97 protein-coding genes and 2 pseudogenes (2 of these 99 running past the window's edge) are annotated in these 115,343 nt (G+C 44.5%); 91 read left to right on the top strand and 8 right to left on the bottom strand.

All coding sequences use genetic code 11. The features are described from left to right. Positions 1-607, bottom strand: partial view of an FMN-dependent NADH-azoreductase gene (locus tag QFZ78_RS11055; protein ID WP_307547409.1) — the 5' portion only. Its footprint begins 29 nt before the window's first position; 607 of the gene's 636 nt are visible here — the first part of the coding sequence; the start codon lies at positions 605-607; the stop codon falls past the left edge of the window. 232 nt (positions 608-839) lie between these two features. Between QFZ78_RS11055 and QFZ78_RS11050 the strand changes: the two genes are divergently transcribed. The 10 genes and pseudogenes from QFZ78_RS11050 (at position 840) to QFZ78_RS11005 (ending at position 7,811) form a co-directional block, all read left to right on the top strand. Further along, positions 840-1,553, top strand: a complete 714-nt coding sequence (locus tag QFZ78_RS11050; protein WP_307547407.1) for a DUF4183 domain-containing protein — start codon at positions 840-842, stop codon at positions 1,551-1,553. 83 nt (positions 1,554-1,636) lie between these two features. Then, on the top strand, positions 1,637-1,921 hold the full coding sequence (locus QFZ78_RS11045; protein ID WP_307547405.1) for a DUF4183 domain-containing protein: 285 nt from the start codon (positions 1,637-1,639) through the stop codon (positions 1,919-1,921). A gap of 133 nt (positions 1,922-2,054) precedes the next feature. Then, positions 2,055-2,489, top strand: coding sequence for a BclA C-terminal domain-containing protein (locus tag QFZ78_RS11040; RefSeq protein WP_307547404.1), 435 nt, complete (start codon positions 2,055-2,057; stop codon positions 2,487-2,489). A 204-nt stretch (positions 2,490-2,693) separates the two neighbouring features. After that, positions 2,694-3,710, top strand: coding sequence for a LacI family DNA-binding transcriptional regulator (locus QFZ78_RS11035; protein WP_307547402.1), 1,017 nt, complete (start codon positions 2,694-2,696; stop codon positions 3,708-3,710). Between the two features lie 20 nt (positions 3,711-3,730). Beyond that, positions 3,731-4,231 (top strand): annotated as a pseudogene (locus tag QFZ78_RS11030) (ABC transporter permease); the annotation flags it as partial. A 65-nt stretch (positions 4,232-4,296) separates the two neighbouring features. Further along, positions 4,297-4,602: a hypothetical protein gene (locus QFZ78_RS11025; RefSeq protein ID WP_307547401.1), complete on the top strand. Its 306-nt coding sequence runs from the start codon at positions 4,297-4,299 to the stop codon at positions 4,600-4,602. A gap of 5 nt (positions 4,603-4,607) precedes the next feature. Further along, positions 4,608-5,600 (top strand): annotated as a pseudogene (locus QFZ78_RS11020) (CehA/McbA family metallohydrolase). A 17-nt stretch (positions 5,601-5,617) separates the two neighbouring features. Next, the gene (locus QFZ78_RS11015; RefSeq protein ID WP_307547399.1) at positions 5,618-6,382 is read left to right on the top strand and encodes a glycerophosphodiester phosphodiesterase; all 765 of its coding nucleotides are present in this window, start codon (positions 5,618-5,620) and stop codon (positions 6,380-6,382) included. After that, positions 6,379-6,543, top strand: coding sequence for a hypothetical protein (locus QFZ78_RS11010; RefSeq protein ID WP_307547397.1), 165 nt, complete (start codon positions 6,379-6,381; stop codon positions 6,541-6,543). The genes QFZ78_RS11015 and QFZ78_RS11010 overlap by 4 nt, the downstream gene beginning before the upstream one ends. Positions 6,544-6,710: 167 nt before the next feature. Beyond that, entirely contained in the window at positions 6,711-7,811 is a 1,101-nt protein-coding gene (locus QFZ78_RS11005; RefSeq protein ID WP_307547396.1) for an NAD(P)H-dependent flavin oxidoreductase, read from the top strand. Between the two features lie 66 nt (positions 7,812-7,877). Here QFZ78_RS11005 and QFZ78_RS11000 read toward each other — a convergent pair whose 3' ends face one another. Further along, positions 7,878-10,238 (bottom strand): immune inhibitor A domain-containing protein, encoded by a 2,361-nt coding sequence (locus tag QFZ78_RS11000; protein ID WP_373461018.1) that lies wholly within the window; start codon positions 10,236-10,238, stop codon positions 7,878-7,880. Positions 10,239-10,975: 737 nt separating this feature from the next. On the opposite strand from QFZ78_RS11000, the gene QFZ78_RS10995 reads away from it, so the two are divergent. The 46 genes from QFZ78_RS10995 to QFZ78_RS10770 all read left to right on the top strand — a co-directional run bounded on the left by QFZ78_RS10995 (position 10,976) and on the right by QFZ78_RS10770 (position 68,206). Further along, entirely contained in the window at positions 10,976-12,328 is a 1,353-nt protein-coding gene (locus QFZ78_RS10995) for an ABC transporter substrate-binding protein (protein ID WP_307547393.1), read from the top strand. 106 nt (positions 12,329-12,434) lie between these two features. Next, positions 12,435-13,388 (top strand): carbohydrate ABC transporter permease, encoded by a 954-nt coding sequence (locus tag QFZ78_RS10990; RefSeq protein WP_307441257.1) that lies wholly within the window; start codon positions 12,435-12,437, stop codon positions 13,386-13,388. Continuing rightward, entirely contained in the window at positions 13,385-14,266 is an 882-nt protein-coding gene (locus QFZ78_RS10985) for a carbohydrate ABC transporter permease (RefSeq protein ID WP_307547391.1), read from the top strand. Before QFZ78_RS10990 ends, QFZ78_RS10985 begins: the two co-directional genes overlap by 4 nt. Positions 14,267-14,279: 13 nt before the next feature. Beyond that, positions 14,280-17,000, top strand: coding sequence for an alpha-mannosidase (locus tag QFZ78_RS10980; RefSeq protein WP_307547390.1), 2,721 nt, complete (start codon positions 14,280-14,282; stop codon positions 16,998-17,000). A gap of 19 nt (positions 17,001-17,019) precedes the next feature. Further along, positions 17,020-17,937, top strand: coding sequence for a class II fructose-bisphosphate aldolase (locus QFZ78_RS10975; RefSeq protein WP_307547389.1), 918 nt, complete (start codon positions 17,020-17,022; stop codon positions 17,935-17,937). Between the two features lie 39 nt (positions 17,938-17,976). Then, entirely contained in the window at positions 17,977-18,234 is a 258-nt protein-coding gene (locus QFZ78_RS10970; RefSeq protein WP_307547387.1) for a hypothetical protein, read from the top strand. Then, the gene (locus tag QFZ78_RS10965; RefSeq protein ID WP_307547386.1) at positions 18,219-18,374 is read left to right on the top strand and encodes a hypothetical protein; all 156 of its coding nucleotides are present in this window, start codon (positions 18,219-18,221) and stop codon (positions 18,372-18,374) included. Before QFZ78_RS10970 ends, QFZ78_RS10965 begins: the two co-directional genes overlap by 16 nt. A gap of 53 nt (positions 18,375-18,427) precedes the next feature. After that, positions 18,428-20,863 (top strand): alpha-mannosidase, encoded by a 2,436-nt coding sequence (locus tag QFZ78_RS10960; RefSeq protein ID WP_307547385.1) that lies wholly within the window; start codon positions 18,428-18,430, stop codon positions 20,861-20,863. Between the two features lie 13 nt (positions 20,864-20,876). After that, positions 20,877-23,468: a glycoside hydrolase family 2 protein gene (locus tag QFZ78_RS10955; RefSeq protein WP_307547383.1), complete on the top strand. Its 2,592-nt coding sequence runs from the start codon at positions 20,877-20,879 to the stop codon at positions 23,466-23,468. Positions 23,469-23,654: 186 nt separating this feature from the next. After that, positions 23,655-24,461, top strand: coding sequence for a DeoR/GlpR family DNA-binding transcription regulator (locus tag QFZ78_RS10950; RefSeq protein ID WP_307547381.1), 807 nt, complete (start codon positions 23,655-23,657; stop codon positions 24,459-24,461). A gap of 441 nt (positions 24,462-24,902) precedes the next feature. Then, positions 24,903-25,901, top strand: a complete 999-nt coding sequence (locus QFZ78_RS10945) for a LacI family DNA-binding transcriptional regulator (RefSeq protein WP_307547379.1) — start codon at positions 24,903-24,905, stop codon at positions 25,899-25,901. Positions 25,902-25,917: 16 nt separating this feature from the next. Beyond that, entirely contained in the window at positions 25,918-26,790 is an 873-nt protein-coding gene (locus QFZ78_RS10940; RefSeq protein WP_307547377.1) for a carbohydrate ABC transporter permease, read from the top strand. Positions 26,791-26,803: 13 nt separating this feature from the next. Continuing rightward, positions 26,804-27,646, top strand: a complete 843-nt coding sequence (locus QFZ78_RS10935; protein ID WP_307547375.1) for a carbohydrate ABC transporter permease — start codon at positions 26,804-26,806, stop codon at positions 27,644-27,646. A gap of 103 nt (positions 27,647-27,749) precedes the next feature. Then, entirely contained in the window at positions 27,750-29,054 is a 1,305-nt protein-coding gene (locus QFZ78_RS10930; RefSeq protein WP_307547373.1) for an ABC transporter substrate-binding protein, read from the top strand. Positions 29,055-29,122: 68 nt separating this feature from the next. Beyond that, the gene (locus tag QFZ78_RS10925) at positions 29,123-30,388 is read left to right on the top strand and encodes an amidohydrolase family protein (protein WP_307547371.1); all 1,266 of its coding nucleotides are present in this window, start codon (positions 29,123-29,125) and stop codon (positions 30,386-30,388) included. Between the two features lie 2 nt (positions 30,389-30,390). Further along, a complete protein-coding gene (locus tag QFZ78_RS10920) occupies positions 30,391-32,430 on the top strand; it encodes a hypothetical protein (RefSeq protein ID WP_307547368.1) in 2,040 nt (679 codons plus the stop codon). Between the two features lie 107 nt (positions 32,431-32,537). Beyond that, complete coding sequence (locus QFZ78_RS10915) at positions 32,538-33,200, top strand: aspartate/glutamate racemase family protein (protein WP_307547366.1); 663 nt, start codon at positions 32,538-32,540, stop codon at positions 33,198-33,200. Positions 33,201-33,245: 45 nt separating this feature from the next. Continuing rightward, positions 33,246-34,166 carry a class II fructose-bisphosphate aldolase gene (locus tag QFZ78_RS10910; protein WP_307547364.1) on the top strand — a complete coding sequence of 307 codons (921 nt, stop codon included), beginning with the start codon at positions 33,246-33,248 and terminating at the stop codon, positions 34,164-34,166. A gap of 17 nt (positions 34,167-34,183) precedes the next feature. Then, entirely contained in the window at positions 34,184-36,616 is a 2,433-nt protein-coding gene (locus QFZ78_RS10905; protein ID WP_307547362.1) for an alpha-mannosidase, read from the top strand. After that, positions 36,617-37,276 (top strand): class II aldolase/adducin family protein, encoded by a 660-nt coding sequence (locus QFZ78_RS10900; protein ID WP_307547359.1) that lies wholly within the window; start codon positions 36,617-36,619, stop codon positions 37,274-37,276. Beyond that, complete coding sequence (locus QFZ78_RS10895; RefSeq protein WP_307547357.1) at positions 37,273-38,565, top strand: four-carbon acid sugar kinase family protein; 1,293 nt, start codon at positions 37,273-37,275, stop codon at positions 38,563-38,565. Before QFZ78_RS10900 ends, QFZ78_RS10895 begins: the two co-directional genes overlap by 4 nt. 24 nt (positions 38,566-38,589) lie before the next feature. Next, positions 38,590-39,222: a D-sedoheptulose-7-phosphate isomerase gene (locus QFZ78_RS10890; protein WP_307547355.1), complete on the top strand. Its 633-nt coding sequence runs from the start codon at positions 38,590-38,592 to the stop codon at positions 39,220-39,222. After that, on the top strand, positions 39,219-40,199 hold the full coding sequence (locus QFZ78_RS10885) for an ROK family protein (protein ID WP_307547353.1): 981 nt from the start codon (positions 39,219-39,221) through the stop codon (positions 40,197-40,199). Before QFZ78_RS10890 ends, QFZ78_RS10885 begins: the two co-directional genes overlap by 4 nt. 10 nt (positions 40,200-40,209) lie before the next feature. Further along, positions 40,210-42,357, top strand: coding sequence for a Sip1-related alpha-galactosidase (locus QFZ78_RS10880; RefSeq protein WP_307547352.1), 2,148 nt, complete (start codon positions 40,210-40,212; stop codon positions 42,355-42,357). A gap of 25 nt (positions 42,358-42,382) precedes the next feature. After that, positions 42,383-43,693 (top strand): FAD-dependent oxidoreductase, encoded by a 1,311-nt coding sequence (locus QFZ78_RS10875; RefSeq protein ID WP_307547351.1) that lies wholly within the window; start codon positions 42,383-42,385, stop codon positions 43,691-43,693. Between the two features lie 16 nt (positions 43,694-43,709). Continuing rightward, entirely contained in the window at positions 43,710-43,931 is a 222-nt protein-coding gene (locus QFZ78_RS10870; RefSeq protein WP_307547349.1) for a hypothetical protein, read from the top strand. Next, positions 43,928-45,814 carry a beta-N-acetylhexosaminidase gene (locus QFZ78_RS10865; RefSeq protein WP_307547347.1) on the top strand — a complete coding sequence of 629 codons (1,887 nt, stop codon included), beginning with the start codon at positions 43,928-43,930 and terminating at the stop codon, positions 45,812-45,814. The genes QFZ78_RS10870 and QFZ78_RS10865 overlap by 4 nt, the downstream gene beginning before the upstream one ends. Before the next feature lie 10 nt (positions 45,815-45,824). Next, positions 45,825-47,327, top strand: a complete 1,503-nt coding sequence (locus tag QFZ78_RS10860) for an FGGY-family carbohydrate kinase (protein ID WP_307547345.1) — start codon at positions 45,825-45,827, stop codon at positions 47,325-47,327. A gap of 77 nt (positions 47,328-47,404) precedes the next feature. Further along, on the top strand, positions 47,405-49,153 hold the full coding sequence (locus QFZ78_RS10855; RefSeq protein ID WP_373461017.1) for an MBL fold metallo-hydrolase: 1,749 nt from the start codon (positions 47,405-47,407) through the stop codon (positions 49,151-49,153). A 376-nt stretch (positions 49,154-49,529) separates the two neighbouring features. Continuing rightward, positions 49,530-51,041, top strand: coding sequence for a spore germination protein (locus QFZ78_RS10850; protein WP_373461112.1), 1,512 nt, complete (start codon positions 49,530-49,532; stop codon positions 51,039-51,041). Between the two features lie 23 nt (positions 51,042-51,064). Continuing rightward, the gene (locus tag QFZ78_RS10845; protein ID WP_307547340.1) at positions 51,065-52,150 is read left to right on the top strand and encodes a Ger(x)C family spore germination protein; all 1,086 of its coding nucleotides are present in this window, start codon (positions 51,065-51,067) and stop codon (positions 52,148-52,150) included. Then, a complete protein-coding gene (locus tag QFZ78_RS10840; RefSeq protein ID WP_307547338.1) occupies positions 52,140-53,264 on the top strand; it encodes a GerAB/ArcD/ProY family transporter in 1,125 nt (374 codons plus the stop codon). Before QFZ78_RS10845 ends, QFZ78_RS10840 begins: the two co-directional genes overlap by 11 nt. A 233-nt stretch (positions 53,265-53,497) precedes the next feature. Continuing rightward, entirely contained in the window at positions 53,498-55,084 is a 1,587-nt protein-coding gene (locus QFZ78_RS10835) for a type 2 periplasmic-binding domain-containing protein (protein ID WP_307547336.1), read from the top strand. Between the two features lie 86 nt (positions 55,085-55,170). Continuing rightward, positions 55,171-56,130 carry an ABC transporter permease gene (locus QFZ78_RS10830; RefSeq protein WP_307547334.1) on the top strand — a complete coding sequence of 320 codons (960 nt, stop codon included), beginning with the start codon at positions 55,171-55,173 and terminating at the stop codon, positions 56,128-56,130. A 30-nt stretch (positions 56,131-56,160) separates the two neighbouring features. Next, positions 56,161-57,048 (top strand): carbohydrate ABC transporter permease, encoded by an 888-nt coding sequence (locus QFZ78_RS10825; protein ID WP_307547332.1) that lies wholly within the window; start codon positions 56,161-56,163, stop codon positions 57,046-57,048. 134 nt (positions 57,049-57,182) lie between these two features. Next, a complete protein-coding gene (locus QFZ78_RS10820; protein WP_307547330.1) occupies positions 57,183-58,910 on the top strand; it encodes a cache domain-containing sensor histidine kinase in 1,728 nt (575 codons plus the stop codon). 23 nt (positions 58,911-58,933) lie between these two features. Continuing rightward, positions 58,934-60,235: a response regulator gene (locus QFZ78_RS10815; RefSeq protein ID WP_307547328.1), complete on the top strand. Its 1,302-nt coding sequence runs from the start codon at positions 58,934-58,936 to the stop codon at positions 60,233-60,235. Between the two features lie 13 nt (positions 60,236-60,248). After that, complete coding sequence (locus QFZ78_RS10810) at positions 60,249-60,548, top strand: helix-turn-helix domain-containing protein (protein ID WP_307547326.1); 300 nt, start codon at positions 60,249-60,251, stop codon at positions 60,546-60,548. A gap of 452 nt (positions 60,549-61,000) precedes the next feature. Further along, complete coding sequence (locus tag QFZ78_RS10805) at positions 61,001-61,525, top strand: discoidin domain-containing protein (RefSeq protein WP_307547325.1); 525 nt, start codon at positions 61,001-61,003, stop codon at positions 61,523-61,525. Positions 61,526-61,914: 389 nt separating this feature from the next. Further along, positions 61,915-63,222 carry a GTP cyclohydrolase IIa gene (locus tag QFZ78_RS10800; protein WP_307547323.1) on the top strand — a complete coding sequence of 436 codons (1,308 nt, stop codon included), beginning with the start codon at positions 61,915-61,917 and terminating at the stop codon, positions 63,220-63,222. A 120-nt stretch (positions 63,223-63,342) separates the two neighbouring features. Continuing rightward, positions 63,343-64,359 (top strand): NAD-dependent epimerase/dehydratase family protein, encoded by a 1,017-nt coding sequence (locus QFZ78_RS10795; RefSeq protein WP_307547321.1) that lies wholly within the window; start codon positions 63,343-63,345, stop codon positions 64,357-64,359. Between the two features lie 2 nt (positions 64,360-64,361). Next, positions 64,362-65,432 carry a dihydrodipicolinate synthase family protein gene (locus tag QFZ78_RS10790; protein ID WP_307547320.1) on the top strand — a complete coding sequence of 357 codons (1,071 nt, stop codon included), beginning with the start codon at positions 64,362-64,364 and terminating at the stop codon, positions 65,430-65,432. Positions 65,433-65,457: 25 nt separating this feature from the next. Continuing rightward, on the top strand, positions 65,458-66,366 hold the full coding sequence (locus QFZ78_RS10785; protein WP_307547318.1) for a Gfo/Idh/MocA family protein: 909 nt from the start codon (positions 65,458-65,460) through the stop codon (positions 66,364-66,366). A 23-nt stretch (positions 66,367-66,389) separates the two neighbouring features. Next, complete coding sequence (locus QFZ78_RS10780; RefSeq protein ID WP_307547316.1) at positions 66,390-67,391, top strand: Gfo/Idh/MocA family protein; 1,002 nt, start codon at positions 66,390-66,392, stop codon at positions 67,389-67,391. Further along, the gene (locus QFZ78_RS10775) at positions 67,369-67,686 is read left to right on the top strand and encodes a hypothetical protein (RefSeq protein WP_307547314.1); all 318 of its coding nucleotides are present in this window, start codon (positions 67,369-67,371) and stop codon (positions 67,684-67,686) included. Before QFZ78_RS10780 ends, QFZ78_RS10775 begins: the two co-directional genes overlap by 23 nt. Positions 67,687-67,759: 73 nt before the next feature. Next, a complete protein-coding gene (locus QFZ78_RS10770; protein ID WP_307547312.1) occupies positions 67,760-68,206 on the top strand; it encodes a GNAT family N-acetyltransferase in 447 nt (148 codons plus the stop codon). A gap of 56 nt (positions 68,207-68,262) precedes the next feature. Here the strand turns inward: QFZ78_RS10770 and QFZ78_RS10765 are convergent, their stop codons facing one another. Beyond that, positions 68,263-69,042 (bottom strand): helix-turn-helix domain-containing protein, encoded by a 780-nt coding sequence (locus QFZ78_RS10765; RefSeq protein ID WP_307547310.1) that lies wholly within the window; start codon positions 69,040-69,042, stop codon positions 68,263-68,265. Positions 69,043-69,192: 150 nt separating this feature from the next. Between QFZ78_RS10765 and QFZ78_RS10760 the strand changes: the two genes are divergently transcribed. Both QFZ78_RS10760 and QFZ78_RS10755 read left to right on the top strand, forming a co-directional pair. Continuing rightward, positions 69,193-69,966: a phytanoyl-CoA dioxygenase family protein gene (locus QFZ78_RS10760; RefSeq protein ID WP_307547308.1), complete on the top strand. Its 774-nt coding sequence runs from the start codon at positions 69,193-69,195 to the stop codon at positions 69,964-69,966. Between the two features lie 80 nt (positions 69,967-70,046). Next, on the top strand, positions 70,047-70,796 hold the full coding sequence (locus QFZ78_RS10755; protein ID WP_307547306.1) for a LamG domain-containing protein: 750 nt from the start codon (positions 70,047-70,049) through the stop codon (positions 70,794-70,796). A 529-nt stretch (positions 70,797-71,325) separates the two neighbouring features. Here QFZ78_RS10755 and QFZ78_RS10750 read toward each other — a convergent pair. Continuing rightward, positions 71,326-71,712, bottom strand: coding sequence for a hypothetical protein (locus QFZ78_RS10750; RefSeq protein WP_307547304.1), 387 nt, complete (start codon positions 71,710-71,712; stop codon positions 71,326-71,328). A 125-nt stretch (positions 71,713-71,837) separates the two neighbouring features. On the opposite strand from QFZ78_RS10750, the gene QFZ78_RS10745 reads away from it, so the two are divergent. From QFZ78_RS10745 to QFZ78_RS10730, 4 genes are all read left to right on the top strand, one after another. Then, positions 71,838-72,620, top strand: a complete 783-nt coding sequence (locus QFZ78_RS10745) for an amino acid ABC transporter substrate-binding protein (protein WP_307547302.1) — start codon at positions 71,838-71,840, stop codon at positions 72,618-72,620. Between the two features lie 12 nt (positions 72,621-72,632). After that, positions 72,633-73,313 (top strand): amino acid ABC transporter permease, encoded by a 681-nt coding sequence (locus QFZ78_RS10740; RefSeq protein ID WP_307547300.1) that lies wholly within the window; start codon positions 72,633-72,635, stop codon positions 73,311-73,313. Between the two features lie 13 nt (positions 73,314-73,326). Then, positions 73,327-74,079, top strand: a complete 753-nt coding sequence (locus QFZ78_RS10735) for an amino acid ABC transporter ATP-binding protein (RefSeq protein WP_307547298.1) — start codon at positions 73,327-73,329, stop codon at positions 74,077-74,079. Between the two features lie 110 nt (positions 74,080-74,189). Then, positions 74,190-75,830 carry a putative bifunctional diguanylate cyclase/phosphodiesterase gene (locus QFZ78_RS10730; RefSeq protein ID WP_307547296.1) on the top strand — a complete coding sequence of 547 codons (1,641 nt, stop codon included), beginning with the start codon at positions 74,190-74,192 and terminating at the stop codon, positions 75,828-75,830. Positions 75,831-76,015: 185 nt separating this feature from the next. Here the strand turns inward: QFZ78_RS10730 and QFZ78_RS10725 are convergent, their stop codons facing one another. After that, on the bottom strand, positions 76,016-76,777 hold the full coding sequence (locus QFZ78_RS10725) for a DeoR/GlpR family DNA-binding transcription regulator (protein WP_307547294.1): 762 nt from the start codon (positions 76,775-76,777) through the stop codon (positions 76,016-76,018). 164 nt (positions 76,778-76,941) lie between these two features. On the opposite strand from QFZ78_RS10725, the gene QFZ78_RS10720 reads away from it, so the two are divergent. The 24 genes from QFZ78_RS10720 to QFZ78_RS10605 all read left to right on the top strand — a co-directional run bounded on the left by QFZ78_RS10720 (position 76,942) and on the right by QFZ78_RS10605 (position 105,762). Then, a complete protein-coding gene (locus QFZ78_RS10720; protein WP_307547291.1) occupies positions 76,942-78,204 on the top strand; it encodes an MDR family MFS transporter in 1,263 nt (420 codons plus the stop codon). 156 nt (positions 78,205-78,360) lie between these two features. Continuing rightward, positions 78,361-79,425, top strand: a complete 1,065-nt coding sequence (locus QFZ78_RS10715) for a Gfo/Idh/MocA family protein (RefSeq protein WP_373460039.1) — start codon at positions 78,361-78,363, stop codon at positions 79,423-79,425. Between the two features lie 29 nt (positions 79,426-79,454). Then, positions 79,455-80,315 (top strand): sugar phosphate isomerase/epimerase family protein, encoded by an 861-nt coding sequence (locus QFZ78_RS10710; RefSeq protein WP_307547289.1) that lies wholly within the window; start codon positions 79,455-79,457, stop codon positions 80,313-80,315. A 40-nt stretch (positions 80,316-80,355) separates the two neighbouring features. Beyond that, positions 80,356-81,225, top strand: coding sequence for a sugar phosphate isomerase/epimerase family protein (locus QFZ78_RS10705; protein ID WP_307547288.1), 870 nt, complete (start codon positions 80,356-80,358; stop codon positions 81,223-81,225). Between the two features lie 592 nt (positions 81,226-81,817). Beyond that, on the top strand, positions 81,818-83,485 hold the full coding sequence (locus QFZ78_RS10700) for a sensor histidine kinase (RefSeq protein ID WP_307547287.1): 1,668 nt from the start codon (positions 81,818-81,820) through the stop codon (positions 83,483-83,485). A gap of 8 nt (positions 83,486-83,493) precedes the next feature. Continuing rightward, positions 83,494-84,153 carry a response regulator gene (locus QFZ78_RS10695; protein WP_307547286.1) on the top strand — a complete coding sequence of 220 codons (660 nt, stop codon included), beginning with the start codon at positions 83,494-83,496 and terminating at the stop codon, positions 84,151-84,153. Positions 84,154-84,542: 389 nt separating this feature from the next. Continuing rightward, positions 84,543-85,286, top strand: a complete 744-nt coding sequence (locus tag QFZ78_RS10690) for a YveK family protein (protein ID WP_307547285.1) — start codon at positions 84,543-84,545, stop codon at positions 85,284-85,286. Next, on the top strand, positions 85,270-85,905 hold the full coding sequence (locus tag QFZ78_RS10685; RefSeq protein WP_307547283.1) for a CpsD/CapB family tyrosine-protein kinase: 636 nt from the start codon (positions 85,270-85,272) through the stop codon (positions 85,903-85,905). The genes QFZ78_RS10690 and QFZ78_RS10685 overlap by 17 nt, the downstream gene beginning before the upstream one ends. Positions 85,906-85,956: 51 nt before the next feature. Then, positions 85,957-86,895: a UTP--glucose-1-phosphate uridylyltransferase GalU gene (gene galU, locus QFZ78_RS10680; protein WP_307547282.1), complete on the top strand. Its 939-nt coding sequence runs from the start codon at positions 85,957-85,959 to the stop codon at positions 86,893-86,895. Then, entirely contained in the window at positions 86,864-87,580 is a 717-nt protein-coding gene (locus QFZ78_RS10675) for a sugar transferase (protein ID WP_307547281.1), read from the top strand. The genes galU and QFZ78_RS10675 overlap by 32 nt, the downstream gene beginning before the upstream one ends. Positions 87,581-87,609: 29 nt before the next feature. After that, entirely contained in the window at positions 87,610-88,542 is a 933-nt protein-coding gene (locus QFZ78_RS10670; RefSeq protein WP_307547280.1) for a glycosyltransferase, read from the top strand. A gap of 8 nt (positions 88,543-88,550) precedes the next feature. Then, complete coding sequence (locus QFZ78_RS10665; protein WP_307547279.1) at positions 88,551-89,888, top strand: O-antigen ligase family protein; 1,338 nt, start codon at positions 88,551-88,553, stop codon at positions 89,886-89,888. After that, positions 89,888-90,673, top strand: a complete 786-nt coding sequence (locus QFZ78_RS10660) for a WecB/TagA/CpsF family glycosyltransferase (RefSeq protein ID WP_307547277.1) — start codon at positions 89,888-89,890, stop codon at positions 90,671-90,673. Before QFZ78_RS10665 ends, QFZ78_RS10660 begins: the two co-directional genes overlap by 1 nt. After that, a complete protein-coding gene (locus QFZ78_RS10655) occupies positions 90,666-92,177 on the top strand; it encodes an O-antigen ligase family protein (protein WP_307547275.1) in 1,512 nt (503 codons plus the stop codon). The genes QFZ78_RS10660 and QFZ78_RS10655 overlap by 8 nt, the downstream gene beginning before the upstream one ends. Continuing rightward, positions 92,119-93,486 carry a lipopolysaccharide biosynthesis protein gene (locus QFZ78_RS10650; RefSeq protein WP_307547272.1) on the top strand — a complete coding sequence of 456 codons (1,368 nt, stop codon included), beginning with the start codon at positions 92,119-92,121 and terminating at the stop codon, positions 93,484-93,486. The genes QFZ78_RS10655 and QFZ78_RS10650 overlap by 59 nt, the downstream gene beginning before the upstream one ends. A 31-nt stretch (positions 93,487-93,517) precedes the next feature. After that, positions 93,518-94,354, top strand: a complete 837-nt coding sequence (locus QFZ78_RS10645) for a glycosyltransferase family 2 protein (protein ID WP_307547270.1) — start codon at positions 93,518-93,520, stop codon at positions 94,352-94,354. Continuing rightward, complete coding sequence (locus QFZ78_RS10640; protein WP_307547268.1) at positions 94,338-95,600, top strand: glycosyltransferase family 4 protein; 1,263 nt, start codon at positions 94,338-94,340, stop codon at positions 95,598-95,600. Before QFZ78_RS10645 ends, QFZ78_RS10640 begins: the two co-directional genes overlap by 17 nt. Then, positions 95,569-96,711 carry a glycosyltransferase family 4 protein gene (locus QFZ78_RS10635; RefSeq protein WP_307547266.1) on the top strand — a complete coding sequence of 381 codons (1,143 nt, stop codon included), beginning with the start codon at positions 95,569-95,571 and terminating at the stop codon, positions 96,709-96,711. Before QFZ78_RS10640 ends, QFZ78_RS10635 begins: the two co-directional genes overlap by 32 nt. 30 nt (positions 96,712-96,741) lie before the next feature. Next, positions 96,742-97,842 (top strand): glycosyltransferase, encoded by a 1,101-nt coding sequence (locus QFZ78_RS10630; protein ID WP_307547264.1) that lies wholly within the window; start codon positions 96,742-96,744, stop codon positions 97,840-97,842. Positions 97,843-97,846: 4 nt separating this feature from the next. Next, positions 97,847-99,178, top strand: coding sequence for a UDP-glucose dehydrogenase family protein (locus tag QFZ78_RS10625; RefSeq protein WP_307547262.1), 1,332 nt, complete (start codon positions 97,847-97,849; stop codon positions 99,176-99,178). A 32-nt stretch (positions 99,179-99,210) separates the two neighbouring features. Then, the gene (locus QFZ78_RS10620) at positions 99,211-100,581 is read left to right on the top strand and encodes a sugar phosphate nucleotidyltransferase (protein WP_307547260.1); all 1,371 of its coding nucleotides are present in this window, start codon (positions 99,211-99,213) and stop codon (positions 100,579-100,581) included. Between the two features lie 222 nt (positions 100,582-100,803). After that, positions 100,804-102,360 carry a glycosyl hydrolase gene (locus tag QFZ78_RS10615; protein WP_307547258.1) on the top strand — a complete coding sequence of 519 codons (1,557 nt, stop codon included), beginning with the start codon at positions 100,804-100,806 and terminating at the stop codon, positions 102,358-102,360. Positions 102,361-102,379: 19 nt separating this feature from the next. Further along, positions 102,380-105,004: a discoidin domain-containing protein gene (locus QFZ78_RS10610; protein ID WP_307547257.1), complete on the top strand. Its 2,625-nt coding sequence runs from the start codon at positions 102,380-102,382 to the stop codon at positions 105,002-105,004. 257 nt (positions 105,005-105,261) lie between these two features. Then, positions 105,262-105,762, top strand: a complete 501-nt coding sequence (locus QFZ78_RS10605; RefSeq protein ID WP_307547255.1) for a hypothetical protein — start codon at positions 105,262-105,264, stop codon at positions 105,760-105,762. A 92-nt stretch (positions 105,763-105,854) separates the two neighbouring features. Here the strand turns inward: QFZ78_RS10605 and QFZ78_RS10600 are convergent, their stop codons facing one another. Continuing rightward, positions 105,855-106,256 (bottom strand): NUDIX hydrolase, encoded by a 402-nt coding sequence (locus QFZ78_RS10600; RefSeq protein WP_307547253.1) that lies wholly within the window; start codon positions 106,254-106,256, stop codon positions 105,855-105,857. A gap of 257 nt (positions 106,257-106,513) precedes the next feature. Further along, positions 106,514-107,392 (bottom strand): pentapeptide repeat-containing protein, encoded by an 879-nt coding sequence (locus tag QFZ78_RS10595; RefSeq protein ID WP_307547251.1) that lies wholly within the window; start codon positions 107,390-107,392, stop codon positions 106,514-106,516. A 231-nt stretch (positions 107,393-107,623) separates the two neighbouring features. On the opposite strand from QFZ78_RS10595, the gene QFZ78_RS10590 reads away from it, so the two are divergent. Next, entirely contained in the window at positions 107,624-108,181 is a 558-nt protein-coding gene (locus QFZ78_RS10590; RefSeq protein WP_307547249.1) for a class I SAM-dependent methyltransferase, read from the top strand. A gap of 142 nt (positions 108,182-108,323) precedes the next feature. Beyond that, positions 108,324-109,733: a PAS domain-containing sensor histidine kinase gene (locus QFZ78_RS10585; protein WP_307547247.1), complete on the top strand. Its 1,410-nt coding sequence runs from the start codon at positions 108,324-108,326 to the stop codon at positions 109,731-109,733. An 82-nt stretch (positions 109,734-109,815) separates the two neighbouring features. On the opposite strand, the gene QFZ78_RS10580 is transcribed toward QFZ78_RS10585, so the two are convergent. Continuing rightward, complete coding sequence (locus tag QFZ78_RS10580) at positions 109,816-110,415, bottom strand: 50S ribosomal protein L25 (protein ID WP_307547245.1); 600 nt, start codon at positions 110,413-110,415, stop codon at positions 109,816-109,818. Between the two features lie 163 nt (positions 110,416-110,578). On the opposite strand from QFZ78_RS10580, the gene QFZ78_RS10575 reads away from it, so the two are divergent. From QFZ78_RS10575 to QFZ78_RS10565, 3 genes are all read left to right on the top strand, one after another. After that, entirely contained in the window at positions 110,579-110,872 is a 294-nt protein-coding gene (locus QFZ78_RS10575) for a hypothetical protein (protein ID WP_307547243.1), read from the top strand. Between the two features lie 185 nt (positions 110,873-111,057). Beyond that, positions 111,058-115,212 (top strand): response regulator, encoded by a 4,155-nt coding sequence (locus tag QFZ78_RS10570; protein ID WP_307547241.1) that lies wholly within the window; start codon positions 111,058-111,060, stop codon positions 115,210-115,212. A 3-nt stretch (positions 115,213-115,215) separates the two neighbouring features. Beyond that, positions 115,216-115,343, top strand: partial view of a CheR family methyltransferase gene (locus QFZ78_RS10565; protein WP_307547239.1) — the start only. The gene runs 703 nt beyond the window's last position; 128 of the gene's 831 nt are visible here — the first part of the coding sequence; it begins with the start codon at positions 115,216-115,218; its stop codon lies beyond the right edge, outside the window.

Raw genomic sequence — 115,343 nt, 5'->3', positions numbered from 1 at the left:
GTGCAATTGCTTTTTCTTTAATGGATTGAGCTTTATCCGGCGTTATAGCCATGCCTTCAACAAAAATGGCTTCGAAGGAAGGGATACCGTAGAATTGCGAGATTTTTTTCAGGTAGCTGAAGCCACTTTCAAATGCTGCAGCAGGGCCTTCGGAATAAATGCCGCCACTCGCTTGAATATGTAGCCCTTTTTTGTTTGTCAACAAACCAACTGGACCACTTTCCGTATATTTGAAAGTTTTACCTGCAACGGAAATTGCATCAATGTAAGCTTTCAATACTGGAGGGAATGAGAAGTTCCACATTGGAGAAACAAAAACATATTTATCAGCAGCAACAAATTGGTCAACGATTGCGCCTAAACGTGCTACTTTTGCTTTTTCTGCATCAGAAAGCTGGTCAAAAGCTGTTCCTGATTGAAGTTTTCCCCAACCGCTGAATACATCAGCATCAATTTGAGGAATATCTTCTTTGAATAGATCCACAGAAATAACCTCATCTGTTGGATTCGCTTCACGGTATGCCTCGATAAATTCTTTACCTACCGCTAGGCTGAATGATGTTTGGTGATCGTGCGGGTGTGCAGTGATATAAAGTACTGTTGCCATAATTAAAACTTCCCTTCTATACTTAAAATAATTACAGTTCTCATTATAACTTATTTTGAGTAAATATCAAATAATAAATTAGTTACTTATAATAAGAGGGGGAACGTGCTAGTCCAACACCTATTTAAATAGAAATAGATTATTGTCTATTCGTTATTAGTTCAATGTCCATACCTCCAATAGAGCAAAATCATACTATATACAATTGGTTAATTGGAGGTGTCACAAACTTGTGGTGTACAATACCCATAAAAAAAATCGAATGACTCCAGCTACAAGAAAACATATACGTAAAAAGAAATGTATCATCAAAAAAAAGAACACAGGTGTATCAGCAGGAATAAAATGGAGGGACTCTAATGCCAGTCGGAAAAAAGACTGTAAAAAGAAAACAAAGATAGTTAGCCCTCTTAAAAGGAAAAAACGGAAACGTGCAGCTTGTCCACAACCAGAAATTAATATAACTGTTCCGCAAGGACCTCAAGGCTCACAAGGACCTCAAGGAACTCAAGGACTTCAAGGACTTCAAGGACTTCAAGGACTTCAAGGACTTCAAGGACTTCAAGGACTTCAAGGACCCCAAGGGCTCCAAGGGCCTAGAGGCATACAGGGAGCTCCTGGGCCAACAGGACCTATCATCATCCCTAATCTCAGCACTTTGCTAACTGCTAACAGATATTTATTTATTGCGGACACAGATGTAACTCTCCCAACAGTTATTCCTGCAAATCAATTCACAAACGATGAAAATGAATCAATAGCTGAATTTATAGATTTGGATCAAAATAGTTATGCAAATCTCTACATGAACGGAATCATGCAAGTTGGTGCCTCTTACAGTGTGAGTACAAATGCTTTGGCCATTATAAATGGCAATGACACCATTTTTACAGGTACCCCAATATTACTTGAGATCGTTCGTTTATCGATTCAAATCATTTCTTGAAATGTTTCAATGTACGCAATTGATTTGCCCTTCCCTTTCACTATCACTAGCATAATCTAGTTGAGAGAAGTGAGGTGATATAAATGCCAATTACAAAACCCTTTATGGCTGCTAGAAGATTCAGTGCTACAATAGCTGACGGAACAGGGGTAGGAGCTGCATATAATATTCTTGCTACAGCCACCATCAATGACGCCGGTGCTGCTGCTACAGCTTTTCCAACTGCTCCTGCGTATTATAATCTTTATATTAATGCACAGATTCAAACAGCTGACACTTCAACAGCTACCACTACGGCTATTACCATTCCAGGCGGAGATGTACTCGATCCTGCGACTCCAATTGTGATCGAATTTATTGTAAACTAATTTTCTTTATTGACGAGATGCCGGCAATTCTTATTGTTTTTAGGATTGTCGGCATTTTCCAAATAATGCTCACTGGGTATATTAGTTTCGTACATATCTATTAAAATTACAAGTTAGTAAGGAAGTGAATATAATGGCGATTATAACCCCTATCCTTCCGCCGATCGTTTCGGGATATATTTATAATGTAAGTGCTCAAACTGTTCCTATAGAGGCTGATACTATTTTTGATACAAATGGTATTCTTAAACCTGGAATTACGCATGTCCCCGGAACAACCGAGATTGCAGTTACTAATCCGGGCAACTATGAAGTTACTTTTTCCGCATCGGGTGTAGAGCCCAACCAATTCGCACTATGTGTAAATGGCACGCCGGTTACGGGAACCGTCTACGGTTCAGGTGCAGGCACGCAGCATAACAATGGGCAGGCTATAATCGCTTTAGATGCCAGCGATGTTCTTACTCTACGAAATCATAATTCAGCTGCTGCGGTTACCCTTCAGACTTTGGCTGGCGGCACACAAACAAACGTAAATGCTTCGGTAATTATCAAAAAAATAAGTTAGTTTCAAATCAGGATCGCCCAGTGAGCAAGTTCAGCTCACTTACGGGCGGTTCTTTTTTATGAAAAGAAGCACAAGAGGGGTAATCAAGGCTTTTGATTATTTGAAGATTTACAAATTATTATCTTGTGGTTAACACACGAAAAACAGTTCGGCGTTATTTTAGATATGTGGGAACGGTCTCACACGAAGAAATGGGGTTGCAGCATGGAGCTTACGATTAAGGAGATTGCCCTGCGTGCCGGTGTATCCAAATCAACCGTGTCGCGGGTGATTTCTGGCAAGGGCTATACCAGCTTGGAGGTGCGCGATAAGGTGCTCCAGCTGATTGAAGAATTACAATATAAGCCCAATGCAGTGGCAAGGGCTATGGTTTCACAGAGAACGCACAACATTGGCGTACTCATTTATCGTCAGCATCATCCTATTGCATCTCATCCGTTTTACGGCAAAGTTCTTGATGCTATTTTGATGACAGCCGCAAGCTTGAATTATTCCGTTTTCGTTACAACAGATCATGATATGTCGCTGCGTTCTGCTGATTTTATGATGGAAAAAAGGGTGGACGGACTGATCCTGATCAGTCGCTTGCAACAGAACGTCATTGATTACATCGCTAACTTCGGAGTTCCCTATGTGATGGTCAATGGCTCCACGGATGTCGACGGGGTCATGCATATTGTCAATCAAGACGAGGAAGGCGGACGGATGGTCGCTGAGTATCTAACGGATTTAGGGCATCGTCAGATTTTCGTGATTGCCGGACCACAGACGCATCGCAGCCACAATTTGAGGCTGAAAGGTTTTAAGAATTTAATGGCAGAAATGGGGGTTCCAATCCCATCATCTTCGATCTTACAGGCATCAACTTCCACCTTCGGAGAAGGGTATGAGATAATGCGCACCCATTGGGATCAGTTTCGTGCAGGCGGGTATACATCGCTATTTGCTACCAACGATATGATAGCGCTGGGTGCCATGAAGTTCATGTTGGAGCAATCGGTACGCATTCCTGAACAAGTAGCGGTTGTAGGCATTGATGATATTGATTTTGCCGCTATGTTCTCACCCTCTTTAACAACCATCAGGGTCAATACAGAGGAGATGGGGACTCAAGCCTTTAGCTTGTTAGACAAGCTCATCCGCCTGGAAGATAGCATTGAGAATCCTAAGCAGCTTGTACCCAAATTGATTGTCCGGCAATCTACGAAATCATTTTCATAGGAGAGGAGTGGTTAGTCCGCATGCGCTGGTATCTAAAGGCGATAGGTCCACGTAAAATCGTGGAATTTATCATACTTGTTGTGTTCGTCATCTTTTTCTTGGGCCCGCTGCTCAACATGGCCATACTGGCTTTTACCGGCAAATGGACCTACCCAGATATCTTGCCGCATGAATGGTCACTGAAATGGTGGACATTTGTGTTACAGCAGGAGGATATCGCGAAATCGATCGGCTTGTCGTTTATGATCGCATCCATCGTGACCGCTCTATCCATTGTGCTTTGTATCCCAGCAGCCTTTGCGTTTGCTCGCATACGTTTTCCGCTTAGCCGTTTTTTCTTGTTCTCGTTTCTGCTGACACATGCTTTTCCGAAAATGGGACTTTACGTTTCGATCGCTGTGCTCTTTTACAAACTTGGATTAATGAACACTTTGATAAGTGTTGTTTTGATCCATATGATCAATGTACTCATGTTCATGACCTGGATTCCAACGGCTGCGTTCCGTAATGTGCATACAGCGGTAAGCTAAGGATCGATTTTGCTTATGAACCCAAAAACCTAGAAGATCAGGAACAATCGAAAACGATGATTTTCGAGAGTATAAACAAGTACACGGAACCCAATCAGCGTGAGCGAGTTCAGGCGAAATGGGAATCCTTCCTGCCGCTGAAAAACTTAATAACGGTGTCTGTCGACGCCCCTGAACGGCACCGCGGTGCGGGGCATCGGCATGATCCTGAGCAGTCGTTATTTATGGGTGAGCAGGAAGCTTCCCCAGGTTTTGTGAGTGGTAAAATACTAACAGGCATGTGGCATGTCACATTAAGTTTGCATGCGATTGTTACAGAAAGCTGCCGTTACACATTGCAAATTCATCAAGAGGAGGAGTAAGCGGCATGCCTTGGATTGCTTGTGAATTACACAGTCATACTTTCCATAGCGACGGAAAACAAACACTCATGGAGCTTGCTATTGGTGCAAAGGCGCTTGGTTTCGAGTGTATCGCGCTGACCGATCACAATACCATGACAGGTTTAAATGATAAAGATGCTGTGGAACAGGAAACCGGAATTTCGATCATTTCCGGGATGGAATGGACAACCTTTTATGGCCATATGGTTACGTTAGGACTGACCCATTTTGCTGATTGGCGCCCGGTGGGCCCAGACGATATCCATAAAGGGATTGCTGATGTTCATAGGAGCGGGGGGATTGTCGGTATGGCACATCCTTATCGCATAGGAAGTCCAATTTGTACGGGCTGCTTCTGGGAATTCAATATTGAGGATTGGAACGATATGGACTATATCGAGGTTTGGTAAGGCACGTTCCCTTCGATTAAAACAGACAATGACCGCGCCTACCGATTGTGGACCGACAAACTGAATGAAGGCTACCGGATTGCGGCCACGTCAGGGCGAGATTGGCATGCCCAAGTACAAACGGATGAACCGGTATCGGTGACATATCTCGACATCGATGACGGGGAAGAGACGGTGACGAACCGAGCTGTGCGTGCACTTGCGGCTGGTAGAGTATCAGTAACTATGGGACCTTTGTTAATACTAGAAATACGGACCGATACTGCGTGCTATGGTGTCGGGGACGTCGTTCCTCGGCAGGGTCGCAGCCACATTTTTAAGGTCCATGTAAACATAGATTTTCATGTTCGGAAAGAGATTTGGGATTTTCAGGAACTCTATTATACGCTAAGATTGATAGGGAATAACGGTGTTTTAAGAGAGCAATTCGTTACTGGGGATCAGCCGAATTACGAGATCGAAATTCCTGGCGATGAACTTCTATGGATTCGGGCTGAGCTTAAAGGGTTAGTTCGTGGAGTTCACACATTGATCGCCCTTACAAATGCTATATATGTGGATCGATGAAAGGGAGTGTTTGTAGCATGGCTAATCGATTTCCGCTCATAACTGCTCACTGCGGCAGCATGAACACGATTGATCATACGCTTGATTCTGTGGAAACGGGGCTTAGGTTCGGTGCAGATGTGGTGGAGGAGGACGTTAGAGTCACGAAGGACGGCATTCCGGTTCTAGCTCATAATGATGAATGGGTTACTGTTGATGGGTTGAAATTGTCCATTTCGCAAATGACCTTTGAAGAATTAAGAGAGCTTCAGTACGAGGTCACTCACGGGGAACATCGTGAAACGATTCAAATCTGCAGACTGGAAGATATGCTGCCGCTTATCCAAGCTTCGGGCAAAGTCGTGAACTTGGATTTGAAAGTGGACGAGAGTATCGAACCTATCGCTGCTTTGGTGAAGAAATACGGTATGTTAGAGCAAGCTTTTCTATCCGGCTGTGAGATGGATCGTGCGATGCTAGCAGAGAGATCGAACCCCGAAATGCGGAAACTGCTGAATACCAACCACGACCTGTTTAGAATACTTCCCTATAGAGATGCTATGGTAAAAACCTGCGAGGAAGCACTTGCAGCCTCCTGCTTTGGCATCAACATCCATTACAGCATCGTGCGCCAAGAGTTAATGGATTACACAACATCCCTAGGGCTCCCGGTTTATGTATGGACTGTGAATGAAGAAGAGTTAATGCGTCAATATGCAGATTTAGGCGTTGCATCTATAACCACACGAAATGTTGCAGCTCTGGTGCAATTGAAGCAAAAAATGCGTGGTGAGCGTTCATGATTGAAATCTACGCCCATGAATTCAATCTTGCTAGTGAGACACTTGCGGCCAAAATGCTGAGCGGTGAAGTTAAAGCGGGAAGCGCCTATTATCAAGCCGTCCTTCCTTTATTGGAGCTGCTCCAGCAGGTTTGCCCTGAGCAATCCGAATACTCCGCCTAGCGGGCGGAATATTTCCATCTCGATGGAAATTTACGGCCCCTGCTTTTCAAATCTCTATGGGTAAATGCTATTATATATACAGAGGGGCTGCTGTACAATTTCCATCCGAAAATGGAATGGCCGCAACGCTTTCAGCGCATTTAAATCAAGCCTCTATGGGAGATACGATGAGAATTCAACTTGAAACAAACCTTTGTCAACTTTTTAATATTCGTTATCCGATCTTCCTCGCGGGCATGGCGGGTGGCCCTGGAACAGTTGAGTTGGCGGCAGCTGTCTCTAATGCTGGCGGACTTGGGACGCTGGGAGCTGCCTATATGGAGCCTAGTGCAATCCGCAAGGCAATTCGGGAGATCCGTGAGCTAACGGATGCGCCATTTGGGGTGAATTTATTTTCAATTCAAATGACTGACAATAATGAAAGAACGAAGGAAGTGCAGCGAGAACTTAACCAGGTAAGAGACCATCTTGGCATAAGACAAGCAGGTGAGGAGCTCGTGGTAACTCCGGACCATTTTGAGGAACAGTTTGCAGTAGTGTTGGAAGAAAAAGTGCCAGTCATTAGTACGGCATTTGGTGTTCTTCCTGAACCCCTAATGCGACAAGCTAAATCGGCTGGCATGCGAATTATCACCATGGTGACCACGGTTAATGAAGCTATCTTGGCCGAGCAGTCCGGTTGTGATGCTATAGTTGCACAAGGAAGCGAAGCGGGGGGGCACCGGGGAACATTCGACATTTCGAATCATCCTATGGGTGCAAACATCGGCACGTTTGCGCTGGTACCGCAAATTGTGGATTGTGTTCAGATTCCAGTCGTTGCCGCTGGAGGAATTATGGATGGTCGTGGGCTTGTCGCCGCCATCGTTCTTGGTGCGCAAGGTGTACAGATGGGAACGCGTTTTTTGACTGCGATTGAATCCGGTGCTCACGTCTCCTACCAGGATGCATTATTGCATAGCACCGAAGAGAGTACTGTCATTACCAAGGTGTTCTCAGGTCGTCCAGCAAGAGGGGTAATCAACCAATTCATCAGACAATGGGATGCAAGTGGCGTAGAGCCACTTCCTTTTCCTACGCAAAATACCGCTACACGGGATATTAGGAATGCTGCCGCTAGTCAAAGCAATACTGACTATATGTCCTTGTGGGCAGGACAAGGTACAAGAATGCTTACGTCTGGACAAAAAGCGGAGCATATCGTTGCTGAAACGATCCAACAGGCGATGTCCCTATTGTCGATCGAAAGTGAAGAGAATACCCAATAGTAGGTTGAAATGGTAGACGAAAAACGGAGCCACGCATAAATTGCGGGCTCCGTTTTCTAATTATCCTTATTTATGAATCCAAACTAATCCAGCAGAATTATCTTTCGCTTCGCCAACGACTTTGAATTTCAATCCATAATTCGGTACAAGGCGTCCGGCGTCTGGAATTAATGAGTTCATATAGCTCTTGGAATCTGAGAATTCCTCAACACCTTGCAAGGATTTATAATTGTACTCGCCTCTGGTTGGGTTGTTGATGTACCATGAAGGCGTCTTGTCCAAGGAGAAGGCAGCATCCGCAACTTGATAACGTGTCGTTTGCGCGACGGAATCCTGTCCATCCTTTTGGAATACTAAAGCGTCAGAATGAGAATCGACTACGCCAAGGAATCCTTGACCTGGATGGATACCGACCCAGTTGTCTAGATAACTGTCATCTGCATACCAAACGAGAAGTCCGGTATTATATTTGACACCACGGCTGTAGGCAAGAGCTTTATCGGCTCCAGCGTAGTTTCTCCATTCCAGATAGTAATAGTGCTTCTTCAGTTCCATACCATTCGATACTACGAAGCCGTCCAAGCTAAATTGAGAAGCGCCTTCGGCATCGTCTGAGAATACAACTTGACCATTTACGGTTAATTTCGCATTATCCATGGCAAAACCATCTAATGCTAGTCCTCCATCCGTGACGTAGTCAAAGTGGAGGGTCACTTTTTTGCCGGCGAATTGGCTTAAATCATAGGACTTGTCTACCCAAGCTCCGTTTGTAGATTCTGCCCGTGCGTCGCCGTTCGTATCATTGTCACCAATGACATCGAGGGTAACTTGTTCATTATAGGTCGCTGCTGTAACAGTTAAGTAATCATAGTCAAACTCGACATCATACAGGGCTTTAAAATCAAATGCAGCCGTTTGCGCTTGGGTTAAATCAAACTCAGGAGTTGAAAGTGTTGTATGAAGGTTATCGCCTTTTGTACTGTAATAATAGCGTGCACCGAATGCGGGTTGAATACCAGGAACGGCTTTATCCGGCAAATTGACTTTAACAATACCTGGGTTTTTCGACTTCGTTACACTTTGGTCAATGATGGCAGCCGTACCTAACTTCGTAATGTCTGCGGCATCTATTTCACTTATATTTGCCCAGTTTCCGCCCATTGTTTTCTGGAAAAACTCTTTATTTTGAGGAGAAAAAGAGCTAGGTGTAGTGCCGGCGATTTTACCGTTCCAGCTACCGCCGCTCATGATGGACCAAGAAGCAACGGGCTCACCTTGTCCGGTATACTGGGTATCGTACTCATCTGGCAGTCCTAAGTCATGACCGAATTCGTGAGCAAAAACACCTACTGCACCATCTTCAGGCTGAATGGTATAGTCATAAGCTGCCATACGGCCACCCCAATAGTCGACCTCCGCAGTTGTGCCAGCAATAGGATACACACCATTTAGAGTCCAACGGTGAGACCAAATGGCATTATCGCCTAATTGTCCGCCGCCAGCTTCTTGACCCGTACCCGCATGAATAATCATAAGGTGGTCAACCAGACCATCGGGTTCGTTTTGATCGCCATCCCCATCTAAATCATATAAATCAAACTCGTCGTAATCAGCCAGATTAAGGCCCGTTGCTACTGCCGCATTCAGAGCGTCCTTCACAAGATCACGAGGACCCTTAGGGTTTAAGTTATCATGACCGCCAGCAGGGTTATCATCTCCGTACTGAACAGCTTGACCAGGAACGGTTAACCATTCGGATACGTATCCGTCTACGGTATAACTGCCACCGGACTGTTCTTCATAGTACTGTTTAAAGGTTTGGATCTTAGAACCATCAAATAAGGTGAAATCTGTATCTCCAAACATAAGCTTCTGATAATGATCACGGTTGAAATCGTTTGCGTACATGTAACCAGGCTCTTGTATGACGTTGTTGTGTTTGAAGTCGGAAAATTCAGTTAAAAGAACGAGTACTTTATCTTCACGAACTGGACCGTTGTATTGATCCTGTTTGGCTTCTAGAACGGGCATGCCATTTGGATTCCCTTTTTTGAAGTTCTCTTGGCCTTTGTTCAGTTGAGAAAATAACTTCGTTTTCTGCTTCTCTATAAAATCCTTTGACTTTTTGTCTATTTCATCATGCTGTGTGTCTTCTTTTGATTTAACACTTTTATTGTTTTTAGCTGATACGTATGATTTGACGGCTTGGGCTATCTGTTCAGGCGTAGCACTTTTGCTTAACAGCCCTCTGTCCATCAACCCTTTTGCCAAACGCTCATCGTTTACAATATTAAAATCTACCGGCGGTGCTTCAAGTACCTCTGAGTAGTCGGATCCTGCTGCGAATGCAGATAATGTTGTGAAAAGTCCTGCTGTTAAACTCGTTGCTAGTAAAAATCTAGTGATTTTCAAGGTGCTTTTTTTCAAAATGAAACCTCCCATAATAGAGTATGAAACCAACCTATTAATTTAACCATTGGTATATTAAAATTTATAATAGTTTGACTATTCTAGTAAGTGCTTTTAGTCCTGCGTAGTTTGACCCATATATTTCCTATTTCGACTATTTCCTTGATTTTTCGTGGCATTTTGATATGACAAAAGTGCGTATTCGACACCGTCATTTTGTTCTCTATTATTTTCAACTAGACTTAGGGGGGAATAAAAAGCGAATTTGTCCATCTTTACTAGGCATTATATGAAGTAAGTTGTATAACCTACAACAATTTAGCTGGTTTCTTCTCACCAAAGCTATTGATGTTGTATTCTGTGCAACCGTTTTAGCCGCATTCTCATTCTATAGAGCTGTTTGAGGAGAATTGTTGTATTTATAGCAACAATCGCTTGGGATATGCGAAAATTATTTTCCTAATATTGTATAAATTACAACAATCTGCAAATGATCAAGGCGAATAACAAAAGTACAAAAAATAGCAATTCATAGGAGTTAGTGGGCAAAAATGTGGCTTCTTGTGGATTAAAACAAATAAAACACGAAAATTCACTTGTAAGCGCTTAGAAAAGTGTTGACAATGAAGCTTTTGTTGGTATTATAAATGTATAGGCTTCAAAAAGCCACATTGCAAACGCTTTATATTGTGGGATTGTCGATATACAATGTGGCATTGGTTGTCTAACCATTTAATTAGGGGGAATGAAACCGTATGAAGAGAGCAAATAAATCCATGTTGGTTCTACTCAGCACAGCGCTCAGCACCGGATTAGTGTTGACTGCATGCAGCACGGATAAAACGGCAAGTCCAAGTGCAACTGCTGGTACTGGTGCAAGTCCAGCTGCAAGTGCCGCGGTAGAGAAACCAAAGGGTAAAGTTACACTGGATTTTTGGACTCATTGGGGTTCTACAACGCGTCGTCCTATTATTGAGAAAATTATTAGTGATTTTAATGGCTCTCAGGACCGCATTACCGTGAAACATACGTTCTTACCTTATGGAGATGGTTGGACGAAGGAACTGGCAGCCATTGCTGCAGGTAATCCGCCCGATGTCATCATTCATGATATTAGCCAGGTTGCCCAACGTGCCAGCAAGAAGCAAGTAACGAATCTTGCGCCTTACTTGGCGAAGGATAACATTAAAGATCGATTTTTCCCGCACTTATTAAATGCGATGCAATATAAAAACGAAGTATATGCGTTGCCTTTTGTAACCGATACTCGCGTATTATTCTACAACAAAGCCGTTTTTAAAGAAGCAGGACTCGATCCAGAGAAACCGCCAAAAACATGGGCTGAGTTGGAAGAGTATTCCAAAAAAATTGATAAAATCAACAACGGTAAAATTGAGCGCTTAGGCTACCATCCTCGTTTGGCAGGAGGGCAAGATGTTTTCCTGAACAATGCCGATGGCGGAAGACCTTGGCTTGATGACAAGGGTATTTATATCAACTCACCAGCCCGAATTGCTGCACTCGAATGGTATAACAGCTGGGATGCCCGTTTAGGCAAAAAGGAAGTTGACGCATTCAAGGCTAGCTTTGGCAGCAAAACAAATGACCCGCTTATCTCTGGTAAATTAGCTATGAAAATTGATGCGGGCACATTCTGGACTCAAATCCGTGACTTTGCTGCTAAGAAAGAAGACTATGGTATTGCTGCAGTGCCTGAATACAAAGCAGGCAGCGGAAACTGGAGCGTCGGTGGAGGCTTTACCATTGAAATTCCGTTTGGCGCTAAACATCCGGATGAAAGCTGGGAGTTCTTGAAGTATATGACGGATGTTGATGCACAGAAATATTGGGCACAATACAACTTCGATAACGTATCCAATATTAAAGCATCTAACGATCCAGATCTGATCAAGGATCCAGTCTACAAGTTTACAGTAGATAACTTAAAAAGTACTGTGCTTGCGCCAGTGCCTGTAACAGCACCTGATTTTGCAAACCTGCTTAATCCACAAATTGATGAGGCGATTCTAGGGAAGCAAAGCCCGAAAGAAGCCTTGGATAAAGCTCAGAAAGCGATTGAAGATTTAGTTAAGCAAAATACAAAGTAAGCTTTAGATCATAAGGGTGGAGTCGTAGTGTATTACTGCTCCACCCTTTTTTCATAAGCAGAAGCTTTAATGGTCAGTTGTAAAGAAATGTTAAGGAGGGACACATGTGAATCCCCAAGTGAATAAGGTTATCCATCCGAAAAAGAGAAGAAAGTGGTCTTTGGATAAGAAAGAGGCGCTAGAAGGCTATGGTTTCGTTGCTCCGTGGTTTATTGGTTTTCTGATATTTACAGCCGGTCCTCTTTTGTTCTCTTTATACGCTAGCTTTACGAACTATGACATCACGTCACGTATGGACTTTATTGGTTTTGACAACTATAAACGCATGTTTACGGAAGATCCTTTGTTCTGGAAATCACTCCGAAATACCCTTTACTATGTTGCACTTGCCGTTCCGTTAACCACGATGGGCTCTGTGATTCTTGCCGTTTTATTGAATGTGAAAATTCCCGGCATGCGATGGTTTCGGACGATTTATTACCTGCCAACCGTCTTGTCCGGTGTAGCTGTTTATATGCTTTGGATGATGCTTCTTAACCCAGATTCAGGTCTCATTAATACGGTGCTCGGCTGGATTGGAATTGAAGGACCTGCTTGGCTGACGGATCCGGCTTGGACGAAAAATGCGATTGTCATGATGAAAATGTGGGCAGTCGGCGGAGGGATGCTGCTGTTTCTAGCAGCGCTGCAAGGAGTATCCGATCATTTGTATGAAGCAGCGGAAATTGATGGCGCATCCAGTATTCGTAAGCTTTGGCATATCACTGTACCGATGATTACGCCTGTTATTTTCTTTGATGTCGTCACAAGCTTAATCGGTGGCTTCCAAATTTTCCAGGAGGGCTATGTCATGGCCGATGACCCTGGTGCTCCGGGATCTCCGGCGAACTCCCTCTTATTTTTCAATCTTCATATGTTCTTGAAAGCTTTCAAAATATTCGATATGGGATACGCCATGGCAATGGCTTGGTTCCTATTCATTATCGCGATTATCGTTACCATCATTAATATGGTGATGTCGAAGTATTGGGTTCACTACGAAGGAGGAGATTCGCGATGACTGTCACTGCAGCTGTAACTAAGAAATCATACCATCAAAGCCGCAAGACCAAGCAAAGGATCTCCAAATGGGTCGTAACCCTTATTCTCATTGTCGGCAGTTTGTCTTTTCTCATGCCGTTCTGGTGGATGATTCAAACATCCTTGAAATCGTTGACAGAAGTGGTGACATATCCGCCGACCTGGTTTCCTAAAAAATTCGTTTGGGCCAATTATAAAGAGGCTTGGGAAGCAGGGAATTTTGCGAGATATTCGGCTAATTCGCTGCTAATCGCTTCAACCGCAGTGTTTGCACATGTAATCTCTAACTCGTTCATCGCTTATGGATTTGCGAAGATTCGCTTTCCCGGAAAAGGGCTGCTGTTTTCCATTATTCTTGGAACGATGATTATTCCGGGGTTTGTCACATTGATTCCTCAGTATATTTTATTCTCTAAATTACATTGGGTTGGTACTTACTTGCCCTTGGTCATTCCAGGTTTTTTCGGAAGTGCCTTCCATATCTTTCTCATACGTCAATTCTATTTGGGTATCCCCAATGATTTAGTTGAAGCAGCGAAAATTGACGGCGCAAGCCACTTGTATATTTGGCGTTCGATCATGCTTCCGTTGGCTAAACCGGCACTCGCTACGGTGGCAATCGGTACATTTACAGGAGCTTGGAACGATTTCCTCGGACCGTTGTTATATGTGAATGATGAATCTAAGTATACTTTGCAGCTTGGTTTGCAAGCCTTCAAGGTTAGCTCAGGCGTTAGCCAGTGGCACTTACTTATGGCGGGTTCGGTAATGGTAATGATTCCGGTCATCGCAATTTTCTTCATTTTCCAAAGATATTTTATCGAGGGTATGAACATCAGTGCTGGTACGAAAGGGTAAGGAGGATAACAACTTGGATCGCAAATATCGTGTGTTTATTTACCATCATACCCATTGGGATCGGGAGTGGTGGGCGACGATGCAGGATTTCCGCATCCGCTTGGTAGAGCTTATCGATGAACTGCTTGATACGATGGATAACGATCCGGAGTTCCGCTGCTTTTTGCTCGATGGTCAAACAATTGTCTTGAAGGACTATCTGGAGATCCGGCCGGAAAATCAAGAACGTCTTCTGCGATATATCCATGAAAACCGTATTCAGTGCGGTCCATGGTACATCTTACCGGATGAGTTTCTCGTCAGCGGTGAGGCGCATGTGCGTAATTTGATGCTAGGTGCACGTATGGCTGAGAAGCTCGGCTATACGAACTTGGATGTCGGTTATATCCCGGATACATTTGGTCATATCTCGCAGATGCCGCAGATTCTCCAAGGCTTCGGGATTGACAATGCGATGGTTTGGCGAGGGCTAGGTGGAGCTTCAGCCGACTTTAAACAAGAGTTTCTGTGGGAAGCTCCAGATGGCACGCAAGTGTTCACGTACTGGTTCCCCGATGGCTATTATATGGTGGATTTCCTCCATTTTGACAATCCGCTCAAGACTTATGACGAAACTTACGGCAGAGTTCGTAAATCCTTGGAACGCTGGGCACCACGGGCAACAACGGATTGCTTATTAATGCCCTATGGCGGTGATCACAGGCTTATTGATGCGCGATTGCCGCGATTAATGAAGCAGGTAGGCGAAGATTTGAAAGAAATCGCGGAGCTGTACTGGGGGACAACGAAGGATTTCATCGAAGCCGTTCGCAGTCAGAATCCTTCATTAGAAGTTATACATGGCGAGCTTCGTCATTTTGGCGCAGATTTGCCTCATGTACTGCCAGGTGTATTGTCTGCACGCCTCTATTTGAAACGGCATAATTTCATCGGACAGCTGGCATTGGAACGCTATGCAGAACCTTTCTCAGCGCTTGCCTGGCTAAGCGGCCGTAAGTACGAATCAACCCTGCTGTGGACCGCATGGGAACTTCTTGTCCAGAATCACCCGCACGACAGTATTTGTGGGTGCAGTATTGACGAAGTGCATCGTGAGATGCTGCCAAGGTTCGCGCAATCCAAGCAAATAGCAGACATTTTGACGGAGAAAAGCATCCAACATATCAACAATCAAATTGATACAAGCGATTTGGAAGATGGAGCTTTGGCGATTGTTGTTCATAATTCTCTGAGCTGGATGCGTGACGACACGGCTACTGTCTGGGCGGATCGAAAGTTAATGGTTCATCCAAGAACATATAGGCTCGAGGATTCGGAAGGAAATGAGGTCCCTTTTCAGGTGAAGGAAGTCAGCGGCATGAAGCCAATGACGGATAAACATTTTTATACAGAATTAAGTTTTCTAGCTGTAGACCTTCCCGGTTTTGGCTATAAGACCTATTCTTTGCGGAAAAGGGAAGCCGTTTGCGACCCCAAACAGGTGTTTTTCAACGCACTGCTGCCATCTGCGAAGTTAAAGGGCAGTGAAGCCGTAACGGATTTGCACATCGGACCCAATATCTTGGAGAATGCTTTACTACGCATTGAAGTTAACCAGCAAAACGGTACGCTGCGCATTACCGACAAACAAAGCGGTCTTATCTATGAAGGTTTGGGCGCCTTTGAAAGCGGAGGGGATGCTGGAGATACCTATAATTATGCAGCCCCATTAGTTGATCAAGTGCTCCGCACGACGGAAACTCCAGTTGGCGTACACGTTTCCGCAGCCGAGGTTGGTTATGCGAAAGGAACACTTCAAGTGGATATCGATTGGTCCTTGCCGAAGAGGCTTAGCGGTGACCGATTAAGCAGAGAGGCTGCCTACACAGATTATCGGATTACGAATTATGTGACGCTTGCTGCAGGATCCGCAAGAGTGGATGTGCGCACGGCGTGGAACAATCAAGCGGAAGACCATCGACTACGGGTGCTGTTTCCACTTGGTGAGAAGTTCAAGGTCTCACATGCCGAAGGGCATTTCGATGTTGTGGAAAGAGAAGCATCTGTTAAAGATCACGGTAATGGATGGCCAGAAACGTATGTACAGCAGAAGCCTCAACAAGGTTTTGTCAGTGTGAATGGCAGAGATAAAGGAATGACAGTTGCCAATAAAGGGCTGACTGAGTATGACATGCTCGATGATGAGCAGGGTACACTAGCAATCACTTTGTTAAGGGCTGTAGGCTGGTTGTCTCGGGAAGATACGTTGATTCGGGTCGGCGGCGCTGGTCCTGAAACACCTGTACCCGATGCGCAGAGTCTTGGTTTCAATGAAACGGAGTATGCGATCTTCGTCCACCAAGATGATTGGCTAGAATCTAATATGTTTACAAGGGTTCATGAGTACTTAACAGCCAGCTATGGATCAATAACTGGGAAACATGCAGGTGTTTTGGCAAAGAAAGATGGTTGGCTGGAAATAGAGGGAAATCATACCCTCATGCTCAGCGCCTGCAAAAAAGCGGAGAAGTCCGATGCCCTTATATTGCGTTTCTGGAATACAGCTAAAAAAGCGACCTCAGCAAAAGTAAGAATGCAGATAAAGCCCGATCAGGTACGCTACGTGAAATTGAATGAGCAGCCAATGGATACGAAAGACCTCGTCATGGATGCCGATGGAGCATTCACGGTTCATGCAAAAGGTGCCGAAATCATTACGCTCGAAATCAGCATTCAGTCTGTAAAAACCAAATAGATAAAAAGGAGAGATTATCATGAATACTGAATTAAGACCCAAAAACGTCATTACGCTCAAACAAGCCTTAGAGGTAGCCGAAAAATACGGGTTCGCTATAGGCTCGTTTTCCCCTCGATATACACCAATGATTACGCCCGTTTTGAGGGCTGCCGAGAAGATGAAATCTCCGGCCATTGTTCAGATATCTCATAAAGAACTAATCCGATATGGAATTACACCTAAGGAATTCGCCGATGAATTTTATGAAAAAGTGGTGTCAGAAGGAATAACCGTGCCCCTAGTCCTGCATCTTGACCATACCAAGGAATTGGAAACCATCGCTCTTGCGATTGACGCCGGCTTCACCTCGGTCATGATTGATGCGTCCGAGAAAAATTTAGAGGACAATATTAGCACCTCCAAAGAGGTCGCAGATTATGCCCATGCGAAGGGTGTTTCCGTTGAAGCAGAGCTTGGCATGATCGGAACGACGGATTTCGTGGAAACAGATAAAGATGAGGAGCTGTACACCGATCCTCAGGAAGCGAAACGATTTGTTAATGAAACGAATATCGATGCATTGGCGGTTTCCTGCGGGACAGCCCATGGCGTTTATATGGTTAGACAGCCTAAAATCGATGTCGCTCGATTGCAAGAAATTCGTTCATTAACCCCTGTACATCTTGTTCTGCATGGCGGTTCAGGCGTACCTGCCGAAATGATGGAAGGTGCCATTCGCCTTCCAAGCGGCGGTGTGAGTAAAGTGAATATCGCAACAGACTTGGAGCTTTCTTTCTTAGGTGCATTAGAACGCGAAGAGAGACTGACGAATGAAGAATGCAAAGCATTGGAACCTTCTCTATTGGAAAAGGGGAGAGCCGCTGTTGAAAACACGGTCATCGATAAAATGATTCATTTCTTAGGAAGCAAAGCGCAGGCAGATCATTTTGCTTAAAGTGATAATGGGATAAATGACTGGGGAATGGGAGCTTATATGGAAAAAAAGGTGATTTGGAGCATCGGATCGACAGAAAGTGGTGCAGAAGATCTTTTTGATAATTATAAAGATCCTAATCGACTCGGGGATATTGTATGGGATGCAGATGCCAAATGCAGTTCAACACTTGGAACGAAATGGCCCATGTTTCATCCTAGTGAAGCAGACCCCGATGGGGGTTATAGGCTGCAGGTTACCATGCTAAAGTCGGATCAGATATTGAAGCTTGGAGACATTCATTGGATAAGCTGTTGACCTATGATATTGACTTGATGACCTTCGGTCATTTGCCTCCGACGTTGGTCTACGATGCCAAAACGAAAGTAGTTGAGGCACGGAAACAGTTAGGTGTTTATTTTAACCCATGGTTCAAGCCCATGCATGAGACTTTCTAGTATTAAATTCACTTTATTACATTGCTAATTATCAAATAAAGGTAGGGGAAATTATGAAACAGAAGAAACTTTACATGATCGGGAATGCTCATCTGGATCCAGTTTGGCTTTGGCAGTGGCAGGAAGGCTTTCAAGAAACGAAAGCAACCTTCCGGTCAGCACTCGATCGCATGAAGGAATATGATGATTTTATTTTCACCTCGAGCTCCGCTGCAAACTATGAATGGGTTGAAAATAACGACAAAAAAATGTTTGAAGAAATTAAGGAACGCGTACGTGAGGGCCGTTGGCAAATCGTTGGCGGATGGTGGATACAACCGGATTGCAACATTCCCGGCGGGGAATCGTTTGTCCGTCAAGGCTTATATGGCCAGCGTTATTTCAAGGAGAAATTAGGCGTCACAGCGAAGGTGGGTTATAACGTCGATAGCTTTGGACATCACGGCATGCTGCCGCAAATATTGCTCAAAAGCGGTATGCCTTATTATATTTTTATGCGTCCTATGCCTAATGAGAAAGGCTTGCCTGGTCGTCTATTTCACTGGGAATCGGATGATGGCAGCCGCGTGCTGACCTACCGGATACCATTTGAGTACTGCACATGGGGCAAGGACCTCGAGAAGCATGTTCGCCGTTGTATGGAAGAGCTGAAGGATCCCTTTGGCAACTTGATGGTTTTCTACGGGGTTGGTAACCACGGGGGAGGCCCAACGAAAGAAAATATCGACAGCATCAAACGGATGAATGGGCTGCCTGAATTTCCGACAATGGAGATGGCTGCACCGAATGAATTTTTCGCTGATATGGAAGCCATGCAGCTGCCAATTCCAGTTGTCCACGACGATCTTCAGCACCATGCCAGTGGTTGTTATGCGGTTCATTCGGGGATTAAGCATTGGAATCGTCAAGCTGAGAATAAACTCATCGCTGCTGAAAAATGGTCCTCATGGGCTGAATTAAGAACAGGGCAAGCCTATCCAACAGATTTTCATCGTGCATGGAAAAATGTGTTGTTTAACCAATTCCATGATATCCTTGCCGGAACTAGTCTTGAATCGGCATATGAGGATGCACGCAATATGCACGGTGAAGCGATGACGATTGCAGAGCGTGGCCTGAACTATGCGATACAATCCATTTCTTGGCATATCGGCATTGAACAGGAAGATGGCATGAAGCCAATCGTTGTATTTAATCCTCATTCTTGGGAAAGCACCGTTAATATCGAGTTAGAAATTGGCGGCATCAAGGATACGACGATACTGGTAGATGAGAACGGCAAGCAGGTTCACTTCCAATTGGTGCAATCTCAGGCAACGGCTGGCGGCAGATACCGTCTTAGCTTTATTGCCCAGCTGCCGTCCATGGGGTACCGGGTGTATAAGGTGCTAACAGCTTCACAGGAACCCAAATTGGTATCACAACCGATTAAAGCGAATGATTATGCGTTGGAAAATGATAGATTCCGCCTGGAATTTGATCCGAAGACAGGCTTCATTTCCAGCTTATTTGATAAAAAAGTAAATGTTGAAGTTTTCCGCGGACCCGCGGCGAGACCCGACGTTATTGAAGATAAGTCAGATACTTGGAGTCATAATGTTTTTCATTTCAACAATAAGGTTGGCGAATTTATAGCAACAAGCGTTCAACGCGTCGAGCATGGCCCGGTTAAATCAGTCATCAGAGTCACAAGCGAATATGGCAGCTCCAAGATCGTGCAGGATTTCACCTTGTATAAACAATTGGACTATATCGATGTCAAAGTGACAGTGGATTGGCGTGAACAGTTTAAAATGTTGAAATTGGTATTCCCAATTAATTTGGTATTTACGAAACAGACGTATGAGATCCCATACGGCTTCAAGGAACGGGAGCATAATGGGGAAGAAGAGCCAGGTCAAAGCTGGGTAGATTATGGCGGCATTTTGCGTGACATTGGAGAGCACGGAGGAACTTCCTATGGTGTTTCCCTGATGAATGATGCGAAATACAGCTACAGCATTATGAATAAAGAGCTGGCGATGACGGTGATACGCAGCCCGATTTATGCCCATCATGATCCTGTAGTTCCAGAGCCTAAGGGGCACTATTCCTTTATCGATCAAGGCATTCAGACGTTTAATTACAGACTGCAGCCGCATCAAGGCAGCTGGGAGCAGGCTGGAACGGTTAAGCATGCATCGGAGTTAAATCAGCGTCCGATTACGATTATCGAATCTTACCATGAGGGAGAGCTTCCACAGAAGGATTCCTATTTGACGGTAGATAAGGACAACATCATCGTCAGTGTAGTGAAAAAAGCCGAAGAAGGCAGCGATCTGATTATTCGCGCTTATGAGACAACGCGAGAAACGACCGAAGCGACCATTCGATTACCTCACTTGAATCGTGAAATTACAGCCAAATTCGGTCCTTGTGAAATTAAAACCTTCCGTGTTCCTTCTGATCCGAGCCTCTCGGTGACAGAGACGGATCTAATCGAGTGGTAAGGCGGTGTCAGAGATGGCAATAAAGCAAATTAGTTTGAACGGAAGCGATTGGCTCTTCAAAGACTTCTTGGGTGAGGACTGGATATGGCGACATGCAGAAAAACCAGACTCCAAAGATAGTCGTTGGTGGAGGAAAGGAACGGTTCCTGGAACCGTTCTCTATGACCTTTGGCAAAATGGTGAGGTTTCGGACCCCTACTTTGAGCGTAATAGTCTTTTGGCGGAATGGGTGCCTGAACGAACGTGGATTTATAAAAAATCGTTCGACATCGATGCTTCCATGTTGGGTCAACGTGTCCAGCTTCATTTTAAGGGTGTTGATTTTGAGGCGCAGTTTTTTCTGAATGGTGCCAAAATTGGTCATCACAAAGGCATGTTTACGGCAGCCGTATTTGATGTCACGGATATCCTTCATTATGGCGGGTCGAATCTATTGTCTGTTGTCATTGAAAAAGCACCGGACGAACAGCCGCAGGTTAGCAAAACAAGCTACGTTCGCGAACATAAAAGCCGGATGACGTATTGGTGGGATTTCTGCCCGCGGATGATACATCAAGGGATATGGGACGATGTGTATTTGGATGTCACGGGTCCGATTCGTATCGAGGATATTTATGTGAGGTCAACGCTTTCCAATGATTTTGGGCTAGCTAATCTTACGATAGATTCGACGATTTCCTCTGGGAAACAAGCGGAAGTACGTGTGGAGACCTGCATTTTTTCAGGTGATGAGCAAGTAAGTTCTGTCGTATCTGTTCACCTCGTTAATGAGGGGGAAACCAAGCTTAGCTCGATTGTTGAGCTTAACCATCCGCGTCTATGGGAGCCGAACGGTTCGGGCGAAGCCCATTTGTATCAAGTCCGGATTAACGTGTTTGAAAAGATAAATGAGCCAGAGCGGCGTGCCGACAGCCAGCTTAGTTCAGTTAAAGAAACAACCTTCGGCATTCGAACAGTTGCCTGGCATCGGAATGAAACACCTGATCAAACGGCAAGGCCTTATGTGCTAGTGGTCAATGAGCATAAAACGTACATCAAAGGTTGGAACTGGGTACCTATGGATGTCATGTATGGTAGAGAGCAGCCGGCTAAGCTAGAAAGACTGTTAACGCTAGCCAAACAAGCAGGAGTTAATATGCTGCGAGTATGGGGTGGTGGGCTGATTGAGAAGGATGCCTTCTATGAGCTGTGCAATCGTTATGGCATCATGGTTTGGCAGGAATTCATCCAATCCAGCTCTGGGATTGCGAACAAACCGAGTGAAGATGAGGCTTTTATCACGATGATGGTGCAGGAAGCTGAACAAATCATTCCGAGAAAGAGAAATCATCCTTCTCTTGTTCTGTGGTGTGGAGGTAACGAGCTGCAGGATAGCGATGATCGGCCTCTTGACGATACGGAGCCCGTATTGGAAGCCCTTAAACAAGTGGTTGAAACTTTGCATCCAGATGCGCTTTGGCTGCCGACATCGCCTACCGGTCGATGCTTCTCAAATACGCTGGACAACATTGAGCAGGATCCTACTGGGCAGCATGACGTGCATGGCCCTTGGGAGTTTCAGGGGTTGTCGCAGCAATATGAGCTCTATAACAAAGGAACCTCGCTGCTTCATAGTGAGTTCGGCGTAGAGGGAATGACGCATTTAAAGACGCTGAACTATACGATTTCGGAGTCCAACCAGTGGCCAGCAACCCGGGATAATCCTATTTATTTTCACCGAGGTTCTTGGTGGATTAATGAACCTATGATCCAGTCCTCCTTCGGTAATGAGCTTCATCATCCAGAGGCGCTGATACGCGCAAGTCAGTTTCTACAAGCAGAGGGACTAAGGTATGCGGTAGAATCTAATCTTCGACGGATGTGGCAAAATAGCGGAACACTCCCATGGCAGTTTAATGAGCCATTCCCGAATGCTTATTGTACTTCCGCGCTTGATTACTTTACGAACCCTAAGCCGATTTACTACGCGATGGCTAAAGCCTATCAAACTATACAAGTTTCAGCCAGCTTTGCTACGATTGCATGGGAAGGTCGGGAAACTTTTAAAGCGGATGTATGGGGTGTTCAGACAGATAGGATCGAACTGGGAGAGTTAACCTCGCAATGGCGTTTAGTTGGAGCAAGCGGACACCTATATGCCGAAGCCGAGTGGCAAGGGAAAGTAGTGCCCAATGCGGCAATTCGACTTGGGACGTTTGAACTGCCTCTCCAGCAGCTGCAAGAGGATGTGTTCTTCTTCCGCATCAATCTAGTAAACGCCGCGAAGGAAGTTATTAGCAGTAATTGCTATCCTTTTAGCGTTAAAGCTAATTTGGTACCGATGTTAGTACTACCCCAAACTAGCCTACAGGTGGAGAAGACTCTTACGGAAAAAGGGGGAGTCTGGCAGCTTCAAGTTACGAATGTTGGCACACATGCTGCTTTTATTGTTCATCTGGAGGATGCTCGTTCGGTAACGGCAGAAGACTATGTTTATTATTCGGATAATGATTTCTCCTTATTCCCAGGCGAAAGTAAGACAATTAACGTCAGGTGGAGCTCCATTCCTGAAGCTGACAGGAAACTGAACGTATCTGCTTGGAACAGCCCGGTTCAGCACATTTGATGATCGTTAGGACTTAATAGCCTCTTTTAAAGGGGGATTTTACGGGAAACTCTCTTGACAACCCTACTAAGAAAAGCGATATTAGAATTTGCATATCTTCATTGAGAAATCCCCAATCAGAAATCCCTTTCTGATTCGGAAACTAATAGTGTAAAGGTATTCGAGGATTAGAGGGGGATAAAAATTATGATTGCCATACATCGCAGAACCAAAATAAAAGAAATTCTCTTCCAAGAACGCAGTGTTAAAGTAGCTGATTTGGTGAAGGAATTCAATGTCTCCGAAGAAACCATTCGTCGCGATCTGAACCAATTGGAGCAGGAAGGCATCATTCAAAAAAATTATGGCGGCGCCATTTTAATGGAAGAATTACAAAATAATTCACAAATTATTCCTCCAGTTGAGCAGCGGAGATTCCAATTTTACGAGGAGAAAGATGCGATCGGGAAAATGGCCGCTTCGCTGGTGGAAGGCAATCAAATCGTCATATTAGACGCTGGTTCAACAACCTGGTGTGTGGCTCGTCACCTACGAAATGTGCCAAAGCTAATGGTGGTTACGAACGGGACAGATGTAGCGGAGGAAAGCAGTCAAAATGAAGATGCTTCAGTCTTTGTAATTGGCGGGAAGCTAATTAAGAAATCAATGAGTCTTGTAGGTCCCCAAGCGGAACTAGAGCTGCAAAAATATAATGCCGATTTCTCCTTTTTAGGCGCTTCTGGGATAACCATGCGTAAAGGATTTACAAGCTCTGATCTCTATGAAGCTGAAGTAAAGCGAGCCATGATATCAGCAGGACAAAAGATTGTCATTGTTGCGGATCACAGTAAATTTGAGCGGCAAGGTCTGGTCTCTTTTTCTAGCTTTCAAGATGTTGATATTCTGGTTACAAGTGACTTAGTAGAACCGAGTATTCTTGATGAAATCCGCCAGTGCGGTGTGCAGGTGATTGTTTGTCCTGTGAAGGAATTGATCCTTTATGAAGACGAATGAGAGTTAAAGCAACAGTGAAAAATAGTGGGTGGTCCGAAAGAAGCCTCTGTGGCATCTAGGACCCCTGCTTTTTTTGCTACTAAAATGCGGATATTTGATGTATAACATACAGCTTCTCAACTCAATTGTGTAGGTTTGATACAAATGAATCTGAACAACAACGGGGTTTGTTTATCTGTTAAATTAAGTATTGACAATCTCATGTGTAAGCGATAACATGTAAATATAGAAATCGCCATAATTGAAAGTGGGAACGATCCCAAACAAATGTGAAAAACGTAATAGGCAGGCTCCTTTTTTTGAAAACAAAATGGGAACGTTCTCAAAAAGTGTGGCCTACCATCAAAGTAAGCAAAAAAACAATCTTTTATCCTTAAAAATGGGAACGTTCCCGAAAATGTAAATTCAATCGCTATGTTCGAATATAGAGGGGGGCAGCCGATGAATCCTACGATTCATGACGTCGCAAGAGTAGCGAACACATCCAAAAGTACAGTATCACGTTATTTAAATGGTCAAAAAGTAAAGAAAGCAACAGAAGAGGCCTTAGAGAGGGCGATTATAACTCTTAATTATCATCGGAATGAAAATGCTCGAAGATTAGTCATGAGTCGGACGAATACGATCGGTATCGTGGTCGACAACATTTCGAACATATTCTACTCGGGCATTATTAGAGGGATTGAAGCCGTAGCCAATAAGAAAGGCTATAACTGTATATTCTATAGTGGAACGTCAAATGCCAAACAAGAGGCGTCCTTCCTCCATCTACTTTTTGAAGGACAGGTTGACGGTATTATCCTTCTTAGCTTCCAGAAGCGGGATCCACTTGAACTGGAACGAATGATGGATGTTCCGTATCCGCTTGCATTAATTGGCGATCATGGGGAAATGGACGGCTTATTCTCCGTTGATATCGACAACGCATCTGGGGTTGCTGATCTGGTTACCTACCTGCATGAATTAGGGCATCGTCGAGTAGCCTATATTTCGGGTCCTGCTCACATGGGACCAATTAAGTACCGGTTGAAAGGCTTGCAGCAGAAGATGCACGAATTGCACATAGAATTCCGTCCTGAGTGGGTCGTGTCGTCGGATTGGACGAATCAAGGCGGATACGAAGCCATGAAAGAGCTGCTTAAAGAAGAAGGCTTTACAGCAGTCATTGCCTCCAGTGATGAAACAGCAATCGGTGCACTTCGCGCGTTACAGGAACAAGGGATTCAAGTGCCTAACCAAATGTCGATTGTCGGATTTGACGATATTACCTTGTCGAGTTGGGTCTCCCCGCCATTGACAACAGTTCGTCAGCCTCTACAAGACGTTGGGATGAAGGCTGCGGAAGGCTTGTTTGCCCAAATAGAAGGAGAAGAAGTAGAGAGAACGTCTCATTTATTTAAACCTACACTGATGATTCGTCAATCTTGTACCAAACTTTAGAAAAGAGTTGAGACCGATGATTTCAAAAATCAACAAGTCGAATTACGGTTATCTATTTATAGCTCCATTTTTCATAGGATTTGGCATCTTTGGTTTGATTCCGATTTTATATACGTTTTATTTAAGCTTTACAAAATGGGATGGATTTACAGATCCTGTTTATGTCGGTTTGGCCAATTATTCACGTCTTTTACATGATACGTACTTCTATCAAACGATAGGGAACACCTTGATTATTTGGGTCATGTCTATTGTTCCACAGCTGATCATTGCCCTCATTCTTGCGATTATTTTGAATGAGAAATTCATTCGCGGCAAGCATTTTTTCAGGGCTGTGTACTACTTTCCACATATCATTACACCAATTACGCTTGGCGTCATGTTCAGCTTAATGTTTGACTGGCAAACGGGTTCGGTGAATAAAGTGTTGATGGATTTAGGAATCGTTAGCGAGCCGGTGAACTGGTTTAGCAGCCCTTGGTGGTCGCGCACGATTGTATCGGCCGTTATTTGCTGGCAATATTTCGGATTTAATCTGATCGTGTTTATCGCGGGACTGCAATCCATTTCTGATGAAGTGTATGAAGCGGCCAAGATGGATGGCGCGAATAAATGGAAAAGCACCCTATATATTACGCTGCCTATGCTGCGTTCTGTCTTTCTGTTCACCTTCATTACTTCAGTAATTGGTGGTCTGCAATTGTTTGATGCTCCACTGATGCTCGGAGATGGTCCTAATAATACGACCCGAACTATGGTTATGTACCTCTATCAAACCGCATTCAAAAATTTCGATTACAGCTACGGAGCAACAGTCGCGTATGGTATTTTCGTTGTTGTCATGATTTTGACGGCCATCACAGCGAAAGCTTCAAAGCTTAATGAGTAGGAGGTGACGACCCTTGATTAAGAAAGCGTTTCAATTCGATTGGTTTATTTTGAAAATCATCATCTATGTGATGTTAATTGCGATAGCTTTGACTTGCTTACTGCCTTTTTACAGCATGATCATTACTTCCACGCACACGAATTCAGACATTGCCCGGAAGCTGCTTATCGTTCCTGGAGACCAGTTCTTAGTGAACTATCATAGGCTCATTGAAACCGTTAACATCTGGCGTGGTTTAGGAAATACGCTATTCATCACGATAACGGCGACGCTCATTAATGTATATTTTGCTGCGTTAGCTGGGTATGGATTCTCGAAATACAACTTTCGTTATAAAGGCGTATTATTCATGATTACCCTAGGGACGATGATGATTCCTGGACAATTGGGGATTATCGGATTTTATAAATTAATGGATGTTTTCCATATGTTGAACACTTATTATCCGCTCTTGCTTACGTCAATCTACAACGCATTCGGTATTTTTCTAGTCAAACAGTTCGCGGACACATCGGTACCAACCGAAATTATCGAATCCGGAAGAATCGACGGGTATGGTGAAATGCAGCTTTTCCATCGCATCATTTTACCGTTAATGAGTCCTGCACTTGCCACGCTAGCGATCTTTGCTTTCATTGGGAAATGGAACGACTTTTTAGTTCCGATGATTATATTGTTTGATGCCGACATGCAAACCTTGCCAGTCATGATTGCGAGTGTCAAATCGCAGTTTTCATCCGATTTTGGCGCTCAATATGTAGGAATTGTAATATCGGTCGTTCCGATCTTGGTATTCTTCTCTTTTATGTCCAAGCGAATTATTAACGGGGTTGCGGCTGGGGCCGTGAAGGGCTGACGCGTAGACATTGAGAGGAGTGATGCGTGTCAATATTTTATCGTCATTTTAACCAGCAAAACATCACTTTTACTTGTAAATTAACTCTAAGGGGCGATATATCTTGAAAGCACAAAAATGGGCTTCTATTTTAATGACAACGGTACTTGCGACAGGTGTTCTAACGGCTTGTGGTTCTAAACCAAATAACAATAGTACAGCAACGAATAGTCCTGCGGCATCAGTCGCACCGGTAGATCCGGCTAAGCTGTCTGGAACTCTTTCCCTATGGACTTTCTTTGATGGAACAAAAGGCATTGCGACAGCATTTGAGAAGAAATATCCGAATGTCAAAGTTGACGTTAAGGTGTTCCCTGGCGATCAATACCAAATCAAACTTTTGTCAGCACTGCAATCTGGTAAAGATGTGCCTGACGTACTTGACCTTGAAAGAAGTTATGTTGGTAAATTCATTGAATCTCCATTCTTGATGGATCTAGCACCAATTGGCGCAGCTGATTTAGTGAAAAACTACATTCCTTATGTTTCTGAGCTTGGCAAATCGTCGGATGGCAAAATCAAAGCGATTTCCGACCAATCCTCTCCTGGCGGCTTCTGGTATTTGAAAGAAAATGCGAAAAAGTACCTGGGTACGGATGAATCGACTCAAATCAGCGAAATGGTCAACAGCTACGATAAAATCGTTGAGCTTGGTAAAAAAGTTGCAAAGCAAAGCGATGGCAAGGTTCATTTAATCGCGAATGCAGGGGACTTGTTTGACATTGCCAGCTACAATACACAGCCTTTCTATTTGAATGGCAAATTAAATATCGATCCAAGATGGGAAAAAGTATATAACAGCCAAAAAGAGATTCGTACAAATAACATAGATGGAAAATTGCCATTCATGTCAGCGGGCTGGGGTAATGCGCTCAATGACGGAAGTGTTGTGTTAGTAGCAATGCCAGCTTGGGCAACATTCATGATCGGTAACAAAGACAACAAAGCGGTTGGTAAGTTTGGCGTTGCCAAAACACCAGAAGGCTTCTACAACGGCGGAACATTCCGTGCGATTTATAATAAAACGGCCAATAAAGACATCGCTGCTGAATTTATCAAATTCTCGGCAAGCGCTGAATGGCAGAACGCAGATCTATTGGCAAGAGGGAACATGCCAGCGCTTCAAAGCGTTTACGATGCAAATCTAGATAAGTACACGGCTCCGTTAACTGGCGATCAAAAAGTGCTGCAGCCTTACTACGCTATGATGAAGTCGATGCCAGTCATTAAGTCCGACAAATACAGCGATTCGATTCTTAGCTTGTGGAGAAAAACAGCAGGTCAAGGAATTACAGACAATAAAAGCTATGCGAATGTTGTAGCAGCCTTCCAAAAAGAAGTGAAAGCAGCGTTCCCTGAGCTTCAATAATTGAAAAAAAGAAAAGCGGTTGTTTCGTAAAGAAACAGCCGCATATTTAGAAGGAGAGAGACCAGCTAATGAGCATCCTTCATGATTATGTTAACCGAATCCGCATCATTGACGGTCATGAACACCTCGCAACACCGCAAATTCGAAAAAAAGAAAATCATGATTTGTTTTCCCTGCTGCATTACTTGGACTCTGACTTTTATAGCGCTGGCATGAAAATGGGTGCGTTAGGAAGGCAAAGTTCACTAGATGTGGAACAAAAGGCTTCCTTGTTTATAGACTATTGGCATCAAACGAAAAATACAACGTATGCCCGGATGTTTCGTACAGCAATGGTAGATTTATATGAGCTCAACGAGTGGAACGTGAATGGCCTACTAGAGGCGAATGAAAAAGTGTCCCAAGCAACGCACAATCCTAATTGGTATGAGCATGTGATGGTCCAAAAGTCAGGAATTGATCTCGCCTTTACACTAATCCAAACAACGAAATTAGCGTACGAGCGTTTTCGTCCCATCATGTTTATGGATTTTACTTTCAAACTACGAACATTGAAGGATATAACTACTGTCGAGAGAATGTCTGGCGTTACGGTCTATCAGCTGCGCCAATATTTGGAGGCAGTAGATACCTTATTGCATAAATATGTTCAGGAAGGCATGGTAGCAACAAAGTTAGGGCATGCCTACTGGCGCTCTCTATCCTGCGGTAAACCGACCTTCCATGAAGCGGAGCTGGCTTTCAATCGTCTGCTCGGCTGTACACTGGAGGAATCGCTCTCACAAGCCGAAACACAAGCGCTGCAGGACTATTTAATCCATTTTATCATCCAGCGTTCGATTGCCTATGATCTACCGATTCAAATTCATACAGGTCATCATGAAGTAAGTGTTTCTTCCAACGGTAACACATTAACGAATTCGAACGTGGAATTGTTGATTCCACTGCTGCTGGAATACACGGAAGCAAGGTTTGTTCTGCTCCACAGCGGATACCCTTATTATTTGCCCTATCTAAGCCTTGTAAAAAATTTCCCGAACGTCTACGCAGATTTTACATGGGTGTACATCATTTCGCCAACGGCGGCTAAACAAATTATGCATCAGGTGATTGAAATGGTGCCAATGACGAAAATTCAAGGCTTTGGCGGCGATTATAACTTTATCGAAGGGACATATGCCCACCAGAAGCTGGCCCGCAAAGTGGTGGCAGATGTATTGACGGAAAAGGTGGCCGAAGGCGCACTTGACGAATCAGAAGCCATGACCTTTGCTGATCGGATTTTCCGAACGAATTTAATCGAATTATATAAGCTGAAGGGTTTGGGGGAATAGCGATGCAGTGGAAGTTATCGGATAACAGCTTAGAATATGCAGGGAAGGCATTTGAGATTACTACGGCTGAATCCAAGCAGCAAGCAAGTCTTCGATTTTCCAATTTGTTATCAGCAAGTAGCAGGAACGGGGAACAGGAAATCGTACCCGTCGATGAGATAACGTCAACATCTGAAGGGCTGCAGGCTTCTGGGCAATCGGAAAACTTTGAAGTACGGTCAAACTGGAAACAGATGAGCGATATTTGCGATTATTTCGAAGTATTTATGGATGTGGCGTACAAGGGCAAGCAAGCTTCTGCTTACAATTTGCAGTTTGGCTGCAGCCTTGAAGGAACGGGCAAACCGGATTGGATGATTCCCGGCGCTTTTTACAAAGAGAATCGATTCGAAAAAAATCTGCGCCCTTACCCTCGCTATGACTTTAAAGATGGCGACTCTCAGCAAATGGTATCCGATTATTGGTCATTTCGTGCTGATCGTGCAGCTCTTCCCGCTGTGTTCGCATGGAATGACGGGATGTGCGGAGCTCTTTGTACGGATGAAATGTCCCCGCTTGGACTTAGTGGTCTAGGCTTTCGAGGCAATGCAGCAGGGACGGAAATTTGGCTTAACTTTCCCTACAAGGAGGAGCCCGTTACATTCATTGGAAACGCCGTGCCAGCACCAGCGGATCTGCATATGCATACGTTCCAACCGGGTGAGAAAGTAGAGTTTCACTTCTATGTTTACGCAGGTACTTCTGACGCGCATAGCTACAATCCATTCGTTCGCCAAATGTACGCCATACATCGTCAAGTAAATGGGCTGAATCCATGGATGGGCTTGGAGCAAGCAGCAGAACTAACGGCTCATGGCCTGTACGAATGGCACTATGATAAAGAGAACGACATTCTTAGAGAAACAGCTGCTTTCGACCGTGAGTTTAACAACAATGTCAAAGGTATGGGCGATCGTCCGCACATGCATGTCAGTTGGGTAAGCGGTGTACCTTATGCCTATGCTTTGCTGACTTATGGCAGGAAAAAAGAGGCTTCATCCTATATGGAAGCAGGCATCCGAGTCTTAGATAAAATCGCTACAGGGCTTGCGCCGTGCGGAACGTTCTGGGCCTCATGGGAGCTCGGGAGAGGCTGGACGGCGGGCTGGAATCCGAAAAAGACGTGGCTGCAGGCCCGAACGGTATCTGAAGCCACGTTGTTCCTTGTTCGGGCGCTTGCTTTTGAGAGAGAAGCAGGTTTCATGCATCCTGAATGGGAGCATGCTGTTCTTTCCAATCTTCGTTTCGCGGCGGAACATCAGCGTTCCGATGGGAACTTCGGCTCCTACTATGATTGTGAGACTGGCGAAGTACAGGAGTGGGATGGCGCAGGCGGTATGCTGTGGATTGCAGCTCTTCTGGAGGGAGCCGCTTACTTTGAAGACGAAGGTTTCGCAGCTGCTGCAGTTCGGGGAGGAAGCTATTACGAACGATTCATTCGTGACGAATATATATATGGCGCTCCCGAGGACGTCCACTTAACACCGACTTCGGAAGATGCTTACAACGCTGTCGTGTCCTACGTTCTGTTGTATGAGTTCAATCGTCAGCCGCTCTGGTTGAAGCTTGCTTCTAGTGCAGCGGATTGGATGATGACTTTCCGTTGGACGTACAACTTGCAATTTCCTAAACATTCTCTTCTGGCACAGTATGATTACTGTTCACGCGGAGCGGATCAGGCCTCAACCTCCAATCAACATTTACACAATTATGGACTTTTTGCAGTACCGGAAATGCTTCGGTTATGGACTTATACAGGAGACCGATATTATCTAGATCGTACGCGAGATCATATTTCTTGCTTCCTGCAGTTTATCGCGCGCGAAGACGGCGACTTCAATGCTTATAAAGGTATGGTAACAGAACGTTTCTACAATACGAATTGCTTCCAGCCGAAGGGCATGATGCTGACGTTATCCCATTCATGGTGCATTGGACTCATTTTATACGCGGCTCAGGCCTCCTTACCTTATGAAAATGAATTAGATTTATACGAGCGATAATTGAAGTGCACTAAGGTAAAATAGGCTGCTAAGCAGCCTATGGAACTTTTGGGAACGTGCCCAAAATTCCAAAAAATGTGCTGCAAACAGGCAAAGGAGCGATTTCGATGACAAAAAAACTAGCCATTATCCATACAACACCTGTAACGGTGGAAAGTTTAAAAGCATTAGCCGTAGAGATTCTGCCTGGGGTTGAAGTGATGAACTGGGTGGATGATTCCATTTTGCCGCAGCTCGCAGCGAATGGCGGGCAAATCAATGAGATTGAAGAGCGGTTCCTTCAGTACGCTCAAATTGCCGAGAAAGCAGGTGCTTCTTGCATTTTGAGCGCTTGCTCGTCCATTGGTGAGCTGGTTGCCCGTGTACAGCCTGAGCTCTGTATTCCCATCATTCGTATCGACGACCCGATGGCTGCGTTGGCGGTGAATTCAGCACTCAAGATTGGTGTTGCGGCAACGCTCGAAACGACATTGCAGCCGACCAAACGAATGCTCGTCAGCAAAGCGGAGCAAGCTGGCAAAGCGGTACAAATTGATACAGTCGTCGCAAAATCTGCTTATCAGAAGCTCCTCGCTGGAGATAAAGAGGGACATGATGAAGAACTGGCATCTGTACTCCGTAATCTCGCAGCCCATACGGATGTCGTTGTGCTTGCGCAGGCTTCTATGGCCCGCGTGGTTTCGCAATTTGCTCCAGAGGAACAAGCGCGTTTTCTCAGCAGCCCGCGTTTAGGTATGCTGCGGGTTAAACAAGTCATGGATCAACAATAGCTTTAGCTCATTATTAGAAGCTTTATTAAAAGGAGTTATACAACAATGACAAACACAACACCAACTTCACCGGTAATCACATTAAAACAAGCTCTTGAAATTTCTGAAGCGAACCATTTTGCGATTGGCTCTTTCTCGCCGCGTTATACCCCAATGATTGCTGCCGTTCTGAAGGCGGGACAAATTGCAAACTCACCGTTAATTGTTCAAATTTCACATAAAGAATTGATTCGTTATGGGATTACAGCAGCTGAATTTGGAGAAGAATTTTACCGTCAAGTAAAAGAGCAGCAAATCACAGTTCCTGTCGTACTGCATTTGGATCACACAAAGGAATTAGAAACCATTAAAGAAGCAATTGCAGCAGGCTTTACGTCGGTCATGATTGATGCATCCGAGAAACCGTTTGCTGAAAATGCGCAGATTAGCAAGGAAGTTGTGGAATATGCCCATACGAAAGGCGTTTCCGTAGAAGCCGAGCTGGGTATGATTGGCACAACAGACTTCGTAGAAACGGATAAAGATGAAGAGTTATATACGAATCCACAGGAAGCGGCTGAGTTTGTAGCGATGACTGGTGTTGATGCGCTGGCCGTGTCTTGCGGTACCGCACATGGCGTATATGTTGTGAAGCAGCCGAAAATCGACTATGACCGCCTGATGGAAATTCGCAGATTGACTTCAGTTCATCTTGTCCTGCACGGCGGTTCGGGTGTACCTCCTGAAATGATGCGCAGAGCCTACCAATTGCCAGACGGCGGTGTTAGCAAAGTGAATATCGCAACAGATTTGGAGCTTTCGCTGCTCAAAGCACTTGGTCGTGAAGAACGGATGACCAATGAAGAATGTAAGAACTTAGCGCCAGAGATGCTGCAAGTTGGTCGAGATGCCGTTACTAAAACGGTAATGGAAAAAATGAAGCATTTTTTGAACAGCGCTGGTAAAGCGGACGTTTTTAACAAATAGATCGGGGGATTCTCTCAATGAAAGATAACAAACTCTATATGATTGGTAACGCGCATCTGGATCCGGTTTGGTTATGGCAATGGCAGGAAGGATTCCAAGAGGCGAAGGCTACATTCCGTTCTGCTCTAGACCGAATGACAGAGTCCGAAGATTTTATTTTCACTTCCAGTTCTGCTGCGATGTACGAATGGATTGAAAATAACGAGCCTAAGATGTTCGCGGAAATCAAAAAGCGCGTGCAGGAAGGACGTTGGAATATTGTCGGCGGTTGGTGGATTCAACCTGACTGCAACATTCCGAATGGAGAATCCTTCGTCCGTCAAGGGCTGTACGGTCAACATTACTTCAAAGAGAAGTTCGGGGTAACAGCTAAAGTTGGTTATAACGTAGACAGCTTTGGGCATAACGGTATGCTGCCGCAAATTCTGAAGAAGAGCGGGATGGATTATTACGTGATGATGCGTCCGATGCCGAATGAAAAAGGGCTGCCAAGCCGTCTGTTCATGTGGGAATCGGATGATGGCTCACAAGTAATGACATTCCGTATCATGTATGAATATTTGTCTTGGGGCAAGGATTTGGAAAACCATGTTCGCCGCTGCCTGGGCGAATTCAAAGAGCCGCTCAATGAATTGATGCTGTTCTATGGCGTTGGTAATCATGGGGGCGGTCCAACGAAAGAAAATATCGAGAGCATTCGCCGTATGAACGAGGATCCATCGCTGCCTAAGCTGGAGTTTGCAACGCCGGATGCATATTTCAAAGAGATGGAAAGCAAGAATTTAAAGCTGCCGGTCGTTCATGATGATTTGCAGCACCATGCTAGCGGCTGCTACGCAGCGCATTCAGGCATCAAGCATTGGAATCGCAAAGCAGAGAATCGATTGATGGCCGCAGAGAAGTACTCGGCGCTTGCTTCATGGATCACGGGTCAACCTTATCCTGCGGAGTTCAAGCAAGCTTGGAAAAATGTGCTCTTTAATCAGTTCCATGACATATTAGCAGGAACTAGCTTGGAGTCTGCTTATGAAGACGCGATGTATTTGTATGGGGAAGCCATGGCTATCGCGGATCGTTCCCTTAATTATGCGGTTCAATCTTTATCTTGGAGCATCAACATTGAGCAGGATGTAACCATGAAGCCGATTGTTGTTTTTAATCCTCATGTATGGGAAAGCCGTGTAAACGTTGAGCTGGAAGTAGGAGGCATCAAACCCACTACTGTTTTGCTTGATGACAAGGGGAATCCAGTACCATTCCAGACGGTGCAATCACAAGCTTCTGCCAATGGCCGTTTCCGTCTTAGCTTTATGGCTGAGCTGCCTTCTATGGGATATCGGGTGTACAAATTGGTGGCGGAGTCAGCCTCGCATAAACCGGTTGGTGAGCCCATTCAAGCAAGCGACTTAGTTATGGAGAATAAGCGTTTTCGCTTGGAGTTCGATAAAGAAACAGGCTACATCAAGAGCCTGCATGATAAAGTGGTCGATCATGAAGTGTTTAAAGGAGATGGAGCCAAGCCCATCGTCTTGGATGATAAATCGGATACTTGGAGCCATGATGTGCTGCATTTTAACCAAAAGGCGGGCACATTCAAGGCGAAAAAGGTGTTCCGTGTCGAGCATGGTCCCGTTAAATCGGTTATCCGTGTTGTCAGTGAGTATGGCAGCTCAAAGCTAGTTCAAGATTTCGCCATGTATCCGGACCGCGATCAAATCGATGTACAGGTGATGGTGGATTGGCGCGAATCCTTCAAAATGTTGAAGCTGGTTTTCCCGGTGAATGTCATCTTTAGCAAGCAAACCTACGAAATTCCTTACGGTACGATTGAACGTGAACATAACGGCGAAGAAGAACCAGGATTAACCTGGATTGATTACTCAGGTGTAACTCGTAAAAGCAACATCATGTACGGCCTCAGCCTAATGAATGATGCCAAATACAGCTACAGCATTCATAACCAAGATATGGCGTTGACTGTATTGAGAAGTCCTATTTATGCGCACCATGTGCCTTATGAGCCAGATCCGAACGGCGAGTATTCCTTTATCGATCAGGGCATTCAGCGTTTCTCTTACTCCTTACTGCCTCATGAAGGTACTTGGGAGCAGGCAGGTACGGTGAAGCGTGCAGCTGAGCTGAACTGCAAGCCGATTGCGGTTATTGAATCGTTCCATGAGGGTGAGCTCGCTCAAACTGATTCCTATGTGAAAGTAAACCGCGACAATATCGTTGTTAGTGCGATCAAGAAAGCCGAAGACAATGAGGACCTCATTATTCGCGTCTATGAGACGAATAAATCTGCTACGTCAGCCGAGATTGAGCTGCCTAGATGGAAGCGTGTCATTAAGGCGGATTTTAACCCATGCGAGATCAAGACCTTCCGCGTGCCAAAGAATCCGGAATTGCCGATCAAAGAAACCAATATGCTGGAATGGGATGTGGAGTAGATGGAGACATTGGTTTGGCAGCAGCTGCAGGAAGCTGGGCGTTACATGCTGAATAACGGCTTGGCTTGGGGAAACGCAGGCAATATCAGTGCGCGAACCAAAGCTGACCACTATTTAATTACAGCAAGCGGTACAGACCTTGGGGAACTGGGCGAAGACGACTTCGTTGAGTGCTCTTTATTGGGCAGCACCTCGTCCTCTGCGACTGGGAAGAAGCCTTCCAAAGAAGTGCCCATGCACCAAGCCATTTACGAAACTCGTCCTGATGTAGGGGCTGTGCTTCATGCTTCACCCTTTTACAGCACGATGCTTGCCTGCTCGGCAGAACATTTGCCATCCGAATGGTTTGTTGAAACGATGTATTATCTGGAACGCATAGAACGCGTTCCTTATTTTCATCCAGGTTCACGTGAGCTTGGTGATGCAGTGCGGGAGAAGGCCAGCAAAGCGAATGTGCTTTTCCTCGAAAATCACGGTGTGCTTGTTTATGACAAGAATGTGAAGGAAGCACGCATGGCCATGCACACACTTGAAATGGCTTGCAAGATGTATGTGATGGCGAAGAGTTCGGGGATTTCCCTGCGCAAGCTGCCAGAATACGTGGTTCAAAGCTTCTTGAACGAGTCGGGCTATAGGCCAAGAAGGAGGTTCTCCGATTGATTGGTATTATCGCAGACGATATTACAGGGGCTAATGACATCGGCATCATGTACGCTAAGGCAAACATCAGCACACATGTCTACCCGATGGAGGCGTGGACTGGGAGAGAACAGAGCAGTGGCGCCGATCCGGAAGTGCTTGTTCTCGATACGCACTCCCGATTAGATACGCCGGATGATGCTTACACGAAGGTGTACCAGATGACGAAGCGGCTGCAGGAAGCTGGGTGCGCACGATTTATCAATAAAACGTGCTCCGTTTTCCGAGGCAATATCGGGATAGAATTTGATGCCATGCTTGATGCACTTGAGGCATCTTTTGGCATAATCGTGCTTGGTTTTCCAAAAAATGGACGTACTACATTGAATGGTATTCATTATGTACATGGTAAAAAACTGGAAGAATCCGAGTTTAGAAATGATCCTGTGCATCCGATGCGCAGCTCCAATTTGGTTGATATTTTACAATCACAAACGGACCGCCGTGTAGGACTTATTCCCATTCACATTGTAGAACAAGGGGTTTCTGTGTTAGAGGAGCAAATTGCATTGATGAAGCAATCAGGCCACACCTATGTCATCCTCGATGTGTGTGATCAGCAGTCACTGAAGACCATTGCGCAAGCGGTTCATGCTGAGCCGATTATTTGCGGAAGCTCAGCATTGGCCGAGGAATTGGCGTTGTTAGAAAAGCCGAATGCCCTCCAAAAGGGTGTTGCGAATAAGCTGCCAGCGCTTGGACGCTCGGCTGTTTTGTGCGCCGCAGGCAGCTTAATGCCGCAAACGGCTGCCCAAATTGCCTATGCCAAAAAGCAGGGCCTGACAGCGTTGGAGCTCGATTCCTTGCTCTTGTTTGACCCAATGGAGAAGCAAGCGCTCTGCAAGCAATTGGTCGAACAGGCGTCGAGACTTCTAAAGGACGGTCAGGACGTACTCATTCACGCCTCGAATAGTCCGCTCAAGGTGGCGGCGACGAAAGTAAAAGGCGTTGAACTCGGCTACGGCAACACGGAGGTGTCCGTTATCGTTTCGAATGCGCTGTCCGACGTCATACAATCGGTCGTCCATGAGACAGGACAGCAACGTCTGCTCATCGCTGGAGGGGAAACGTCCGCTGCTGTCTGCGATAAGCTGGGCATTGGCGGACTGAGCATCTGGCAAGAAATTGAGCCGGGTCTGCCGTCCTGTTTAACACTGCAAGCGCCGCAGCTCTTTTTGGTGTTGAAATCAGGCAGCTTTGGCAGCGAACCCTTTTTCATAGAAGCTATTGAACACTTGAAACAAACATAACTTGTATTAGGAGGAGATTGACGTATGAGTCAAACGTTGGAACAGCTTTTCGTGAAATATCCAGACTTGGAACCGTGTCGTTCATCGATCCAAGAGGCATTTGAAGCTATGAAGGTGTCGTTTGAAAAGGGAGGCAAAATGCTGCTTGCCGGTAACGGAGGAAGTGCAGCTGATTGTGAACACGTTGTGGGCGAGTTGATGAAAGGATTTATGTCACCTCGCAAGCTACCCAAGGAGCAAAGAGACAAAATGATGCTTCATGGCGAAGATCAGGGGACATATCTGGCTGATCATTTGCAAGGTGCGCTGCCGGCTATTTCGCTTGTCAGCCATACAGCGTTTGCTACTGCTTTCAATAACGATGTGGCGGCAGATATGGTATTCGCGCAGCAGGTATACGGCTACGGCAAGCCGGAGGATACACTCGTTGTATTTAGTACATCAGGTAACTCGGCTAATATTGTACACGCAGTGCAAGTTGCCAAAGCACTAGGTGTCTATACCATTGGTTTGACTGGGGAAGGCGGAGGCCGCTTAAAAGAACTTTGCGATGTGACGATTCGTGTGCCTTATCGTTCAACACCGGATATTCAGGAACGCCATCTTCCAATCTACCATGTGCTATGCATGATGCTGGAGGAGGCATTCTTCGTATGAGTCCTCTGTTAGGTGGCATTGATATCGGAGGTACGAAGTGTGCTGCGGTACTTGGTATCACGGCTGGAGAGACCGTTAACATCTTAGATAAAATAAGCTTTCCGACGCCAGCAACGCCGAAAGAAGCTCTTATGCAGCTTGGTGACGCGCTAGAGCAGCTGCTGAAGCGCCATCCTGAAGGTAAGCTGCAAGCTATCGGCATTAGCTGTGGCGGGCCTTTAAGCAGTAGGGATGGCCTCGTGCTGTCGCCGCCCAATTTACCTGGCTGGGACCGTATTGATGTGCTTGCCCCTTTTAGAGAACGTTTCCATGTAGCTGTCGGATTGCAAAATGACGCTAACGCCTGTGCGTTGGCCGAGTGGAAATGGGGAGCAGGACGAGGTTCCCAGAATATGATCTTCTTGACCTTTGGTACCGGAATGGGTGCGGGTCTAATTCTAAATGGCCGCTTATATGCAGGTGCGAACGATATGGCCGGCGAGGTTGGGCATATCCGTTTAGCTGAGGATGGACCTCTAGGCTATGGTAAACAAGGTTCGTTCGAAGGGTTTTGCAGCGGCGGCGGTATTGCCCGACTGGCTCAAAAGATGGCGGAAGACTGGTTCACAGCAGGAAAATCGACGATTCTTCCACAAGCTAAGGATCAGCTTCAAGAGCTCACAACGAAAGATGTATTTGAAGCCGCGCACGCTGGCGATGAGCTGGCGATGCTGGTCATCCGTAAGGTAAGTTGGCAGCTAGGCAGAGGACTTGCGATCCTAATTGACATCCTCAATCCGGATACCATCGTCATCGGCAGTATTTATGAACGGCAGGAATCCATGCTTGCCCCTCTTGTTATGGAGGAGCTGGAACGCGAGGCGCTGCCGATTTCACTAGGTGTTTGCAGAATTGTTCCTTCAGGTTTAAAGGATAATGTCGGAGATGCCGCCAGCTTATCCGTAGCGCTTCATGAATTTGAACAACAACGCTTATAAGGAGGCCCCTATGTTTCAACTTAATGAAATCGAACTGCAAAATCTAAGTTCAAGCGGCTTGCAGGATGTTCTGGGCCGTATTGGTGTTACCGTGACGCCAGATTCGGGTCCGGCATTGCCACTTCTGCGCGGAGCAAGCGAAAAGACTGCGGGAACTGATGATCTCGGTGATTACACAGAAACGAAAGTAACCTATACGAATGAAGCAGACACGGCTGTTGTTCATTTACAGTTCCGCTGTTATGAATCCTTTGTACTGACATCGGTGCAGGGAGAAATGAAAAATGCCAACGATTTTGGCAAACAACTCTGCTTTGCCGCTCAGAATGGCATCATCATTCATGCACAAGGCATGACGAATATTGATGGTTTAATGGCCAATTATCAGCATAAAGATTGGTGGACACGACCACATTTTGACCCAAACTGGTCGACATTACCTGAACGGACACAATCTTTGCTGTGGCGTAAGGAATCATCATTCTACCATTTGCTTCCTGTATGTGGTCCTGTGTTCCGAACGGATGTGTGCGGTATAGAGGAAGGCTTGCAAATTCGCGTTTCTTCGCATCAAGGAGGAAGAACGCGCTGTGAGTCGTTATCGTTTGTATTAGGCACGGGGACTGATCCTTACCAGCTTGTAGAGCGACATGTGGAAGCTGCGCTGCATACCCTTGATTACCCCACGCTGCCTCGCGCACGTAAACCCTATCCTGAAATTCTGGACTCTCTTGGCTGGTGCAGCTGGGATGCGTTCTATCATCAGGTCAATGAAGAAGGTCTGTTGGTAAAAGCCGAAGAGATGCAGGCTGCTAGCTTGCCGGTGCAATGGGTGATGATTGATGATGGATGGTCACAGACGTTAGATAAAAAGTTGTCCTCGTTTGAGGCGGATGTAGAGAAATTTCCCCAAGGTCTTACGGGTACGGTCCGTGAGCTCAAAGAAAAGTATGGCATTCGTTGGGTCGGAGTCTGGCATACCATTGCCGGTTATTGGGGCGGCATTCATCCGGATAGCCCACTCGCGAAGCAATTCAGCGATTATCTATACAGCAATGCCAAAGGGAGCTTAATTCCATATCCGGATGCGGGCCGTGGCTTTGGTTTCTGGCATGCTTGGCATTCCTTCTTGGAGCGTCAAGGTATCGATTTTGTGAAAGTAGACAGCCAAAGCGCCGTCTTAAACTTCACCAAGCATGAGTGGTCGATTGGTGAGGCTGCAGCTGCTGCTCATGAGGCGCTGGAAGCATCAGCGGCATTGCATTTTAACAATACGATCATTAACTGCATGGGGATGGCAGCGGAAAATATGTGGCACCGTCCTAAGTCATCTGTGTCTCGCAACAGCGATGATTTCGTTCCCCAAGATCAATTTGGGTTCGCCGAGCATGCCTTGCAAAATGCTTATAATTCCTACTATCACGGTGCTTTTTATTATGGCGACTGGGATATGTACTGGACTAAGAATCATGATGATATCCAAAATGCCGTACTCCGCTCGGTCAGCGGTGGTCCGATTTATTTCAGTGATGCCCCCGGCAACACCGATGCTTCAAAAATATGGCCATTAATTTATAACAACGGAAAAATCATTCGCTGTGAGCAAACGCCGAACCCTACGGCTGATTGCTTGTTCCTTGATCCTACGAAGGAAACCGTACCGCTCAAGCTATGGAATATCGCCAAGTCATCCGGTGTCGTTGCCGCGTTCCATATTGGTAAATATACGGACTCAGTCAATGGCACAGTAGGTCCGTCCGACGTTCCAGGATTGGAAGGCGATGAGTTTGTACTCTATGAACATTTCTCTGGTGAGATGAAGATCATGCGTCAGGGCGAACAGCATGCTTATGAGCTGCAGCCAGGTCAATGTGCACTTTACCTGATCATTCCTTCAGAGGGTGCTGTGACACCAATTGGTTTGACAAACAAGTATGTAGCAACAGATGCGGTTAGCGAAGTGAAATCGGAAGGATCTACACAATCGCTTCAGCTCAAAGAAGGCGGTACGTTCCGGTTCGTGTCGGAGAACAGTCGTGTTTCCGCGCAGTTGAATGGCAAGGTGCTTCCAGTCTTACTTATCAGCGAGCATTTGTATGAAGTAGACGTTCCGATGTTGGATGAAAAGCTGAATATTGTTCTTTCCGTATCGGAATAACACGTGCATGTGGAGGAGAGATGACATGGACAAGGCGACCCAATGGGAAGCGGAAATTCCCGTATTAGCTAACAAAGATGTTGTTATCATCGGGGGTTCTTTTGCTGGTATTGCATGCGCGGTCGAATTGGCCAAGGCCGGACAACAGGTCATGATCATTGAGCCACGGACTTATTTGGGGCGGGAATTAACCGCCTCTCTTCGTCCGTGGCTTAACCTTTCTTCGCATGTTGATCGGAATTGGCCTGAGCTGATTCAGTTTGTCATGGAGCAGTCTGGTACACAAGCAGGTGCTGCTGACATGGTTCATATTCCGCTGCATCCAGATCGCCTTAAGCGGGCACTGGAAGATAAACTACTATCGCATGGTATTGAGCTCATTTATGCTTCACTTCCAGTTGCCATTGTAGGTTACGATCAGGAAATAGGTCTGGAAGGCATTGTGATTGCTAATAAAACAGGCAGTCAATTCATCCGCTGCAGCAAGCAGATTGATACAACGGAAACCGCGATAGTCTCACGTCTTTGCGGTGAAACGGTGGTTGATTTTGCATCCGATGAAGAGGCAGCGTTTGCAAGAATATTGGAATTTACTGGAGTTGAGTGGCCAGATGTAGCTGCTGAAGAGCTTACGTATGCGGTTCCTGAGCATTTGGGACTATTGGGCGGTCAAGTCCGACTGATGGAGGGTTATCGTGGGAAGCAGCATCGCTATGTCGAGTACTGGTTGCAATTAGCGAGTGCCAACGAGATTGAAACAGTGGGTGAACGCGAACTGGAGGCGCGCATGCGCGGCATGGCGTTAACGGCCTATTTGGTAAAGCATGTTCCAGCATTCAGGAAAGCGGTACTATGCGGATCGTCCTTCGAGCTTCACGGTCCAATACCGCTTAGCGGTGCGGAGACGCAGCAAGGCAATCCTGACCCACAGGCGATTGATATGCAGCAGACAACGAATGAGATGCCTGGCATTTATAGCTTGTGTAAACAGCTTCCGGTATGTCTAGATCCGATTCTAGCGGTTGAAGCGGGTATGCAGCTGGCAATTGAATTAATTGGAAGGCCTTCTACTAAACAAGTAATTACACCAAATACATGGAAAAAGATAGACGCTCCAATTCCTACGCTCAAGAAGGTAGATGTGCTCATCATTGGAGGCGGCTCGAGCGGTGCCTGTGCATCCATTACAGCAGCAGGGGAAGACGTGAACACGCTTCTCGTGGATATGAATCCAGGGCTTGGCGGAACCGGGACACTGGGCGGGGTAGACAGCTATTGGTTCGGTAGAAGGGAAGGCTTCGCCGCTCGCCAGAGCGCTTGCCAGGTGCGGCAGTAGACTAGGTTATGAAGTGTTGGTTCAGTATGTGAGCGATGGCCGATCTCTTCTTGCCAAGCAAGCGTTGCAGCAGCTGCGGACTCTTAATGGGCAATTGCTCGACAAGGATGCAGAAAGTTTGCGTATTTGGCTTGATACGGAGCAGCCCTATCGCCGAACGCACCCACTACAGCTGCAGCTTGATATTGAAACGAACAGTGAATCCATACTACGCACTTGTGAGGAGATGAAGATATGAGGCTTCATTTGGAAGGCGATTTGCAAGAACTCGAAGCGGGACTATGTGTTGTAAGTAAGGAGCTAGGATGCACACTCAGTCCTGATGGTTTAGTGATTCAGGTCGTCCGATCAAACGATAATCAATTGGAAGCAGGCTTTAAAGACGGGAAAGGCTGGATTCGTTATAAAGAGCCCATTCATTTTTTTCGTGCATTTGGCCTTTGGATACAGCATTACAAGAGCAGGGCCCATTTCCATCTAACGGAACATGTACAGTTTGACACCAATGGCGTCATGGTAGACGTATCACGCAATTCGGTCTTGACGGTAGGATCGGTTGAAGCGATGCTGCGAAAAATGGCATTGATGGGGCTAAACCGGCTTATGCTGTATACAGAAGATACATTTTCCGTTGAGCCGTATCCTTATTTCGGCTACATGCGGGGACGCTTTTCGGCTCAGCAATTGAAGGCTTGTGACGACTATGCTTTTTCCTTGGGCATTGAAATCGTGCCATGCATTCAAACCCTTGCCCATTTGACGGAAGCCTTGAAATGGAACTACGCCGGAGATATCCGCGATACCAGTGATATTTTGTTAGTTGGCAGTGAGAAAACATACATGTTTATTCGACATTTGATTGAGGCGGCGGCGGCTCCGTTTCGCAGTAAGAATATTCATATTGGGATGGATGAAGCCCATCAGCTGGGTCTTGGACGCTATCTGGAGCAGAACGGCTACCGCAAACGCTTTGATATCATGAATGAACACTTGAAGCAAGTTGTCGATATCTGTGGTGAGTTCGGACTTTCACCGATGATTTGGAGTGACATGTATTTCCGCCTAGGCTCAAAAACAGGCAATTATTACGATTTAAACGGGCAGATTCCAGCGGATGTAATAGCCGATATGCCTACGAATGTGCAGTACGTCTATTGGGATTATTACCATGATGACGAAGCTTTTTATCGTACGTTTATAGAGAAACATAGAGCTTTTGGCGCTGGCCCTGTATTTGCTGGTGGGATTTGGACATGGGGCAGTGTTGCGCCCAATTACGGCAAGACCATGGCTACCACTTTAGCCGCATTGAATGCCTGTAAATCAGAAGGAGTTCGAGACGTCTTTGCTACCATGTGGGGGGACAATGGCGCGGAGACGAGTGTGTTTACCGGTTTGGCTGGCATGCAGCTTTTTGCGGAGCATGGGTATTCGGAGAAGGTGGAGGAGGCGAAGCTGGCTGAACGCTTTGCTTTCTGTACCGGAGGCAATTGGGACGACTTTTTAGCCCTCAACGCCTTTGATGAAACGCCAGGTATATCCAAAAATAACATGCAGGAATCTAATCCTTCGAAATTTTTGTTGTGGCAGGACGTGTTGATCGGCTTGTATGATTCTAACGTGCAAGGACTGCCGTTAAGCGGGCATTATGCTGATTTGCAGTTGAAGATGTCGGCTGCTATAGGAAGGAACGGGGATTGGGGCCGACTTTTCGTGTTTTATGAACAGCTGGCTGGCGTGCTGCGTGTGAAATGCGATATGGGGATACGGTTAAAAAGCGCTTATGACGCAAATGATTTGGATCAATTGAGGCATATCGTATCGGAAATCAGCTCTCTACGGGGTGCTGTAGATCATCTGCGGAAATGCCATCGCACCATATGGCTAGCCGAGAACACACCATTCGGTTGGGAAGTTATTGATATCAGATACGGAGGCGTACTATCCCGACTGGAGACGGCACAACAGCGAATTCAAGACTATCTTTCTGGAAGCGTTAACCAGTTGGAGGAATTGGAAGAGCAGCGGCTCTTTTTCGATGCTCCGTGGGTCATGAGGGAAGGTACGCTGGGACGCGGCTCCTACCATCGCATTGTGACTGCGGGAACTTTCTCAGGATGAGGTGGCTACTTTGTTTTTAGCTTTGGATATAGGTACAACGAACATGAAAGCAGGAGTAGCTGATGAAAATGGAAACCTGCTGGCTACGGCAATTAGGGCTAATCGGAAGCACCAGCATGCACAGGGGTATGTTTACTATGATCCACAGTATCTGTGGAACACCGTTGTCGAACTTATCAAGGAAGTGGTAACTGAAGCGGGCATTCTTTCTATTCATTCCATGGGCATAACCAGTATGGCTGAAAGCGGGCTGCTGGTTGATCGCCAAACCGGTGCAGCCAAGACGATGATTATTCCATGGTTTGAGACGTGTGCATTACCCTATGAGGCACGGATAAAAAGTGAAATTGATGCTTACGAGCAGTTTTGCCAAAGCGGACTTCACACGTCTTTTAAACAAGGGCTGTCGAAGCTGCTCTGGATACAGGAAACACAGCCCGAGGCGCTTGAAGGCGGTGTTTGGCTATCCGTTTCCTCCTTTGTTGCTTATTTACTTACAGGAAGGTTTGCGGAGGAGGAAACACTTGCTGCCCGAACATTCGTGTATCGGATGGATAAGCGGACGTGGAATCTGCCGTTAATCCAGCATTTTGGACTTGATGAAAGTCATTTTCCAACTGTAGTTGCAACGGGGACTTCCATAGGAACCGTACTGCCTGAAGTTAGTCGGAGACTTGGTTTAAGACCTGAAACATCCGTTTGTCTTGCCGGGCATGATCATGTATGTGCTTCTCTGACGATTGGTCAACCAGAGGTTGGACATGTCTATAATTCCATGGGCACTGCGGAGACGCTAGTGGGGCACTTCGGCATAAGGGAGCTCGGGGAAGCCGATTATCGTTCTGGACTTGCCTTTGGACGCCATCCTTTGCCGGATCACATGTTTTGGATGGGCGGTCACTCGGCTTCCGGTGGCTCCATCGAATGGCTGCGGGATCTTTTGGATAAAGGAGATTTATCATATTCCGAAATTCTGGGCATGTTGGACCAGGTTGCCCCTGCTCCAACGGGTATTCTGTACTACCCCTATCTGTCTGGCTGCGGCGCGCCTTCTCCGAATGCCTTGGCTAAGGCTTGCTGGATTGGACTTACTACGCGTCATAGTCGAGGCGATATGTTCAAGGCCATATTGGAAGGAAACGCTTACCAGATGGAATGGCTGCGGCAGGAAGCCGAAAAAGTAGGGGGAGAGCCCATCAACAAACTGATTGTTGTAGGTGGGGGCGCCAAGAATAAACACTGGCTGCAAATAAAAGCAGACGTTTCCGGCATCGAGCTGCAGCATCCGAATTTGCCGGAAGCAACACTGCTTGGCGCTGCTTTAATGGCGGGTGTCGGTTCTGGTGTGTACGCTTCTTTCGAGGAAGCTATACATGCTTTACCAGCACAAGAGTCACAAGATTACGTGCCTGATCCTTTGAGAAACGCCCAATATCGGTCCTTGTTCGAGAATGGCTTCTCGCGCTTTCGTCCGATGCTCCTAGAATACGACATGTGGCTAAGTTTGCAATAATAACTGTAAGAGATGGGGTAAACATATCCATGATCGAACTTTCAAAGAATTTATTTCTATATCAGGACACATGTCATGTGTACGTAATAAAAAATGGAACAAAGGCTGTCCTAATCGATTTCGGCAGTGGTGATGTACTTGATCGACTCACAGAGATTGGAATAGAACAAGTCTGCGCGGTTTTGATGACGCACCATCACCGAGATCAAGGGCAAGGACTTGCACGCGCGGCAGAAGCAGGTATCCCAATTTGGGTGCCGCACACCGAACAAGACCTGTTTACGAACATGGATGCACACTGGCAGGCGAGGGAAGTAGTTAATAACTACAATGTCCGTCAAGATCGCTATTCCTTACTCGAACAAATAGCTATCGCCGGAACGCTAAAAGATTACGAATCGCGCGAGTTTGCCGGATATGAATTCAAAGTAGTTCCGACGCCGGGACATACAATTGGTTCCGTTAGCTTTCTTGCCTGGTTTGACGGGCGGCAGGTCGCCTTCACCGGCGATTTGATCGCCGGTCCCGGTAAGATGTGGTCGCTCGCGGCGACGCAGTGGTCTTACAACGGTGGGGAGGGGCTCCCAGCTACCGTTGCTTCCTTGCTCGATCTGCAGGATCGTGCACCGGATTGGCTGCTGCCGTCGCATGGTGAACGAATGGAGCAGCCATCCGAGGCGATCGGCAAGCTCATCACCCGGCTGCAGGAGTTGATGCAATACCGTCAGCAAAACCCGCGGCTGCTTCTATTGCGCGAACAACCTTTCGAGGAAGTAACACCCCATCTGCTGCGCAGCCGAATGAGTATGTCGGATTATTATGTGCTGCTATCGAAAAGCGGCAAGGCGCTCTTCTTCGATTTTGGCTACGATTTCCTGACGGGTATTCCGGTCGGATCGGACCGCGCTTCTCGCAGACCATGGCTGTATACACTGGGGACATTAAAGAAGCAGTACGGAATTACGCAGGTGGATGCCGTCGTGCCGACCCACTACCATGACGATCATGTGGCCGGCATTAACCTGCTGCGGGACAACGAAGGGACGAAAGTTTGGGCTTCTGAAACGTTCGCAGACGTTCTTCGCCATCCTTCTCACTATGATTTGCCCTGTCTTTGGTTCGATCCAATCCCCGTTGACCGTGAGCTGCCAATCGGTGCCTCGATCCAATGGGAGGAGTACGAATTCACACTCCATCCGCTGCCCGGACATACGTTATATGCGGTGGTTATCTCGCTTATGGTCGATGGTAAGCACGTGCTTGTCTCTGGGGATCAATATCAGGGAGGAGAAGGACTGCTCTGGAATTACGTGTATCAAAATCGCTTTCGCATACAAGATTATGTGGAAAGCGCAGCTTTGTACGAAGCTTTGAATCCCGACGTTATCCTTACCGGCCACTGGGACCCGTTATGGGTGCAGCCAGGTTACTTCGCCGAACTGGCAATACGTGGAAACGCTTTGGAAAGACTTCACAGAGAGCTGCTACCGTTAGATGAAGTTGACTTTGGTGCAGAGGGGATTGGATTGCGAATTTCGCCTTACCAGACGCAAACTCATGTTGATGAGAAATTTACGATGCAGGTTGATGTGAAGAATCCATTCGCACGAGAAGCACTGGTTGAGGTGCGGTTGGTTGTGCCACCAGGCTGGCGGGCTGACCCGGAGCAAGCATCACGTCAGATAGAAGCAAAAGGAAGCGAGCTTATTGAATTCTGTGTTACACCGTCCGGGCCTCCTGTCCGTCGCGCAAGGGTAGCCGCAGAATTGACTGTGGAGGGAAGACGCTTCGGCCAGCAAGCGGAAGCGCTCGTCACTGTGAAATAAACCCGTGATTCGCAAGAACCAAACCCCTTAAACGGCAGGAATGGGGCTGCTCAGAAAGCAAGTTTATTGGACGGGTTGGAGGAACAATCACACCCATTTTTATGGGGATGATGGTTGTAGCCATGTCATTATCAGGCTATTTGAAGGAAGCACTTTCTCTTGTTACGGTATTTGCTAAGTAAGAAATAATCCTCATACTCGCGCACCCAGCGGGTATGGGGATTATTATATTTAAGGGTTAAGAATAAAGCATAAAAATCAACATCTTTGCAAAACATAAAGTGAAATGAAGGTAAATTATGTTAGTTGTTTCTTATTGAGGTGATTCTATTTCATGAACAAAACACTGAAGTTACTGTGGAAAGATCTCAAAAAGATGAACAAAGAGAAACCCGCACTAGAGCAAAAAGTAAAAACTGAATTTAATAATTTTGAACAATTAATGCAAGTAGCAGCTCTATCCAGTGATTTTATAAAGAGTTTTATTGAACTCCCGCTTCAAAAATTAAGTATTTCCTATTACAAGACGTTGATCGATGATCATTTACTGCAGCATAATTTGATTCACACCTTGCAACTTAGTGCTTGTGAGGTTGAAATCACAGTGATTGAAGAGATTTCAGCATGGATTCCAATCGACCAAATTATTATCACCGAGGATATCAAAGTCATTCAAAGCAGTCTGTTAAAAGGGTATGCGATTGTTCAAATACACGAGAATGATCTCAAGTGTGCTTTAATCAGGCTCTCATCCAGTGAGGGTTCAAGAGATCATAATACAACCGAAAATGAATTTAGTGTTGTAGGTCCTAAAGTAGGATTTGTAGAAAAGTTAGATATTAATATTCATCTATTACGAACACAAATCAAAATCCCAAATTTAATTGTTAAGGAATTAACCTTAGGCACCGTTTCAAATACCAAAGTTGCGATTGTGTATCTGGATGGCGTAACGAATGAAGAGAATCTGAAGATGGTCGAGCAGCGTTTACAAGATTTTGATTTCGATGTTATTTTTGATTCTTCTCAATTGGAACAAATTATTTCGGATAATTCGTGGACACCATTTCCACTTTTTGTATCAACGGAACGGCTGGATCGTGTTGTGTATGGCCTCATAAACGGCCAAGTTGCTATTGTTAGTGATGGCTCGCCTTATTTTATTACGGGACCTTCGACATTGTTTGATTTCTTCATATCTCCCGAAGATTATTATCTGCCATGGGTGTTGGGATCCTTTTTTCGGCTATTCCGTATCTCTGGCGTCATTTTCTCCATATTTGCTTCATCGATTTATGTAGCTTTAACAACCTTTCACTATGAAATGATTCCTATAGGTATGTTAGGACCTTTGATTTTTTCTAGGCAAAATGTTCCCTTTCCTCCGGTACTTGAAGTACTCTTTCTGGAGGCTACGATTGAATTTCTTCGAGAAGCAGGAGCAAGGCTGCCAACAAAGATTGGTCAAACGCTAGGTATAGTTGGAGGGATCGTTATCGGGCAAGCTGCAGTTGAAGCGGCATTAACAAGTAATATTTTGCTTATTATTGTAGCTTTATCAGCTTTAGCCTCGTTCACGACCCCCATTTATAAGATGTCAAATACGATACGCTTTTTACGTTTCCCTATTATCTTATTAGCTGCCTGTTGGGGCAATTTGGGGATTGTCATTGGTATTTGCCTATTACTCATTCACATTACACGGTTAAAATCGTTAGGTACCCCTTACACAGTACCTGTTTATCCATTAAGAATGAAAGATCTCAAAGACAGCTTTATTCGACCTTCCTATGAGGTAACTAATTTAAGACCTGGTTATTTGAAACCCAAATCGTCTTTACGCTATAAACCTAAATCGAATATGAAAAAAGATTTTGATGAAGAATGAGTCGACAATTTGTGGGGTAAATTATGCATTTCCAAAAAGTCTGTTTAAGCCTTTTATGTATGACTTTGATATCCGCTTGTTCGAATCAAAGGCTTGTGGATGAAATTAAAATTGTCCAAACGATGGGTTACGATTTAACGGAACATGGTGTTAAGAGTGTTGTTCTATATCCCATTTTTGAAAATAAAAATGAAGCTCAGTTAGAGTTTTTGGACACGAGCTCGAATTCTTACTATGACATCATTCCAAGACTGAATACCAAGACAAATGATCCTATTGAATATGGCCAACTGAGGATGGTCTTATTTGGAAAAACGTATTCACAAAAAGGAATTGATGCCGTCATACACAGCTTATGTCGAGATGCCAAAATAGGTACACGCATACAACTTGGGGTTTCAGAAAGGGACGCTTCAGAAATATTAACGACCTCAACGAAATACAAGGATCCGTTCTATATCTCTGGTATGATTAATCAGAACATCATCAATGGAAATATACCCATGACGAACTTGCAAGAGTTCTTATTTGATCATTATGGTGAAGGACGTGATCCCTTCCTACCATATATCATCCTTGAACGAGGAAATGTAAAAATTGACGGTATAGTCTTGTTTTCATCCGATAAGTTCAAAACCATGATTAGCATGAAAGAAGCCTTTATTTTGAAAATGTTAGTTGATAATTCAAAGAATGGTAGCTACATGTATCCGTTGAATGGCTCCAAATCCAATAGAGATGATTTTATTTTACTGCATAGTATCGGTTCTAACGTGAAGTTTACCGTCGATCAGGTTATGCCGAAGCCCATGATTTCAATCAAGGTTAATTTAAAGCTCCAAGTCAAAGATGTCCCTAATCAAATTGATTTGGCGAAAGAGGAGCAATTAAGAGGACTTGAACAAACAGTCGGGAGCTATTTTGAAAAAGAAATTCAAAGCTTCATTTCTTTATGTAAAAAAAACAAGGTAGATCCTGTTGGATTCGGTGATTTGGTTAGAAGTCAATCATTGAATTGGGAGGAGAAGGAATTTTATGCAACGTATGAGCAATTAAAGACGAACGTAAAAGTGAAAGTTCACATTATCCAGACGGGAGTTGGCGAGTAGATTGGAAAAGGAATCCCATACAATATCTCCCTATCTCGTTTTTTTTCTTCTCCAAAGCAGTATGATTGGTGTTGGCATCATGAATTTTCAAAGAGACCTCACTGATCAAGGAGGTTATAGTTCGTGGATTTCAGTTCTTTTGGCCGGGATCATCATTCATATCCTTGTATGGATCATTTATCGTATGCTATCCACAGACCCAGTAAATTCGGATCTCATTTCACTGAATAAAGCCTGCTTTGGTCGTATTGCCGGAAATCTAATCAATGGGGCGTTTGTGTTATATTTTTTTATGGTAGCATTTAGTGTTTTTAGAGTTTTTGTTGAAATTGTTCAAGTGTGGCTTTTTCCCTCCATGAGCATGTATCCGGTTAGTATCGTTTTTCTTGTCGTTATTTATTATACGATATCGGGCGGTTTTCGTACGGTTACCGGCCTGAGCTTTTGGGGTATCATACTTCCTTACATCATTGTTGTTCCCCTTTTATTTTTTGTTTTAAAGTACTTACATCCTCTGAACTTGCTCCCCATCGATGTGGGTTCAATCGAAAACATATGGCTTACTATAAAAACCATGGTGTTTCAATATTCCGGTTTTGAAGTCATATTACTCATTTATCCGTTGGTTCACACACCAAAAAAGTCATACAAATGGGCACAGTTGGCTGTTTTATGCTCGACCTCTATCTACTTAGTTCTCACACTCCTTGCTTTTATGTTTTTCAGTCAAGGACAGATGAAGCATATCATTTGGCCAACGTTAACCATGCTTAAGACTATCGAAATACCACTTATACAACGACTAGAGTACATCGTGATCTCAATCTGGTTTCTTAAAATAATAGCCACTGTCTCCATTTTTCTTTGGAGCGCCTGCAGGGGGTTGAAAATCGCTGTAAATATCAAGCACCGAACAAGTTCACTAATTTTTCTAGCTGGATTCTTGACCATGCAGATACTGTTCTTTAAAGATCGATCTAGCATTAGCATCTTGTCTATGGTTGTCTCCAACATAGGCTTTTATTTTATTTATGTGTACATTCCAATTTTATTTGTAATCGTTCTATTGAGGAGTAAATTTATGTCGAGAAAATTGAATGATGGCAAAAAATGACAAAGCGTATTACAATTTTATCAGGAACGTTTATCAGAATGCGGTCTATAGGGCTGCATTTTTTTTGTATAAATTAAAGAGTCATTTCTGTATTATGACCACTATTTCTTGAAATAGTCTGCTAGTTTCGCTAGTTGGGCGGACCTATAATGAAGTCAAGTAAACGTCATCATTTAGCTTTTACAGGGGGTAAATGTTTACAGACAGTAAATAAACAGGAGGGTGTTAATCAAATGAAAAAACTGGTAGTGCTAGGACTTGCTACAATGTTTGCGCTTACAGCATGCTCTGACAACAAAGCAACAACAGAAACTCCTAAGGAAACAGGTAACGCTAAACCGGCCAAGCTGTCGCTTAACTGGTCCGTCATGAGTGGACTTATGGGAAATGTAACATTGCCTTCTGCAGACAAAGATTTCGTCAAAAAAGCGATTGAAGAGAAATTTAACGTTGATTTGAAAATCGATTATATGGTGACAGGCAAAGAATATCATGACAAGTTGAATGCTACACTTGCGGGCGGAAGCGCTCCTGATCTGTTCATCGCTGGTGGCGCCGAGTCCCAGAAGTACATTAATGATGGAATTACCGCAAACCTGGGCACATTCATTACGAAAGAAACGATGCCTAATTATTTCAAGTGGGTAACGAAAGAAGAAGTAGATGCTTATCAACTCAAACAGGGTGAGTTCACTCGCGGTATGGTGCCTTTCTCACGTAACACCTACGCATCCTGGTATATTCGCCAAGACTGGCTCGATAAGCTGGGGTTGAAGTCTCCCAAAAATTACGAGGAACTGACCAATGTATTAACCCAGTTCACGAAAGCTGATCCGGATGGCAATGGCAAGCAGGATACTTACGGCTTTACTGCAGCAGGCAGCGGGCAAAATCTTCCTTTCGACTTCCCGCAATGGTTGAACAACGGTTTTGTAGCTGACTTCATGATCGTTGACAATAGCTATGTAGACAATCGTACGGATCTTAAGGTACAAGGTGTTATCGATCAAGTGGTGGAATGGAACAAAGCTGGAATCGTAGATCCGGACTGGTTCCTGAACAAACCGCCAGCTCATTTTGATAAAGCTTCTCAAGGCAGAGTCGGCATGTTCTTCACACCTGGCGACAAAACAGTGGCGCTGGATAGTGTTGCTACAAGCGTACAAAACCGTACGAAAGCTCTTGATCCCAAAGCCAATTGGCAGCCTATTTACCCGCTTAACAAACCGATCATGTGGAAATACAACGTTCCTACAGACACGTTATTGATAAGTAAATCTACAGCCGATAAGAGTCCGGACAAAGTGAAGCGTTCCTTGGAAATCGTCAACTGGCTTGCAAGTGAAGAAGGCTTCTTGCTGAGCCACTACGGTCAAGAAGGTAAGCACTACACGAAATCTGGCAACAAGATAACTTTAAACGTTGCTGCATTCGAAGCGGATATCGCCAAAGCAGGCAACTGGCTGAATGTGTACGCTGCATTTACACCGGAAGAACCTAATGTACTTGGACTTGAACTGATTGATTCCCGCGTATCCGAGCATGACCGTGCGATTCTGAAAACGATAGAAGGCTTCCCGAAACATAACGCATTGCCTCCAGTAAGTTTAGTTCCTCCTGCAGGTATCAACATCGGGGATTTCCGCAAAGAAATGAGCAAATTCCATGCCAAAGCAGTTCTTGAAGACAAGAGCGGTAAAAATTGGCCGCAATACCGTGAAGAACTGATGACCAAATTCAAAGGAAGAGAAATCTTCACCGAGTATACCAAACAATTGAACTCCGTTCTGAAAGATAAGAAACTTAACGAATTTAAATAAACATGTCAAGGCATCGAGGGGAACCCTGGGTTGTTCATGGGTTTCCTTCTGCCTTCCAACAGAGATACGGCTAGGAGGATATGGCGATGGCGGAAACCACAACTGCAATGAAAGAGAAACCTACTGCAACACGCCCGGTGAGGCAAGGTACACTACGAAGCATTTACCACAGCAGATGGTTCTACCTCATGATGATACCTGGACTGGTCTATTATATTCTGTTTCATTTTGCTCCAATGGCAGGAACCTTGATAGCTTTTCAGAACTACAACTTGATGAAGGGCATTTGGGGAAGTCCTTGGGTCGGTTTTGATAATTTCCGAGTCATTTTCGATAATCCTGAATTTTTGCAAATCATGAGAAACACGCTGTTAATCAGTATTTACAAAATTGTAGGTAACATGGTGCCTGATGTTATCCTTGCACTCATGTTGAATGAAGTAAGGGTGCTTTGGTTCAAACGAGCTGTTCAAACCATAACTTATGGACCTTATTTTCTATCTTGGGTCATCGTGTATGGATTAGCTTTTTCTTTCCTAGCTCCGGGCTCCGGATTAATTAGTACTTTTGTACGCGATATGGGTTGGGGACAAATTGATTTATTGACGAATCAGGATTTCTTTAGACCGATGCTGGTACTTACAGAAATTTGGAAAAATACCGGATTCGGAGCCATCATTTATTTGGCGGCTTTGGCGTCCATCAACCAGGAACTTTATGAAGCTGCCGTCGTGGATGGTGCAGGACGTTGGCGTCAGCTCTGGCATATTTCGTTGCCTGGTATCCGTGATGTATTTGTGCTTCTGCTGATTATTAGAATCGGCGGCATACTGGATGCAGGCTTCGATCAAGTTTTCATCTTCTTGAATGCCCGGGTGTATGATGTCGGGGATATTGTGGATACATGGGTTTACCGATATGGCTTCGAGCGTCTGGAGTTTGGCGTTGCAGCAGCTATGGGTGTTTTCAAATCCTTGGTAGGGCTCGTTTTAGTTGTAGGCGCAAACAGACTGGCCAAGAAAGTCGGTGGCTCCGGCATATGGTAGATTGCATTTTGGAAAAGGAGGGGTGTTACGATGTCATTCGTACTCCAAAAGTCAAAAGGGGATAAGGTTGCTGATGCGGCAATAAATACCGTTCTAACCCTATTTGCCCTCGTCACGTTGTTTCCGCTGTACTATGTCGTTATCGTTTCGCTGACTCCTTATATAGAAGTCATGAAGAATGGCGGTTTCGTTATTTGGCCCGAGCATTTTACCTTTCAAGCTTATAAAGAAATATTCGGGAGCGCGCGTATTCCCCAGGCGTTGAAAATTACCGTATTCATTACGGTAGTAGGCACGACTTTGAATCTGGTGGTCACAACGCTGCTGGCGTACCCGCTATCCAAGAAGTCTGTTCCAGGCCGTAATTTTATCCTGATGGCGCTCGTATTCACGATGATTTTTAGCGGCGGTATTATTCCACTTTACATTATGGTTCGCAGTCTCGGATTGTATGATTCGGTCTGGGCGCTTGTTATTCCCGGTATGGTATCCACCTTTAACTTATTGATTGTCAAAACGTACTTTGAAAACCTCCCGGCGGAAGTAGAGGAGGCAGCCAAGGTGGACGGTTGCGGAGACATACAGACACTATTTCGCATTGTCCTTCCATTATCGGCGCCCATTATGGCTACGATTGGTTTGTTCTACGGAGTTACGCATTGGAACGAATATTTCAAAGGTATCTTTTATATTTCCGACAAAACGCTTATGCCCATGCAGGTCGTGCTAAGAAGCATGATTCAAGCACCGAATGTGAGCTCTGAGCTGTCGATTAATTCATTGGTTCTCGACGCATTGCCTCCGGAAACGATCAAGATGGCCGTCGTTGTTGTCGCGACATTACCACTCCTGATTATCTATCCGTTCCTGCAAAAATATTTTGTCAAAGGTGCATTGCTAGGTTCCGTCAAGGGGTAATGGTGAGCGCAAATGAGTCAATATGAAAATTATGCTACAAAGAAGTATTGACCATGCTATACTATTTGAAAGTCACAAGCCCTCGAGCATCGGGGGCTTTGCTGTATCCGCATAGGATAGGGGAGTGAACTTGTATGATACGTCGGATAACAGGAAAAAGCTTCACTTCCAGCGTCAGCACCAAGCTGTTTATCCTTACTTTTTTGTCCGTAATCGTACTTTTTCTGGTGATCGGCATTTTTGGATACCAGCGGCTGTTCGAGCCGATCAGGCAAAACAACGAAGAAGTGCTGCAAGGCTCCGTCGTGCAGGTGGAAAACTATATCAAAACATTAATGAATTCCATACAAAGTCAACTGATCTTTCTCTCCAATCCGGTTCTATACAATAAAATGGACGAAACCGACTATATGGAACTGATCGATAATATCATGACTTACCATCAAGAACAAATTCATAGTATTTATCTAATCGAATATGACAAAGTGAAGATTAGCTCTCCCTACGGATATCGATTTTATATCACGCCCGAGCGAGTCGAGGAAATTAAAACTCAGACAAGCAAAACGGGCTTCTGGTGGAGTCCCCCCCATTCAATCAACGAGCGTTCCGTTATTACGGTTTCTAAACAAATCGACGGTAACCGCGTCGTCGCGCTGGATTTGAATTTGAATGCGTTAACCGGTCCGCAGATCATTCAAGGCGAGCAGCGGCGAATTTATCTGTTTACGGGCCAAGGAGATTATTTGTCAACGAACACATATCTCGCATATCCGAATACGTATCGGGATCATTTGGAAATGAAGGATGCTTTGCAAGCATTAACCCAGACGAGCGGGACGGCTTACAACACCGTTCACACCTCTTTTGGAAACTATACGGTGCTTAGCAGTAATCAAAATCGCTGGGACTGGTTTGTTTTCTCCGTCATCGAGGAATCGCAGGCGTTTCCTTTGCTGGATTCGCTCAAGAAACAGCTGGTGCTGGTGCTGCTAATCGCCATTATTCTGGCAGTGATCGTTTCCGTGTGGATTACGAACTACATCCGGAAGCCCGTGACAGCCATAACACGGCAATTCAAGGCAGCAGCGCGCGGCGAATTGGAAGCTCGGATCAAACTGAAACGCAACGATGAGTTTACTCATATTGCTGACGGTTTCAACAGCATGATGGGCAATATTAAGTCCTTGTTCGATGATTTGCGGGTAGCGGAGGAGAAGAAGCGGCATCATGAGCTGAAGGTGCTGCAATCGCAGATTCACCCCCATTTTCTTAATAATACACTTAATGCTATCTACTGCTTGGGGGAAACCGGACAAACGGATGAAATGTGTGAGATGATTCGCTCGCTGATGGGGCTGCTGCAATATTCAACGGACAAGGTCGGAGACATTGTGACGGTTGAGGAAGAACTTCGACAATTGGAAAACTATGTTCAGATTATGAACCTCAGGTACGGGGATGTATTCGAGATGGACATTGCCGTCCCGGAGATCTACTTTAACACGGCAATCCCGAAGCTAACGTTGATTACATTGGTGGAGAATAGTATTTTCTATGGGCTCACTAAAAAAGAGGTTAATCATATCATTGTCTCGGGGAAAAATACGGAGACCGATAGCGTACTGCTTGAGGTTTCGGATACAGGACCAGGGATTACTCCTGAGAAGCTTGCCTTGCTGACGGAAGAGACGGGGACGCCTAATCCTTATAAAGGTTTGAACAATCTGGGGCTGCGCAATGTGCAAGAACGGCTTAGCATGACATTCGGTTATAAGTATGGTCTGCATTTTCATAATGAGCCGGATGAGGGGCTAATAGTGACGATTCGTCTCCCGATAGGAGAACTTCGAGAGAAATAAATGTTGCGGAAGGGGAAAGTGCCATGCTGAAGCTGCTGATGGTGGATGACGAACAATGGGTACGTGAACGCTTTTCCGAACGGATTCCTTGGTCGGATGCAGGGTTTACGTTTATGGGAGCCGCATCGGGAGCCGAAGAAGCGATCCGAATGATAGAACGAGATATGCCGCATCTGCTGCTTACGGATATAACGATGCCAAACATGAGCGGATTGGAACTAGCCGCATATGTACGCAAGAGGTGGCCGCGAATCCGGATTGTGATTCTGACGGCTTATGGCGAGTTCGAATACGCGCGCCAAGCGATCGAGTTGGGTGTGGATAACTATTTGATCAAGCTGGCGCAGACGCCCGAGCAAATTCTCGACGCTTGCCGCAAGGTGGCTGAAGAGATTGAGCAGGAGATGGATGTGGATCAAAAGCTGGAAATGCGCCGTAAGTTGGAATGGGAAAAGGAATGGACCAAGAAGCGCCAGTGGACGGAGCGGTTGGTGGACGATGATGGAAGTATCCATGCCCGAACGATTCCTGAAGATTGGTTCGAAGGGGTGGTCCAAGCCAGTTATTTGGCGGGATTAACCATAGGCTGGAGTATCCCTGCAGGATCCGAGCAAGCTGAGCTAACGGAGGAGGAGCTTGTTCAGCTCCAAAGACAAGTAGGCGAAGTATTGGAGGAGAGACTGGACCAGCGCATGCTCGGTGAAGGTAACCGCATGGTGATGCTGCCGATACGGCAAAGCCGGTTGTGCCTACTGGTCGGATCCAGACAGCTTCTTGAAAGCTTCAAGATGAACCAGCTAGCTTTGGCGCTACTTGAGGCTTTAAGAGATTTCGCCCTGGTTAAGAGCTTTATTCATGTCGGCCCGGTACGGGAATTGGGCAAGCAACCTTTGACGATAAAGCAGATTGCCGACGGGTTACGTGAAGGGCTTGATGGGCTAGCTGCTTACTTCTATAAGCCGGATTCGGCTGTTGTAGGCAAACATGCGTCGACATTCCGGCGATTCGATGAGGAGCAAATCAGGGAGTGGATTGCTGCTGTGGTAAAAGCGATGCTTCGGGAGGATGCCGAAGCGTTCCAGGAAAGCGTGTCTGTCATTACCAAGCTTTATAATCCCCCGATTCATCCAGCGGATCTGCTGCGCATGACGCGACAAATATTTCACCCCGGATTCGTAAAGCTTCCAGCTTCGGTTGTGGAGCGATTAAGTGGAATCGATCGACTGGAAACGTGGACGGATTACTGTGTATGGTGGGAAAAAATGATTCGCGCCGTAAACGAAATGGATGAACAATCGCATTCATCCGTCAGCTTCGATGCGTAAGGAAGTTCAACTGATGATTCGCTATATCCGCAAGCATTACAAGGAGGATGTGCAGGTCACTGAGCTTGCTAAGCTTGTTCAAATGCACCCGTCTTACGCAGGTCAGATGTTCAAGCAGGAGGTCGGCGAGAACTTCTCGGATTATTTGAACCGAGTGCGTATGGAAAAGGCGAGCGAATTGTTGGAACGGACGACGATGAAAATCTACGAGGTATCCGGGGCTGTTGGCATCTCCGACTACCGTTATTTCTGCAAATTGTTCAAAAGTTACACAGGATTTACGCCTACGCAATATAAAAACAAACAAGTGTAAAGGTTACGAGCCGTCATGTTGAGTTTATCATGACGGTTTACGGCAATTAATGATGAAAGTCCTGCTTTCAAATTCCTTTGGAGCGGGAATTCTTCTTCATAAGAATTAATTTGTTTTTGGGTTTGGGGTAAGCAAAGCTTACCCCTTTTTTTTATTTGTGCGCTCCAGATTATGCTCGTTTTCCGAGCTTAATCTTCATGGATGCGCGGGATGGTCTGCTGAGAAGTCGATTTTGGGCTTCTCAGATTCATGTCGGAGAGCTTCGACTCACGGAGCGCTCGTTGTAAGCGCGGTTTTCGCGCTTATTTGTCATGGATTCGTATGTTTCCTCGCCATATATAAGGACTTTTTAAAGACATGTCTTTAATTAAGCTGCTCTTTAAAATTAGCTTATAGACAGGTAAGTTGAGAGGAGTATGGCATGAATACAATAGATGAATTGGGTATCTTCCATGAACTTGAAACAAAGGTTCATCGCATGGTTGAAATCGGCGACCGTAGAAATCATTTCGAAGCCCATCTCTAAGCCATTTGTACCAGGGAAATCACAAATACCACCTGATCGAAAGCCGAAATATGAGGTAGATCAGATAGCCTTCTTTTCGCCGCCATCATCTAGATATTGGGAACACTGGACAGATGTTGCGATCAATAAACCGGCGAAAGGCAGCTCAGAGCTTCCTGGATGCAGCGCTAGTCAAGCAACTAGCAATATCATTACTGATCGGTGGAGCGAGCGTTGGAGTGCTGGAAATAATAACCTGCCGGGGTGGTGGAAGGTAGATCTTGAAGGGTTCTACGAGTTGGATGGCTGTAAGATCTATTGGGAAAGTGATAATACGGAGTATGAATATCAAGTTGAAGTTTCATCTGATGATATCCATTGGAAAGCAGTGGCTTCTCAAAGACAAACGGGACAAGAAATGGGCATGGATGAATTCATGAAACAGGTATCAGGTATTTACGCATTGTTGTGACCGATGTATCCAAAGGGCTGCCCAGCTTCTATGTAGTGAAAGTATTCGGGAAAGACATGTAATCTGTCTACCTCATACGGCAACGTTACCTTGCTTGAAGGCAGAGGCCTATCTGCGTTATATTTAAGTTGAGTTTGCGCAGTATTCGGAATAATTACTGTGATGTGGATCCGCTCTTGCTTTGGCAATCCGATTCAGATCATCCTTCGGCCTTGCGCACAGAGCTTTCGCGCAAGGTTGTTTTGGGTTAAAATCGGGTGTTTGACTTCAAGCTATGTTGAAATAAATGAAAATAAAGCGAGGGATCTCCCATCGATACTTTTGGAAAAATAATAGGTCACAGCAGTACGAGTGCTGGGGTTAAGATTGGCATTGTCGGACCCAAGGATATGGTGTCAAGGATCGTTAAAGTCATCAAAAACTTTCCCACCTTCGAACCCGTTGTCAGGTATTCAAAGAATGAATTGGAAACGCCAAACTTATCAGATGAAATAAAGAATGAAGTGGAAGTCTTGTTATTATGCGGTCCTGTCCCTTACCGAAAAGTTCTAGAGAAAGTGAAATCGGTTGTACCTGTTCATTACGTCCGATATAACGAAACTGGATTATATAAGGCTTTTTACAACATCCAAAAAAAGCTTGCAAAAGTAAATGCTAATTTGAGCATGGTTGATCATGCAATAAGTGTAGATACGGTAACTCCAGTCATGGTAAAACGATTTTTGGAAGAAATCGATGAACAAGATTTGAAAATCATTTGCTATGATGAGGCAAGCAACCCGACAAGAGAACAATTGTTGGAGTTCCATAAAGATTGTTTTAACAAGGGTTTGGTGTCAGGAGCGCTCACTGGAATCCATTCCATATCAGCTGAATTAAATGATTTAGGAATACCTAATGAATGGATGATCCCAACCACACAGGACATCGTTGTTGCTTTGGAAAGAGCGCTTCTATCGACGGATGCGAGGAAAAGTAAGGAATCCCAGATCGTTGTGGGATTGATCAATGTGGATGGCTTTGGCAAAGTCGTCGATCGCCATAACTCGGAGCATGAAATTCAAAAGCTGAAGCTCAATATTCACCGAATTTTGCTGGATTATGTGGATTCTTTACGAGGACATCTTACGCACCTAGGAGGAGATGAATACTTATTTTTTACAACCAGGGGGATATTTGAACAAGAAACAGCTGGATACAAAAGAGTTCCTCTGGCATCAGAAATCTATAAATCCTATCAGTTAACGTTAAGTATCGGTGTTGGATTTGGCAGAACGGCCAATGAAGCGGGTTCGAATGCGAGATCAGCCTTGCGGAAATCAAAGGAGGCTAACGGCAATTCATGCTTTATAGTTAGAGAGGACAGAGGCATACTCGGACCTTTGGAGATGGTGGATGCCCAAGTGAAAGATATGGAATTGGTGAATCCTGACTTTATTAAAAAAGCAGAGAACGCCAATATGACCTCTTCCTACTTAAGCAGGTTACTTGTAACGTATGCCCGTACTGGAAAAAAAGAGTATAACGTTCAAGAATTAGCTTTGCTGCTCAATATTACGGTTAGAAGCACCCATCGATTGCTGTTGGAATGGTCGGATACAGGTTTAGTCCGGACAAGCGGAATGGAGAAAATGCCGAAAGGTCGTCCACGGCAAATTTTTGAGTTTGCGTTCCTGGATGAAAGCATGAAGAACTAAGGTGAGATGGAAGGGATTCGTCCTATCCCTCTGTTTATATATAGACATTTAAAAGACTTGTCTTTTAATGTATTGGCTCTTTAAAATAGATGTAGACTTGAAAATCGAGAGGAGAACGACATGAAAACAATCCGTGAATTAGAAACAAAGCTAGCTCAGCCTTCGTCCGCTTTAATCAATGATATTGCTGCACTAGATGGAGATATTCTGTTACTTGGTATTGGCGGTAAGATGGGACCTAGTCTGGCTAGGTTAGCCATGAACGCAATTAAAGAAGCCGGTGTAAATAAAAAGGTGATTGGCGCTTCGCGGTTCTCTTCCGAAGGATTAAAGCAGGAGCTGGAAGCAGACGGTGCTGAAACAATTTCCGTTGATTTATTGAACGATCAACAGCTTCAGCAGCTGCCTGATGTGAAGAATGTTATTTATATGGCGGGAAATAAATTTGGCACAATGGGGAATGAGCATTTTACATGGGCAATGAATGCTTACCTCCCAGGACGTGTTGCAGAAAAATATAAAAACTCTCGTATTGTCGCTTTTTCTACAGGGAATGTGTACCCATTCACACCGGTTGCTCACGGAGGAGCTACAGAAGATACGGCGACAGGTCCGATCGGAGAATATGGCCAATCTTGTTTGGGACGTGAGCGGATTTTTGAGCATTTTTCCCGTAAGTATAATACGCCATTGACCATTTTCAGACTTAATTATGCGGTGGATTTGCGCTATGGCGTGCTTTTGGAAATAGCTAAATCGGTTAAAGCTGGCAAACCTATCAACATCACCATGGGAAATGCGAACTGTATTTGGCAGGGTGATGCGAATGAAATGGCTATTCGTTCCTTGAATATATCCAGTTCCCCACCTACATTCTTGAATGTATCCGGTCCTGAAACTTTATCGATGCGTTGGGCGGCAAATATGTTTGGCCAAAGATTTGGTGTGGAACCTATCTTTGTTGGAGAAGAATCACCAACTGCTTTATTGAGCAATTCCGCAAAAGCTCACCAGCTTTTCGGTTATCCTCAGGTTTCCATGCAGCAAATGATTGAATGGACCGCGGAGTGGTGTTTGGCCGATGGTCATACTTGGAATAAACCAACCCATTTTCAAGAGAGGGAGGGGAAATATTAAAAATGAGTCTTATAAAACCACTTTGTGCGGAAAAAAACAAGGCGCTGCATGAGGGATTGGTCATTCCCGCACATCCGCTAGCTTTAAACGCTGCAAGAGAGTTGAATGAACGCAGGCAAAGAGCACTGACACGTTATTACATGTCTTCGGGTGCGGGCGGCATCGCAGTAGCTGTGCATACGACACAGTTTGAGATCAGGGACAAGGAGCATAATCTCTTCGAAAAGGTGCTGAGACTAGCATCCGAAGAAGTAAAGAATGCAAAGCTAACCAAGCCCTTCCTTCAAATAGCCGGTATATGCGGTCCAACAGATCAAGCCGTTTACGAAGCGGAAACAGCAGCGGGTCTCGGATATGATCTCGGTTTAGTCAGTATGGGAGGACTTCAGAGTTGGACAGAGAAGGACTTACTGAAGCGAATTGCTAAAATCGCGGAAATCATTCCGGTATTCGGCTTTTATCTGCAGCCTTCTGTCGGTGGAAGAGTATTAAGCTACGATTTCTGGAAAGAGTTTGCGAACATCTCTGGCGTGGCTGGTATCAAAATGGCACCGTTTAACCGTTATCAAACGATCGATGTCGTGCGTGCCGTATGTAATTCCGAGCGGAGAGATGAAATCGCTTTGTATACAGGCAATGATGATAATATTGTGAATGATCTACTGACCACTTACCATTTTGTCGTTAATGGAAACAAGGTTGAGAAAAAAATAGTAGGCGGTTTGTTGGGTCATTGGTCTGTTTGGACGCAAAAGGCTGTTGAACTTTTGGATGCCATTAAACTTGTACGAAACGATGAAAGTCTAAATTCCCACTGGTTGACGCGAAATATTGAAGTAACGGACTCCAATGCGGCATTTTTTGATACAGCGAATGGATTTGCAGGTTGTATAGCCGGGATTCATGAAGTGCTTAGGAGACAAGGTCTTCTGGAAGGGCGTTGGTGTTTGAATCCCGAAGAAGAGCTGTCTAACGGACAAATGGAGGAAATTAACCGTATTTATCGGGATTATCCGAATTTGAACGACGATGAATTTGTGAAGAGGCATTTATCCGAATGGTTAGCAGAATGATTGTGGATGGGAGGATTTATTGAAGATGTCTGAGAAACCGATTCGAATTGGTATTATAGGTCTCGATTCATCGCATGCTCCTGTTTTTACGCAATTGCTAAATGATAAGAACCATGCTTATCATGTGCCTGGCGCGGAAGTAACGGTTGCTTTTCCAGGAGGTTCACCCGACTTCGAGATGAGTTATTCGCGAGTGGAAGGGTTTACGGAGCAGGTTCGCGACAAGTATGGTGTGAAAATCGTCGAGTCACCGGAGGAAGTGGCTGATGCTTGCGATGCTATTCTGATGGTGTCGGTCGATGGAAGGGTTCATCTCGAGCTGTTTCGCCGCGTCGCTGCTTATCGCAAACCGGTTTTCATTGATAAGTCAATGGCTCTTTCTTCTGCCGATGCGAAGGCAATCGTGGAACTAGCACAGCTGCATGGCATACCGATGATGAGCTGTTCTTCGCTTCGTTATGCCGAAGCAATGACGGAGGCGCTGCTGGAATCTGAAAACGGCAGCATTATCGGTATGGATTGTTATGGTCCGCTTGCGATGCAACCCACGCAGCCGGGGCTGTACTGGTATGGCGTACATACGGCTGAGATGCTTTTTAAAACGCTGGGCAAAGGTTGTGTGAAGGTTTCGGCAGTTACAACTGAGGAGCACGATCTCATTACCGGCGTCTGGGAAAATGGTATCATCGGTACAATTCGCGGTAATCGCAAAGGCAACTCAGAATTCGGCGCATTGCTGCATAGGGAAACCAAAACGCAGTTTATCGATGTGTATCGACATCCGAAACCGTATTATGCCAGCTTAATGGAGAAAATTATGAGCATGTTTGTAACAGGAACACCTGATATCGATATGGAAGAGACGCTGCAGATCATGCGATTCTTGGAAGCCGCCAATGAAAGTCGTGAATCCGGTTTAGAGGTATATCTGTAGAATCGGGAAAGGATGAAACGGCTATGCAAAAAGCAGAATTAAGAGTAGCGGTGCTTGGTGCGGGTATTATAGCCAAAGAACATTTTAATGCTATCCGAGCAACGACAGGATTTGCAGCTTGCGCGGTTGTAGATATCAATCTCGATAAAGCGAATGAAATCGCCCAGCTTTATGACATAATGGCTTATAACGATTACCGGGAAATGATCAAACAGGAAAGACCGGAAGTGGTGGTCATCGCATTGCCTCACTATTTGCATAAAGAGACAGCTGTGTTTGCGGCGGAATATGGATGTCATTTGATGTTGGAGAAACCTATGGCTTTGTCCGTAGCAGAATGCGATGAGATCATCCAAGCTAGTCGTAAAGCGGATATTCGCATCTTGGTCGGACATACGCAGCACTACATTGCTGAAAATATACAAGCCAAAAGGATCATCCAAAGTGAAGAATTAGGAAAACTCGTCATGATTCATGATGTCAGACATACGAATTACTTCCAAGACTCGCGTCCACAATGGTTTCTCGAAAAAGAGAAATCAGGCGGTGGCATTCTGGCCAATTTGGGTACGCACTCTATTGATAAAATTCAGTGGCTGACAGATCGTACGGTCCGTAAATTAAGGTCATCTGTGAGTTATCATGGAAGCAGGGGCAATGTAGAAGGCAGCGGTATGATTTATCTGGAACTTACTTCAGGGATTCCTGCGACGATTGTTCAATCGGGTTATCTAGGGGCATCACGCAATGAAACGGAGATTATGTTTACAGGTGGTATGCTGAAACTAGTAACCGGTGAAAGCTTATGGATAAGTCGAGGCGGTGAGTATGAGAAGCTGGAACCATCAAACACGGCTGCTCCCTTCGAACTGCAATATTCCGATTTGCTCACGGCCATACGGGACCACTCGGAAACAAGCTGCTCTCCAGAGTATGCGCGAGGCGTCATAGCTGCACTTGAGGCTGTATACCGTTCTGCAGAAACGGGTTTGGAACAGTTAGTTGATCGGGAAATTGGATCATGAAAAATGGATAAAAGACAGTAATGGCAATCCGCTCAAGGTACAGTTAAAAGACAGCCAAGGAAATCTGATGGACAGCGGCAGCGTGAAATACTATGCGGGAGGCTGGCTGACATTTGGCAACACAACTGGCGGAGAAATCAGCAAGGAGTTATTGCCTGGTTCGTATACCTTCGGTATGACTTATGGGGGAACGTACAAAGAAATTGTAAATAACATAGCAACAAATCCAACTGTAGTATTAATTGGATGGAGGAGCTCGCTTTCGTGGCGGCTTCTCTTTTTTATTTTTGAATAACCTGCAAAATAATATTGAATATACATGCATATTTATGTATAATTATGCAATATTGAAATGGAGGGAATTATGAATGCCACTTATCGTGAGAGACGCAGAACCTGATGATGAATACAGTTTGACCGAATTAATGTATGAATACATTGTAGGCTTTTATCAGAAACCTAGGCCAGCCGATGGAAAAATACATAAGTTGATTCAAACCCTTTTAGAGAAACAAGTAGGTATACAGTTTGTCGCAGAACAAGATGGAAAGCTTGTCGGCTTTGCTACCTTATACTTCGCATTTAGTACGATGAAAGCGGAAAAAATTACCATCATGAACGACCTTTATGTCATTGAGCCATTTAGAGGTACAGAAGTGGAATCAGAATTGTTTTTAGAATGTCAAGGTTACTCAAAGGATCAAGGATATGCGTATATGTCTTGGGTAACGGCTCCTGATAATAAACGAGCTCAACACTTTTTTGAGAAAATGGGTGGGGTTCAAGGGGATTGGGTTAACTATTCAATCGTCTAAGTCATAGTGATTAATCCGGCCGCTGGTCCGTTCGAATTAAGGATCAACGGCTTTTTTCATACACGGAATGTCCTTCGATAAGCGGAAGGGCTTATTTGCATGTGCTGTGAGAAGACACGGCTGAAGTAGAAGGCATTCTGAAAGCCGCACTGCTCAGCAATGGCATCAAGTGTGTCTGGCGTTTCGGCCAGCAGCAAGCGTGCTCGGGATAGTCGAACCTTTGTTGCATACCGAATAGGTGACATCCCATACGCAGCTTGAAAACGCCGAGTAAGCTGAGATGCGCCAATACCAAGTGTGACAGCTAAGGCCTGCAAGGACAATTCATGTTCAAAAGCCCGCATTTCAATATAAGCAGCCGCTTGATTCATCAAGGGATCAGACGTTCCGGATTGCTTACGCTGCGCTGTGAGCTGCTCCCGATTTGCCATGAAAAGCAGGTCTTCAATGAGATGATGAACGACCTCCCACTGATGATTGCCATGATCCTCCGCTTCCTGCCATTCTTGCATATATTGAAAAGTGGAGCTGAGCCTACCGACATCCTTGATGCGGATTTTACCTGGCAGCGTCCAACTGCTGTCTAACGTGAATTCGGCGAAATGAAAAGAGATCGGTTCAAGAGCAAGACGTCTGAGCGTTTGGCCGGGCTGGCAAAAAACAAGTTCCCCGAATTCGGCAATCTGCTCACCTTGTTCATCGCCCTCTAAAGTGAAGGAGAATCGACCCGATTGGGCAGCGAGCATCCCCCAGCCTTCATAAGTGTCCTCGGATAGAGAAAATTGCTCTCTTTGTTTACCAAAATAATACCGTCTAATTTGGAGCTTTCCAATCATGACTCACTCTCCCGTTTCATGCAAAAAAGTATATGAATTAGTATAACCTAGTGCATGGATTAAGGGAATACAAGGCTGTAATATAAGGTTATAAGAAAGTCAATCACACAGTGTGAGACGCAAAAAAACAAATGAGAGGTGGAGAATTCCATGAGAAAGAAATCTTTGAGTATTTTAACAGAAGAGAAGATTCAAACGTATAACGAGCAGGGGTACTTAGTACTGCGGGGTGTATTTTCAGAACATGAAGCGAAAGTCATCCAAACGGAATGCGATCAATTGCTTACATTAAGCGATTATACCGATAAGTTTAACATTCGTGCCGGTCATAAAATCTACGCGGATGGCCGAGTTGCGATCGAACGTCTGGACCCAGTTCATGATATCTCCGCGGTATTTGCTGATTTAGTGGAGGATGAGCGCATTTTATCACCGCTTCGCGATATTTATTTGGATGAACCGCTTCTTTTCAAGGATAAACTCATTTTTAAGCTCCCAGGCGCGAATGGCTACTCTATGCATCAGGATGCTTCTTGGTGGCAGGGCTTCCCTATTGAAGGTCTGATCTCGGTGATGGTAGCAATTGATGGAGCGACAACGGCAAACGGCGGGTTGGAATTGTTCCCAGGCTATCATGAAAGATTGCGTTCCACGCCAGGTGAGCTGCGTAACATGAATGCGGAAGAAATTGCAGAGATTGATCCTAAAAAAGGTGTTATCGTAGAAACAAATCCAGGTGATGTGATCATCTTCCATTCGTTTACACCTCATCAAAGTGGGGTTAACTTGTCCGACGTAAGCCGCAAACAGTTGTATTTGACGTACACGCCTAGCAAGAATGGGAATCTATATAAAGCGCATTACCAACACTACCAACGCTATAATTTAAAAGGTAAGGACACTTCCAGTTATCATTTTCTGTAGAACAAAAGAGATCTGCCATCGACGGTAGATCTCTTTCATCCCTATAGCATAAATAAATGTTGTAATCGGAGGCGGAGCGAATGATAAGTAAATCTGCATTGATTCTTCAGCAGGATTCTCTCGTATCCTTCTGGGACTTTCAAGAAGCTGAAGGCCAGTCACGAGTGGCAAAAGGGCCTTTTCCTTATGTTTTGGATGAAATGTCCGGACCGATAAGAAGGGTTGAAGATGGCGTCTTAGGGACTTGCGCGGCAAAATTTGAATACGGCCAATGGTTCAACTTGCCTCGTAAAGATTGCCCAGCATTAGATTTCCACGGACTGGATGCAAAGCTGACCATCATCGCATGGCTAAAACGAGAAAACAGAGTAAACGGGCAGTGCGAAGCGATAGCCGGCATGTGGAATGAAACAGAGAAGAAGCGCCAATATGCCATGTTTCTTAATCTGAGGATTTGGGAAAGTGGAGATCAGGTGGGAGGCCATGTCTCTGTTGAAGGCGGTCCGACACAGGGACACTCGTGGTGTATGACAACGGCGATTGGAGCAACACCTCTGGCTAAGGATAAGTGGTACGCGCTTTCGTTCACGTATGACGGCACCTATGCCAAGGTGTATGTGGACGGCGTGCTGGACGAGAGGGAAACCTACAACCCTTACCTATATGACAAAGGTCTGTTCAATGGAGGAATTACGGGTGCTGACTTCACCGTAGGCGCTGTGAATCGTTCCGGGAAGATGGGCAATTTCTATGCCGGATTACTGGGTGGACTTGCTGTATTTAATAAAGCGTTAACCGACAAAGAGATTCGGTTGTTATCGATTGAATAATGAGGCGACTGAGCTTACAGCGAGCGCTCCGTGAGCCGAAGCTCGCCGAAAGAGTCTGAGAAGGCGGAAATCGACTTCTCAGTAACCCATCCCGCGCGTCCTCGCTAAATAAGCTCGGAAAATGCGCTTATGCAGGCGCCCCCGAACAAATAGGCGCGGAAACCGCGATTACAGGAGAGCTCCGCGAGCCGAAGCTCGGATAAAAGTTCTCAGCCCCAACCCGCCAAACCTTCCCAACTAGCAAGCACATGCTGTGCTACTCTATAGCAGCGCACACGAGCATGACCATCCCCGGCTGGTTCAAGAAGTGATTTCTGATACATCTCTTTTAGAGTCTGTTGTGCTTTTCTTTGTCCGAACTGAAATTGTTGTTGAACATCAACGGGTTTGATTGCTCTCCCCAACTTGTGGGCAAAACGTATGACTTCTTTTTCTATATAATTTATCTCTATTACGTGGTTAAATACATCTCCAAAGTGTCGGCCAACGCATTGCTGGATTAATTGCTCGCACATACGAGGCCGATTTTTTACGTCATCATAAGAGAAACGGAAAATTTTCCAACCATCAAAACAAGGTGGTTTTGTCGAATTAATTGGTCTGAGAATTGGGAGCGACTGATATCAGCGAAGTGGGGACCAAAGCCATCAATTTCAATCGCTAGTCTGAGTGAGTGGCGAAGAAAAGCGAAATCCAAAAAGCGCGTACCATCGCGAAAATCTTCGATCTCATATTCCGGATGCAAGTTTTGAAAATGTCCAAATGCGTTCCACCAAATCTGCTCAAGAAACAACTTCTCCGCATGTCCATGACCCTCCTTTAGTCGCTTTAATCGTTCCCCGCCCCTCATCGAAATGTGCTTAGTTATAAAGACTTCATGTGCATTTTCAAATTCATATTGCACAAAATTTAACAATTGTATGACCACACCATTTTTCTGACATACATTTTCTCTCAGCATATTTTTTTTCTTAAAATTCCTTCACTTGGGGAATAATACCTTTAACTCAAAAAGGGTTATTTCACAGGGGGGTTATTAAGATGAAAAAATTACTCGCAACAACAGCTGTTACGGTATTACTCCTGACTTCGATAGGATGTGCTTCGAATACACCAAACACAACACCGCCTGCATCTTCGCCGAGTAAGGCCGAAATTACGATCGGCACAGAAGGTACATATGCACCTTTCACGTTTCATGATAAGGCTGGTAAGCTTACGGGGTTTGATGTCGAGACGGCAGAAGAAGTATGTAAACGGATTGGCATGACGCCGCGATTTGTTGAAACCAAGTGGGATGGCATGATTGCGGGACTCGATGCGAAGCGGTATGACATGGTGGCCAACGAAGTGGCTGTTCGCGCGGATCGTTTGGAGAAGTACGATATGTCGACGCCTTATATTGTTTCCCGTGCTGTTCTTGTGGTGAAAGCGGATAATACGAATATCAAAACGTTAGATGACCTTAAAGGTAAGAAGGTTGGTCAATCCCTCGATAGTAATTATCGGAAAATAGCAGAAGAGCACGGCGCCGCAATTACCGGTGTGGAGGGTTTTAATCAAGCGATTGATCTACTGACTTCGGGCAGGATCGATGCGACGCTCAACGATAGTTTATCCTTTTTGGATTTGAAAAAGCAGCGTCCTGAACTCCCGATCAAAACGGTTTATGAGGAGCCGTCCGCAACGAGCAACGCTTTTTTATTCCGCAAAGGAAGCACGGATTTAGTTAGTAAAGTAAATAAAGCTCTGGCAGACATGAAATCGGACGGAACGTTGGTTCAAATTTCACAAAAATGGTTCAATGCCGACGTAACGAAGTAAGGACCTAGCCTAATGACAAATGAACGTCTTGAGCGAATAATAGGGATCCTGTCCGATTCCTTCTTTCCTATTATAAAGGCGGGGCTTATGTACACAGTTCCGCTTACTTTAATCACATTTGCACTAGGACTTAGCTTGGCATTCATCACGGCGCTTGCTCGCTTATCGGATTTTGCCATACTACGGGCGATAGCGAGATGCTATGTTTGGGTTTTCCGCGGCACGCCATTGCTTGTCCAGTTGTTTATTCTTTTTTATGGTTTTCCAAGTTTGGGAATAACACTGGATCCTTTTCCGACAGCTATTATCGGGTTTACGTTAAATAAAGGAGCTTATAGCTCTGAAATTATTCGCGCCGCGATATTGTCGATTCCAAAAGGCCAAAGTGAAGCAGCTTATTCGATTAATATGACGAAATGGCAGGCGATGAGGCGCATCATTTTACCCCAGGCTGTGCGCGTCGCTATTCCTCCACTAGGAAATTCCTTCATAAGTTTAATCAAAGACACATCTTTGGCCGCCACGATTACGGTTACGGAAATGTTTCAGAAAGGGCAGCAGATTGCGGCTGTTACCTATGAGCCATTATGGCTTTATATCGAGGTGGCCTTCGTTTATTTAGTTTTCAGTACCGTTCTTTCCTATTTCCAAGCCAAACTTGAGATCCACTATGAACGAAACATTGCCAAGTAAGGGAGGGGCCAGCATGATTCGAATGGAAGGTATACATAAACATTTTCATGACCTCCACGTCTTGAACCATATTGATTTGGATGTTGAAAAAGGGAGCACGACCGTTGTTATCGGACCTTCCGGTTCCGGCAAAACGACCCTATTGAGATGTCTTAAATTATTGGACTTTCCCGATCAGGGGTCCCTCTCGATTGCCAAAGCGACGATGACATTCTCAAGTGAAGTCAAACTGAATAAGACTGACATTCGTTCCATCCGTAAACACACCGGTATGGTGTTCCAGAACTACAACTTATTTCCCCATTTAACTGTCTTGCAAAATATTATGGAAGGTCCTGTTATTGTCCTTAAACAATCTCCGAAAACCGCTAAAGATAAGGCTTTATCCATCTTAGATAAGGTTGGACTTCGGGATCGTGCCGATCATTATCCTCATCAGCTGTCTGGTGGACAACAACAACGGGTAGGGATTGCTCGGGCCATGGCGATGAATCCTGAGGTGCTATTATTCGATGAACCCACGTCTGCGCTTGATCCGGAATTGGTAGGTGAAGTGCTAAAGGTGATGAAGGATCTAGCTTTCGAAGGAATGACGATGGTCATTGTGACACATGAGATGGGCTTCGCCAAAGAAGTGGCGGACCAGGTTGTCTTTATGGATCAAGGGGCGATTGTGGAGAGAGGAACGCCAACCGATATTTTTGATACTTCAACGAATGAGCGGACCATGCAATTCTTGAGAAAAGTGAATCGGAAAACAGATTAAGATGGACTGATGTCCTCAATGGAAGGAAAATGAAGTTTTCTGTCGAATCCTATATCCAGTCAACCTAGAGACAGTTATAAGGTTGTTGTGAGTATAGAGGGGTCGTTTATATGATAAATCCTGCGAATAGATTACTTGATGTTAAGACACTCCTAAGCATGATGGATAATATGGAAGACTCGATTTACATCATGAGCGTTGATGGATCTGATATCAAATACTATTATGTAAATCATGCTGCTACGAAATTCAGTGGAATAACGATGGATGCTGTCGGACTAACATTTTTTGATACAAACTCAAGCCAGATGGCGAACTATTTACATAAGAAATATACGAGAGTGGTTACCGAACGGCGAACCATTAAGTATGAGGATGGCGTTGTTCTACCCAATGGTATGTTAAGCGGAGAAAGTATACTTACGCCTATTTTCAATGAAAGCGGTGACATGGAGTTCATCGTTACTGTTACTCGTGATATTACCGAACGTAAAAAACAAGAAAATATGCTTTATCATTACGCCTATCATGACGATCTTAGCAAGCTTTATAATCGAAGATTCCTGCTTGAGCATGTGCACAATCCAGCGAACATTTATTTGCTTGATTTGGACTATTTCAAAAACATAAATGATATTTTCGGACATGATGTAGGTGATACTGTACTTGTAGAGGTCGCTAACCGTCTTGTTGAGAAATTCGGTACGGATTATATCCTTGTAAGATTAGGTGGAGATGAATTTGTCGTCGTAGCAATGGGGGAACTTGGACCAGCTGAGGAGACTGCCGACCAAATTAATCAACTTTTTGTGGCTCCCTTTACGGTAAATGATCATCCGATGAAGTTAAGCGTAAGTATTGGTGTGGCTCAAAGTGTAAATAGTGAAACCATCCAAACCCTCTTAAAGCAAGCGGATATTGCCTTGTATAAGGCCAAAGGAGCGGGAAGAAAAAGATTTCATATTTTCGAAGCTTCATCTAAATACGATCATGTTGAGAATTTCATTCATGAGCTTGCTCTCTCAAGTGCGGTTGAAAAAGAAGAATTACATTTGCATTATCAGCTTATTTACAATCCGGTTCGGGAGGAAGTCATTGGAGCCGAGGCTCTACTAAGATGGAACTCAGCCAACATGGGAATGATCCAACCCAGTGACTTTATTCCGGTCGCCGAGGAAACGGGATTGATTATTCCGATTGGATACTGGGTCATCAGGCAAGCTTGTAAGGATTGGCATCTTTTAAAAGCCGATTATGGTCCTCAATTTAAAATTTCGGTCAACATTTCAAGGATTCAACTAAACGAACACCTTTTCGTTGATCAAATGCTTCAAATATTGGAAGATGAGCATGTAGACCCACGTGTAGTGGAATTAGAAATAACGGAAAGCACGACGATTCACTCAATGGAAGATGTCCAGCAAACGTTGCGTAGATTGCGCGCTGAAGGATTTACCATCGCCTTAGATGATTTCGGAACCGGTTATTCCTCGTTAAGCATGTTAACCTTACTGCCGATAGATAAGTTAAAGATTGACAGGTCTTTCATTTGGGAAATGAATGTCTCTCTAATTTCAGCCATTTTAGCCATGGCCAATGCACTGAACCTGCAAGTAATCGCAGAAGGCATCGAGACGTATGAACAATATAGGATGTTAAAGGAAATGAAATGTTGGGGAGTACAGGGTTATTATATCAACAAGCCAGCCCAATTTGACTTATTACCCAAACAGGTTGTTGCTAGAAAGTAGATGAGAGGTCAACGTCCAGTGTACGCGCTGGTGATGTTGATCTTTTTTTGCTTACATGAGGAATATGATACAATTTTTTGTTGAATTGCCTTCGTGGATGTTCCTTTTGATATTGACGCAGCTATGTAAAAGTAAAGGCGCACGAGTCATCCCCTTTTTGGGCTTATTTGATCCTGCCTAGTTTTTCAAATAGCTCGTATCACTTCAAGCCCGATGTCTGTATACCTCTGTACCAAATGATCATCCGTTAGAGAATCAGTAATCAATAGATGGATCTCTTTGGCAGAGGCAAACGAAATGAGTGCCGTTTGTTCGAATTTTGTATGATCCGTCAAGAGAATCACTTTTTTGGCCGATTTGATCATTCTTTTTTTGAGCTCAGCCTCGTCTCTATGGAAAACGGAGATTCCCCGTTCCAAATCAATGCCTGTACATCCCAAGAAGGCGATGTCTACATTTAATTCATCGACCATTTGAATCGCACTGGGCCCGATAATCGTAAAAGTGCCTTTGCGGCGATATCCGCCTAATATGCACAATTCAATTCCGTTGCTTTCGGCTAAAGTAGACGCAATTTTGGTGTCATTTGTAATGACCGTCAGCACACGATTTTGAATGAGCTTTGCTAGCTCAAGAGTCGTTGAGCCTCCGTCCAACAAAATAATTTGCCCGTCCTCGATCCATTTGTAAGCTTCTGCGGCAATTTGCTCTTTCTCACCCTGCTGTCTGATTCTTCTTTTATGAATGGGCAGCATGGAATGGGAGCTTTCGACGAGAACAGCTCCTCCGTGTACTCTTTTTAGAATACCGGCAGCCTCTAATTTCTCTAAATCCTCGCGAATGGTTTTCTCCGTAACCTGATAAGCTTTACTAAGCTCCGAAACCTTAATGGACCCCATCTGATTTAATGATTCAATGATCTTGGAATGTCTAACCTCTGATAACATTACGCACCAGCCTTCATTCGTTGTCGCTGCACGGGTTGTCATGTGCACATATGTTTGAAATTGTTTGATTACTAAATGATAAGAGTATAACAAAAAAAACAGCAATAATATACCCAAGCCTACATAAAGAAAGTCCATATACAATCCTTGCTGGATCATGTATCTTGTTAAAATTGACATATCGCATCGTACAAGGAAATGAGGAAATGCTCATGTTATCAGCTATGAATAAGCTAACCGCTATTAAACTTCCTTTTTGGGTTATGTTTATGAATACATTCAGTATGGCTGTCGGGTTTTATATGATGATTCCGCTGCTTGCTTCGTATTTACTGCACGATCTACTGTTAACTGTCACGATGGTTGGCGTCATATCGGCTATCCGTAGCTTCAGTCAACAAGGGTTGTCTGTTTTCTGCGGTACATTGGCCGACAGACTTGGGTATAAGCGAACGATATTGATTGGCTTGTTTATCCGTACCTTCGGTTTCGGACTTTTCGGATTCGTGGATCATATCCCGGGTTTAATCCTAGCATGCTTCTTCTCGGGATTAGGCGCAGCTTTATTTCAACCAGCCAGTTATGCCTATTACGCAGCGCTTTCAACACCGCAAAACCGGATTACGGTTTACTCGATACGTGAAATGTTAAGTAATCTGGGATTTGTGGCGGGTCCGATACTGGGCGCTTTTTTAATGGGCTTTCATTTTCAATATGTTAGTATTACGGCCACGCTAATTTTTGTGTTTTCATTCTTGTTAAGTCTTTTCTTCTTGCCGCAGATTAAAACTGAACAAACAAAAGCCGATTACGAAGGTATGCTGCCACAGCTTAAAAAAGTGCTGCAGAACCGCAGCTTTCTACGATTCATGGTGTTTACTTTGATATCCTGGTCGCTCGTAGCACAGCTGTACATTGCCGTTCCATTTCGGGTGAATCAGATTGCTGCAGGAGCCAATATTGGATTCATTTATAGCTGTGGAGCCATCGTAATGGTACTTCTGCAGGTTCCGTTTTCTAAATTCAGTCAAACTAAAATGCAGCCCTTTGGCGTGCTATCACTAGGTACGTTACTCATTTCGGCGGGGCTGTTCACCATCGGGATGTCGGGCTCGATGTTGGGGATTTATGCAGGGGTCATTTCATTCATGCTCGGGCAAGTGTTTTGGCAGCCAATGATGAATACAATGGTGTCTGATTTCGCTGGGACAGGCAGTATAGCCAGTTATTTTGGTTTTAATAGTTTTGCATTATCCATCGGCGCTATGATTGGTAATGTAGGCGGGGGTTATTTGTACGACTTGGGGAGCATGCTCGGTTGGGGTTCTCTACCTTGGTTTAGCTTCTTTATAATTGGGCTAGTAAATATTTGGTTTATGCTTAAAGAACAAAGGTCATCTAGCGTCCAACAGGTTTCACAGATTTAAGTCGGAAAAACGCTGGAGGATGGAATGGGCTAACATTCAAAATGAAAGCCTTTTTTTGACCATATAATCCATGGATATGCTCATCCTATGCATTCTACCTCAGCTAAAATCGTGCTATCCTGATTGCATATGACACGAAGGAGGCAAGTATTTACAATGAGCATAAACAAATTGAGAATTGGTGTAATCGGAGCAGGGTCGATATCCGATATGCACTTTGAGTCCTATGCAAAGCAAGCAGACGCAGAATTGGTTGCCGTATGTGATCTGAATCGTCAAAGAGCGGAGGATAAAGCCGCCAAGTATAATGTTGAACATATTTACACCGATTATCGGGAGCTTCTGGACAATCCAGAAGTGGATGCTGTAAGTATTTGTACATGGAATAATACACATGCAGAGATTAGCATTGCAGCTTTGCGTGCTGGCAAGCATGTTCTAGTAGAGAAACCACTTTGCAAAACAGTGGAAGAGGCTGAGCGCATTCAAGACGCCGTTCGTGAAACAGGGAAAATTCTGCAGGTCGGTTTTGTACGAAGATATGATACCAATGCTCAGCTCGTTAAGCGCTTTATCGATAATGGCGATTTGGGAGAATTGTACTATGCCAAAGCTTCGTGTCTTCGTCGATTAGGTAATCCAGGAGGTTGGTTTGCTGATTCAGAACGTTCTGGCGGCGGACCTTTAATCGATATTGGTGTACATGTGATTGACTTATGCTGGTACTTAATGGGAAGACCAAAGCCTGTATCGGTTAGTGGTCATACGTATAATAAGCTCGGGAATCGGGCGAATGTACGCAATCTTTCCTTTTACAAAGCAGCTGATTACAATGTTGATTTGAATACGGTTGAAGATATGGCCAATGCCTTAATTCGGTTTGAAAATGGGGCTTCCTTAATGGTTGATGTTAGCTTTACTCTTCATGCCAAAAAGGACGAAATCGCAGTCAAGCTGTACGGAGATAAAGGCGGAGTGGAATTGGAGCCTGAGCTTGTCCTCGTTACGGAAATGCTGGATACCATTTTGAATGTAACGCCACAGACAGATAACAAATCTATCCATATAACAGAAGCCTTTAATCAGGAGATCGGTCATTTTCTAACTTGTTGTCGAACGGGGAATTCACCGATTAGTCCTGTAGAGGATGGGCTTACTATGATGAAAATTCTTTGTGGTATTTATGAATCAGCTGCCAAAGGTCAGGAAATCAGATTATAGCCGCTAGGAACAGAAATGGAGGAACGGATATGAAGGTTGGCGTTAGTACGTATAGTTTATTTCAAGCTCTGAAGTCTGGAGAAATGGACATTATGGGTGTTATTGACTGGATTGCCGATCAAGGTGGCGAACATGTTGAGATTGTACCCCTTGGCTATGATTTAACTGGTAATTTGGAGCTTGCAGATGAGATTCGCCTTAAGGCGCAGTCTCGCGGCATCGAAATATCTAATTATGCGATTGGAGCAAACTTTCTAACTGATTCTCAAGAGGCCTATGAACAGGAAATTAAACGGGTCAAAGGGGAAGTCGATCTCGCTGCAAGGCTTGGTGTACAAAGAATGCGCCATGATGTCGCACAAAGTGAGGATCGTTCTATTGCGAACTTTAACAAAGAACTTGAACGCATGGCGGAGGCTTGTCGGCAAATTGCTGACTATGCTTCGCAATATGGCATCATAACGAGCGTTGAGAATCACGGCTACTTCGTGCAGCATAGCGACCGCGTTCAAACGTTAATTCAAGCCGTAGACCGTCCCAATTTCCGCACAACGCTAGATGTAGGCAATTTCATGTGTGTAGATGAAGATCCCGTTGCTGCGGTGAAAAATAATCTGCTCTTCGCTTCGATGGTCCATGTGAAAGATTTTTACCTTCGTCCCTCGTATCAAAATCCAGGCAAGGGTTGGTTTCAGACCCTGCAAGGTAATCATTTGCGCGGCGCTATTGTGGGCCATGGTGATATTGATATGAAAGAAGTATTGCGCGTTATTAAAAGCTCCGGCTATGACGGATTCATTTCCTTGGAATTCGAAGGCATGGAGGAATGCAAGATGGGTACGATGATTGGGTTGCAAAATATTAGAAGGCTATGGGATGATGTGGAATAGGCAATAACATTCAGCGATACGAAAGGTGTGTTGATGAAATATGGGAAATCCGATTGGCATTATGGTTGACAGTCTGCGTCTAGGTTTGCGCGATGGTTTGAAGAAAGCCAAAGAGCTCGGTGCAGACGGTGTGCAAATATATGCAGTTTCAGGTGAGATGGACCCAGCGAACTTATCACCTCTAGCGCGTAAGGAATTGAAAGCTTACATCGAGTCACTGGGACTTAGCATCTCTGCTTTGTGTGGGGATTTGGGTGGTCATGGCTTCCAAGATCAGTCCGTGAATGCAGACAAAGTTGAAAAATCAAAGCGTATTTTAGACCTTGCGGTTGAACTGGGTACCAAGGTCGTAACCACTCACATCGGTGTCGTGCCCGAGCAGGCCAATGGCCCTATCTATGAAACGATGCAGCATGCATGTGAGGAATTAGGCGTGTATGCAAGCAGCTTAGGCGCTTACTTTGCTGTGGAAACCGGTCCAGAAACGGCTGTTCACTTGAAAAGCTTTCTAGATACGTTGTCCACCAAAGGTGTTTCCGTTAACTTTGATCCAGCGAATATGGTGATGGTGACTGGTGATGATCCTGTTCAAGGGGTTATCACGCTGAAAGATTATATTGTCCACACGCATGTGAAGGACGGTATCCGTCTGCGTCAGGCAGACCCACGTGAAGTCTACGGTTCACTGGGTTATCAACCGATGAGTCACGAGCAAATCGCAGAGGCGGCGACATCAGGACCTTACTATCGAGAGCTTGCTCTAGGTGAAGGTCATGTCGATTTCGGTCGCTACTTTCAAGCGCTTCGTGACATTGGATACACGGGCTATTTGACCATTGAGCGTGAAGTCGGGGAAAAGCCTGAGGTAGACATCGCGAACGCGATTGCGTTTATTAAGAAATATCAGTAGATTATTGGATATCATCTGAAAATTATCGGAAAACCATCAGAAATGACAAGAACTTCGCAATTTTTGCGGGTTCTTTTTTTATTTGATGGAAAGGCGGTCGGAGAAGTGCCGCTTGGGCTTGAAGCAGAGAGAGAGCGATGAGTAGTGGTGTTTAAGCTCAGAAACCGAGCTAATGTCTGCGCTTACTGAGTTAGCTTTGGAAACCGATCCAACGAAAACCGTACTAAAGCAGGAATTATGTCAATCTCTGTTTCAAAGCTTCCCAAAGTGAGCTCAAACGAGTTTATGTGCACTAAAGTAGAAATTTTCGCAGGAAATTTATGGTACAAAAGGATGATTTTTTTTATAGCATTGAAATCCCTTTCAGTTTTTTATTCGCCAAAAGGTTAGGTCTATGTGATCAAACCGTCTAGACCTTTACTCCTGAAATTTGCTATTTTCCATTTAATGAGACACAAAACTACAAATAATACGAAGTATATAGTCATATAAAGCCCTTTTGACTGTAAAAATTTAACTGTTATGATAATGGTAAACTTGGGTATTGTTTAAGGAACCAAATACAAATATCGGTTAAAGGATGATTACACAGATGAGGAAGATGTTCTCTGGTGAAAGTAAAGTCTTTTACTTGTACCGGTATATTTCGCTTGCAGGAACTTCGTTAGTGTATGCCATTGAGGATCGTGGGCCCCCTTTAAGTTTAAAAATTGGCATCATCTTGGTGCTATTCATCTTTGCCAAGTGGATTACGGACATGTATACCCAAAGTGGCCAAGCCTCTCGCACAATTAAAATTACCGTAGGCTTGGAAATGACCGGGATGATGATCCTGCATCTTCTAAGCGGCGGTATGGACAGTCCATTCCTTTGGTGCGTATTCAATCCCGCATGGATGGCTGCCAGCTACCTCTCCTCGGTTTACTGCTGGTTTATGATGCTGAGTTACTTCTTATTCGTCACCGCATTTTCCTACTTTTTTGCCAATGACCAGACGCAATCGCTAGCCACTATGTTACTAAATGAAAACCGCTTTTACCTGATGCTATTATTCATGACCCTCTCGATTCAACTATTAGCCGGCGTCAAAAGTAGGCTTGAGATTGCGAACGCTCGAACCACGGAGACGATGGAGCATATGAAGTCGCTGTATCAAATCGTGGAAGCAGCTACGCATAGCGAATCGGAGAATTTGAAAATCATTTTTGCGGAATTTGCTCTAAAGCTGACCAAGCTAAAGATGTCCTTCTTCTGGGATGTCAATGGGAGTGGGAATGGGGGGCACGATCATCTTATTACCCAGGGTATCACGCCCGTTGGCGTAGAAGCTTCCCTGTCTACAGCTATTGAAATTCATGCAGCCGAACTAAGACAGTTAGACAGCTGTATGGTGATGAGTCTTCCTGAGCATGGTGATTTTCTTGTGATTCCCATCAAGTCGTCGACCCGATTCTGGGGAGTGATGGGAGTTAAGGTTGAGCACTCCAGCTATGAGGAAGGCAGACATTGGTTCGTAAAGCAGCTGTACTTTCTTTCTGAGCTTTGTGCCGTCATTTTGGAGAGGCACCAGCTCGAGCGTATTGAGAACCAGCTAATGATTATCGAGGAGCAGAATCGGATTGCCGATGAGATGCACGACAGTGTCTCTCAGTACATTTTCGGAATTGTGTATGCTGTACATTCGCTAAGTCGTAAATGGAAAGACATTTCAACCGATCAGATTAAGGAGCAGTTGCAAATTATCCAAGAGTCATCTGTAGCAGCATCTCAAGAGTTACGTTCAACCATTTATAGTCTTAGCTCTCGCAAAAATGGCGGTGCTTTTTGGATCACTACCGTCAAATCTCATCTGGATAGCTTATCCAAGCTGCACGCTGTGAAGGTAACCTTAAACGTTACAGGAGATGATCATGGTCTACAGGTCAATTATCAAAAGGCTTTGTTCAGAATCATATCGGAAGCAACGGGAAACGCCATTCGTCATGGACGAAGCAGTCACATTAAAGTAGACCTCAGTATGAAGTCAGATGAGGTGAAGCTCTCGGTCTTGGATAATGGAAGTGGATTTAGTGTAACAGAACGTCTGTCTGATCCTAAGGTATCCGGGCTTGGCGTGAACAACATGGAGCTGCTTGTTCAGTCTTTTGGAGGAACGATTAACATTCAGAGCACGAAAGGTAAAGGCACACATATTCAAGTGACCCTCCCATCCGGGCATCAGGATAAAAAGGAGCTAAATGAAATTCAGATGATGGGCTAAACAAGGTCATGAAGGCTATTCCCATTCTAACGAAAGCAGGTGGTACTTTGAAAGTTGTTATCGTAGATGATCATCCGTTGGTGCGAAAAGGATTGTCAGCTGTGCTAAAGCTTGAAGCTAACATCGAAATTTCTGGTGAATCGGAAACGGTGGAGCACGCGTTGGAGTTAATCAAGGAAACGAAACCGGATCTGGCTATCGTGGATCTAAAGCTGGGGAATCGTTCTGGACTCGAAGTGGTTGAGATGATTAAAGATTCGCCATGCCGAAGTATCATTCTGACTTCATCGACCATGGAGCAGGATGTAAGAAGGGCAGAGGCTGTGGGTGCGGACGGTTATGTACTCAAAGAAGCGCTGCCAGAAGAATTGCTGCTTGCCATTAAATTAATTTTCAAAGGGAAAAAGTATTACGATCCAGGTTTAATGGAAATGTTGTTCAAGAAAGAGGAAGAAGATAGCTTCAGTAAGCTTACGCCGAAGGAGCGGGAAGTGTTAATTGGCCTTGGAGAGGGTTTGTCCAATCAAGGAATGGCCAAGAAACTGATGGTAACCGAGTTCACAGTCAAGAAGCATGTAAGCCAAATTCTAAACAAACTATGCGTCAACGATCGTACGCAAGCGGCTTTGTTAGCGCAATCCAAAGGACTAGTCAGCAGTTTTCAGTAAGCCATTTAAGCATTCATGGTCCGAAAGTATACCATCGCTTTATTACATATAACCATTGGTTGATACACAAAATAGACCCTAAAAATTACAATATCGAGTAATATCATAATTCTGGGAATTCATATAGTATTTGTGTATAACCAACTAACTGACAAAAAGCGGCATTCTTCATTCCTTTTGATCGTAGAGTGCTTCACCTAGACTACTGACTAGCTAACTCTGTCGAAAAGAGATTGTTGAATGCTCTGGCTAAAGGAGTGATTGAATGTCGGTTTGATAGTGGGGATACAGACAAATAAAACGCTTTCATTGCAAATATCATAGCTCAATTTTTTGGGAAAAGCAAGACTGTATTCATCAGATTTTAAATATTTTTTTGGGAGGGTACCATGGAGAAATCGATCTTAGATTACTTTGTACTCATTCGCAAAAAGCTGTGGATGATTGCACTGTTCGTTCTTCTCTCGTGTCTGACAACGTTCTATGTCAGCAAGACATTCGTCGAGCCTGTTTACAAGGCGAACACACAAGTGCTGGTTAGCAGCACGTTCAAGAGTGAAGAGGCGATAGATCTTAACGATGTGTCAATGAACTTGAATTTAATTGAGAGTTACAAGGAAATCATCAAGTCGGATCATATCATTCAAATGATGCTGCAGAGTCACCCCGAATTCGGTATGACGCAGAAGCAACTGCTGAAGAATCTGAAAGTGAGCTCCACGGATAAAACACAAATTATCAAAATTGAGCTTGAGGATCATAGCTATGAAAAAGCAGTTGTGATTACCAAGACCCTTGCAGATACGTTCATTAGTGAAGTACCAGGCTTGATGAATATGAATAATGTCAAGATTCTTTCTAGTTCTGATTCTGCTGTGAAGCCGTTGCCTGTGAACTCCAGTGTCGTAATCAATCTAGCTTTGAGCTTCATTTTATCGGCAATGGCAGCTATTGGTGTATTCTTCTTTTTTGAAAATATCAATGACACCATTCGTTCTGAAAAAGAAGCCGAGCATATCGTTGGGCTGCCAGTACTCTCTTCCATCGGAACGATTAAAAGGGGTAAAGCAGCTAAACCTTCGCGTGCACGAAGCAGAGAGGTAGGGGAAAAGGCATATGTCACAGCTAAGTAATGTTCTTGTGGCTGAATTGGATCCGATTTCGTCGGTCTCCGAAGCTTATCGTTCCTTGCGTACAGCGGTACGTTATAAAAAGGTTGTACCAGCAGGTCAAGGAATGGTGCTCATGGTTGCATCTCCTAAATCGCAAGAAGGCAAGACGACAACCCTTGCTAATCTGGCTATTACCTATGCTCAGGAAGGCAAGTCTGTTGTTGTTGTAGATTGTAATTTGCGGCAACCTGGCCTGCATGAGATGTTTGGTGTTAAGAATACGAAAGGCCTGATCCACTTTTTAAATAAGGGGCTAACCGGTGAAGACGTCATTACACCGACAGGGATCATGGGGCTTGATATGATTGCTAGTGGTGGTCAACCACTCAACCCATCCGAGCTGCTAGGCTCCGCCCAAATGGATGCCTTGATGAAAGGGCTCAGACAGCGATATGAAGTCATTCTCATCGATTCGCCATCAACGCTTGATTATACAGATGCTTGTTTACTTGCTGAGTATAGTGACGGCGTGATGCTAGTTGCCAAAAATGGTAAGACAAAGCGAGAATGGGCGAAGCAAGCGAGAGCACAATTAGAGCAGTCTGGAGCCAGAATGCTTGGCATTGTTTTCAACCAATAATTGGAACCATTAGCGGCTAGACTTTCCATAATCGATAGGAGGATGAGAGAGATGAAAAAGGTGAAAAAAGCAATTATTCCGGCGGCAGGATTAGGAACGAGGTTCCTGCCTGCTACGAAAGCGATGCCCAAAGAGATGCTCCCGATCATCAACAAGCCGACTATTCAATACATCGTGGAAGAAGCCATCGAATCCGGAATCGAAGATATTATTATTGTTACCGGTAAAGGGAAGAGGGCAATCGAAGATCACTTCGATAATGCTTTCGAGTTAGAAAACAAACTGCTGGAAACAGGGAAGCTTGAGCTTCTCAAGGAAGTACAACGTTCATCCAAGGTAGAAATTCATTACATTCGTCAAAAAGAACCCAAAGGTCTTGGACATGCGGTCTGGTGTGCAAGAAGGTTCATCGGGAATGAACCATTCGCAGTGCTGCTAGGCGATGATATTGTCACAGGGAAGGTACCTTGCCTAAAACAGCTCATTCAGCAGTATGAATTATCAGAAAATTCAGTCATCGGCGTACAAACTGTACCTCCGGAGCTTACCAATCGTTACGGTATCATTGATCCGGGTGAGCAAAATAACCGCCTGTATCAAGTGAAAGACTTGGTTGAAAAACCAAATTTAGGCACAGCCCCTTCCAATCTTGCCATTATGGGTAGATATGTGTTCTCCCCTAAAATCTTTGAATTTTTGGAGCTTCAGGAGAAAGGCGCTGGCGGAGAAATTCAGCTGACAGACGCGATTCAGAAGCTTAATCAAATAGAACGAGTACTAGCGTATCATTTTGACGGTATCCGTTATGATGTGGGTGAACGTCTCGGTTACATTCTCACGACAATGGCGTTCGCCTTGGAGAGTAAAGATCTTCGACTTGATGTGCTTGAAGCGATGGCTGCTATCCTTATCAAGGAGCAATATGCACCAATTTTAGAGCATCTGGGAGGTGGAGACCATGAGCTTGCGCGAACTGCAGGAGGATTATGAGTACTTGGGACCTCAGAAAGTTCCCCAGAAGAGCTACTACACGGCTACTACTCCTAGACCGCAAGAAGGGAAAAGCAATGCTTCCTATTTATTTGTAAAGCGGATGCTCGATATTATGCTATCCCTCATGGGACTTCTCTTCCTGACACCGTTATTTATCATCATAGCTATCTGGATTAAGGTGGAAGATCCGAAAGGTTCCGTTTTCTTCAAACAAAATCGAGTAGGTAAAGACGAAATCCTTTTTCCGATGTATAAGTTTCGCTCGATGGTTTCCAATGCGGAAGAGCTGAAGCAGCAGTTGATGAGTCAGAATGAAGTTGAAGGCGCGATGTTTAAAATGAAAAACGATCCTCGCGTTACACGCGTCGGACGATTACTGCGCAAAACAAGTATAGATGAGTTACCACAATTGTGGAACGTACTCATCGGTGAAATGAGCTTGGTCGGTCCAAGACCAGCTTTGCCGAGTGAAGTTAGTGAGTATACACCGTACGAGAAGAAGCGTTTGGCCGTTACGCCTGGCTGTACGGGCTTATGGCAAGTAAGCGGACGAAGCAATTTAAGCTTCGGGCAAATGGTAGAACTCGATTTGACTTACATCAGAGAACGAAGCGTTTTTTATGATTTGAAAATCATCTTAAAGACGGTTTCCGTCCTTCTTGGCTCCAAAGATGCCTTTTAGAGAACAGAAGGGAAAGGAGTAACACCATCGTGCTAATTCAGCCAAAACCAAGGGTATCCATTGTCATCTGTACCTATAATCGTGCGGATTTGCTTCAAATTACCTTGAACTCGTTACCTGCTTTAAAGGCTATAGACAAAGCTGAGATTCTCATTGTGGATAACAATTCCACAGATCATACGCGTGAGATCTCACAATCGTTTATCCAGCATCAAGCAGGAGGCACGGACGTTCATTATCTATTTGAACAAACCCAAGGGCTTTCGGCTGCGCGAAATAGAGGTATTCAAGAAGCTAAGGGTGATATTGTCGCCTTTCTCGATGATGATGCAGTTCCTTGCATGGAATGGATTCGCACCATCATAGACACCTTGGATTCTCGGCAGGATGTCTATGCGATGGGAGGTGTGATTCGACCTCGTTTCGAAAGTGAACGGCCGAAATGGTTGATCGAAGCGCTGGAACTGCCCTATACGATTGTTGATATGGGAGCAACTGTGCATGAATATCCGATGAACAGACATCCATTTGGTGCGAATATGGCGATTCGCAAATCCTTTCATGACAAATATTTGTTCCCAACCGACCTAGGGAGGAAGGGGACGCTGCTGTTGTCTGGGGAGGAATCTTGGATATTTGAACAGATGAAGAAAGAAGGGAAGGCTATTCTTTATCAGCCTTCCATGGTGGTTGATCACTTCATCCCGGATAGCCGCTTGACGAAGGATTGGATCAAGCAGCGCTATTATTATCAAGGTGTTACGAATGGCTCTATGCATAAGAGTCAGCTCAGCAAGCTTGTTCTTCTCGGTAAGGTTGCCAGCAAGGTGCTCTACATTGCCGTAGATGCCTTGTTCGCGCGTACCGAAGGAAGGAAATTGCTGATTGCATGCCGATTGCAAAGTATACGGGGCACGCTAGACACGCTCAGTAGACGTGGGAAAATGCGCTTAACAGGGTGAGGATACTGATGACGCCGAATCTTCCAATGCTCAAAAAACCAATATATTATGGTGCGGTCTATGTACTTCTTGCGGTAATAGTGGGCGTAGCGGCTGCTTATCAGCCTATGTTCAGTATCTTGGGGCTGGGCGTGCTTTTCTCATTCGTGTATGCCATCTACCAGCCCGAGAAAATGAGTTATCTAGTCCTTTTATCGACCGCCATTTCGATTAACTACATCGTCGAAGCGAATGTACCTGGATTAGAGATTATTGCTCTTTATAAACTTGGGATTTTAATTCTGTTAGTTCCCTGTATGCTGCAAAATGGACTTCGATTGAAGTTCATCTATCCCATAGCAGCTATCGCCAGCATGTTATTCCTTACCATCTTCTTCTCAGATTGGCATCCAAGGCTGACATTATCACTCACCTTGAAATCATTTATCGGACTAACGCTTCCCTTCTTTTTTCTCATGATTAAATGGAAAAAAGGGACAGCGCAAAGGCATATCCGGATTATTTGTCTATTGCCATTGGTAAGTGTTGGAACTGGGGCGCTGCTTCAATTGGCTCATCTGTATTCGTTTCTCAATGTGGAGTTCACAGGAGCGATTCGGGTACAAGGGGCGAATATCGCACCCCATTTGGCGATGCTAGCTTTTCTAGGCATTACGGTTGCCTTAATAGAGACCAAACGCAATCCACTGCAAGCCAGGTTTTATTATTGTACTTTGGCTGCTAACTTTGCGATTCTGATCGCTACGGGAACTAGAGGACCTATCCTCGCCATGCTGGCCATGGCTGCTTACTATTTCTACGATATGGTTAAGCAGTATATCAAAGGGAAGCTGATCTTACTTATCCCGCTGCTTTGTTCCTTGGCCTTGATCGGTGGAGCCGTCTATGTGCAGTGGGATAATATGACAAAGCGTTCGTTCGAACGCCAGACAGGTACAGGTATTGACTTGTCAGGAAGAACCGAAGCATGGAGCTACTTCTTGAAAGGGGTGAAAGAGTCCCCCCTGACAGGAAGAGGGCTAGGTGCGGTTACCGTTGCGAATGATGGAAGTTTATACGAAGGTTTTGTGGTTCCCCATAACGAGTACATCCGCTTTTATTACGATGCTGGTTATATTGGATGCATCCTGCTGTTTCTATCTTTACTAGTCTTATTTGGAATGATCTATCGGGTAATCCCGCAGAGAATTAAGATTTACTACGTGGCGTTCATCCTGGCGTTCTTTCTGTACTCCTTGTCGGATAACACCTTATCGACTGTTCAATTCATCATTCCTTTCTGCTGGTATTTGAATAGCTTGTATATTCTGTCAACGACAAATTCGAAAAAAGAAGAAGTGATCTGATGAGTAGAGTGACTATGTTCGATGTTAATTTTGATAATTATGATTTTCTGGACTTGCTTGCCTATATGGATGAGGTCATACGTCAGAAAAGTCATTCTTACATCTTGACCTGTAATGTCGATCATTTAATCAAGCTCAGAAAGGATGCTGAGTTTCAGAAGGTGTATTCAGGTGCAGGTGCCATCGTTGCGGATGGTATGCCGATCATATGGGCATCGAAGATGCTCCGTAAACCGCTTAAACAGAAAGTATCCGGATCCGACTTGTTCACAAAGTTAGGTGAAGCTTTCGCGAGCAGACAATACAAGCTTTTTTTCTTAGGATCAGCAGTCGGTATTCCGGAGCAAGCGGTAAAGAATCTGAAGCTCGTATTTCCAAATCTGAATATTGTGGGCTGTTATTCACCCTCCTATGGTTTCGAGAACAAAAAAGAGGAGAATGAGCAAATTATTCAGATGCTGATTGATACGCAGCCTGACATTGTGTTTGTTGGCGTTGGCGCTCCGAAGCAGGAGAAGTGGATTTACCAGAACTATCTTCAATATAAAGTGCCAATCTCGATTGGCGTTGGCGCAACGTTCGATTTCATTTCGGGCACAGTGAAGAGAGCTCCGAGCATTATGCAGAAAACAGGATTCGAATGGTTCTGGCGTCTTGCTCAAGAACCGCGAAGATTGTGGAAGCGTTACTTGGTTCACGATGCTATGTTTGCGGTCCTGCTATGGCGGGAAGTTGTTAAGCAATTCAAGATGAAACGGGAGGGGACGGGAATCAACAGTGGATGAAATAAGCAAAATGATTAAGCCCCCTTTTATCATGATGCAGGCTAGTCGGATGACAATTCTATTGGTTGGTATGGCGTTGGCCGTCTCCTTGCTCATTGGTTACTCAAGTGCAACTCTGAGTCCTGATCTTAGTATGCAAATCGCATTCTTATCGATTCTGCTTTTCCCTGCTTTTGTGATGGCCTTATTGGACTCGCGTCGATTGATTCCTTATATCCTGCTGGTTTGGGTCATTTGTCCAGAGATCCGAAGAATTCAGGATTGGATGGAAGGGACGTATCATTCCGTCTCCTTGTTGAGTATTGCGCCACTGCTAACGAGTGCGGTGGTGATTATCCCAATCCTCTCTAAGTTACATCAAATGGATTCTCAAATTAATAAATTGCTGCTTTATATGGCCATTGTATTGTTATATGGAAGTTTGATTGGTTTAACGAAAAATGGCAGCGGAGCGTTATACGATTTAGCTAATTATTTTATTCCACTACTATTAATCCCGTATGCAGCCTTGTCTAAATTTGATAGTAAAGCGCTAGATCGTTTGCTTATAGCATTTTCTAATACGGCAATCTTGATTGCTGTTTATGGCATTATCCAGTATGTGTTGGTTCCGCCATGGGATGCTTTCTGGATGAATCATGTGGAGATGACTTCGATAGGAAAACCGCTTCCCTTGGAGATCAGAGTATTCTCTACGCTGAATTCCCCGGGACCGGCAGGTACGTATTTGGCATCAGCACTTGCCCCGATGATTTTGGATAAAAGATGGCGGGGGCCGCTGGGCTGGATCGGTGTTATTCTCGTAACGGTGGGATTGCTTATCACATTAGTGCGCTCTGCCTGGGTTATGCTGTTCATTGATATTGTGATTTACACAGCCGTATCGGCAGGTAGACAAAAGTGGAAATTAATTGCTCAATTAACAGCTGTAATTGGAGCCATGTATGTCATTATTCCTAAGCTTCCCGGTGCACAAGGGCTAGTGGAGCGATTGAACACAATGACAGCTATACAGGACGATCATTCGTATAATGAAAGACTTGATTTTTTCCATACGGTTTTTCCCATATTGTTTGCTAAACCGCAAGGGTTGGGACTGGGCAGTATTGGTGTCGGTACCAAACTGAGTAACGGGGGAGCTCTTGGCGAATATGGCATCTTCGATAATGGATTTGTTGCTATGTTTCTAACCTTTGGTATCCTTGGCGGCTTGCTGTTCTTCTGGGTGCTATGGCTGGTCACTCGTTTTCTCTTATCTCAAAAGAAACATACGGGCGGTTTAAACCTTTACAGTAAAATTGCGCTCTCCGCTTTGCTAGGAAGTATCATTTGTCTAGTGTTCGAAAATGGGTATACAGGTTTGAAAGGCTTTCTACTATGGATGGTCGTAGGAGTTGGCATTATGGCGCATCACACGATCGTTCAAGAGAGGAGGCAAATTCCGGATGCAGCAACCAGTCAACTTGAAAATAGTCCGCATAAAGCCTCTATTCGGCTTCATTAAAGCATTCTTTTCAAGCAAAAGTCATATCTCGGCTTCCATCAGAACGATGTTTTTCAGTGTACTAATCTTAGTGATTAATATGCTTACAGGTATTTTGACAGCACGTTATTTAGGACCATCCGGCCGAGGAGAGCAAGCGGCTATGGTCTTATGGTCACAATTCCTAGCCTTTAGTTTCACTTTCGGTCTGCCTTCCGCCATTATTTACAACGTGAAAAAGAACATGAAGGATTCCGCCAAGCTTTATTCGACCGCTGTTCTCATGGGTTTGACAGCAGGCATGCTTGCGATGTGCTTGGGGATACTGGTTTTACCCTATTGGCTTCGTACGTATTCAGACAACGTGGTCCTGTTCTCCCAATGGTCCATGGTGCTCATACCTCTCATCGTATTTTCTCAGATTAATAATGCGATGATGCAGGTGAGAGGCGAATATAAGCTGTTCAACCGTCTGCGCTTTCTTGTTCCGCTTTGTACGCTCATCGGCTTAGGGCTGCTAATCCTAACAAGAACAATGAATCCATACACGTCAGCCGTGGCTTATCTCGCTCCGGCGGTTCCCTTTTACATATGGACGACAGTACGCTTACTAAAGCAGTACAAATTCGTGATAAAGGATGCTTTTCAATCCTTCAAGACATTAATCCGGTACGGCATTGGATCTTACGGTAACGATTTAATGGGGAATGTCTCCTATTATATCGATCAAATTGTTATTATCGGCCTCCTTAATCCAGCGGAGCTTGGACTATATGCGGTGGCGGTAAGCCTTTCCCGTGTAGTCAATATTTTCTCTACATCCATCATCGTGGTGTTGTTCCCGAAAGCATCGGGTTTACCTAAGGATAAAGTCGTTGAAATGACATTCCGTGTATACAGGATCAGCACATGTGTCGCTTTACTTTGCTCATTGATGATAATGCTGGTAGCTCCTTTCATAATGCCTCTACTGTATGGTCCTGATTTTAAGGAAGCGATCAGTGTTTTTCGGATGCTGCTCCTCGAAGTTTCCATATCTGGTGGAACCATGGTTTTGGCTCAAGCGTTCATGGCTTTAGGCAAGCCCAAGATTGTTACGATTCTGCAAGGGATAGGGCTGCTAATCGTCATCCCGTTACTAACGGTACTGATTCCGAAGTTCGGATTGCTCGGTGCGGGAATGGCCATATTATCATCGGGTTTACTTCGATTCGTCTTTATCCTACTCAATGTCAAATTCACCTTGAAGACGAAACTACCTAAATTATTGATTAATAAAGATGATGTGCGTTGGTTACTTTCAGCAATATCAGCATATAAAGCTAAATAATTGGTTTGAAACTGGGGGAGGGGCGAACGAAATGAGTCACTATAGTGACGCTATGGGAGAGAATCGGATTTCTGTTGTCATCATTGCACAAGACGATGAAACGAGAATAGCCAATGCGATTGCCTCCTGCAAGCCTTTTGCAGACGAAATTGTAGTCATTGACGGCGGGAGCAAGGACGGAACAGTCCGTGTATCTGAGCAATTGGGCTGCAAGGTATATGAGAACGCATGGCCTGGTTATGCAAAGCAGCGTATTTATGGAAGTGATCAAGCTACCTATGATTGGATATTCGTTATTGATACCGATGAGGTTGTTAGTGAACCTCTAGCAGCTTCGATTCAGAAGTTGAAAAATGGTTTGTCTGATCCGAGCAAAGCCTATGCTGTCTTGCGTATTGGTGACTTTCTAGGACGCTGGATGGGCAAGGGCGAGAAGCTTGTGCGTCTGTATAACCGTACCGAAATTCAGTACCGGGAAAGTCTTGTACATGAAACACCGGATGTCTCAAGTGAGAATATCGTGTTCGTGCCAGGTGTTCTGTGGCATTATGGTTTCCGCAGCATTCATGATCACATGGAGCGGTTTAATAAGTATACCGATCTGGAAGCGGAAGGCGCTGTTGCTGCGGGGAAACGATTTAGCCTGCTGCGAATGATCGTTCGTCCTCCCTTACGATTTGTGCAGAAATATATCGTTCATGGCTTGTATAAAAAAGGGATTCCTGGACTTGCGGTATCCCTCTTCTGGGGAGTATATGAATTCCTAGTATGTATGAAACAGTATGAACTTGGGCTTGCTCGGAAAAGAGTGAAACAGTCCCAAGAAGAGCCAATTAAGGAGGGGAAAGCTTATGCTACACTGCAATAGTTTGCGGATCCTGTGTACCGGAATGGGTTGGCCATCTGCACAGCCTGGAGGACTAAACACTTATTTCAAACATATTTGCGTAAGCTTAGCTAACCGTCATGAGCTGGAGGCGCTGGTATGCAGTGCGAATAAGCCGGTCGTTCAAGATGACCTTCGCGTCACGAACGTAGCCGTCACCGATTTGAAGTTAAGTAAAAGACGAAATGCCTTTCGGAAGCATGCGGCTGATCTGATGAATCAGCAGGACGTTGATATCGTTTATTCCCACTTTGCTCCCTATAGTATAGGAGTTGCTATGGAGGCCAAAGCGCGAAATATTCCGGTGGTGATGACGTTTCATGGTCCTTGGAGTGAGGAAATCAGGCTCGAAGGCAAGGGATTGAAGCATCGAATCAAAACAATGATCGCGAAGAACTGGGAGATGAAGGCTTATCGGCTGGCGGATGCATTCATTGTGCTAAGTGAAACCTTCCGCGATATTCTTCATCACCAGTACGGTGTCCCGCTTTCAAAGATTCACATCATTCCAGGTGGGGCCGATGTTGCCCGGTTCAAGCCGGCTGCGGATCGCACGGCGATAAGAAGGAAACTGCAGCTGGAGGAAGGGACGACAGCAGTGTTGACCTTAAGAAGATTAGTCAACCGAATGGGTCTTCTTCAATTACTGGAAGCTTGGAAAGAGGTTGCGAGAACGGTTCCGGATACCGTGCTGTTCATCGGTGGCAAAGGGCCTCTGCAAGGAGAGCTGGAAAGTAAAATTGCTGAATATGGTCTCCAGTCTCGCGTCCGAATGCTGGGCTACATCCCTGATAATGAGCTTGCTGATTATTATCAAGCCGCTGATCTGTTCGTTGTACCTTCCCAAGCGTTGGAAGGCTTCGGATTAATTACCGTAGAAGCAATGGCCGCCGGGGTTCCAGTTATGGCAACACCGATTGGAGGCAACCGTGAAATTCTTCAGAAATATCGGCCAGACATGCTGTTTGCCGGTAAAAGCAGCAAAGATATGGCTTCTGGGTTAATTCGCTTATTGCGGCACCGTGAAATGTGGCCGACCGCAGAGCAATGCAGAAGCCATGTGTTGGAGAATTACACCTGGGATCGTGTATCCAAACAGGTAGATGGCGTATTTAATCACGTAATCGATCAACATATGATTGCTTACGGCGGCAATCGTCAGGTAACTGCTGGGAAGAAAGGAGGGCGTGAACAGGATGAGGGTAGCTTATTTGGATCATACCGCTAGATGGAGCGGTGGAGAAGTCGCACTTTATAACATTATTACCCATCTCGGAAACGAAGTAGACCCACTAGTCATTGTGGCCGAGGAGGGTGTGCTCGTAGAGCGGTTAAGAGACAAAGGTATCGATGTTCGCGTCTTGCCTTTAAGTGATAAGGTACGCAATCGAAATCGTAATGCGGTAAATTTGCAAGCTGTATCGGCCGCTTTTGAGCTTCTCACCTATGGGAAGAGGCTCTCCAAATTATTGAAAGCAGAAAAAGTCGTCTGTGTACATACCAATTCGTTGAAATCTGCTTTTTATGGAGCTGTAGCTGCTAAATTGGCAGGTATTCCTCTCATCTGGCATATTCGGGACCATATCGGAGTTCCGTACTTGAAACCGATCGTCGCTCAAGCGATACGATGGATGTCCCGCTTGCTGCCAAACGGCGTCATAGCGAATTCTAATTCAACCTTGAATGCTCTACATTTGCCGAAATCGAAAAAAACGTTAGTTGTCTACTCGGCTTTCGCAAAAACGAAGAATTCAGGCATTGCTGTAGAGAAAAAATGGATGAAGCCCTACGTTGTTTTGCTAGTTGGCAGGCTAGCGGAGTGGAAGGGCCAACATATTTTACTCGAAGCGGCCAAGTCGTTCCTCCCCGATCAGCAGGTTCAGTTCTGGTTAGCCGGGGATGCCTTGTTCGGGGAAGACGCGTATAAGCAGCAGCTGCTTCAGCAAATGGCAGATGACAAGCTGTACAATGTCACCTTACTGGGACATGTGGATGACATTCAAACACTAATGCAGCAAGCGGACCTACTGGTACATACTTCCATAACTCCTGAGCCATTTGGTCAGGTCATTGTAGAAGGAATGGCGGCAGGATTACCCGTTATTGCTTCTAATGAAGGTGGTCCGACAGAAACGGTTGTGAATGGCGAAACGGGACTTCTCATTACGCCCGGTGACCCCGCTTTGCTTGCCGATTCCATACGCTACCTGCTGGAGCATCCAGAGGAGCGGCGCAGAATGAGTGAGAATGGCATAAAACGCGTGGAACAACACTTTGTCATCGAACGAACTGTTACCCAAATCACTCATTACTATGCAGGTTTAATTGCTAACTCGTAATTATCCGCTAGTAAATAAAGGATGGATCAAATGAAAATAGCAATTGCGCATGATTATTTGGTTCAAATGGGCGGGGCCGAAAGAGTGGTTGAGGTCTTTCACCAAATGTACCCGAGTGCTCCCATCTATACGACCATGTTTAGCAATAACCGGCTGCTCGATGAGCTAAGAGATGCGGATATACGGGCCTCCTGGTTGCAAAAAATGCCTGGAGGGAAAAGCCATTTTAAAGAAATGCTCCCCCTATACCCCTTTGCGATTAAGGATTTTGATTTCCGAGAATTCGATATCGTGCTTAGCTCAAGCAGCGCTTTCATGAAAAGTATTCAGGTTCCGAAGGATACGTTCCATCTCTGTTACTGCCATACCCCGATGCGATTCGCTTGGGATTATGACACGTATATGGAGCGGCAATCCAATTCAAGTGTGATGAAGCGGCTTTTGAAAATCTATATCGATAGGCTTAAGCAATGGGATCAAAAAACGTCGGCTAATGTGAATCAGTTTATCGCTAATTCCTCCGTCGTAAAAAATCGCATTCGAAATTATTACCAACGCGATTCAGATGTTATTTTTCCGCCGATTAATACGTCGCGATTCCATAGCTCAACTTCCATTGATGATTATTATTTGATTGTATCGAGACTTGTTTCGTACAAGCGAATCGATCTGGCGGTAGAAGCATTTAATCGAAATGGACTGCCGTTATACATCGTTGGAGAAGGACCCGACCTCGTGAGGCTTAAGGCAATGGCCAAAGGGAATATCCGTTTCCTGGGAAGGCTGGATGACGGTTCGGTCACTCAAATGATGGCGCAGTGCCGAGCGTTAATCTTTCCTGGTGAGGAGGATTTCGGCATAACACCGCTGGAAGCTAATGCTGCCGGAAGACCCGTTGTTGCCTATCAGGCCGGAGGTGCGCTAGATACGATTGTGCCTCATGTGAATGGTGTATTCTTCAAACGGCAAGAGGTAGAAGATCTGCTGCTTGCGATTCAGGAAGTGGAAAACCATGACTGGGATGTAAGGCAAATCATGCAGCACGCACAGAAATTTGATGAGCAAACATTCATGGATAAACTAAAAGACTACATGGGTAAGGCCTACCAACAATTCAGAGAGGGGCATTAATCGTATGGATATTGCAGTAATCGGGACGGGGTATGTGGGGTTAGTTTCCGGGGTATGCTTCGCTGAAGTGGGCAATAACGTAATCTGTGTGGATCATGATGAACAGAAAATTGAAAAATTGCAAAACCTGATATCTCCGATCTACGAACCTGGTATTGAACAGCTGATGGAGAAGAATCTGAATGCCGGTCGATTGGCCTTTACCTCTGACTTGGCACAGGCCATCAGTCAATCCGAACTCATTATTATTGCGGTGGGCACACCTTCCTTACCAAATGGAGAGGCTAATCTGGCCTTTATCGAGCAGGCGGCCATGGAAATCGGGAAGGCGATGAATAGTTATAAAATCATTGCAACGAAAAGCACCGTTCCTGTTGGTACGAACGAGCATATTCAAATGATTATTGCCATGAATACGATGCAGTCTTTCGACGTCGTATCGATTCCAGAGTTTCTGCGGGAAGGCTCAGCGATCGATGATACCCTTCATCCAGATCGGATTGTCCTCGGGATTGAAAATCCAAGCTTAGCCGCACCTCTTACGGAGCTGCACCGTTCGTTTACCGATCAAATCTTCGTTACAAGTATTCGCAGCGCGGAGATGATCAAGTATGCTTCGAATGCCTTTCTTGCGACCAAAATTTCATTTATTAATGAAATATCCAATATTTGCGAGAAAGTTGGCGCAGATGTCACTGAGGTTGCCAAAGGAATGGGGCAAGATAAGCGAATTGGCTCTTCCTTCCTGAGTGCGGGTATCGGCTACGGGGGTTCTTGTTTTCCCAAGGATACAGACGCATTGATTCAAATTGCCGGTAATGTCGACTATGAGTTTCAATTGTTAAAGTCGGTTGTCGAGGTGAACAAATCGCAGCGTTATAAAGTAATTTCCAAGCTGGAAGCGTCCCTCGGTCCGCTTAGCGGCAAATCCATTGGCATCTGGGGATTGTCTTTTAAACCGAACACGGATGACATTCGTTATGCGCCTTCCATCGAAATCGTGGAAACCTTGATTCGTGCGGGAGCACGGCTGAAGCTGTATGATCCCATTGCGATGGAGAAATTTAAGGAACGTATCGACCATCCGGCAATTCAATGGTGTGAGAATGCTCTGGAGGCAGCTACGGGGTCCGACGCCATTTGTTTACTTACGGATTGGGAAGAATTCAAAGCTGTCCCATTATCACAGCTCATTTTCGTCATGGAGCAGCCGATTCTTATTGATGGTCGCAATGTGTTTAGCAAAGAGCAGGTTCAGGGAACTGGACTCAAATATTATTCGGTAGGGAGACCTGATTTGATCGGGGCATCCCGTCCCAAAGCGCTGGCTAGATAATTATCAAATAAACCGAGTGGAGCGTGGTATTCATGAAATTGGTTCTTCTTTCCGGCGGGTCGGGTAAACGACTGTGGCCATTGTCCAATGATTCCAGATCCAAGCAATTCTTAAGGGTACTTGAAGATGCTGAAGGCAGAAGTGAATCCATGGTTCAACGTGTATGGAGACAACTGCAGAATACAGGCCTCGGCGATGATGCTTACTTAGCGACGAACCGCTCCCAGGTTGAAATGATTATAAGTCAATTAGGCGGCGATGCCCCGCTTATTGTTGAGCCTGAGAGAAGAGATACCTTCCCTGCAATCGCGCTTGCTGCTGCTTATATGTATGATGTCGAGAGTTTGCCCCTGAATACAGTGATTACGGTGTTACCCGTAGATCCCTATGTCGATGAGGCTTTCTTTCAGAAAATCAAACAGTTAGAAGAAGTTCTGCACGAAACGGATGCGAATTTGGCGCTAATGGGCGTTGTTCCAACGATTCCGTCTGAGAAATACGGGTATATCGTTCCCTCTGACAAACGCAGAGAAGGGTCAGAAGCACTGCATGTCAACCATTTTGCTGAAAAGCCGAATCGTGAACAGGCAGCTGCCTTGATTGAACAGAAGGCGCTTTGGAACTGCGGTGTCTTCGCTTTCCGGCTAGGCTATCTCATTGAGGTCATGGTGGAAAAGGGCATCCCGATTCAATATGAAGAAATGCTTAAAAATTATCATAAACTAACGAAAATTAGCTTTGACTACGAAATTGTTGAGAAGGAAGCGAGCTGTGTTGTCGTACCTTACGACGGCTATTGGAAAGACCTTGGTACCTGGAATACACTGACAGAGGAAATGAGCCGATCCCAGATTGGAACGGGCATCGTGACCGAAGATTCCGAGAATACCCATTTGATTAATGAGCTAGATATTCCAGTTACGGTGATTGGGATCAAGGACGCCGTCATCGCTGTCAGCCCTGATGGGATTCTTGTAACGAGCAAGTCGGAAAGTCCTCGGATTAAGGAAGTCATGAATAAAATTGAACACCGACCGATGTATGAGGAGCGCAGGTGGGGACGTTATCGTGTGATTGACTATGTCAAGTATGCAGAAGATAATGAGGTGCTGACTAAACGGATTCTCGTCCATGCAGGTAAAAATATAAGCTATCAGCTGCATTATAAACGCAGTGAAGTGTGGACGATCGTAAGCGGCGTTGCGGATATAGTCATTAATGACAAGCTCTATCAAGTGAAGCCTGGAGATGTCGTTCGAATTCCAGATGGAACTAGGCACAGCATTCGAGCCATAACGGATGTTGAATTTATCGAGGTCCAGAGCGGATCCGAATTAGTGGAAGAAGACACGGTTCGTATTTGTATGGCATGGAAGGATATCCCCCTTCACCAATTTATTTAAGATTTGTTTTGAAACAACGAACCGCCTTCTATTCGACTTTCGCGAATGGAAGGCGATTCCTTGTTTGAAAGCATAACTGAAATTGGAAAAACTTTCAAAATATTTATATAAAGCTTATACAAATCTAATATATGCCCTGTATGGTAGATTGAGCAGGATGAACAATCGTGTAAGGAACGTAAATCGGGGTTCATTGTGTCAATCTACGATACTGGAGGAAAGATGATGATCGATTTTTTTGGAAAGGTGGGTGTGCATAAGAAGGTGGTTTCCTTATTGTTTCTACTCTCTTTGCTAGCACCGAATATCTTGCTTCACCCTAACGTAACGAATGCGTCAGTTGTTCCTATCAACTCACAAGCTACGTATGAGGCTAAGGCAGTACTGCAGCAATTGTATGCCATCTCGGGTGTAAGCATCATTAGCGGGCAGCATGATTACTTAGAAAGCCCAGATGAATGGACGAATCAAGTCAAAGGCTTGACTGGTAAATATCCGGGTCTTCATGGTTATGAATTCGGTGCCATTATGAATCAATCAGAAAGTCAATTGGCAGAACAAAGACAACGGGTGGTAAATAGTGCGATAGCATGGAACCAGGCTGGCGGTTTGGTAACGATATCATTTCATGAAAGCATTCCTGGAACGTGCCTTTGCTGGTCAAATGTGAAGAAGGAAATGAGCCAAGCCGATTTTGATAAGTACGTAACGCCAGGGACTCCCCAGTACACGCAATTGCTTGCAGATCTCGATAAAGCGGCTGTCTACTTAGGGAAACTTAGGGATGCAGGTGTTCCTGTCTTATGGCGCCCTTATCATGAAATGAATGGGAATTGGTTCTGGTGGGGCAAGAAGAGCAACTTCCCTGCATTATGGAATATCATGTACGACCGCTTCGTTCATGTGCATAAGTTGAACAATCTACTTTGGGTTTGGAGCCCAAATGCACCAAATGCTTTGGCTGACTCGTATACAGCTACTTATCCCGGAGAAAATAAGGTGGATGTTCTCGCTGTTGATATCTATGACAATGATTACCATCCAGATTATTACACGAAGATTGTTGAATTAGCTAAGGGTAAGCCTGTAGCCGTGGGGGAAAATGGTGAGCTGCCTAGTGACACTATTTTGAATGAGCAGCCCAAATGGGCCTATCTAATGACATGGGGCAAAATGCTGGCCGAAAATAATAACCTACAAGAAATTGAAACCTTTTATACGAATTCGAAATTATTGACAAGAGAGTCGCTTCAAACTATTAAAGTACCTGACTCACTACCTGTCTTTCAACCAGTCTTAGAACCAGTCTTAGAACCAGTCTTAGAACCTATCTTACAACCTGTCTTAAAGGAAGAGAGATATGGGTTGCAAGCGGAATATTACGATAACAAGGATTTGACCACACTGAAGGAAACGAAGGAAGACGCCAAGATTGATTTCAATTGGTCCACGTCGGCTCCCTTTCCTTCTATGCAAGCAGATACGTTTTCCGTCAGATGGACGGGTAAACTCAAGCCGAAATTTACGGAAACTTATAAAATTTCTACGTTAAGTGACGATGGCATCCGAGTTTGGGTGAATGGCGTGCTGGTTATTGATAGTTGGTTTAATCAAAGCTGGGTGGAACGATCCGGAACCATTGCTCTTACCGCTGGAGTACCTGTTGATTTGAAAGTCGAATATTATGATAATATGAATGGTGCTGTTGCTAAAGTCATGTGGACGAGCCCGTCCCAAGTGAAAGAAATTATTCCCGCGAGTGTCCTATTACTTCCTTGATGGTTGAGAGGTATCTAACATGATGAGATATGTGATTGTACCAACTGCCTTGTTGATCTTACTGATCCTGACCTCGGCTTCGAATGACTACGGTGCATCGGCTAAAACAGATTTTGTAAAAGTGATGACAGCTTCCAATCAGATTGGTAATCAAATATGGATGTTGGGCAACCAGAACGATTCCTATTTGGAATTTGAAAGTGGAAGCGCAGGACAGAGCAGCTACACCGTAACGCCCGACTTGAAGCAGACGGATGCTTGGGACACAGTTCCTCAAGGTCTTAATAAATCTATGAATCCTAACTTTACGATCAACTTCTCGTTAGCTGAAATACCCGAATATGGTGTTCATTTCCGAGTTAGAATTCTGGATGCTCATAAAGCAATTCCTCAGATGGCGGTTTTCTCCAACAAGATGCTTTCTGGCATCATTCAAATTGCTGGAGTCGGGGGGACAACAAGCACTTACCCGTACAAGAAATTATATGAGCTTTATATTCCTAAGGAGCAGCTGCAGCTGGGAAATAACGAATTAAAGCTGTCAGCCGTAGGCTGTTTGTATTGTACGGAAGATGAGAACAAATTTCTCTGGTGGAAATGGGATTACCTAGCACTTGATGCGCTGTCTTCACCTGCCGAAGAACCGATTCATGGGAGATATGTGGAATCCGGTACTAAGGTAAGCAATCTGTCATTCTACTATGATCAGGGAGCAGTCAGACACCTTCCTTATGTATTGAAATGGCTAGGAATCGCCTACAGCGGCAATGTGATGAGGGTAGACTGTGCAACAGATGTGAAGCAGGGATGCTCGTCTATTAAGTCTTATTACGAAACCCTGCGTGATTACAATACCCAGGCAGTAGCTCTTCATTTGCATACAGGAAACATTAAGCTGAAAGAGGATGGCACACTGCCAGCAGATGCAGAGAATAAGCTGTTAGATTATGTGAAGCAGAATGGGTCCATGTTTCAATATTATGAGATTGATAATGAACCAGGCTTATTCAATCGCTCCAAAGGGGTGAATCTAGCCATTGCGAAGTGGTTAAACACCCATCTTCCTGAGCTTGCTCCTCATGTGAAAACCGTGGCTCCCGGCTGGGCATATGCACCTAAGTACAATATTCGATCATGTAGGAATCAATCCACATCTGGCATGTTTAAATGTGGAGATCCAGACGGGTGGGAAGACGATGCAGAGCAGCGAATGGAGCTAGAAGAGCTGACAGATTTAACGAATGGACATGCTTATGGAACTTCGTATTCCGACAATAAGGACGGAAGCTTCTTAGAAAATCTGCAAACATTCGGAGGAGCAGAGGATGGCCTCAAGAAACTAATGTTGAATACGGAGTATGGAACTTCGGACAGTCATAAGGATCCTAAAGAATTTGGTGCTACGCAGCCCCAATCGGCGGTCTTCGATCGCATTATGAGGGCTCATATCGGTTATGCCGATATGTTTATGCAGCATGCAGCATTTTATCCGCAATATGCCTTGTTTGAGTCAGGGATTGATTTGAATACACAAAACCCAGCACAAATGAAGATTCATAAGAACTTAACGGATAAAGATACACGAGTTGGGATTATGCGCAGGTTGAATCTAGCCTATGCCACGCATGGGAAACCGCTAGTATACGAGATAACCAACAAGTCGGAGTTGGCTGATAAGCTTGTTTATTTTCGCGGCGTGGATACATCAACATTGCCTGCACTGCCAGGATCAGAAGCGAAGTCGGACAAAATTCTGCTTAACTTCGTAAATTTTGGGACGAGTACCCAAACGATACACGCCAAAGTAACGATGCCTGAGGCTGCTTTATATGAAGGAGAAAGATTCGGAGCGGGTGATACCTATGACTCAGCACGTACGTATTTGACAGGGCTGCAAGCAGCCCCGGAGCTTGAATTCAAGGAAACGCTGCTTCCAGGTGAAGCTGTACAGTATATCCTGACGCGGACAGATGGGGTAAACTCGATTGCTCCTACGTGGATTCAGGCAAAGCCTATAGAGAATCATGCGATTGAGCTTAGCTGGAAAGAAGCTGAAGGAGCACATAGTTACGATGTTTTACGAAAAACAGGTACGGCTGAGGGCAGTTACGAGGTGATCGCTGAACAAGTGCCAGAAACTAGTTTTGTCGATACCGATACGCTGCTTGGGAACACATACATGTATCAGATCAGAGTGTCAGGTTCAAAAGAGGTTTCACAAGCGGCAGCGGCGACGGCTATCGAAGAAGTTGCTCTGAACCGGGCAGAATGGGGAGTAACCAGCAATTCTGGCAAACCTCAAGGTGCAATTGATGGTAGTCCCTATACGCGTTGGGATACAGGGATTGCTCAAGCACCTGGGCAATTTTATCAAATTGATTTGAAGAACTCGTTCACAATCAACAAAATTGTGCTGAGAAGTGAGAATTCGCCGAATGATTATCCGAGAAAGTACGAAGTATATGTATCTATGGACGGCTTCAATTGGGGATATTCTTCAATCGCATCGGGTGTTGGCACAAGCGTTCTAGAAATCAACTTCAAACCACAAAATGCGCGATACGTAAAGATTGTCCAAACAGTGAAAGCAGGGAATTATTGGTCCATCCATGATCTGCAAATTTATGGTCACAAAACGGATTGACAGAAGCTTATAATGAATAGCAGTGAAGGAAGGGCAGCTACTCCGAAGGAGAGCTGTTTTTTTGTCGTTTGTTTATGATCACTACGCCATGTTACTGCTTGAGAAGATCAAGTAACAGCGTTGAAATTCGCCGATCAAGGACGTAAGGTCCTAGAGAAAGTGAGCAACATTTATGAGCGGGAGTTCACACTGCAGCGCTAACAGAATACACTTAGAATAGATGACATTTAACAACGGTGTGACGAGGAGGGGTACAGTTGAGATATACAGTGCAGTATATACCTCTAAGTAAGATTAAGCCGGAAAATATCGCTGCTAAGACCTCACTAAGAAATAAGGAGTTTAAAAAAGTTGCGCAAGACCTAATGCATCTGTTGATTGTGCGTAAAAGCAGAAAAGAAGGTGGTTACGTTATCCTAGGCGGACATCATCATTTCGATTTCCTCAAAAAGCATACAAAAAAAAGTTCAGCTGTATGTCTTGTAGATGAAAGAAAGATTTCTGCAAGTGTAGGATCACTGATTAATCGCTTCAGGAAACGACCACTACCCTATGATATTCCTGACATCTCACCGGATCGGATTGCAGTTAACAGCTGGGCTATCATTCGTACTTTTTTGAAAAGGGAGCCTCGATTTCGAAGGCTTTCCCGAAGACAGCAATTGAAGGTACTTCGGCTTGGTATTCAATATAGGAAAACAACGATACAATCCATGCAAGCAAAAGTAGAAGATCTCTTAAAAAAGATTGTGAACTGATGAGACAAAGCGAACAGGGAAATTAGTTGAATAAAGTAAGATAAAAACGAGAAAGGAGCTACCGCAGCTCCTTTCTTTTTCACGAACATGGTTTATGAAAGCAACTTCATCTCACTTAATTTATCAAAAATGATTTGGCAAACCGGAGATACACGATCCCGGTCTTTATAGGTTAACCAGACCAATTCATCTATTTCAGAAGCTGGACGCAGCTCTCCTTCAAAATCCGCCGTATAACATGTCATTTTTACTTGCGTACCTTCCGTTTTACCATGAGCTTGAGCTTCAAACGTCCCAAAATGCAAGACGGTTTCTGGTTTTATTCGAACGGATAATTCCTCTTCAATTTCACGTAAAAGAGTTTCGATATCGGTTTCATTAGGTTCCCTTTTTCCTCCAGGTAAATAAGAGGTATCTTTTCCTTTGGAACGAGCGCCTAATATTTGGCCATCAACAACGTATATCCATGCAATTTTATCTATTAATATAGTCATCTAGTACTCCCTAATCTTATTTTTCTGAAATTATAGCATAACGGCATACAAGAGTGTACTCATTGATCAAGGTGATGCGGTCTGTTGACGATAAGTGAAGGAGCGGGAGATTAGTTTGGAAAAAGGTATTTCAACAAATTAAAACGAAATAGAATATAGTGTAGAAGGGGATGGAAATGGATTAACGAGTGCCATGTCGTATGGCCTAATAAAAGAGGTCAACCAGTAAAAACAGGCTGACCTCATAACACGATATTCTATGCTTTGATTTTGGACCAGTGTGTTGGTCGAGTGAGCGACGGTGGCAACTTCGTGTTGCCATCGCCCTTCGCCGCGTTGAGTTGGGCTTGGGTGAGAAAGATACTATCGGTGAGATTGGCGCCGCTAAGGTCAGCGTCCCGGAAATCAGCCCCGATGAGGTCAGCCACTCTCAGGTCGGCACCTTTGAGGTTAGCTGCGATAAGGTAGGCCCCTCTCAAGTTAGCGCCTCTCAGGTCGGCGCCTTTCAGATTGGCCCCGATAAGGTCTGCACCTCGACCGTAGGTCTTCTGATTCCCAGCGAGGTTCTTCAGCTTGCGTAGGGTTTCGGCTCGCACGAGCTCGCTCGTCCGTAGAAGCAGAACATTGACATTGGCTCGGTGTGCTACCACGTCCAGTTCCATAAGAGAGTCGGCACTGAGGTGAGTGAGGCGTTCCGTTTCTTCGAGCGCTAAGCTGAGTTCACCGTGGATAGGACGGGCCGGTTGCAATGTTAGTGCTTCGGTCAGATACCAGAGCAGCTCATGGAGTTGACGCATGATCGGGAACACCTCGAACATTTGCTTTGCGGACCCTGGAACTTGACGCCAATCGTTTCCGCCGAAGGTGACATGGGAAACCTTTTGCCCCGCGCCGAAGCAGTCATACACCGTACAACCTCGAAAGCCCAGCTGCCTGAGGTTGTTGTGGACGCCGCAGCGGAAGTCCGACTGCAGGTTGGGGCAGGGCTGGCCAGCGTCTTTGTTGATCGCGAAGTCTGACGAAGCTGCGTAGGGCAGTGCGACACAGCACAAGCCGAAGCAATTCTCGCAGTCAGATTGCAGACTGAGAGGATTCTTGCCGTTTAAAGTTTCTGCATATTCGTGATTCTCAGACAATGTTTGGCCTCCTTCCGCTACACCATATTCTCATACTTGTCACGTTTCATCGTCAAGACTATGGGATGGTCATAGAATGTTATTTTATGTATGAAAAATGAATATTTCTACAATTCTATTATAGTATTACTGAATATTTTTTCTGTCAATCCTTGCCTGTGACTAGGAGTTAAAACGAAGGAGTAGATAACTATCCGCAATAATTGGTTCGTTAATAATTATGATAGATTAATGAAACCCTTGGAGACTAAAAGATTTATAGATATCCGCTCCGAGTTAATTAACAAAGCAAAGGGAGAAGTTTTGGAAATCGGAAGCGGAACAGGAATTAATTTCAGCTTCTATAAGGACGTATCTGTAACAGCAATTGAACCGAATCCAGTTCTAAGGAAGGCCTCGTATGAGCGAGCTTACGAAGTTAAAACGCCTATCCATGTAATTGAAGGTAATGCTGAACAATTGCCATTTGCAGATCATTCATTTGATACTGTGGTTGGGACTCTAGTTTTATGTACGATACCAAATCCAGTAAAAGCGATTAGAGAAATTAGTAGAGTGTGTAAACCTACTGGAACAATTTTATTATTTGAGCATATCCGACATGAAAATAGCCTATTGGGAAAGATACAAGATCTCCTGACACCGATATGGAAGAGAGCTTGTGATGGGTGTCATTTGAATAGAGATACAATTCACTTACTGAGACAAGAAGAGTTAGAAATAATTGACATAAAAAAACATGTAGGAAACATTTTCATAACTGTTGAAGCTAGAAAAAAACAGAAGTGAGTATCCGTGGATTCTGTGTAACCATGTTAATTGATTCATAATATTAATTTATTTTTTGGAAATCCCAACTTTAATAAAGGGTTTTTTCCATTAGAGACGAATAAGCTACAATCACTTGTTTGAGATAAGGGGATGTTTACTCTTGATATTGAAAGAACATCTAATCGATTCCTTTATGAATTTAACCTCAGACGGAATTGTTATCGTTGATGTGAATGGAAAAGTGTTAGAGGTAAATAAGAAGTTTGAAGAATTACATGGCTGGACAAGAGAAGAAGTAATCGGGAAAATATTGCCGATGACTCCTGATAAATATAAGGAAGATGCTCTTCGGCTATATCAGTCCTTAATAGATGGGGGTCAAAGCTCGGATTTCGAAGCGTTAAAACTAAGAAAAGATGGTTCAACCTTTTATGCAAATGTGACGGTCTCACCAATGAAAGATAACGAAGGAGTTGTTATTGGGTTTATTGGTGTGGAAAGGGATATTAGTGAAAAGAAAAGAGCGGATGAGGAGCTTTTAGAAAGAGAAAAACAATTTCGAAGGTTGATTAAACTTAATCCAGAACCCATTGCTCTGCATAACGATGGTTTCATCCAGTTTGTGAATGATGCCTGTTGTAAGCTGTTTGGTGGCGTTTCTTCAGATGACTTTAAGGGAAAACCAGTATATGATTTTTTCTGTATAAGTGCCAAGGAATTCATTCAAGAGCGGCTTCAGTATGTGATGCAGTCTGATTCTTATACGGAGTTTATGGAGATAAAGCTGCGGAAATTAGATGGAATTTTTTTTGATGCTGAAATATCCTCCATTTATGTCCACAAAAACATGGGGGTTCCTGTCATACAGACCGTGATTCGTGATCTCACGGAGCGCAAAAAGTCTGAAGAAGCCATTATTAGATCAGAAAAACTGTCGCTCATCGGTCAATTGGCAGCTGGGATTGCACATGATATACGTAATCCTTTAACCTCCTTGAAAGGTTTTGTGAAATTACTAAAGGCCAAAAATACAGACTACGTGGATGTCATGTTGGAAGAATTAGAACATATTAACTATGTTGTTAATGAATTTATGACTCTGGCTAAACCACATCTGAATTGTTACATGGAGAGTACATCCCTAGGACTTGTCAAAAGTGTGGTTGGTTTTCTGCAGCCTCATGCTCATCTCTATAACGTTCAAATACATATTGACATGGATCCAGACATACCAGCCATTTATTGTAACCCTGATCAAATCAAGCAGGTTTTAATAAATATTTTAAAGAATGCAATTGAATCTATGCCGAATGGGGGATTAATTCAAATTGCTATCCGAAATCCAATCAATCAAGGTGTGATGATCCGCATCGAAGATCAAGGTGTAGGCATTTCTGGAGAGAGATTATCCCAGCTAGGGGAGCCTTTTTATACGACAAAAGTGAATGGTACAGGTTTAGGGCTTATGGTTTGCAAACGAATAATCGAGGGACATGGAGGCAAATTGTTAATTCAAAGTAAAATTAATCAGGGTACTGCCGTGGAAATCGAATTGCCTTTTAATAAATAGAGCTAGAACTAAAAACCGACTCTCCCGCATAAGCTGCGTAAAGAGCCGGTTTTATTATTCCTGTGTCATCGTGGCAAACACTTTAAGCTTTAGACTGGGCAGCTTCCTCTGCCTGTTCTGCAGCTGGTTCAACCACCTCGTCAAGCTTCTGCATGCCAAGTATCGTGACCAGAATAGTTTCTGGATCACTTAAGACTTCAACATGCTTGGGAACTTTAAGATCAGCGATGGTTATATGTTCGCCGATATTGAGCTTACTAATATCAATGGCGAGATGTTCCGGCAGCTTGTTCGGCATACAGCGGATCATGACCTCATGAGTTTCTATTTGGAGAATGCCGCCTTCCTTGGTGCCCTTAGCTTCCCCCGTGAAATGGACGGCAATCGATGTATCAAGCTGTTCTTTCATATTAATTTGAAGAAAATCAATATGCAGTAATTGACCCGTCAAGCAATCCTTCTGGACTTGATGGACGATTACCGGGTGTTTGGTTTTGGACGGCAGGGTAACATGAAGGATGGCATGAGGATTGCGTTTCAGTGATGCGCGGATTTCTTTTTCCGGGACAGTAACATGTTCGGAATCCATACGTGAGCTGTACACCACAGCAGGAATATGCCCCTCAGCTCGCAGCTTCTTTACAGGACCTGATCTTTCGGATAGTAAAATCGTTGTAGACATGTGTTGCACCTCCGTTGCATTTGTAGAGCGGCTTTCAGCCCTAATAGTCATTTACCCGATAAATGGTGCATTGAAACAGGGTGGAGTTAGGAAAATTTTTCGTTTTGGGCTTCTTTATCTCCTCATATGATAGTAAAATAGAGGACAAGAGGAGGATTGATAAATGATGAGTGCACTGAAGAGTTTCACTGATTCAGATCAACAAATTTCGTTAGAGTTAAGAGATGATCATTTAACTGTGCTTCGTTTCTACGGTGAAACATCCATTTACCCTTTCAAAAGTATTTCTCTTGCCTCTGAGCCTATTCCAGAATATCCACTTAATCGTGTGGCGTTAACGGTTATTGATTTCAACACTGGTGTAACCGATTTCAAATTTTCTTCTAGTAAAAATGATTTTGAGATATTCGTCCAAAAGCTGATCGAAATCCATAGTGAATTTATTCCGAACCACTAGTTTATTTGGTAATAGTTGAATCTACCAAGGACAGACGTTCCCAATCGTTCTGTCCTTTTTGTATTTGCTTTTGCAAGCATATTATTGTTCCTTTTTCGCTCAAAAAAGAGGGGGTTTGTCGTAATTTGTAGAATATATACTTCTGAACGTGATACATAGTCTCAACCAAAGAGAGGGCTCGCCACATGCAATGGATTCGGAACGCTAAAATAAATTACAAGCTGATCTTTATGATTGTACTGCCTATGTTGGGATTGTTATATTTCTCCTCCAATGCCATTTATGAAAAAGTAAAAGAGCTGTCAGAACTGAACAGGCTGCAGACACTGGTTACTACGGAAATCTACATCAATGATCTAATTCATGAAATTCAGAAGGAGCGGAGCCTTTTATCAGGTTACTTTGAAGATAAAACGGTTACGCGTCAACTAGTCGATCAACGTAAGTTTACCGAAGATAAGATAAGTGCTTTTCGTGAGCAATTAAGATCATTGAACACAACCGTTTTGGGTGATAAGTTTAAGCAAAATGCAAATAATGCGGTAAGCAAGCTAGACCAAATGGTGATTCTTAGAACACAACTTGATCAGGGGAAAGCCAATGAGAATGAAACACTCTCTTTTTATATGGAAACGATAAACAGTCTCTTTGATATGATGCAAAACACAAACGAAATAAGCTCGAATAAACAAATTTCAAACATGGTTAATTCCTATATTCTGTTTTCCAAAAGTAAGTTTGCCGTAAGTAGGGAGCGCTCCTTATTATTTCATGTTTTTTCCTTGAATCGTGCGGATTTAAATGATTTTGAACAGATCGGTGTGTTAGAGAACGAACAATTGCTTTATTATAAGGAATCCAAATTACTCGCATCAGAGGCAGCGCAACAACTCTACCAGGAGACGGTGAAAGGACAAGCCATTAACGAAGTTGACCGTCTCATTCGGCTAGTTCTGCAAACGGAACCTGGGAAAGCGCTCGGAGTAGACTCACAGCAATGGTACAACGTAGCAACACAAGAAGTGGATCTTCTTAAAGAGGTTGAGGATGGACTTTCGACAGAATTAATTCAAAGCATGGAAATCATCAAAAAGAGTACCACGCAATCCTTGATTGGAGTAGCCATTTTTAACGTCATTATTCTAATCCTCTCATTTTTGGTAATCGTTTTGATTTCGAGAATGCTTTTATCTCAAATCCGGCTGCTTAAGAGATCGACAGAGCTCATTCTGACCGGAGTCACCGATATTCATCTGGATGTTCAATCGAAGGATGAATTTGGCGAGCTGATGGAAGCTTTCAATCAGATGGTTGCTAGCTTTAAAGAGGTCATAACTCAGGCAGATCGCATTTCATTAGGTGAATATGAGCAGACGATTGTTCCTCGTTCAGATCGAGATCAGCTGAGTGTGGCATTAATTCGAATGCTGACCTCTTTAAAAGAAACAACCGCTGAAAATGAGCGGCAATTCTGGTTGAAAACACAGTTAGCTCGTTTGACGGGGCTTGCACAAGGTGTTACAAGTGTACAGCAGCTAGTGGGCATGCTTATATCAGAAATATCGCGTCTTGTCGGAGCAGGTCAAGGCATTATCTATTTGAAAGAGATGCAATCCAGTGAGAATCAATCCAATGAATATGTCATGCTCGGCAGCTATGCCTTTAAAGAAAGAAAGAACGTAGCCAATCGGGTTCGACCTGGTGAAGGTCTAGTAGGTCAATGTATTCTTGAGAAAAAGCCTATCTTGCTATCGAATGTGCCAGGCGATTATATACACATACAATCAGGTCTCGGGGAATCGAAACCTTTCCAAATCGTCGTTCTTCCTATCCTCTTCGAGGAGGACGTGTTGGCCGTTATAGAGCTGGCCTCTTTTAAACCATTTACAGGCATAGAGCACGAATTATTGGAACAACTATCCGATACACTAGGCGTTGTCATTCAAGCCGCTAACAGCCGTCAGAAGACGGAAGCTTTATTGCGTGAATCCCAATTGTTAACGGAAGAACTTCAAACACAACAGGAAGAACTGCGCACAGCCAATGAAGAATTGGAAGAACAGACGCTGATGCTGAAGCAATCCGAAGAAAAGATGCGAATCCAAAGTGAGGAACTTCAGGCAATTAATGAAGAACTTGAAGAAAAAACGAACTATTTGGAAGTGCAAAAAGCCGACATCGAAAAGCAAAATGCCTTTATTCAATTATCAAAGCAGGATTTAGAAGAAAAAGCGAAGGAATTGGAGCTAGCGAGTCAGTACAAATCGGAGTTTTTGGCCAATATGTCGCATGAACTCCGGACGCCACTTAACAGCTTGCTGATTTTATCTAAATCATTTTCCTCTAATGAAGATGGTAATTTAAATGAAGATCAAATTGAGTCGGCTAAGATTATCCATAGTGGCGGCTTGGATTTATTGACTTTAATTAACGACATTTTGGATTTATCCAAAGTGGAAGCGGGTAAATTGGACATCCAAATGGAAGAAGTGAGGCTGGACGATTTACTTCAGTCCATCCGTTACCAATTTAATCCAGCAGCCAAACAAAAGGTCCTTTCGTTTATTTTAAAAATGGACGATCAAATTCCGGAAATCGTGACGACAGATGGTCAGCGTACCGAACAAATCCTGAAAAACCTTTTATCCAATGCATTTAAGTTTACGGCTTCCGGTAGCGTTACGGTTGAGATCGCGCGTGCCGGAAAAGGAAAGGCTTACCAAAATAAATATCTGGAAGAAAATGGGGCTTTAGCTTTAACTGTAACCGATACGGGAATTGGTATTCCTGCTAATAAACAGCAAGCTATATTCGAAGCTTTTCAGCAGGCGGATGGTACGACGAGTCGCAAATATGGAGGAACGGGCCTTGGTTTAACCATTTCTAGAGAGTTGGCTAAGCTATTGGGCGGCGAAATTCATATGCGAAGTACCGAAGGGAAAGGCAGCAGTTTTACGCTTTATCTCCCGCTCGGAAGAGCAGCTAATACTGAAATCTCAGAGCCAAAAAGTACGTCGATAAAAGCTGAAGTTGCAGAATCGGTCGATTCTCTACAGTTTTTAAGTGAATCGTTGATTGCAAGCACCATTGAAGATCATCTTCAAGTGGCTCAGGCGGCAAAAACGTTCTTGCCTGACGATCGCTTGCATCTGAGGAATACTGTGCAGGATAAGATTATTTTGATCGTGGAAGATGATCCGACGTTCGCCAAAATTCTTATGGACATGTCTTACAAAAAGGGGTTCAAGTGCCTTGCTGCAGGAGATGGCTTCAGTGCCCTTCAATTAGCCAAGCAGCATATTCCAAGCGCAATTCTTCTGGATTTGGGGCTTCCTGATATGGATGGCCTGAAGGTCCTTGATCATTTGAAATATCATAATGAAACTCGTCACATACCTGTGCACATCATTTCAGGTCGAGAGAAAAGCTCAGACTCCTTACAGCGCGGGGCTATCGGCTATTTGTCGAAACCAATTCAGGCGGAAGACATTGAAGCTGTTTTTAACAAAATTGAACATAAGCTGCAAGAGCGTATCCAACAGGTCTTAGTGGTGGAAGATGATTTGAATAACCAAAAGGCTATTCATGAACTGCTAAAGCATAAGAAGGTTGACATCCATAGTGTTTCCACGGGTAAAGATGGTCTGCAGCTTATGCGTTCACAACCCTTTGATTGTGTGATTCTGGATTTAACATTGCCAGATATGACAGGCTTTGAACTGCTGCAGCAATTAGTTGTTGATTCAGAAGGCTCCATACCGCCGATCATTATTAATACAGGAAAAGAGCTCACACAGGAAGAGTATAAGGAATTAAACCACTTTACGGACAGCATTGTGATTAAAGGTGCGAATTCACCGGATCGCTTGCTGGATGAGGTTTCTCTCTTCCTTCACAGCGTTCATAAATCGCTTCCACAAGCGCATAAAGAAATGATTCGTATGGTGCGTGATTCCGATGAATCCTTGAAGGGACGTAAAATATTGCTGGTGGATGATGACCTTCGCAACACGTTTGCCTTATCCAAAGTATTAAGGAAACACGGCTTGGATGTCGTGATGGCGGATAATGGGAAGCTGGCTTTGGATAAACTGGAAAGTGAATCTGGGATCGAATTAGTCATTATGGATATTATGATGCCGGTGATGGACGGTTATGAGGCCATAGGTCATATTCGCACCATGCCGAAGTTCCAGTCCCTCCCGATTATCGCCTTAACGGCAAAGGCCATGACGGGTGACCGTGAAAAATGTATAGAGAGGGGAGCCAATGATTATATGACGAAACCAGTAGATACCGATAAATTGTTATCTTTAATCAGGGTTTGGCTCTTACGATAGAAAATGCCAGAAAAACTAGCAGAAAAGATTGAAGTCGATCTCGTACTGGAAGCTATTTATAAGCGGCATGGGTATGATTTCCGTAACTATGCCCGTTCCTCTTTAATGAGAAGATTGCACTATGTCAGGCA

This window comes from Paenibacillus sp. V4I5, assembly GCF_030817255.1.
Classification (GTDB): domain Bacteria; phylum Bacillota; class Bacilli; order Paenibacillales; family NBRC-103111; genus Paenibacillus_E.
Note: the sequence above shows the minus strand (reverse complement) of the source record. Positions and strands in the feature narration are given on the sequence as shown.

Excerpts from the sequence above, each read along its gene's own strand:
- QFZ78_RS10640 (WP_307547268.1), top strand. The coding sequence starts at position 94,338 with ATGCTACACTGCAATAGTTTGCGGATCCTGTGTACCGGAATGGGTTGG.
- QFZ78_RS10850 (WP_373461112.1), top strand. The coding sequence starts at position 49,530 with ATGAACAAAGAGAAACCCGCACTAGAGCAAAAAGTAAAAACTGAATTT.
- QFZ78_RS10795 (WP_307547321.1), top strand. The coding sequence starts at position 63,343 with ATGAAAACAATCCGTGAATTAGAAACAAAGCTAGCTCAGCCTTCGTCC.
- QFZ78_RS10880 (WP_307547352.1), top strand. The coding sequence starts at position 40,210 with ATGTTTCAACTTAATGAAATCGAACTGCAAAATCTAAGTTCAAGCGGC.
- QFZ78_RS10905 (WP_307547362.1), top strand. The coding sequence starts at position 34,184 with ATGAAAGATAACAAACTCTATATGATTGGTAACGCGCATCTGGATCCG.
- QFZ78_RS10915 (WP_307547366.1), top strand. The coding sequence starts at position 32,538 with ATGACAAAAAAACTAGCCATTATCCATACAACACCTGTAACGGTGGAA.
- QFZ78_RS10995 (WP_307547393.1), top strand. The coding sequence starts at position 10,976 with ATGAAGAGAGCAAATAAATCCATGTTGGTTCTACTCAGCACAGCGCTC.
- QFZ78_RS10695 (WP_307547286.1), top strand. The coding sequence starts at position 83,494 with ATGAAGGCTATTCCCATTCTAACGAAAGCAGGTGGTACTTTGAAAGTT.
- QFZ78_RS10665 (WP_307547279.1), top strand. The coding sequence starts at position 88,551 with ATGACGCCGAATCTTCCAATGCTCAAAAAACCAATATATTATGGTGCG.
- QFZ78_RS10685 (WP_307547283.1), top strand. The coding sequence starts at position 85,270 with ATGTCACAGCTAAGTAATGTTCTTGTGGCTGAATTGGATCCGATTTCG.
- QFZ78_RS10745 (WP_307547302.1), top strand. The coding sequence starts at position 71,838 with ATGAAAAAATTACTCGCAACAACAGCTGTTACGGTATTACTCCTGACT.
- QFZ78_RS10570 (WP_307547241.1), top strand. The coding sequence starts at position 111,058 with ATGCAATGGATTCGGAACGCTAAAATAAATTACAAGCTGATCTTTATG.
- QFZ78_RS10635 (WP_307547266.1), top strand. The coding sequence starts at position 95,569 with ATGAGGGTAGCTTATTTGGATCATACCGCTAGATGGAGCGGTGGAGAA.
- QFZ78_RS10690 (WP_307547285.1), top strand. The coding sequence starts at position 84,543 with ATGGAGAAATCGATCTTAGATTACTTTGTACTCATTCGCAAAAAGCTG.
- QFZ78_RS10970 (WP_307547387.1), top strand. The coding sequence starts at position 17,977 with ATGGAAAAAAAGGTGATTTGGAGCATCGGATCGACAGAAAGTGGTGCA.
- QFZ78_RS10675 (WP_307547281.1), top strand. The coding sequence starts at position 86,864 with ATGAGCTTGCGCGAACTGCAGGAGGATTATGAGTACTTGGGACCTCAG.
- QFZ78_RS10715 (WP_373460039.1), top strand. The coding sequence starts at position 78,361 with ATGAGCATAAACAAATTGAGAATTGGTGTAATCGGAGCAGGGTCGATA.
- QFZ78_RS10660 (WP_307547277.1), top strand. The coding sequence starts at position 89,888 with ATGAGTAGAGTGACTATGTTCGATGTTAATTTTGATAATTATGATTTT.
- QFZ78_RS10755 (WP_307547306.1), top strand. The coding sequence starts at position 70,047 with ATGATAAGTAAATCTGCATTGATTCTTCAGCAGGATTCTCTCGTATCC.
- QFZ78_RS10985 (WP_307547391.1), top strand. The coding sequence starts at position 13,385 with ATGACTGTCACTGCAGCTGTAACTAAGAAATCATACCATCAAAGCCGC.
- QFZ78_RS10835 (WP_307547336.1), top strand. The coding sequence starts at position 53,498 with ATGAAAAAACTGGTAGTGCTAGGACTTGCTACAATGTTTGCGCTTACA.
- QFZ78_RS10760 (WP_307547308.1), top strand. The coding sequence starts at position 69,193 with ATGAGAAAGAAATCTTTGAGTATTTTAACAGAAGAGAAGATTCAAACG.
- QFZ78_RS10830 (WP_307547334.1), top strand. The coding sequence starts at position 55,171 with ATGGCGGAAACCACAACTGCAATGAAAGAGAAACCTACTGCAACACGC.
- QFZ78_RS10975 (WP_307547389.1), top strand. The coding sequence starts at position 17,020 with ATGAATACTGAATTAAGACCCAAAAACGTCATTACGCTCAAACAAGCC.
- QFZ78_RS10590 (WP_307547249.1), top strand. The coding sequence starts at position 107,624 with ATGAAACCCTTGGAGACTAAAAGATTTATAGATATCCGCTCCGAGTTA.
- QFZ78_RS11005 (WP_307547396.1), top strand. The coding sequence starts at position 6,711 with ATGAGAATTCAACTTGAAACAAACCTTTGTCAACTTTTTAATATTCGT.
- QFZ78_RS10945 (WP_307547379.1), top strand. The coding sequence starts at position 24,903 with ATGAATCCTACGATTCATGACGTCGCAAGAGTAGCGAACACATCCAAA.
- QFZ78_RS10940 (WP_307547377.1), top strand. The coding sequence starts at position 25,918 with ATGATTTCAAAAATCAACAAGTCGAATTACGGTTATCTATTTATAGCT.
- QFZ78_RS10865 (WP_307547347.1), top strand. The coding sequence starts at position 43,928 with ATGAGGCTTCATTTGGAAGGCGATTTGCAAGAACTCGAAGCGGGACTA.
- QFZ78_RS10615 (WP_307547258.1), top strand. The coding sequence starts at position 100,804 with ATGATGATCGATTTTTTTGGAAAGGTGGGTGTGCATAAGAAGGTGGTT.
- QFZ78_RS10815 (WP_307547328.1), top strand. The coding sequence starts at position 58,934 with ATGCTGAAGCTGCTGATGGTGGATGACGAACAATGGGTACGTGAACGC.
- QFZ78_RS10765 (WP_307547310.1), bottom strand. The coding sequence starts at position 69,042 with ATGATTGGAAAGCTCCAAATTAGACGGTATTATTTTGGTAAACAAAGA.
- QFZ78_RS10955 (WP_307547383.1), top strand. The coding sequence starts at position 20,877 with ATGGCAATAAAGCAAATTAGTTTGAACGGAAGCGATTGGCTCTTCAAA.
- QFZ78_RS10630 (WP_307547264.1), top strand. The coding sequence starts at position 96,742 with ATGAAAATAGCAATTGCGCATGATTATTTGGTTCAAATGGGCGGGGCC.
- QFZ78_RS11045 (WP_307547405.1), top strand. The coding sequence starts at position 1,637 with ATGCCAATTACAAAACCCTTTATGGCTGCTAGAAGATTCAGTGCTACA.
- QFZ78_RS10960 (WP_307547385.1), top strand. The coding sequence starts at position 18,428 with ATGAAACAGAAGAAACTTTACATGATCGGGAATGCTCATCTGGATCCA.
- QFZ78_RS10890 (WP_307547355.1), top strand. The coding sequence starts at position 38,590 with ATGAGTCAAACGTTGGAACAGCTTTTCGTGAAATATCCAGACTTGGAA.
- QFZ78_RS11015 (WP_307547399.1), top strand. The coding sequence starts at position 5,618 with ATGGCTAATCGATTTCCGCTCATAACTGCTCACTGCGGCAGCATGAAC.
- QFZ78_RS10790 (WP_307547320.1), top strand. The coding sequence starts at position 64,362 with ATGAGTCTTATAAAACCACTTTGTGCGGAAAAAAACAAGGCGCTGCAT.
- QFZ78_RS10735 (WP_307547298.1), top strand. The coding sequence starts at position 73,327 with ATGATTCGAATGGAAGGTATACATAAACATTTTCATGACCTCCACGTC.
- QFZ78_RS11040 (WP_307547404.1), top strand. The coding sequence starts at position 2,055 with ATGGCGATTATAACCCCTATCCTTCCGCCGATCGTTTCGGGATATATT.
- QFZ78_RS10650 (WP_307547272.1), top strand. The coding sequence starts at position 92,119 with ATGCAGCAACCAGTCAACTTGAAAATAGTCCGCATAAAGCCTCTATTC.
- QFZ78_RS10740 (WP_307547300.1), top strand. The coding sequence starts at position 72,633 with ATGACAAATGAACGTCTTGAGCGAATAATAGGGATCCTGTCCGATTCC.
- QFZ78_RS10600 (WP_307547253.1), bottom strand. The coding sequence starts at position 106,256 with ATGACTATATTAATAGATAAAATTGCATGGATATACGTTGTTGATGGC.
- QFZ78_RS10950 (WP_307547381.1), top strand. The coding sequence starts at position 23,655 with ATGATTGCCATACATCGCAGAACCAAAATAAAAGAAATTCTCTTCCAA.
- QFZ78_RS10800 (WP_307547323.1), top strand. The coding sequence starts at position 61,915 with ATGGTGTCAAGGATCGTTAAAGTCATCAAAAACTTTCCCACCTTCGAA.
- QFZ78_RS10620 (WP_307547260.1), top strand. The coding sequence starts at position 99,211 with ATGAAATTGGTTCTTCTTTCCGGCGGGTCGGGTAAACGACTGTGGCCA.
- QFZ78_RS10575 (WP_307547243.1), top strand. The coding sequence starts at position 110,579 with ATGATGAGTGCACTGAAGAGTTTCACTGATTCAGATCAACAAATTTCG.
- QFZ78_RS10920 (WP_307547368.1), top strand. The coding sequence starts at position 30,391 with ATGCAGTGGAAGTTATCGGATAACAGCTTAGAATATGCAGGGAAGGCA.
- QFZ78_RS10785 (WP_307547318.1), top strand. The coding sequence starts at position 65,458 with ATGTCTGAGAAACCGATTCGAATTGGTATTATAGGTCTCGATTCATCG.
- QFZ78_RS10710 (WP_307547289.1), top strand. The coding sequence starts at position 79,455 with ATGAAGGTTGGCGTTAGTACGTATAGTTTATTTCAAGCTCTGAAGTCT.
- QFZ78_RS10610 (WP_307547257.1), top strand. The coding sequence starts at position 102,380 with ATGATGAGATATGTGATTGTACCAACTGCCTTGTTGATCTTACTGATC.
- galU (WP_307547282.1), top strand. The coding sequence starts at position 85,957 with ATGAAAAAGGTGAAAAAAGCAATTATTCCGGCGGCAGGATTAGGAACG.
- QFZ78_RS10925 (WP_307547371.1), top strand. The coding sequence starts at position 29,123 with ATGAGCATCCTTCATGATTATGTTAACCGAATCCGCATCATTGACGGT.
- QFZ78_RS10770 (WP_307547312.1), top strand. The coding sequence starts at position 67,760 with ATGCCACTTATCGTGAGAGACGCAGAACCTGATGATGAATACAGTTTG.
- QFZ78_RS11035 (WP_307547402.1), top strand. The coding sequence starts at position 2,694 with ATGGAGCTTACGATTAAGGAGATTGCCCTGCGTGCCGGTGTATCCAAA.
- QFZ78_RS10810 (WP_307547326.1), top strand. The coding sequence starts at position 60,249 with ATGATTCGCTATATCCGCAAGCATTACAAGGAGGATGTGCAGGTCACT.
- QFZ78_RS11025 (WP_307547401.1), top strand. The coding sequence starts at position 4,297 with ATGATTTTCGAGAGTATAAACAAGTACACGGAACCCAATCAGCGTGAG.
- QFZ78_RS10900 (WP_307547359.1), top strand. The coding sequence starts at position 36,617 with ATGGAGACATTGGTTTGGCAGCAGCTGCAGGAAGCTGGGCGTTACATG.
- QFZ78_RS10910 (WP_307547364.1), top strand. The coding sequence starts at position 33,246 with ATGACAAACACAACACCAACTTCACCGGTAATCACATTAAAACAAGCT.
- QFZ78_RS10645 (WP_307547270.1), top strand. The coding sequence starts at position 93,518 with ATGAGTCACTATAGTGACGCTATGGGAGAGAATCGGATTTCTGTTGTC.
- QFZ78_RS10845 (WP_307547340.1), top strand. The coding sequence starts at position 51,065 with ATGCATTTCCAAAAAGTCTGTTTAAGCCTTTTATGTATGACTTTGATA.
- QFZ78_RS10580 (WP_307547245.1), bottom strand. The coding sequence starts at position 110,415 with ATGTCTACAACGATTTTACTATCCGAAAGATCAGGTCCTGTAAAGAAG.
- QFZ78_RS10805 (WP_307547325.1), top strand. The coding sequence starts at position 61,001 with ATGAACTTGAAACAAAGGTTCATCGCATGGTTGAAATCGGCGACCGTA.
- QFZ78_RS11010 (WP_307547397.1), top strand. The coding sequence starts at position 6,379 with ATGATTGAAATCTACGCCCATGAATTCAATCTTGCTAGTGAGACACTT.
- QFZ78_RS10885 (WP_307547353.1), top strand. The coding sequence starts at position 39,219 with ATGAGTCCTCTGTTAGGTGGCATTGATATCGGAGGTACGAAGTGTGCT.
- QFZ78_RS10725 (WP_307547294.1), bottom strand. The coding sequence starts at position 76,777 with ATGTTATCAGAGGTTAGACATTCCAAGATCATTGAATCATTAAATCAG.
- QFZ78_RS10730 (WP_307547296.1), top strand. The coding sequence starts at position 74,190 with ATGATAAATCCTGCGAATAGATTACTTGATGTTAAGACACTCCTAAGC.
- QFZ78_RS10625 (WP_307547262.1), top strand. The coding sequence starts at position 97,847 with ATGGATATTGCAGTAATCGGGACGGGGTATGTGGGGTTAGTTTCCGGG.
- QFZ78_RS10820 (WP_307547330.1), top strand. The coding sequence starts at position 57,183 with ATGATACGTCGGATAACAGGAAAAAGCTTCACTTCCAGCGTCAGCACC.
- QFZ78_RS10825 (WP_307547332.1), top strand. The coding sequence starts at position 56,161 with ATGTCATTCGTACTCCAAAAGTCAAAAGGGGATAAGGTTGCTGATGCG.
- QFZ78_RS10875 (WP_307547351.1), top strand. The coding sequence starts at position 42,383 with ATGGACAAGGCGACCCAATGGGAAGCGGAAATTCCCGTATTAGCTAAC.
- QFZ78_RS10780 (WP_307547316.1), top strand. The coding sequence starts at position 66,390 with ATGCAAAAAGCAGAATTAAGAGTAGCGGTGCTTGGTGCGGGTATTATA.
- QFZ78_RS10705 (WP_307547288.1), top strand. The coding sequence starts at position 80,356 with ATGGGAAATCCGATTGGCATTATGGTTGACAGTCTGCGTCTAGGTTTG.
- QFZ78_RS10700 (WP_307547287.1), top strand. The coding sequence starts at position 81,818 with ATGAGGAAGATGTTCTCTGGTGAAAGTAAAGTCTTTTACTTGTACCGG.